Source organism: Janthinobacterium aestuarii, from assembly GCF_046113285.1.
Taxonomy (GTDB): domain Bacteria; phylum Pseudomonadota; class Gammaproteobacteria; order Burkholderiales; family Burkholderiaceae_D; genus Janthinobacterium.
The window spans coordinates 2,401,536-2,516,878 of sequence record NZ_CP142524.1; the positions used below are offsets into that span (position 1 = coordinate 2,401,536).

At 62.5% G+C, this 115,343-nt stretch carries 102 protein-coding genes and 1 tRNA gene (2 of these 103 cut by a window edge); 59 read left to right on the plus strand and 44 right to left on the minus strand.

All coding sequences use genetic code 11. The features are described 5' to 3' along the window. Positions 1–204, minus strand: partial view of a S24 family peptidase gene (locus tag OX462_RS10855; RefSeq protein ID WP_070220944.1) — the beginning only. The gene continues 510 nt to the left of window position 1, outside the view; 204 of the gene's 714 nt are visible here — the first part of the coding sequence; its start codon is at positions 202–204; the stop codon falls past the left edge of the window. Positions 205–353: 149 nt separating this feature from the next. On the opposite strand from OX462_RS10855, the gene OX462_RS10860 reads away from it, so the two are divergent. The 17 genes from OX462_RS10860 to OX462_RS10940 all read left to right on the plus strand — a co-directional run bounded on the left by OX462_RS10860 (position 354) and on the right by OX462_RS10940 (position 18,183). Further along, positions 354–767 carry a FeoC-like transcriptional regulator gene (locus tag OX462_RS10860; RefSeq protein ID WP_086142938.1) on the plus strand — a complete coding sequence of 138 codons (414 nt, stop codon included), beginning with the start codon at positions 354–356 and terminating at the stop codon, positions 765–767. Between the two features lie 25 nt (positions 768–792). Beyond that, positions 793–1,335, plus strand: coding sequence for a DnaJ-like cysteine-rich domain-containing protein (locus OX462_RS10865; protein ID WP_034783962.1), 543 nt, complete (start codon positions 793–795; stop codon positions 1,333–1,335). Positions 1,336–1,669: 334 nt separating this feature from the next. Beyond that, on the plus strand, positions 1,670–2,875 hold the full coding sequence (locus OX462_RS10870) for a phage tail tube protein (RefSeq protein ID WP_070220940.1): 1,206 nt from the start codon (positions 1,670–1,672) through the stop codon (positions 2,873–2,875). Positions 2,876–2,950: 75 nt separating this feature from the next. Next, entirely contained in the window at positions 2,951–3,403 is a 453-nt protein-coding gene (locus tag OX462_RS10875) for a hypothetical protein (RefSeq protein ID WP_230504771.1), read from the plus strand. 8 nt (positions 3,404–3,411) lie between these two features. Continuing rightward, on the plus strand, positions 3,412–3,747 hold the full coding sequence (locus OX462_RS10880) for a phage tail assembly chaperone (RefSeq protein ID WP_230504772.1): 336 nt from the start codon (positions 3,412–3,414) through the stop codon (positions 3,745–3,747). Positions 3,748–3,863: 116 nt separating this feature from the next. Beyond that, positions 3,864–8,405: a tape measure protein gene (locus OX462_RS10885; protein ID WP_409028398.1), complete on the plus strand. Its 4,542-nt coding sequence runs from the start codon at positions 3,864–3,866 to the stop codon at positions 8,403–8,405. Positions 8,406–8,425: 20 nt separating this feature from the next. Then, a complete protein-coding gene (locus OX462_RS10890) occupies positions 8,426–9,895 on the plus strand; it encodes a hypothetical protein (RefSeq protein WP_409028399.1) in 1,470 nt (489 codons plus the stop codon). Next, positions 9,892–10,746, plus strand: coding sequence for a hypothetical protein (locus tag OX462_RS10895; protein ID WP_409028400.1), 855 nt, complete (start codon positions 9,892–9,894; stop codon positions 10,744–10,746). Before OX462_RS10890 ends, OX462_RS10895 begins: the two co-directional genes overlap by 4 nt. Beyond that, on the plus strand, positions 10,743–11,033 hold the full coding sequence (locus OX462_RS10900; protein WP_409028401.1) for a hypothetical protein: 291 nt from the start codon (positions 10,743–10,745) through the stop codon (positions 11,031–11,033). The genes OX462_RS10895 and OX462_RS10900 overlap by 4 nt, the downstream gene beginning before the upstream one ends. After that, the gene (locus tag OX462_RS10905) at positions 11,030–11,740 is read left to right on the plus strand and encodes a hypothetical protein (protein ID WP_409028402.1); all 711 of its coding nucleotides are present in this window, start codon (positions 11,030–11,032) and stop codon (positions 11,738–11,740) included. Before OX462_RS10900 ends, OX462_RS10905 begins: the two co-directional genes overlap by 4 nt. Before the next feature lie 33 nt (positions 11,741–11,773). Then, positions 11,774–12,604, plus strand: coding sequence for a hypothetical protein (locus OX462_RS10910; RefSeq protein WP_409028403.1), 831 nt, complete (start codon positions 11,774–11,776; stop codon positions 12,602–12,604). Continuing rightward, a complete protein-coding gene (locus OX462_RS10915; RefSeq protein ID WP_409028404.1) occupies positions 12,604–14,589 on the plus strand; it encodes a tail fiber domain-containing protein in 1,986 nt (661 codons plus the stop codon). The genes OX462_RS10910 and OX462_RS10915 overlap by 1 nt, the downstream gene beginning before the upstream one ends. Before the next feature lie 68 nt (positions 14,590–14,657). Further along, positions 14,658–15,086, plus strand: coding sequence for a hypothetical protein (locus OX462_RS10920; RefSeq protein ID WP_070313495.1), 429 nt, complete (start codon positions 14,658–14,660; stop codon positions 15,084–15,086). Positions 15,087–15,100: 14 nt separating this feature from the next. Continuing rightward, complete coding sequence (locus tag OX462_RS10925; protein WP_409028405.1) at positions 15,101–15,598, plus strand: glycoside hydrolase family 19 protein; 498 nt, start codon at positions 15,101–15,103, stop codon at positions 15,596–15,598. Next, entirely contained in the window at positions 15,595–15,921 is a 327-nt protein-coding gene (locus tag OX462_RS10930; RefSeq protein WP_070313496.1) for a hypothetical protein, read from the plus strand. The genes OX462_RS10925 and OX462_RS10930 overlap by 4 nt, the downstream gene beginning before the upstream one ends. 128 nt (positions 15,922–16,049) lie before the next feature. After that, positions 16,050–16,214 carry a hypothetical protein gene (locus OX462_RS10935; protein ID WP_162995725.1) on the plus strand — a complete coding sequence of 55 codons (165 nt, stop codon included), beginning with the start codon at positions 16,050–16,052 and terminating at the stop codon, positions 16,212–16,214. A gap of 469 nt (positions 16,215–16,683) precedes the next feature. Next, on the plus strand, positions 16,684–18,183 hold the full coding sequence (locus OX462_RS10940; RefSeq protein ID WP_409028406.1) for a nucleobase:cation symporter-2 family protein: 1,500 nt from the start codon (positions 16,684–16,686) through the stop codon (positions 18,181–18,183). A gap of 41 nt (positions 18,184–18,224) precedes the next feature. Here OX462_RS10940 and OX462_RS10945 read toward each other — a convergent pair whose 3' ends face one another. The 11 genes from OX462_RS10945 to OX462_RS10995 form a co-directional block, all read right to left on the minus strand. Continuing rightward, the gene (locus OX462_RS10945; RefSeq protein WP_409028407.1) at positions 18,225–23,267 is read right to left on the minus strand and encodes a diguanylate cyclase domain-containing protein; all 5,043 of its coding nucleotides are present in this window, start codon (positions 23,265–23,267) and stop codon (positions 18,225–18,227) included. Positions 23,268–23,604: 337 nt separating this feature from the next. Beyond that, positions 23,605–24,468 carry an SGNH/GDSL hydrolase family protein gene (locus tag OX462_RS10950; RefSeq protein WP_205602260.1) on the minus strand — a complete coding sequence of 288 codons (864 nt, stop codon included), beginning with the start codon at positions 24,466–24,468 and terminating at the stop codon, positions 23,605–23,607. Between the two features lie 342 nt (positions 24,469–24,810). Then, entirely contained in the window at positions 24,811–25,059 is a 249-nt protein-coding gene (locus OX462_RS10955) for a phage tail protein (protein ID WP_409028741.1), read from the minus strand. A 218-nt stretch (positions 25,060–25,277) separates the two neighbouring features. Continuing rightward, positions 25,278–25,364 (minus strand) — tRNA-Leu (locus OX462_RS10960). Positions 25,365–25,459: 95 nt separating this feature from the next. Further along, positions 25,460–27,745 (minus strand): TonB-dependent receptor, encoded by a 2,286-nt coding sequence (locus OX462_RS10965; RefSeq protein WP_409028742.1) that lies wholly within the window; start codon positions 27,743–27,745, stop codon positions 25,460–25,462. A 435-nt stretch (positions 27,746–28,180) separates the two neighbouring features. After that, entirely contained in the window at positions 28,181–29,911 is a 1,731-nt protein-coding gene (locus OX462_RS10970; RefSeq protein ID WP_070313499.1) for a methyl-accepting chemotaxis protein, read from the minus strand. A 312-nt stretch (positions 29,912–30,223) separates the two neighbouring features. Continuing rightward, positions 30,224–30,613 carry a nuclear transport factor 2 family protein gene (locus OX462_RS10975; protein WP_070313500.1) on the minus strand — a complete coding sequence of 130 codons (390 nt, stop codon included), beginning with the start codon at positions 30,611–30,613 and terminating at the stop codon, positions 30,224–30,226. Positions 30,614–30,624: 11 nt separating this feature from the next. Next, on the minus strand, positions 30,625–30,837 hold the full coding sequence (locus OX462_RS10980) for a hypothetical protein (RefSeq protein WP_070222955.1): 213 nt from the start codon (positions 30,835–30,837) through the stop codon (positions 30,625–30,627). Between the two features lie 86 nt (positions 30,838–30,923). Continuing rightward, complete coding sequence (locus tag OX462_RS10985; RefSeq protein WP_070222954.1) at positions 30,924–31,427, minus strand: DUF2939 domain-containing protein; 504 nt, start codon at positions 31,425–31,427, stop codon at positions 30,924–30,926. A gap of 125 nt (positions 31,428–31,552) precedes the next feature. Further along, on the minus strand, positions 31,553–31,999 hold the full coding sequence (locus tag OX462_RS10990) for a DUF2939 domain-containing protein (protein ID WP_070313501.1): 447 nt from the start codon (positions 31,997–31,999) through the stop codon (positions 31,553–31,555). A gap of 36 nt (positions 32,000–32,035) precedes the next feature. Further along, positions 32,036–32,728: a hypothetical protein gene (locus OX462_RS10995; RefSeq protein WP_070291241.1), complete on the minus strand. Its 693-nt coding sequence runs from the start codon at positions 32,726–32,728 to the stop codon at positions 32,036–32,038. Positions 32,729–32,954: 226 nt separating this feature from the next. On the opposite strand from OX462_RS10995, the gene OX462_RS11000 reads away from it, so the two are divergent. Continuing rightward, a complete protein-coding gene (locus tag OX462_RS11000) occupies positions 32,955–33,794 on the plus strand; it encodes a hypothetical protein (protein ID WP_070291240.1) in 840 nt (279 codons plus the stop codon). A gap of 14 nt (positions 33,795–33,808) precedes the next feature. Continuing rightward, complete coding sequence (locus OX462_RS11005; protein ID WP_070313502.1) at positions 33,809–36,028, plus strand: acylase; 2,220 nt, start codon at positions 33,809–33,811, stop codon at positions 36,026–36,028. 107 nt (positions 36,029–36,135) lie between these two features. Here OX462_RS11005 and OX462_RS11010 read toward each other — a convergent pair whose 3' ends face one another. Both OX462_RS11010 and OX462_RS11015 read right to left on the minus strand, forming a co-directional pair. Then, positions 36,136–37,317 (minus strand): trans-sulfuration enzyme family protein, encoded by a 1,182-nt coding sequence (locus OX462_RS11010; RefSeq protein ID WP_141750082.1) that lies wholly within the window; start codon positions 37,315–37,317, stop codon positions 36,136–36,138. After that, positions 37,314–38,693, minus strand: coding sequence for a pyridoxal-phosphate dependent enzyme (locus OX462_RS11015; protein ID WP_070313503.1), 1,380 nt, complete (start codon positions 38,691–38,693; stop codon positions 37,314–37,316). Before OX462_RS11015 ends, OX462_RS11010 begins: the two co-directional genes overlap by 4 nt. 303 nt (positions 38,694–38,996) lie before the next feature. On the opposite strand from OX462_RS11015, the gene OX462_RS11020 reads away from it, so the two are divergent. After that, entirely contained in the window at positions 38,997–39,545 is a 549-nt protein-coding gene (locus OX462_RS11020) for a thymidine kinase (protein ID WP_070313504.1), read from the plus strand. A 9-nt stretch (positions 39,546–39,554) separates the two neighbouring features. On the opposite strand, the gene OX462_RS11025 is transcribed toward OX462_RS11020, so the two are convergent. Next, the gene (locus tag OX462_RS11025) at positions 39,555–39,827 is read right to left on the minus strand and encodes a putative signal transducing protein (RefSeq protein ID WP_070313505.1); all 273 of its coding nucleotides are present in this window, start codon (positions 39,825–39,827) and stop codon (positions 39,555–39,557) included. 51 nt (positions 39,828–39,878) lie between these two features. Beyond that, positions 39,879–41,849: a methyl-accepting chemotaxis protein gene (locus OX462_RS11030; protein WP_070313506.1), complete on the minus strand. Its 1,971-nt coding sequence runs from the start codon at positions 41,847–41,849 to the stop codon at positions 39,879–39,881. Positions 41,850–42,368: 519 nt separating this feature from the next. Between OX462_RS11030 and OX462_RS11035 the strand changes: the two genes are divergently transcribed. Next, positions 42,369–44,636, plus strand: a complete 2,268-nt coding sequence (locus tag OX462_RS11035) for a carboxy terminal-processing peptidase (protein ID WP_409028408.1) — start codon at positions 42,369–42,371, stop codon at positions 44,634–44,636. Between the two features lie 198 nt (positions 44,637–44,834). Here OX462_RS11035 and OX462_RS11040 read toward each other — a convergent pair whose 3' ends face one another. Further along, the gene (locus OX462_RS11040; RefSeq protein ID WP_409028409.1) at positions 44,835–45,761 is read right to left on the minus strand and encodes a LysR family transcriptional regulator; all 927 of its coding nucleotides are present in this window, start codon (positions 45,759–45,761) and stop codon (positions 44,835–44,837) included. 120 nt (positions 45,762–45,881) lie between these two features. On the opposite strand from OX462_RS11040, the gene OX462_RS11045 reads away from it, so the two are divergent. Further along, on the plus strand, positions 45,882–47,096 hold the full coding sequence (locus OX462_RS11045; RefSeq protein WP_409028410.1) for an MFS transporter: 1,215 nt from the start codon (positions 45,882–45,884) through the stop codon (positions 47,094–47,096). Positions 47,097–47,254: 158 nt separating this feature from the next. Here the strand turns inward: OX462_RS11045 and OX462_RS11050 are convergent, their stop codons facing one another. Further along, the gene (locus tag OX462_RS11050) at positions 47,255–48,541 is read right to left on the minus strand and encodes a hypothetical protein (protein WP_409028411.1); all 1,287 of its coding nucleotides are present in this window, start codon (positions 48,539–48,541) and stop codon (positions 47,255–47,257) included. Between the two features lie 3 nt (positions 48,542–48,544). Beyond that, positions 48,545–49,198 (minus strand): pentapeptide repeat-containing protein, encoded by a 654-nt coding sequence (locus OX462_RS11055; RefSeq protein ID WP_083293729.1) that lies wholly within the window; start codon positions 49,196–49,198, stop codon positions 48,545–48,547. A gap of 339 nt (positions 49,199–49,537) precedes the next feature. Between OX462_RS11055 and alaC the strand changes: the two genes are divergently transcribed. Further along, on the plus strand, positions 49,538–50,755 hold the full coding sequence (gene alaC, locus OX462_RS11060) for an alanine transaminase (RefSeq protein ID WP_083293730.1): 1,218 nt from the start codon (positions 49,538–49,540) through the stop codon (positions 50,753–50,755). Between the two features lie 362 nt (positions 50,756–51,117). Beyond that, entirely contained in the window at positions 51,118–53,406 is a 2,289-nt protein-coding gene (metE, locus tag OX462_RS11065; RefSeq protein WP_070313512.1) for a 5-methyltetrahydropteroyltriglutamate--homocysteine S-methyltransferase, read from the plus strand. Between the two features lie 643 nt (positions 53,407–54,049). Here metE and OX462_RS11070 read toward each other — a convergent pair. Further along, on the minus strand, positions 54,050–54,706 hold the full coding sequence (locus OX462_RS11070) for a TetR/AcrR family transcriptional regulator C-terminal domain-containing protein (RefSeq protein ID WP_070313513.1): 657 nt from the start codon (positions 54,704–54,706) through the stop codon (positions 54,050–54,052). A gap of 76 nt (positions 54,707–54,782) precedes the next feature. On the opposite strand from OX462_RS11070, the gene OX462_RS11075 reads away from it, so the two are divergent. The 3 genes from OX462_RS11075 to OX462_RS11085 all read left to right on the plus strand — a co-directional run bounded on the left by OX462_RS11075 (position 54,783) and on the right by OX462_RS11085 (position 58,689). Further along, positions 54,783–56,270 (plus strand): FAD-dependent oxidoreductase, encoded by a 1,488-nt coding sequence (locus OX462_RS11075; RefSeq protein WP_070222923.1) that lies wholly within the window; start codon positions 54,783–54,785, stop codon positions 56,268–56,270. 88 nt (positions 56,271–56,358) lie between these two features. Further along, complete coding sequence (locus OX462_RS11080; RefSeq protein ID WP_409028412.1) at positions 56,359–56,856, plus strand: hypothetical protein; 498 nt, start codon at positions 56,359–56,361, stop codon at positions 56,854–56,856. A gap of 243 nt (positions 56,857–57,099) precedes the next feature. After that, positions 57,100–58,689 (plus strand): aspartate:alanine exchanger family transporter, encoded by a 1,590-nt coding sequence (locus OX462_RS11085; protein WP_070222919.1) that lies wholly within the window; start codon positions 57,100–57,102, stop codon positions 58,687–58,689. A 12-nt stretch (positions 58,690–58,701) separates the two neighbouring features. On the opposite strand, the gene OX462_RS11090 is transcribed toward OX462_RS11085, so the two are convergent. Then, positions 58,702–59,910: an MFS transporter gene (locus tag OX462_RS11090; RefSeq protein WP_409028413.1), complete on the minus strand. Its 1,209-nt coding sequence runs from the start codon at positions 59,908–59,910 to the stop codon at positions 58,702–58,704. A gap of 232 nt (positions 59,911–60,142) precedes the next feature. On the opposite strand from OX462_RS11090, the gene OX462_RS11095 reads away from it, so the two are divergent. The 6 genes from OX462_RS11095 (at position 60,143) to OX462_RS11120 (ending at position 64,980) form a co-directional block, all read left to right on the plus strand. Beyond that, on the plus strand, positions 60,143–60,730 hold the full coding sequence (locus OX462_RS11095; RefSeq protein WP_070222914.1) for a TetR/AcrR family transcriptional regulator: 588 nt from the start codon (positions 60,143–60,145) through the stop codon (positions 60,728–60,730). A 430-nt stretch (positions 60,731–61,160) separates the two neighbouring features. Beyond that, on the plus strand, positions 61,161–61,511 hold the full coding sequence (locus tag OX462_RS11100) for a VOC family protein (protein ID WP_070222911.1): 351 nt from the start codon (positions 61,161–61,163) through the stop codon (positions 61,509–61,511). A gap of 183 nt (positions 61,512–61,694) precedes the next feature. Continuing rightward, positions 61,695–62,885 carry an acyl-CoA dehydrogenase family protein gene (locus OX462_RS11105; protein WP_409028414.1) on the plus strand — a complete coding sequence of 397 codons (1,191 nt, stop codon included), beginning with the start codon at positions 61,695–61,697 and terminating at the stop codon, positions 62,883–62,885. Positions 62,886–62,901: 16 nt separating this feature from the next. Further along, positions 62,902–64,047 carry an acyl-CoA dehydrogenase family protein gene (locus OX462_RS11110; protein ID WP_409028415.1) on the plus strand — a complete coding sequence of 382 codons (1,146 nt, stop codon included), beginning with the start codon at positions 62,902–62,904 and terminating at the stop codon, positions 64,045–64,047. After that, positions 64,044–64,532, plus strand: a complete 489-nt coding sequence (locus tag OX462_RS11115; RefSeq protein ID WP_070222904.1) for a MaoC family dehydratase — start codon at positions 64,044–64,046, stop codon at positions 64,530–64,532. Before OX462_RS11110 ends, OX462_RS11115 begins: the two co-directional genes overlap by 4 nt. Next, the gene (locus OX462_RS11120) at positions 64,525–64,980 is read left to right on the plus strand and encodes a MaoC family dehydratase (protein ID WP_070222902.1); all 456 of its coding nucleotides are present in this window, start codon (positions 64,525–64,527) and stop codon (positions 64,978–64,980) included. The genes OX462_RS11115 and OX462_RS11120 overlap by 8 nt, the downstream gene beginning before the upstream one ends. 360 nt (positions 64,981–65,340) lie before the next feature. Here the strand turns inward: OX462_RS11120 and OX462_RS11125 are convergent, their stop codons facing one another. From OX462_RS11125 to OX462_RS11205, 17 genes are all read right to left on the minus strand, one after another. Further along, positions 65,341–66,264, minus strand: coding sequence for a diguanylate cyclase domain-containing protein (locus tag OX462_RS11125; RefSeq protein WP_230504841.1), 924 nt, complete (start codon positions 66,262–66,264; stop codon positions 65,341–65,343). Further along, positions 66,261–70,745, minus strand: coding sequence for a PAS domain-containing protein (locus OX462_RS11130; protein ID WP_409028416.1), 4,485 nt, complete (start codon positions 70,743–70,745; stop codon positions 66,261–66,263). The genes OX462_RS11125 and OX462_RS11130 overlap by 4 nt, the downstream gene beginning before the upstream one ends. Before the next feature lie 233 nt (positions 70,746–70,978). Beyond that, positions 70,979–71,344, minus strand: coding sequence for a YgiW/YdeI family stress tolerance OB fold protein (locus OX462_RS11135; protein WP_070222900.1), 366 nt, complete (start codon positions 71,342–71,344; stop codon positions 70,979–70,981). A 27-nt stretch (positions 71,345–71,371) separates the two neighbouring features. Then, positions 71,372–71,944, minus strand: coding sequence for a prepilin-type N-terminal cleavage/methylation domain-containing protein (locus tag OX462_RS11140; RefSeq protein ID WP_409028417.1), 573 nt, complete (start codon positions 71,942–71,944; stop codon positions 71,372–71,374). Positions 71,945–72,031: 87 nt separating this feature from the next. Beyond that, positions 72,032–72,751 carry a hypothetical protein gene (locus OX462_RS11145; protein WP_409028418.1) on the minus strand — a complete coding sequence of 240 codons (720 nt, stop codon included), beginning with the start codon at positions 72,749–72,751 and terminating at the stop codon, positions 72,032–72,034. Further along, positions 72,751–73,524: an ABC transporter permease gene (locus tag OX462_RS11150; protein WP_409028419.1), complete on the minus strand. Its 774-nt coding sequence runs from the start codon at positions 73,522–73,524 to the stop codon at positions 72,751–72,753. Before OX462_RS11150 ends, OX462_RS11145 begins: the two co-directional genes overlap by 1 nt. Beyond that, positions 73,524–74,234: a type II secretion system protein gene (locus OX462_RS11155; protein WP_070291216.1), complete on the minus strand. Its 711-nt coding sequence runs from the start codon at positions 74,232–74,234 to the stop codon at positions 73,524–73,526. The genes OX462_RS11150 and OX462_RS11155 overlap by 1 nt, the downstream gene beginning before the upstream one ends. Then, complete coding sequence (locus OX462_RS11160) at positions 74,231–74,965, minus strand: hypothetical protein (protein WP_409028420.1); 735 nt, start codon at positions 74,963–74,965, stop codon at positions 74,231–74,233. The genes OX462_RS11155 and OX462_RS11160 overlap by 4 nt, the downstream gene beginning before the upstream one ends. Continuing rightward, positions 74,962–75,423, minus strand: coding sequence for a hypothetical protein (locus OX462_RS11165; RefSeq protein WP_409028421.1), 462 nt, complete (start codon positions 75,421–75,423; stop codon positions 74,962–74,964). Before OX462_RS11165 ends, OX462_RS11160 begins: the two co-directional genes overlap by 4 nt. Next, positions 75,420–76,103, minus strand: coding sequence for a hypothetical protein (locus tag OX462_RS11170; RefSeq protein ID WP_409028422.1), 684 nt, complete (start codon positions 76,101–76,103; stop codon positions 75,420–75,422). Before OX462_RS11170 ends, OX462_RS11165 begins: the two co-directional genes overlap by 4 nt. Next, positions 76,100–77,668 (minus strand): hypothetical protein, encoded by a 1,569-nt coding sequence (locus tag OX462_RS11175; protein WP_409028423.1) that lies wholly within the window; start codon positions 77,666–77,668, stop codon positions 76,100–76,102. The genes OX462_RS11170 and OX462_RS11175 overlap by 4 nt, the downstream gene beginning before the upstream one ends. 21 nt (positions 77,669–77,689) lie before the next feature. Continuing rightward, on the minus strand, positions 77,690–78,895 hold the full coding sequence (locus OX462_RS11180) for a type II secretion system F family protein (protein ID WP_070224564.1): 1,206 nt from the start codon (positions 78,893–78,895) through the stop codon (positions 77,690–77,692). Continuing rightward, entirely contained in the window at positions 78,895–80,598 is a 1,704-nt protein-coding gene (locus tag OX462_RS11185) for a GspE/PulE family protein (protein ID WP_121669843.1), read from the minus strand. The genes OX462_RS11180 and OX462_RS11185 overlap by 1 nt, the downstream gene beginning before the upstream one ends. A gap of 7 nt (positions 80,599–80,605) precedes the next feature. Next, positions 80,606–82,024 carry a tetratricopeptide repeat protein gene (locus OX462_RS11190; protein WP_409028424.1) on the minus strand — a complete coding sequence of 473 codons (1,419 nt, stop codon included), beginning with the start codon at positions 82,022–82,024 and terminating at the stop codon, positions 80,606–80,608. Further along, positions 82,021–83,973, minus strand: a complete 1,953-nt coding sequence (locus tag OX462_RS11195) for a pilus (MSHA type) biogenesis protein MshL (RefSeq protein ID WP_070220286.1) — start codon at positions 83,971–83,973, stop codon at positions 82,021–82,023. The genes OX462_RS11190 and OX462_RS11195 overlap by 4 nt, the downstream gene beginning before the upstream one ends. Positions 83,974–84,080: 107 nt before the next feature. Continuing rightward, a complete protein-coding gene (locus OX462_RS11200; RefSeq protein ID WP_409028425.1) occupies positions 84,081–85,466 on the minus strand; it encodes an ExeA family protein in 1,386 nt (461 codons plus the stop codon). Then, a complete protein-coding gene (locus tag OX462_RS11205; protein WP_070312061.1) occupies positions 85,463–86,191 on the minus strand; it encodes an ABC transporter ATP-binding protein in 729 nt (242 codons plus the stop codon). The genes OX462_RS11200 and OX462_RS11205 overlap by 4 nt, the downstream gene beginning before the upstream one ends. A gap of 213 nt (positions 86,192–86,404) precedes the next feature. Between OX462_RS11205 and OX462_RS11210 the strand changes: the two genes are divergently transcribed. The 20 genes from OX462_RS11210 to OX462_RS11305 all read left to right on the plus strand — a co-directional run bounded on the left by OX462_RS11210 (position 86,405) and on the right by OX462_RS11305 (position 103,263). Continuing rightward, entirely contained in the window at positions 86,405–88,108 is a 1,704-nt protein-coding gene (locus tag OX462_RS11210) for a GspE/PulE family protein (RefSeq protein ID WP_070291524.1), read from the plus strand. Between the two features lies 1 nt (position 88,109). Further along, the gene (locus tag OX462_RS11215; protein ID WP_070291525.1) at positions 88,110–89,345 is read left to right on the plus strand and encodes a type II secretion system F family protein; all 1,236 of its coding nucleotides are present in this window, start codon (positions 88,110–88,112) and stop codon (positions 89,343–89,345) included. Then, entirely contained in the window at positions 89,345–89,830 is a 486-nt protein-coding gene (locus OX462_RS11220; RefSeq protein WP_409028426.1) for a type II secretion system protein, read from the plus strand. Before OX462_RS11215 ends, OX462_RS11220 begins: the two co-directional genes overlap by 1 nt. A gap of 85 nt (positions 89,831–89,915) precedes the next feature. Next, positions 89,916–90,419, plus strand: coding sequence for a type II secretion system protein (locus OX462_RS11225; protein WP_409028427.1), 504 nt, complete (start codon positions 89,916–89,918; stop codon positions 90,417–90,419). Between the two features lie 138 nt (positions 90,420–90,557). Next, entirely contained in the window at positions 90,558–91,094 is a 537-nt protein-coding gene (locus OX462_RS11230; protein ID WP_070220266.1) for a pilus assembly FimT family protein, read from the plus strand. Further along, complete coding sequence (locus tag OX462_RS11235) at positions 91,081–91,647, plus strand: type IV pilus modification PilV family protein (protein WP_121669838.1); 567 nt, start codon at positions 91,081–91,083, stop codon at positions 91,645–91,647. The genes OX462_RS11230 and OX462_RS11235 overlap by 14 nt, the downstream gene beginning before the upstream one ends. Beyond that, a complete protein-coding gene (locus tag OX462_RS11240; RefSeq protein WP_121669837.1) occupies positions 91,644–92,564 on the plus strand; it encodes a prepilin-type N-terminal cleavage/methylation domain-containing protein in 921 nt (306 codons plus the stop codon). Before OX462_RS11235 ends, OX462_RS11240 begins: the two co-directional genes overlap by 4 nt. 5 nt (positions 92,565–92,569) lie before the next feature. Then, positions 92,570–93,004 (plus strand): agglutinin biogenesis protein MshP, encoded by a 435-nt coding sequence (locus OX462_RS11245; RefSeq protein WP_227741989.1) that lies wholly within the window; start codon positions 92,570–92,572, stop codon positions 93,002–93,004. Between the two features lie 130 nt (positions 93,005–93,134). Then, the gene (locus OX462_RS11250) at positions 93,135–94,094 is read left to right on the plus strand and encodes a type IV pilus biogenesis protein PilM (RefSeq protein ID WP_070312058.1); all 960 of its coding nucleotides are present in this window, start codon (positions 93,135–93,137) and stop codon (positions 94,092–94,094) included. Next, positions 94,091–94,750 carry a PilN domain-containing protein gene (locus OX462_RS11255; protein WP_070220256.1) on the plus strand — a complete coding sequence of 220 codons (660 nt, stop codon included), beginning with the start codon at positions 94,091–94,093 and terminating at the stop codon, positions 94,748–94,750. The genes OX462_RS11250 and OX462_RS11255 overlap by 4 nt, the downstream gene beginning before the upstream one ends. After that, entirely contained in the window at positions 94,750–95,433 is a 684-nt protein-coding gene (gene gspM / locus OX462_RS11260; protein WP_070220254.1) for a type II secretion system protein GspM, read from the plus strand. Before OX462_RS11255 ends, gspM begins: the two co-directional genes overlap by 1 nt. Beyond that, positions 95,418–95,813 (plus strand): MSHA biogenesis protein MshK, encoded by a 396-nt coding sequence (locus OX462_RS11265; RefSeq protein ID WP_121669835.1) that lies wholly within the window; start codon positions 95,418–95,420, stop codon positions 95,811–95,813. Before gspM ends, OX462_RS11265 begins: the two co-directional genes overlap by 16 nt. Positions 95,814–95,851: 38 nt before the next feature. Next, entirely contained in the window at positions 95,852–97,630 is a 1,779-nt protein-coding gene (mshL, locus tag OX462_RS11270) for a pilus (MSHA type) biogenesis protein MshL (protein ID WP_070220282.1), read from the plus strand. Beyond that, on the plus strand, positions 97,631–98,533 hold the full coding sequence (locus tag OX462_RS11275) for an ExeA family protein (RefSeq protein ID WP_070291534.1): 903 nt from the start codon (positions 97,631–97,633) through the stop codon (positions 98,531–98,533). Between the two features lie 17 nt (positions 98,534–98,550). Beyond that, positions 98,551–99,621, plus strand: coding sequence for a tetratricopeptide repeat protein (locus OX462_RS11280; protein WP_409028428.1), 1,071 nt, complete (start codon positions 98,551–98,553; stop codon positions 99,619–99,621). 141 nt (positions 99,622–99,762) lie between these two features. Next, positions 99,763–100,401: a hypothetical protein gene (locus tag OX462_RS11285; RefSeq protein ID WP_409028429.1), complete on the plus strand. Its 639-nt coding sequence runs from the start codon at positions 99,763–99,765 to the stop codon at positions 100,399–100,401. After that, complete coding sequence (locus OX462_RS11290; protein WP_409028430.1) at positions 100,391–100,807, plus strand: hypothetical protein; 417 nt, start codon at positions 100,391–100,393, stop codon at positions 100,805–100,807. Before OX462_RS11285 ends, OX462_RS11290 begins: the two co-directional genes overlap by 11 nt. A 103-nt stretch (positions 100,808–100,910) precedes the next feature. Next, entirely contained in the window at positions 100,911–101,813 is a 903-nt protein-coding gene (locus tag OX462_RS11295; protein ID WP_070312051.1) for an alpha/beta hydrolase, read from the plus strand. 88 nt (positions 101,814–101,901) lie between these two features. Continuing rightward, entirely contained in the window at positions 101,902–102,573 is a 672-nt protein-coding gene (locus OX462_RS11300) for a DUF2625 family protein (RefSeq protein WP_409028431.1), read from the plus strand. 225 nt (positions 102,574–102,798) lie between these two features. After that, positions 102,799–103,263, plus strand: a complete 465-nt coding sequence (locus OX462_RS11305; RefSeq protein ID WP_176741204.1) for a nuclear transport factor 2 family protein — start codon at positions 102,799–102,801, stop codon at positions 103,261–103,263. Positions 103,264–103,301: 38 nt separating this feature from the next. Here the strand turns inward: OX462_RS11305 and OX462_RS11310 are convergent, their stop codons facing one another. From OX462_RS11310 to OX462_RS11320, 3 genes are all read right to left on the minus strand, one after another. Continuing rightward, positions 103,302–104,405, minus strand: coding sequence for an HD-GYP domain-containing protein (locus tag OX462_RS11310; protein ID WP_070220233.1), 1,104 nt, complete (start codon positions 104,403–104,405; stop codon positions 103,302–103,304). Between the two features lie 41 nt (positions 104,406–104,446). After that, on the minus strand, positions 104,447–105,625 hold the full coding sequence (locus OX462_RS11315; RefSeq protein WP_409028432.1) for a pyridoxal phosphate-dependent aminotransferase: 1,179 nt from the start codon (positions 105,623–105,625) through the stop codon (positions 104,447–104,449). Positions 105,626–105,708: 83 nt separating this feature from the next. Continuing rightward, positions 105,709–106,143, minus strand: coding sequence for a putative toxin-antitoxin system toxin component, PIN family (locus OX462_RS11320; protein ID WP_034755336.1), 435 nt, complete (start codon positions 106,141–106,143; stop codon positions 105,709–105,711). Between the two features lie 30 nt (positions 106,144–106,173). Between OX462_RS11320 and yaaA the strand changes: the two genes are divergently transcribed. Beyond that, positions 106,174–106,944: a peroxide stress protein YaaA gene (gene yaaA, locus OX462_RS11325; protein WP_070220229.1), complete on the plus strand. Its 771-nt coding sequence runs from the start codon at positions 106,174–106,176 to the stop codon at positions 106,942–106,944. A 141-nt stretch (positions 106,945–107,085) separates the two neighbouring features. Here yaaA and OX462_RS11330 read toward each other — a convergent pair whose 3' ends face one another. Next, a complete protein-coding gene (locus OX462_RS11330; protein ID WP_070220227.1) occupies positions 107,086–107,889 on the minus strand; it encodes an outer membrane protein assembly factor BamD in 804 nt (267 codons plus the stop codon). Positions 107,890–107,978: 89 nt separating this feature from the next. Between OX462_RS11330 and OX462_RS11335 the strand changes: the two genes are divergently transcribed. After that, positions 107,979–109,004, plus strand: coding sequence for an RluA family pseudouridine synthase (locus OX462_RS11335; protein WP_034781141.1), 1,026 nt, complete (start codon positions 107,979–107,981; stop codon positions 109,002–109,004). Then, positions 109,004–109,786 carry a peptidoglycan editing factor PgeF gene (gene pgeF, locus OX462_RS11340; protein WP_409028433.1) on the plus strand — a complete coding sequence of 261 codons (783 nt, stop codon included), beginning with the start codon at positions 109,004–109,006 and terminating at the stop codon, positions 109,784–109,786. Before OX462_RS11335 ends, pgeF begins: the two co-directional genes overlap by 1 nt. 16 nt (positions 109,787–109,802) lie before the next feature. On the opposite strand, the gene OX462_RS11345 is transcribed toward pgeF, so the two are convergent. Continuing rightward, on the minus strand, positions 109,803–110,036 hold the full coding sequence (locus OX462_RS11345) for a hypothetical protein (protein WP_409028434.1): 234 nt from the start codon (positions 110,034–110,036) through the stop codon (positions 109,803–109,805). A gap of 217 nt (positions 110,037–110,253) precedes the next feature. Here OX462_RS11345 and phaC point away from each other — a divergent pair, with 217 nt between their 5' ends. Beyond that, positions 110,254–111,999, plus strand: coding sequence for a class I poly(R)-hydroxyalkanoic acid synthase (phaC, locus tag OX462_RS11350; RefSeq protein WP_070291543.1), 1,746 nt, complete (start codon positions 110,254–110,256; stop codon positions 111,997–111,999). Positions 112,000–112,223: 224 nt separating this feature from the next. Beyond that, a complete protein-coding gene (gene phaR, locus OX462_RS11355; protein ID WP_010399000.1) occupies positions 112,224–112,787 on the plus strand; it encodes a polyhydroxyalkanoate synthesis repressor PhaR in 564 nt (187 codons plus the stop codon). Between the two features lie 91 nt (positions 112,788–112,878). Here phaR and OX462_RS11360 read toward each other — a convergent pair whose 3' ends face one another. Continuing rightward, entirely contained in the window at positions 112,879–114,474 is a 1,596-nt protein-coding gene (locus OX462_RS11360; RefSeq protein ID WP_409028435.1) for a hypothetical protein, read from the minus strand. 307 nt (positions 114,475–114,781) lie between these two features. On the opposite strand from OX462_RS11360, the gene rimO reads away from it, so the two are divergent. Beyond that, positions 114,782–115,343, plus strand: the start of a protein-coding gene (gene rimO / locus OX462_RS11365; RefSeq protein WP_409028743.1) for a 30S ribosomal protein S12 methylthiotransferase RimO. Its footprint extends 794 nt past the window's final position; 562 of the gene's 1,356 nt are visible here — the first part of the coding sequence; its start codon is at positions 114,782–114,784; the stop codon falls past the right edge of the window.

Here is a 115,343-nt window from a genome sequence, read left to right on the forward strand (position 1 = left end):
GAAGTACATGCTGTCCAGCTGCAGATCCGCTTCCAGCTTGCGCGCGATCTTTTCGCTGAACGCGCGTCCCTCGCGGTAGGTGGGCGAGAGGATTTGCGAGATGCGCGCCTCGCTCCAGCCGCTGACGTCGGAAATTTTCTTGCGCGTGTTGTCGTAGTGCTCGCGGATCAGGGCCAGCAGGCGGTCGCGTCTGTATTGATACATATTCATCTCCACATTAAACCTGAAATTTACCGTTTGATAAATTACCAAATGCTTGACTTTAACATTAGCGATTGATAAAGTCCAATCGTTGCCTGTCGCAAACGCACTACAGCGTTTGCCGGTTGGCGACACCACGGGAGGTCAGGCAGATGTTGAACAGCAGTCAGTCGGTTGAAAGCAGGGCGGTGCCGCGGCAGGGGCGCCAGTTACAGGGACGCAGCAAGAAGTCGCAGCTGCATATCGCCCGCATCGCGCAGTACATCCGCGAGCAGGGCCAGGCCAGCGCGGCGCAGTTGTCCGCCTTGCTGGGACTCGACGCGGGCACCATGAGCCGCTATTTGCGCCACATGTGCGGCATGGGGCAGATTCATCTGGCGCAGCGCCATTGCACGGAGCCGGGACGCCAGCGGCCCGCCCTGTACGCGCTGGGCGAGCAGGACGACGAGGTCGACGGCTGGGCCGAACTGCCGCCGCAGGTGCGCCGTACGGCCAGCTGGCCACGCGGTGCGGCGCGCCGCGATCCGCTGGTGGCGGCCCTGTTCGGGCCGGCGCGGGAAAACTAAGACAAGAATCAACGAGGAGAAAATCATGGGGTTTGCAGAAAAATTCATCGCATCGCTGTCGTCGCAGAACCTGCGCGACGATGCCGTCCACCACGACCTGGACGTGATCGCGGCCGCGGCGCTGGCCGGCGACATGGGCGCCTTGCTGTGCCGCGTCAAATACGCGGACGGCACCGTCAGCCGCCTGTTCGAGGGCAATGCCGGCAACCTGGCGCAGCTGCTGCGCGCCTGGACGGCGGCCGTGACGCAGAAGGGCCGCGCACGGCGCTGGGTCAAGGCGCAGACGGCCTGGGATGCGCAGGCCGCCAATACCTTGTACCGCCGCGTGGCCGAAGCGTCGCTCGCGCATTGGCTCGACAGCAAGTGCAAGGTTTGCCACGGCACGGGCGTCGTCGCCGCCATGCAGGCCGGCGCGCCGGTCGTCTGCAAGGCGTGCCACGGCGCCGGCGAAGCGGCCATCAGCTGCTCCGGCGGTTTCGAGCTCGAACGCATCAAGGACATGGTCAGCGAGCTGGAAGGCATCTTCCAGTCGCACGGCGCCCGCGCCATGCGCCGCCTGGGGCACTGAAAAGTTTTTTTGCAATATGCCTGGCGCTGAAAAAAACGCCCCTACAATAGAGTCTCGATCACGCAGCAACAGAAACACCGGCAACACCGCAGGACCACATGCTTCTCCACTCGTAATAGACGCGCCTCTGGCGCGACACCGATAGGGGAAATCAGCGCAGCGAACGGCCTTCATGGCCCCTTCGCCCAACATCCATCCGGCATGGCCCCATGCCATCCGGACGCCAGCCCGCCGCCTCACCGCGTGCGGGCTTTTTATTTTCCCGATACTTGGCAGTTCCCCCCTCAAGACCACAGCTGTGGTCTTTTTTTTCATCCCACGAAAGGTATTACTTATGGCATCGACAGCAAACGGCATCGACAGCTTGATCGTTATCAGCAAACAAAGTGCCGAAGGCAGCAAGGCCGCCGCCGGCGGCGGCCAGATTTATCCCCGCGTCACGGCCACCTTCGACACGGAAGCGGACAAATATGCGAGCGCCGAAATCGACGCCAGCCAGCAGCAGGGCGATACCCGCCTGGGCAATTTCCGCACCACGGGCGCCATCAAGGCCGAAGCGGCGTGCGGCACCTACGCACCGCTGATGGCAGCGCTGCTGCGCCGCGACTTCACGGCCGGCGGCGTCGCTGCCGCGCAAACCACTATCGCCGCTGCCGCCTCCGGCCTGACGCGCAGCGCCGGTTCCTGGCTGGCGGAAGGTTTCCGCGCCGGCAGCGTGGTGCGCATCACCGGCATGACGGCGCCGGCCGCCGCCAACAACGCGAAGAATTTCTTCGTCACGTCGGTGACGGCGACCAACCTGAATGGCCAGTTCATGGACGGTTCGGCCATGATCGTCAAGGCGGCCGGCGACTCGGTCGGCGTGGCGGCGGTGGGCAAGCGCAGCTTCACCCCCTTGAGCGGCCACACCACCGACTGGTTCACGGCCGAAGTGCAGGACCCGAAGATCGGCGTACACCGCAGCTTCGTCGACCAGCTGGTCAGCAAGATGGATATCGCCGTGCAGCCGAACGGCATCACCAGCCTGGACTTCACCCTGATGGGCAAGGCGGAAGGCCCGACCACGGCCGTGCCGTACTTCCCCACGCCGCTGGCCGCGCCGGGCACCGGCAAGTTCTCGGGCGCCACGGCGATGCTGTCCGTGAACGGCATCCCGTCGCAGATCTGCACCGGCATGTCCGTCTCGCTCGACGGCCAGGTCAAGGTCGACCCGGTGATCGGCTCGAAGTACGCCACGGCCGCCTCGCGCGGCAAGGTCATGGGCTCGGGCCAGTTCACGGTGCTGCTGCAGGACGCCACCTATCTCGACTACTTCAAGTCCGAGACGGAAATCCCGCTGGCCTACGCCATGGCGTCGGGCACGGCGCCAACCGCCGACGTGCTGGCATTGGCCATGGGCCGCATCAAGATCACGTCGGCCAAGATCGACGACGGCGAGAAAAACAAAATCGTCACCTGCGCCTTCGACGTCCTGCGCTACAAGGGCGCCGATGCGCAGCATGAAGCGACCACCTTGAGCATCCAGGACAGCGCGCTGTAAGCGGCTGACGCTTGACCCGGGGCCGCCGTGATGGCGGCCTTTTTATTTTTACCTTAATCAAGAAAGAAAATACACATGAACAACGCACAAATGATCGCCTCGGCTGGTTTTGATATCTCCCTGCTGAATGACGGTAACAAGCCTGTGGACCAGGTGCACCTGGTGTCGGTCTTGTTCGACGAAGACGGTGCGCACAAGGCGGGCTTTGAAATCGTCAGCAAAAATTCCGACCAATACCGTGCCGTGATCCGCGAAACGTCGGTGGTGGCGATCAAGCGCTCGGTGCAAAAAAGCAAGCAGATCGACGCGAAGACGGACGAAGGCGCTGCGGAACTGTATGACCTGGCGGAAAACCGCAGCATGAAGATCGCCATCGCGGTGGTGGTGGGCATGCCTGGTTTCGTCGACAAGGGCGTGCCGGTACAACCGTCCCCGGCTTTGCTGAAGGCGATTTTTGAAAAAATGCCGTCCTGGCAGGAAAAAGTGCTGGCTGCGCTTGAGGCGGAAGGCAATTTTTTGACGGTCTAGCCGCCGCCTTGCTGCTCTTTGCCGACGAACAGTTTGAGCGTTCGGCGAAGGCGGCTGATGGCAATGCGAAAGGCGAGCACCTGGATGCCGCGAAGCGTCATCCACTCTACCGGGAGCCGCAGGCTCCCGTTTGCGCGCAACTGCCGTTTGAACTGGCGCACGTGTGGCAGTTTTTCGTGCAGATGAGCCGCAAGCGGCAAAACGGCATGGCGGTCAATCCCTTGAGCAGCCTCGATATCCTGGCTTGGCAGTTGCGACACCGCATACGCCTGGCGGTATGGGAAGAAGAGCTGGTCGATCAGCTTGACGCGGCCTACATGGTTCATCAAAACAGTTCTCATTAGGCTGGCCTTTACCCGGCCTATCTATAGCAGAGGTGACGCCAAAAACACAACTGTCATCGCCAGGGTGACCTCGATTTGCATTGCCACCCTTCGGTGGCTTTTTTTATGGGTAAATTATGACCGTTGATATTGCAACACTACAGATACGCATTGATACGCTCAATGTGCGCATCGCGGCAGATGACCTGGAACGCATGCGCGAGGCCAGCGAGAAGGCCGCCAAGTCGACTCTGAAACTCGAAGATGTCACGAAAAAATACACGGAGATACTCTCCAGCCTGGGTATTTCCAACAATATCGGCCAGATCGTTAAATTAACTGATGAATATACGAAATTGACAGCGCAACTGCGCATGTCGACCAGCTCTACACAGGAATATGGCGAGGCGTACGACAATGTCAAGCGTATTGCAGCCTCGGGACAAACGGATCTCGCCGCTACGGCGGGTCTGTATACCCAAATGAACGATGCGACCAAGAAATTGGGCATCAGCCAGGCCGAAGTGGCCGGCATCACCGAGGCCCTCAATCTGGGCGTCAAGATCAGCGGCGCATCGGCAGCCGATTCCGCTACCGCCGTCAAGGGGCTGTCCGATGCCTTCGCCGATGGTGCCCTGAGCAGCCAGCAATTTAACGCCATCAGCCAGGCCGCCCCTGAGGTCATGGCGGCAATGGCCGCCGGCCTGGGCGTGTCGAAAGAAGCGCTTGCCGGGTTTGCCGGCGCAGGATTGATCACCGCCGAGGTGATGGCCATCGCGCTGCCGAATGCGCTGGGCGAGTTGCGCAAGGAAGCCGTGCAGTTCGAAACTATCGGCGGCAGCTTTACCGTTCTGAGCAATAACGTGATGGAATTCACGGCGAGGCAGGCGGAGTCGAGCGGCGCCGTGCGCCTGATGACGAGCGGTCTTGAATTTTTGTCGAATAACCTGATCCTTGTCGTTGGCGTGCTGGAAACGCTGACCACCGCGAAGTTTGCCACCTGGGCTGCCGGCGTCGTAGTGGCTACTTACAGCAAGGTCACAGCCAACCGGGCCTTGCTTGCATCCACCCTGGCGGCGGCGAATGCCGACGTGACGGCGACCGCTGCCACCTCGGCACTGGCGGCTGCACGGGTAGCTGAATTGCAAGCGACGATACGCGCCAGCCAGGCCGACGTGGCGCTGGCGCTGACCACCAATGGTCTGATACCGGCCCAAGCCCGTGCCACTGTTGCCTCCGAGGCTCACTCCGCCGCATTGGTGGCGCAAACGGCAGCAACGCGAGCCGCATCGGTCGCTGCAGGGGTACTGAAAGGGGCCTTGGCATTCATGGGTGGGTATATTGGCTTGCTGGTGACTGTCGTAGGGTTAGGTGTTACTGCCTGGAATATGTGGGGGAGTTCATCGAAGGACAATGCGGAGAAGGCCGTAGAGCCCATGCGCAAAAGTACCAAGGATATCATTGCTGAACTCGACAAGCAGATGGTCCAGCTGGCAAAGCGCAATGAGCTGGCAAAGCTGGGCGTGTCGGAAAAAGGATTGGATACCCCGGCTGGCGAGCGCATGGCAGAGATATCGACGGAAATGGATGCGGTGCGCAATCGCACGGGAAAATATCAGTCCCTGGACAAGGCGGCGCGGGACAGCAACATGGCAAGGCTGCAAGCCGAATTCGATGCGCTGCAGGGCAAGCTCAAGCAGCTTGAGCAGCAAGGCGCGTCGGGTAAACCGACGAGCGGAACTGGTACAGGCGCGCCATCACTTCCCGCTCCGCCAACGCCTTTCGAAGCCATGATGGATGACATGCGCGGCAAGGCCCGCGACCTGAAGCGCGAAGTTGCCGGCTATGCCGAGATGAACGAGGCGCAACAGTTCGATTATCGGTTGAAGGAACTCCTGGCGGATCGGACGAAAAAGGTGACCGCAGCACAACAGGCGGGATTCGAGGTTGCACGCAAAGTGATACAAACTCGCCTCGATGAGATCGAGGTGGACAAGCAAGCCAAGGCAGTGGCGGAGCAGGCGCAGGCGGAGGCGAAAGCGCTGTCCGATACGCGGACGCAGGCCGTTGCCGATGCCGTCAAGGAAGCGGAGGCTGGCGAAAAGCTGGTAGCGGTGTATGGCATGAGCAAGACCGCTATCGCGCAAAATGAAATGGCGTTGTTGAAGGAACAGCGCGCCGCGCTGGCGGTGGGCAAGGAAAATGCGGCGCAGATCGAGTATTTGAATGCCTTGATCGATGCCAAGCAGCGCAGCATGACGGCGACGGAAGAACTGGCCGCCAAGGAAGCGTCTGCCGCTGCGGCCAAGAAGGCCTCGGATGAATGGGCCGCCAGCGCCAAGGACATCGAAAAATCGCTGACTGACGCCTTCATGAACGGCTTCGAAGGCGGCAAGAACCTGGCGACGATGTTCAAGGACAAGTTGAAGAGCATGTTCAACAACCTCGTGCTGCAACCGATCATGTCTCCCATTGCGGCCGGCTTTGCCTCGTTCCTGAATCCGGGTGCGGCGCAGGCGCAGGGCAGTTTCGCCAATGGCGGGGGTATCCAGTCGCTTTTGAGTTCGGCGAAAGGCATCTATGAATCGCTGTCCAACGGACTTTCCGGTATTGGTACTTCGGTAGCCAATGGCGTGCAGCGTGGCATGAGCATGCTGCAAGGCACTCCGTACACGGCCGGGGCCAATGGCGCATTTGCCACCGGTGCGGGCGCGGCGGCAAGCGTTGCCGCCGGCGTCATGGGCGGCGTGTACGGCGGCAAGATGATTTCGGGTGAATATGGTCGCAATGGCGTTGTCAATGCTGGCACGGCGATCGGGGCTGTCGTTGGCAGCATTTTCCCGGTGGTAGGTACTGCCATGGGCGCGCTGGTGGGCGGCTTGCTGGGCGGCGCGGCGAACCGCCTGTTCGGCATGGGCGAGAAAAAGGTCAGCAGCGCAGGTATTTCCGGCAGTCTCGGTGTCGATGGCTTTACGGGCGAGAGTTATTCGAACTGGACCCAGAAAGGCGGTCTTTTCCGCAAGAATAAAAAGGGTACCGACCATTCTGAAGTCGATGCCGAGCTGGCCGCATCGTTAGGCGATACGTACGCGCAGATGAAGGCGGTGACGGGCACGTTCGCCAACACACTGGGCGTGAATACGGATGGCCTGGCCACGCGCACGCAGTCGCTCAATATTGTCATGACCAAGGACGATGCGGCCAATCAGAAAGCCATTGCCGACTTCTTTACCGGCGTCGGCGATGCCATGGCCATGGAATTGGTTCCTTCCTTGTCGCAGCTCAAATTGAAAGGCGAGTCGGCGAGCGCTGCGCTGCAGCGCCTGGCGGGTAGTTACGCCACTGTTGACGCCGTGCTGGCTACCTTGGGCAGCACTTCGCAGCAGGCATTTGGCGCCGTCGGCGTGGCATCCCTGGCGGCGCGCGAGCAATTGGTCAAGGCCGCCGGCGGCGTTGAAGCACTGGGCAATCGGACTGCGTTCTTTGCCGAAAACTACCTGACCGAAGGCGAGCGCCTGGCGCCCGTGCAAAAACACGTGACGGAACAGATGGCAGCTCTGGGCTATGCCAGCGTGACCACGCGCGCGCAATTCAAGGACACGGTATTGCAACTGGCCAATTCCGGCGCCTTGGCCACCAAGACGGGCGCCGAGCAGTATGCGGGCCTGATGGCGCTGGCCGATGCGTTTGCGAAGACGCATGCGGCGACGGAAGACCTGACCAAATCGGAGCAGGGTATCGCCGACGAGCGTAAGAGCATCCAGGAAAAACTTGACCAGATGACGATGACGTCGGCGCAATTGCGTGCCCGCGAGCGTACTTCGGTCGATGCTTCCAACCGGGCGCTATATGACCAGCTGCAGGCGCGGCAAGACATCGCCAGCGCCTACGAGACGGAATCCTCCGCCCTCAAATCCACCATCGACCGCCTGAAAACCTTCGGCGATGGCATCCGCTCTTTCAAGGATTCCCTGCTCCTGGGCAGCTTGTCGACCCTGACGCCGATGCAGAAAATGGCTGAGGCGCAGCGCCAATATGAGGAAACGCTGGCCAAGGCGAAGACGGGCGATGCGGCGGCGCAATCGGCGCTGACGGCGGCGGCCACGGCGTACCTGACGGCGAATCAGGTAGTCAAATCGTCGAGCGACGCCTATGCGGCCGATGCGGCGCGGGTGCAGGCCGACCTGGCGGCGCTGGCGGCGATTGCCGGCACGCAGATGAGCGATGCGCAGAAGCAGTTGACGGCCCTCGACACGCAGGTGGGGCAGTTGATCAATCTAAACAAGACGGCGGTGGGCATCCAGGAAGCGGTCGATGCGCTGGGCGCTGCATTGCGGGCAGGTGGCAACGTCGATATTACAGGCGGGATGCAGTTCGCATCCGCTTTCGGCATGCCGCTTGCCGCCGTTGACGAGGTGGTGGTCGACGCGCCGGCGGCGCAAGCGATGCAGCGCTATTTCAGTGCCGGCGATGGCGTCAACGAAGCGCTGGTGGCAGAGATCAAGGGCTTGCGCGAGGAAGTGCGTCAGCTGCGCGCCGATCAGGACCAGCAGACGGGCGCCATCATCAGCAGCAATTACGACGCCAATGAACGCGCCGCCGACAAGGTGTCGGCCGGCGCGTCGGAAGCGGCCCGCGCCTCGGTTTGGGCCAGTCAATCGAAAGCGAGCATAGTATGAACGAAACCTTGAATGGGTCCATGAGCGACGCGCAGTTCACCGCGTGGCTGCGCAACGCCTCGGCGCGGCGTCTGGTGCTGATAGAGGTGGCCGTGCGTAGCGCTGGCCAGGAAAGCACGCGCTTCCTCAGCACGGGCGCATATGTCACGGCCCCCGATGACACGCCGCCTAACCTGGCCTACCAGTCCATCGTCTCGACGGGCATGCAGTTCACCGAGCAGCTGTCGCTGGGCGGTGAGGCCAGCCTGTCGGCGGGCGATATCGAGATCCACAATCCGTCCGGCATCCGTGATGCCTGGCTCGATGACGTGTGGATGAACCGTCCGATTCGTGCCTGGATCGGCGATCCGCGCTGGCGCCGCAGCGACTTTCGCATGATCTTCAATGGCGTGGTGGCCGACATCGCGCCGAAAGGCCGCGACAAGCTGGCGCTGAAACTGCGCGACAAGCTGCAACGCCTGAATACGCCTGTCAGCGAGGCCAAGCTGGGGGGCGCGACGCCGAACAAGGATGCCGTGCTGCCACTGGTTTTTGGCGAGGTGCACAACATCACGCCGCTGCTGGCCGATCCGGCCTTGCTTCAGTACCAGGTGCATGACGGCGCCATCGAAGGGATCATCGAAGTGCGCGACAACGGGTTGCCGGTGCGAATCACGGCTGACAAGGCCAGGGGCACCGTCGTCCTGGCGGCGCCACCCGCCGGGACAGTTACCGTGACTGTGCAGGGCGACCGTCCTGGCGCCTATGCCAATACGGTGGCCGCGCTGGTGCGGCGCCTGGCGACAGCCTACGGCAAGGTGGGCGACCGCTTTGTCGATGGCGACCTCGATACGGCCAACCTGGCGGCGTTTGATGCCGCGCATCCGCAAGCGGTGGGCCTGTTCCTGGCCGGCCGCACGAATGTGCTCAATGCCTGCCAGATGCTGGCGTCCAGCTTGGGTGCGCAGCTGGTGATGTCCCGCCTGGGGCAGCTGCGGCTGCTGCAACTTAGCCTGCCTCCCGCCGGCTCGCCGACGCAGGTAGGGCCGAAGCACATGGTGGCGGGCAGCCTGACGCCAGTCAGCCGCAGCGCGCCGATGGCATCCGTCAAGCTGGGCTTCTGCAAGAACTGGACCGTGCAAACGGGTTTGCTGACAGGTATCCCAGTCCAGCACAAGGATTTGTTTGAAACGGAGTGGCTGACGGCCACCCTTGTGGACAGTTCGATACAGGCGGCCTACCGGCTCGACGCGGAACCGCTGCAGCAGGACACCATGCTGCTGCGCCGCGTCGATGCCGAGGCAGAGGCGCAGCGTCGCCTGGCGATTGGCCGCGTGCCGCGCATGGTTTACGAATTCGACGGCACGGCGGAGATGCTGGCGCTGGAATTGGGACAGGCCGTGACAGTCACGCATCCACGCTTTGGCATGGAAAACGGCGTGGCGGGGCAGGTTGTATCACTGGCCCCGGATTGGTTGACTGGACATGTGAAAGTGGGGTTTGTCGTATGAGTACCATCATGAATGACCGCGACGTGCTGTTGCAGGCAACGTCGCCACGGCTGACGGCGCCGGAAGCGGGGGCCGCGCTGCTGCTGACGGTGGACACGCCCGTGTTCCACGTCAGCACCAGCGGCGCCGGCTCGCCGGCCGCCATCAATTTCAAGGCCACGCAAATCAATTTGCCCGGCACCGTGCAATGGAGCTGCAGTGCTGGCGGCGTCCTGAGCGGTAGCGGTAACACGCGTAGCCTGGCCTATAGCGCCATGTTGGTGCAGCAGGTCACCGTGACCGCCACTTTGCTGCACGACAGCGGCGTGACGTTCACGGCGCAGCAGATCGTCAACAAGGTGCAGGACGGCGTGAATGGCGTGCCTGGATCGAATGGCAGCAGCGGCAAGTCAGCGCGCCAGTGCTTCACGCTGATCGACGGCTATGCGCTGGCCTTCAATCCGGCCAGCGTGACGGTGCAGGGCGACGCTTATCCCCCCGTGGGTACCTGGGGCGAGACGCGCCCCTGGGGCGCGGCCATCAATGGCGCCCCGGCGGAACGGCAGGTGTGGTTCCAGTCCAGCGGCAACTACGATCCGGTAACCAACCAGACTGTGTGGACGACTCCTTTCCAGAGCTATGCCAAGTTTGGCTCGCTGGAGGCGATTTCGACCAAGACGGGGGCGTTGACCTTCAGTGACACTTGCAAGTCCGCCAATGGCAATGTCGTCATTAATGCGGATGGCACGTTTTATTTGCGTTCGACGCCCAGCGAGGTGACTGGATATCAACGAATTGAACTCAATGCGAACGGATTTTACGTGTTCAATAAAGACGGCCGGGCGGTGATAGAACTGGGGATGGCTTTATGAGGGCCGCCGCGTTGATACTCCGTACCGATACAGGCCGGGTGATATTCGATTCACGGCAGGCGGCAGGCGGAGTCTGTCTTGGGATCTTCGCCATTCCGGCGACAGGAAAAACCATCATCTTTCCTGGCTTGCCGCGTGGCCGCATGCCAATGGTGGTGTATGGCGATGGGCAAAATCATGTGGAGTGGTCCTATGACGAAACACCTGGCTATCCGCGTTTTATTTTCCCCGTTAGCAGCGATTTGCCACCAACCAGTATGACGACTGCGGGAGTGTATTTGAAATGACAAATACATTGCGCATTTTGAATGCCGCTGGCGATCTCGTGGTCGATAGCGATACCCCTGGCACCTCCTGCATAGGTAAAGCGAATTTCTTGAAAACTGTACAGCCTTACTACAAGGATAGCGCATGGCAGACGGGCTACTCACAATATACGTTTGCGACGGATCGCCCGGTGCTGTGGGCGTTCGATTTGCCGCTTGGCCGGCGTGTCGGCATTTTTGGCACATCGTATCAGGATGGTGTCCATACGGTGGGGGTGTATTGCGGTACCGGAGGAGATTGGGAAAAATTTGACAGGCAGGAAGCTGTGGATGTTTGGGCCTTTTCCACCATATCCCAGGCACGCTCAAAGTTTGGTTTGATCTTACGGCATAGTAAGGAGCACTACGTGACCCATGATTTTGGCACACCGAATATCACTTTCCCGATTGCGTCCGGATCGCTGGGTGAAAGTGTCCGGATTCCTCCCGTTGATCGTCCAATCGCCATTGGAAATGCACCTTTCTACAATGTTTCGTATTTTGATCTTGAGCCTGGCTACATCCTGACGAATAGCCGCTATTTTCTTTTGCGCACCGCGAACAATACAGTGGGGTATACGGCAGGGCTCACATTCAAGAGGATTGAATCGCAAGGTCAGCGGGGTAAAGACTCAACGGTAAGTCATCCTTCGCCATTCCTGGTAATAGATGGAAGCTTCCTGCCGTAGAGATATTTTGCAAATTTCAGGAAAGAATATGTCATGACGAATTTACGCATCATCCACCACAATGCGGCTGACCTGGCCGTCATCACGGCATCGAGCCAGTCGGGGGGCCTCACCGCAGAAAACCTGTTGACGGACATTAAATCCGAAGTATGGCGGTCGACAGGCACGAGCGCCACCCTGCACGCTGTTTTTCCCTCGACCGCTTTGATCGGCGCCTTAGTGCTGCCATTTTGCAACTTGAGTTCGGCCGCCACCTTGCGTGCGCGCGGCTACGTATTGGCGAGCGATTCGACGCCCGCATTCGACACGGGCACGGTGCAGGCCTGTGCACACCAGCCGCTGGGCGCCTGTGACTGGGGCCTGGAACCTTTGGGCGTGAATGCCTTCTCGTATGGCGGCGGCGCCTACGGGCGCATCTGGTTTGCACCGGATTGGGTGGAAAAGTTGGAAATTGACATCGATGACGCGCTCAATCCTGCCGGCTACATCGAGGCGTCGCGCCTTGTCGCCGGCATGTACTGGTCGCCTGAAAGCAATGCCGACTATGGTGCTTCGGTGACGGTCGACGATGCCAGCCAGCATTACCGCAATGAAGGCGGTGATTTGCTGACGAATGTGGGACCGCGCAGCCGCAAGCTGGCTCTGAGCCTGACTGCCATGTCGCCACCCGACCGCAGCAAGTTGATGGCCATCTTGCGCGGCAATGGCAAGTCGCGTCCGGTCTTCATCAGCCTCTTTCCGGAATCCGACGACCCCTTGCTGGAGCAGGATCACCAGGTATACGGCAAGCTGCCCGATGCGGCTGCCGTCACCACGCCGCAATTCGAACGTTATTCGACATCCATTACTGTAGAGGAAATCTGATGCCAGCCAATTTTTATCCCGGGCAAACGGACTATGTGCGCAAGCTCAACGACTTGGCGCTTGCTAAGGATGTCGCGGATATTCCGCGCAATGCGGCTGCTGCTGCGGCCAGTGCGGCAGCGGCGGGACAGGCCGCTACCAGCGCCAGCGCAGATGCAGTTAAAGCATCCGCGCAGGCCGCATCCGCAAGCGCCGCGTTTGTTTCGCTCGACGCGCGCTATCTCGGTGCTAAAGCGCTGGCGCCGACATCGGACAACGCTGGCGCAGCGCTGCTGGCCGGCGCGACCTACTGGGACACGGTGCTGAACGGCGGCTGCCTGCGCGTATTCCAGGCTGGCGCCTGGGTGACGATTCCGACGAACGTGGCGTCGCAGATAAGCAGCACGCCGGTGGGGGGGATTATTGCGACGAATGTGCAGGCGGCGCTGAATGAGCTTGAGCTGAAAAAGGCGGCAACGACCAGCCTGGCCAAGGTGGCCATTTCCGGCAACAAAGTTGATGTTGGCCTGGGGAATGTAGACAATACCGCAGACGCGTCAAAACCAGTTAGCGCCGCGGTGGACAGCGCGTTGTCATTGAAAGCCAATGCATATAACGCGGTGTTTGGCGGTGTCATCGGCGGGGATTTCTCCAATGCGATTCACGATGCCCGTGTGCTGTTGCGCACGACAAGCGCCAATAGTTCCACGATTGTTGGTGCGATTCCTAACGGTACCGGGACGGTCGCCCAATTCAATGCCTATGCCGATGATAATCCGCAGAATACTTCCTTGGCCTCGCTCGGCATAATCAGAGCCGATAGTGTCAGGCTTTCTTCCTCACAAATTGGTACGGGAAGTTACCTTCCCCTGAAGTTTTATACCGGTAGTGCCAACACCATGACTCTTGGTGTCAACGGCAACGTGAGCGTGGGAGAGCAGCGTCCGGTTGTCGGCTACAGGTATCTGGATGTGGTGAATGAGGCCAATGGAACTGGCAATTGTTCGATCATACGGCTGATTACAAAGGCGGCATCGGGGGGCGCGTCCACCTCGGCGGATATCCTGAAGAACTCCAACGGTCAGTTTTCGATTATTAACTATGAGTCGAGCAGCGCCGGAACCATTTACTTCAAAACCAGTACGTCAGACGCGACGTTGTTTCCGGGAGGCTTTCAGGTCAATGCGCCTGGCCAGAATACAGTGGCCGTCAAATCTTTAGGGGGCTACACAGCGCTGGCGCTGGACGCAGCGCAGGGCCAGGCATCGTATATTTTCAGTTATAACAACGCGATCGAACATGGACGTGTCTGGTTTGATAATAATGCAACACTGGGAAGTTTCACTATCGCAGTAAAGCGAGCCGGAGTGTTAACTGCCGTATTATGCGTGCAAGGAGACTACGTCTACCCTTGGGAAGACAATGTAATTGGACTCGGCAGCTTTAACCGGCGCTGGACCAATATATACGCCTCTACTGGCGTGGTCCAGACATCCGATGCCCGGCATAAAACGGCAGTCGTTGCCTTGTCTGGCAATGAAATCGCCGCTGCCACCCAATTGGCCAGAGAAATAGGAAAATATCGCTTCCTGGAAGCGGTGAGGGAGAAGGGAACGGCAGCGCGTCAGCATATTGGCATGACGGTGCAGCGGGCAATCGAAGTGATGGAAAGCCACCGGCTGGATCCGCTCGCCTACGGCTTTATTTGCTATGACGAGTGGGATGAAAAGACCACCGAGCATCCGCAGATCCAGGTGCCGGACAAAGTGCACCCACCCGTCGTGGTCCGCCATGCAGCCACAGAGACAGCCGAAGCATACGACGAGGTACTCACAGAGGGGTATACCGAACCCGGTGAAGTTCAGCCTGCTCGAACGGAAGTCCAACTCGCTGGCAGCATGTACAGTTTTCGTCCTGATGAGTTAAATCTGTTCATTGCACGCGGCCAGGCCGCCCGCCAGGATCAGCTGGAACTGCGGCTGGCGGCACTCGAGCTTGCTGCCTAGCCATCTACTTTTCACCACTGTAACCCGCTTCGGCGGGTTTTTTCATTTCCACCACCTGAAAGGCAACCATGGCCCTCGAAACCACCGCCGCCGGCGGCGCATTGATCAAACTGTTTGGCGTGCCCGTGCTGGCCGGCGCCGCCGCCACGTCGCTGGGCTTCATGTTCATGTGGCCCCAAACCACCAAGGAGGCATTTATTCGTTTTTGTTCCAGCATCATCATTTCCACCTTTCTTGGCCCCGTGCTGGTGGCCGCCGTGCTGTCGTGGTGGCCCAGCCTGTTCGACAGTGCGAAAACCGTGGCGGGCCTGTATGGCGGCGACCCGGCCACGGGATTTTTATTTATCGCCGCGCCGCTGATGGTGGCGGCCGGCTTGCCTGCCTGGTGGGTACTGGGCGCCTGCGTGCGCTGGTTCGACAAGCGGCGCGGCAAGGATATCGGCGAACTGGCGGCCGATGCGGCCGCTGCCGTCAAGGATGTGCGGGGCATGCTGTGACAGGCGCGCAATTGATGCAGATCATGCCGTTGGCCGGCCGCCGCGCTACGCTGTTCCTGGCTCCGCTGAATGCGGCGATGAGCGAGTTCAGCATTGATACGCCGCTGCGCCAGGCGGCGTTTCTGGCGCAGGTGGGGCACGAATCGGGACAGTTGCGTTATGTGCGCGAGCTGGCCAGTGGCACTGCCTATGAAGGACGCGCGGACTTGGGTAATGTGGTCGCTGGCGATGGCGTGCGCTTCAAGGGGCGCGGCTTGCTGCAGGTGACGGGGCGCGCCAACTACGCGGCGTGCGGCGTGGCGCTGGATATCGACTTGCTGGCGGCGCCGCAGTTGCTGGAGCAGACGACTTTCGCGTGCCGCTCGGCGGGCTGGTTCTGGCAATCGCGCGGCTTGAACCGCCTGGCCGACGCGGGTGACCAGGAACGGGTGACGCGCCGCATCAACGGCGGTGTGAACGGCTTGGCCGAACGCCTGGCCTTGTACCAGGCTGCGCGCAAGGTGCTGGCATGAAGCCGTCCTGGAGCATTGTGGCCATGCTGCTGTTGCTGGGGGCAGCCGTGTTTTGCGCCCAGCGCTGGGGCCGCGAAACGGGCCGTGCCGCGTGCGCGGCGCAAGTACTCGAAGTGCAAGCCCTGTTGCGGCGCCAGAGCCAGGCGCTCGATACGATGCGGGAAGAGGGCGCACGCCGGTCTGCGCGGGTACGCCAGGCGCTGGCCACGGCGCAGACCGGGCAGGCAGAGGCGCAAGCGGCGGCAGCGCGCATCCTGGCGCTGCCGCCCGAAGGCGACGCCTGTCGTGCCGCCGAGGCCTTGATCGCCAGAGAAATGCCATGAGGTCGCCAGGCGAACGTGCCGGAAGGCATGCCGGCAGCCTCGCCAACCGTTTAGCCAGTTTGTTGCTGGTAAGCTTGTTGAGCGGCTGTGCGGCATGGGGGCCAGCATCGCAGGTGCAAGCGTGGCCGGTGAGCGCGCCATGCATCGCCACGCGCCCCGCCTCGCCCGCCTTGCCTGCGGTGCCAGCCCACGGCATCTTCGAGCAAGTGCAAGCCTTGCTGGCGCGCGAGCAATTGCGTGCTGCCCATGTGCGTCAGCTGGAAGCGCTGCTCGATGCCTGTGCGGGCGGCTAACAACGCCTGACTGCGCCTGATAGCGCCCACCAAAACCGTGACGGGCGCAAGGAAGGCCCGGCGTCCCGCTGGCCCGAGAAACGCCACTGCACGAAGCAGCGTGCCGCCGAGGCAGTGAGCATCGCCGGCCGCAAATGACGATGCGCATTGGTTTTTGACAGGCGTTCCAGGCAGCAGTCCCCATTCACCAGTGGCCTGCCAGCGCCGCCGCCTTCTGGTGCAGATGCGGGGCGGCATGCGAGAAAACGGTGCATTCACCGCCTGATTAGCTGATTTCTGGTGACTTTCGGCACAATCTCTGTATACAATCACCTGGCACGAAGCGTGCATGGCTACCTCGGTCATTCCATCCAAGGAGCTTCGCATGCATCATCGGCCGCTAGTGTGTTTCTGTCGTCCCGTTTCTGTCTTGCTTTTCCTTTTCACCTGCACCCATCCGTGCCGCGGTAACCCAGGAAATGGAGCGTAAATGGCCTCTCCCCGTCTGAAATCCATCCACCGCGGCGTGTCCGCTACCACGCCTGCCGCTCCGTCCCCCGTCGATGAAGTGCTGCCGGCCGGGAAACTGTTCACCCTGGGCTTGCAGCACGTACTCGTCATGTATGCGGGCGCCATCGCCGTGCCGCTGATCGTCGGCCGCGCGCTCAAGCTGCCGCCCGAGCAGGTGGCGGCGCTGATCAGTGCCGACCTGTTCTGCTGCGGCCTCGTGACCCTGATTCAGTCCTTGGGAATCGGCAAGCATTTCGGCATCCGTCTGCCCGTCATGATGGGCGTGACCTTTGCCGCCGTCAGTCCCATGCTGGCCATGGCGAACAATCCGGCCCTGGGCATCACCGGCATCTTTGGTGCCGTGATCGGCGCCGGCGTCGTTTCCATGCTGATCGCGCCCTTCATCAGCCGCCTGCTGGCCCTGTTCCCGCCCGTGGTCACGGGCAGCATCATCGCCGTGATCGGCGTGTCGCTGATGCGCGTGGGCGTAAACTGGGCCATGGGCGGGCCGCCCGCCATGGCGCAGATCGCCGATCCCGCCTTCCTTAAGATGGCCGCTGTCGCGACGGCGGCCGGCTTGCCCGGGCCAGCCGGCCCCGTGCCCCTGATCGCCAATCCCGGCTACGGCGCGCTGGACAACATGGGCATCGCCTTCTTCGTGCTGGCCGTCATCTTGCTGGTGGCCAAGTATGGCCGTGGTTTCCTGTCGAATATCGCCGTGTTGATCGGCATCATCGCCGGCACGGCCCTGTCGTTTGCGCTGGGCAAGGCCGACTTCGCCAAGGTGGCCAGCGCCAAGGCTTTCGCCATCGTCACGCCATTCCAGTTCGGCATGCCGACTTTCGACCTGGTTGCCATCGTGACCATGAGTCTGGTGATGATCGTCGTCATGATCGAGTCGCTCGGTATGTTCCTGGCCTTGGGCGAGATGACGGGCAAGCGTATCGAACAGGCCGACATCAGCCGCGGCTTGCGCGTCGATGGTCTGGGAACCTTGATCGGCGGTATCTTCAATACCTTCCCGTACACGTCGTTTTCGCAAAACGTGGGCCTGGTGGGCGTGACGGGCGTGCGCAGCCGCTGGGTCTGCGTGGCGGCCGGCCTGATCCTGCTGGTGATGGGCGTGATTCCGAAGATTGCGCAGACGGCCGAAGCCGTGCCGGCGTTCGTGCTGGGCGGGGCAGGGCTGGTGATGTTCGGCATGGTCGCCGCGACGGGCATCCGCATTCTGGCCGGCGTCGACTACAAGAGCAACCGCAACAACCTGTTCATCGTGGCCCTGGCTATCGGCTTCGGCATGCTGCCGCTGGTGGCCGAGCAATATGCGCAGCACATGCCGAAAGTCCTGTCGCCGTTGCTGCACAGCGGCATCCTGCTGGCCGCCATCGTTGCCGTGCTGCTCAATCTGTTCTTCAACGGGCTGGCGTCAAGCGAAAAAGCGCGGGAGCAGGCGCGCGAGAACAGCCATGGCAGCGATTGAGGCACCGCCGGCGCCGTGAATGCGGTGCGCGGCGCTGCCGGTCAGCCAGGCGGCAACGCCCTGAGCACCACGCAATTGCGTCCCTCATCCTTGGCGTGGTACAGCGCGGCATCGGCCAGGCGCAGCAGGGCGTCCGGATCGGCGGCTCCCGGTGCCGGCTGGACCGCGATGCCGACGCTGATCGTCACCTGCCGCGCCTCCGCGTTCGCGTGGGAGATACCCAGATCTTCGATCGCCCGCCGCAGTGCTTCGCCGATCTGGCGCGCTTCGTCCGCGCCGGTGTTGGGCAGCACGATCGAAAACTCTTCGCCGCCATAGCGCGCCGTCAGGTCGCCCGCGCGCCGCATGCCGGCCGCCAGCGCATGCGCGACCCGCACCAGGCATGCGTCGCCGGCCTGGTGGCCGTGACTGTCGTTGAAGCGCTTGAAGTAGTCGACATCGAGCATGATGACGGCAAGCGGCCGGCCGACGCGCGTGGCACGCGCACATTCGGCACGCAATACGTCGTCGAAATGACGCCGGTTCGCCAGGCCAGTCAGACCGTCGGTGATGGACAAGGTCGCCAGTTTGCGGTTGGCGTCTTCCAGCTGTTCCGTGCGTTCGGCAACGCGCCGTTCGAGGCTGTCATGCAGCCTGGCGCTGGAGATCGAGATCATCGCCTGGGCGCCGAGCATGCGCAGGAACGCCACGCGTTCCTCCGTGAACGAGGCTTCTGCAAGCCGGTTCTCGAAATACAGGATGCCGCCGATCTGGCCGCCGTGCCGTATCGGCAGGCACATGACGGCGCGCGGCAGGTGCAACTGCACGTACGGATCGGCGGCAAAGCGCGAGGCGCCCGTGATGCAGTCTTCGATCACCTCGGCGCCGGTGCGAATGACGTAGCGCAGCAGCGACAGCGGGAACTGCGGGTCGCTGGCGGCGTTCAGGTCGAACTGGCGCGATTGCAGGACAGTGACGACATCGCCATCGATATTGGCCTCCAGCTGGTAGCTGCCTTCGGACAGCAGCAGCAGGCGCGCCACCTGCGCGCCGGCGTTTTCGCACACGATGGTAATGAGGCGCGTCAGCACGCTGCGCAGGCCCACTTCGTTCGACAGGATCTGCGACGCTTTCAGCAGCGACGCCAGGTCGAGCGCTGAACTGCCGTGCGTGTGGGAGACGGAATGACGTTGTGCGCCGCGGCCATCCATCCTTGACAGCAGTGCGCCATGGCGCGCCTGCAGCTGCGCCACCTTGCCCTGCGCACCCCACTGGCCGTAGTGCGCGATGGCGTCCTGGATGAAGATGCCGGCCACGCGCGCATGTCCTTGGTCGAACCAGCATTCGCCGCACAGTTCATTGCCCAGCGCTTGCATGTTGACGTAGCCCGCCAGGCCGGCCGCGTCGATCGCCTGCTGGTAGCAGCGCGTGGCCAGCTGCAGGTCTTTCCGGTAGCGTGCCATCTCGGCCATCACCAGCAGATGCTTGGCGTCGCTATTGTCCGAGCCTTGCCTGGACCACTCGGCGAGGCTCGTTTGCAGCGTGTCGACCACGGCCAGCACATCGTTCGCATCGGCACGCGCAGGATCGCGCCGCAAGGCGCGGATCAGGATCAGCGCGGCGTAGAAGCTGCACTCGGCAACCTTGGCCTGGCCGCGCATGATCTGGGTGACGATGCCAAGCTGGCCGGCCAGCGGCTCGGCGTCGGCGCTGTCGAACAGGTAGGCGTTGCGTATTTTCCCCTGCAAGAAGTAGGCGCGGTACAGCTGCGAGCCGCCATACTGATCGAGGAAGCGCGCCTCGCTGAAGGCCCCATCGTCGTAGCTGTCGTGACGGGGCAGGAGACCCATCAGGCATTTGATCGGCTGGACCGCGGCGGCGACGCAGCAATCGGCCATCGCCTGCTGGCCGTTGGCGCGCATCAGCGCCAGGTCGTGCTCGATGTCGTGCATCAGGTGCGGCAGGTAGTCGCCGAGGATGATACGGTCGGTGGCGCGCACGGCCGCCACCACGCCGACCTGCACGAAGTCGGCGATTTCCAGCGCCCAGCCAAACGCTTCTTCGTACAGGGCGTCGGAGCTGCGCAGCGGCTGCGTCCAGTGGTTGCTGAGCGCGCCGAACATCAGGCCCGTGAGCGTGCGCGTCTGCAGGTTGGCACGGCGCCTGGCCAGCGCCATCGCCATCGCGCCGAAGGCGTAGCCGCGCGCGATGTCGCCGCTGTACAGCGCAAGCATCATCGCGTAGCCGACATAGGCGACAGCGCTGAAATCGCTGTTCCCCCGCTGCGTCGACAGCCGCGTCATCGACACCACCATCAGCGCGCTCAGATCCTGCTGGCCGGCGTAGTAGCTGGCCATCCACAGGCCCTGCATCATCTGCATCGCGGCCACGGCGTCCGGCTCGCACATGTCATCGGCCGCCAGCAGGGTGTCGGGCGCGTGCGCGCCAGGCTGCTGTCCGATGTCGGCGAGAATGTCGCTGAAGCGCGCCTTCATCTGCGCCACATCGTGCGGGATGTCGATGTGCAGCAGCGCCAGGCCGTCGCGCTGCACGGCAATGGCGTCGAGCAGGCGGCCCTGCAATTGATACTGGTGCGCCTGGATGGCAATGCAGCGCACCTGCTGCAAGGGGCTCAGGGAGCGGGCGCGCACCAGTGGATAGATCGCCTCGGCCGTATCGAACTGGCCGCACAGGTAAGCCGCTTCGGCCGCGCCCAGCTGCAGGTCGAGCCAAAGGCTGGCGTGGACGCTCCATGCGTGCTCCGGCAGCAGCTCGAGACCTATGCGCATGTGTTCCAGGGTGGACTGGAACGCGGCGGAACGCCGTGCCTTGACGCCGGCCTGGAGATTGAGCGTCGCCAGCTGCACGCGCTCGTCCGCATCCTTGATCAGCGCGCGACCGGCGTTGAGCTGCTCGACGATTTCAAACAGTGTTGCGTCCTGGTGCTGCGGCGCCGTATGCCGCAGGAGCAAGCGGCCGATGAGCAGATGGTTGGCCACGCGCGTAGCGTCGTCGGCGACCAGGTAGGCGGCCTGCTGCACCCGGTCGTGCAGGAAGCGGTAAGCGACGCCGCTGTTGGCCGCATCGCTGTCGCCACTGACGTACTTATAGCGTTCGTCGAGCGGCTGGATCAAGCCTGCCCTGAGCGCCGGCCACAGGTCTTGCTGCGTTTTGCGGTGAGCGCGGTCCATTGCCAGCGCGAGCGTATCGAGCGTGAAGCGGTTGCCGCAGGAGGCGGCCAGTTGCAGCAGATGCTGCGTCACCGTGGGCAGGCGGCGGATTTTTTCCAGCAGCACCTCGACCACGTTGTCGGTATATTTGGCCTGTTCTATCGCGGGCAGGTCCCAGTCCCAGCAATCGTCGGCGGCCCGGTAGCGCAGATGGCCCGTCTCATTGAGCGAAGCGAGGAACTGGTTGAGGAAAAAGGGATTGCCGGCCGTCTTGCGGTAGCAAATGCTGGTCAACGGCGCACAATCGTGGGTTGCCACGCGCACGGTGGCCGAGACCATTTGCGCCACCTGCGGCTCGGTCAATGCGCTCAGTAACAGCGTCGACAGGCGTACCTCGCGGGCGAGCAGCTTGTCGCGCAGCGCGATCAGCGGATGATCGGCGCTCACCTCGTTGTCGCGATACGCGCCGATGAACAGCATGCAGCTCTTGTCGCAGGAGACCATCAGCAGTTCGATCATTCGCAACGTGGCGGCATCGGCCCATTGCAGGTCGTCGAGGAACAGCACCAGCGGATGCCCGGCGCAGGCGAACACTTCGACGAAGCGGGGGAAGAGGCGGTCCAGGCGCAGCTGGGCCTGTGCCGGGTCCGACGCGGGCACTGCGTCCGTGGGGCCGACGATCAGCGCCAGTTGGGGAATCAGTTCGATCAGCATGCCGATGCCGCTGCCCAGCACCTCGTGCAGTTTGGCGGACCACTGCCGCAGCGTTTCCTCGGGTTGGCCGAGCAGCTGGCGCACCAGCTCCTGGAAGGCCTGGATCAGCGGGGCATACGGCACGTCGCGCTGGAGCTGGTCAAATTTACCGGACAGGAAGCAGCCGCGCCGCGCGATGATGGGCTTTTGCACTTCGTTGACGACCGCCGACTTGCCGATGCCCGAATGGCCGGCCACCAGCAGCATCTCGCACCTGCCCGCGGCGCTGCGTTCAAATGCCGCCAGCAGCACGGCGATGGCATCCTCGCGCCCGTGCAGCGTTTGCGGCACGAGGAAATGGCCGTTGTGGTCGGACAGCTTGAGCGTCTGCGCCGGCTTTTGCGCGCGGCATGCTTCGAGATCGCTGCGCAAGCCCTGCAGGCTCTGGTAGCGCTGATCGGCATTTTTTTCCAGCAGCCGCTGGATGATCGGCAGCAGCTGGCCAGGCAAGCTTGCCAGCGCCGGGTGCGACCAGTCGGGACTGCGCGCAATGTGGCAATGCACGAGTTCTATCTCGTCGCCCGTCTCGAACGGCGCCTGGCCGGCCAGCAGCTCGTAGAAGGTGGCGCCCAGCGCATAGAAATCGGCGCGCCAATCGACGCGCCGGTTCATGCGTCCGGTCTGTTCCGGCGCCATGTAGCGCAGCGTGCCTTCCAGCGTCTGGAGATTGGCGATGCCATGGCTTTCGTACGGCAGTTCGCAGGCGATGCCGAAGTCGATCAGCTGCAGCAGGCGCCGGCCGCCATTCCACACCAGATTGGCGGGATTGATGTCTTTGTGGATCACGCCCTGACGATGAACCTCGTCCAGCGCCGCGCACAGTTGCAGCGCGATGTCGAAAAAGTCGTCCAGCGCCAAGGCGGGTTGCGACGGCATCCTGCGCGCCGCCACCTGCGCACGCAACACCTGGTCGAGCGCCAGGCCGCCGCAATCTTCCACGATCATCGTCCAGCACCCGCCGTGCAGCTGCAGCGCCAGCGGATGCGCCACGCCCGGATGGCGGCAACGGCGCGCGATCGCATACTCGCGCTTGAATTGCGCCAGTTGCTGAAAGGAGGGGAACTGCTGATTGGGTTGCTTGACGATCAACGCGGTGCCATCGGCGGCCCTGGCACGGTAAACCCGTGAGCGGACACCGCTGTGCAGCTGTTTGATGATCTCGTGGTCGAAAAGAGAGCGCATGGGCTAGCAGTACACAGACGGTTGCGGGAGCCTGGAGGCGCACATTTCGGAATATTACTTGATTGTAAGTATTATATCAGTAGGGGCCTTTGGAGGAGGGAGAGGGGGGCGGGGTGTTGTAAAAACGTCAGTGGGAGCAGGTTAGCCCGGGTGTGGGAATTGATCGTGATGACAGTCGCGGCAAGGTGAAGAAGTAGAGGTGATGGAGGTGTCGGAATTTACAGACAAGGAAGAGTTCCGCGTAGATGCCGCACCTCGGCCAGCACATGCTATTGGGCAAGATACAAGAGGATTTTCTGGAATTGATGAAGCCTCCATACCTTTCTTGAAGTAGTTATCACTTAGGTGCAAGTCCATCGCCTTGCAATATGGGTAGCCACACATTGTGCGCAATTTTTTCGAAACCCGTCGACGTTGGATGAAGTTCGTTAGCCCAGTCGTCGTCACCTAAGGTGCCGCGACTATCGACAAGACGAACGCGGCCGGGATAACGAGCGACCAACCCCTTCAACCGCAAAGTGAACTCGTCGATCAAAAAACGGATGCAGGAATCCTGCAGGTGGGTAGGCACGTTTGCGACTACTAGCGATGCTCGCAGCCATTTGCTTTCGGCACCAAAGATGCCGATACCTGTTGGCCGAGCATAGTCGTAGTTATGTAAATAGATCTTCGTTGGACCGGTTGCATTTTGCGTCGTATTCCAAGTTGCACCAATTATCTTGTCGATAAGAGCGATGAAGCTTCCCGTAACTTTATTTAAAAATCGGTTCAGGCTTTGCTCGTCATCACCGGATCGGTAGCAAGCTTCAGCCGAAGTGCAGGCGGAGCAGTCTTTTAGCAGTAGCGGGCGCATATCGGATAGGCCGGCGAAGTCGTTCCCTCCACCGCTTATGAAAACAGCCGACAAAGAATCCCCATGTAGTTGTAATGCGGTCTGGATTCTTCTTTTATAGGTTCCGTAAACATAATCGTAGGCTTCGGCACCGTTATTTCCGTGAGCTAGAATGTAATGCTCCTTTTTTTCAACCAAATTTCCTAATTTGCTTAATAATGAGCCACCAGGAAGAGGATACCAGAACCAGCTGTCGCCGATTGCCAATATTGACGGTTGATGAAAATCGTTCTGCATCATGGTCTCGTCCCAATAAACATTTTTGTTGTGCATAATAATTTCTCCAGTATGAACCATCTTTGAATTCATGCTTAGGATTCTTGGTGGAAAGCGGACAGATTCCTAAGCATTACGAATATTTTTTCCTCTGGCGATGAGGTCAAGCAGGTGAGAATGTGCGAAACGCGCTTATGGAATTTTTTGATAATTTGTATTTTTGTATTTCATCGGTATAAGAAATGGTGCCTGATTCTATTGGTTGCTTCGGTGCGTCTTCCTTAATTGGCTGAGTAAATTTCTCAATCTGACAATTTGATGCTAAATTAAATTTCATTCCGTCATCAGTTTTTTGAAACTGTGACTGTATATAATTTTCTTTTTGATGGATTGTTAAGATTGGCTCTCTATTAGTCAGCAGAGAGCTAATTAGGTTCATTTTTTTTGGATTCGAATGGCACCGCCGGCCTTGACGCCGCCGTGAGGCTGCTTGAACAAGCTGATGGTGCTCGCCAGCTCGTCCTCGCTGGCTTTTATCGCCGCCGCACGGCCAACCGGCCTCGCCGGTTTGACCGCGATGTGCTCGGTCAGGTTCAGCTTGATCGAGATATCGACTGTTTCACGGTTGTTGAATTCGAACTTGAAGGCGATGCCGTGCTTGCGCGTTTTCTCATTGGTCATCAGGTCGAGCTGGTGAACTTACAGCCAGGCGAGCAGGGGCACCATGATGGCGCCGGCGCCGGCGTCGCTCGCGTAATCACGGCGTAAATCTGGCGTAACCGCTAGAGGTTTTTGTCGGTTTTAATCTGGATTAAGTCGAATGTCTGGACGTAAAAAAAGCCACTAACCCGTTGATTTTATTGGGTTTAATGGCTTTTTTGATGTTTCTGAATTCTGTGCGCTGGTGCCCGGAGCCGGAATCGAACCGGCACGCCCTTACAGGCGGGAGATTTTAAGTCTCCAGTGTCTACCAGTTTCACCATCCGGGCAGCGCGGCGAGATTCTAGCACAGGTGATGTGTATTACGCCATCTTGTGCCTGAGCGATGGGCCAGCATCAATGGCCTGTTATCAGCTTCCCGCCATCAAAACACTGCCTTGAACTGCACCCCATACGTGCGCGGTTCGTTGACGATGCCTGTCAGGTTGTCGAAATCGATCGCGCCCAGCAACTGGATCTGGTTGGTGATGTTGCGGCCGTACGCGGAGAGTTCGTATTTGTCCCATTTGTAGCCGACGCGCAAACCGCCTTCGAGCAGTTCCTTGGCCTTGTATTCCTTCGCTTCATACAGGAAGAAGTTGTAGCTGGTGCGGTAGGCCCAGTCCGTGTAGGCGTAGAACTCGCCATTGGCGAGGGGGATGCTGTACTTTAATGTGAAGTTGGTTTGCCATTCCGGCGCGCGCGGCAGCGGGTTGCCGTCGATGTAGGCCGTGCCCTTGAACGGGCCCAGCGGGTCGGTCACGGTGCAGCCGCTGGCCGGGTTGTTTTGCGCGTTGCCGCAGCTTTGCACGAACAGCTTCTTGTCCTGGATTTCCGTGTGGTTGTAGCTGCCGCCCAGGGTCATGCTGAGCGAATCGCTGAGGTTCGCCTGGAAATCGAGTTCCACGCCGCGGCCCGTGGCCTTGTCTGCGTTGATCAGCTGGTTCATGTTGACGGCGCCGCTGCCGGCCGTCAGTTGCTTGTCCTTCACGCGGTACTGGAATATGGCCAGGCTCAGGCGCGCGCGCTTGTCGAACAGGTCCTGCTTGATGCCCGCCTCGACGGACAGCGCTTTCTCGGCGCCCGCAAACGAAGGGCGGTCGGCCAGGCCGTTCAGGCGTCCCTGCATCGACGGCGCGCGGTAGCCGGTGGCGATGCGCGCGTAGGCATTCGTTTCCGGCGTCAATACATAGGTGCCGCTCAGGTCCCAGCTGACGTTGTGCGAGGTGTCGTGCAAGTCGAAGGGGCCGGCCGTGGTCGCTTCCACCCGCTTGGCGGAGAAATCCTTCTTGTCGGTCGTGTAGCGCAGGCCGGCGCGCAGTTTCAGGGCGTCCGAGACCGTGTAGTTGAGCGAGCCGAAGGCCGCGTACGACTTCGAGCTCTGGTTTTGCGTGGCGTAGTTCGGGCTTTGCGGGTTGCCGGGCGCCAGGCTGTTGAAGCCGATGCTGTCGATCTGGATATCTTCCTTGAAGTAGAACAGGCCGGCTATCCATTGCAGCGGGCCGCGGGCAGACGACTCGGCGCGGAATTCCTGCGAAATCTGCTTGTGCTTGGGGATCACGTCGGCCGTTTCCACGACGAACGGGATGAAGCCGGGACCCATCGGCGGCGCGGACACGGCGCCATAGCCGCCGTCGACGTCGGCGCGGCTGTAGAAATCGAGCTTTTCGTAGCCGGTGATCGAATGCAAGGTGACGCCGGGCAAGTCCCATTTCAGGCGCATGCTGGCGCCCTTGGTTTTCAGGTGCTGGCGGTTGATGCCGTCGGTCGGGTAGTTGTCGTAATCAAATCCGTCGACGAGGTCGTTCGTGCCCTGTTTCAGGATATTCGCGCGGAACAGGGTGGCCGTGCCGTCGAGATTGCGCGCGTGCACGTTGAACAGGGCCGTGAAGTCGCGCGTGGGCTTGACCAATACCTGCAGGCGGGCGGCGCTGTCTTCATAGCCTTCGAAGTCGCGCGTGCCGGTGGGGCGCGGGTTGTGCACGCGGTCGTCGCGGCGCTGCGTCTGGCCGGAAAAGCGCAGGGCGACCGTGTCGCTGACGGGCACGTTGAACGCGCCTTCCAGGTTCTTCATGCCATCCTTGCCGAAGCCGCCGCTCAGGTAGCCTTCCGTCTTGAAGACGGGCTTGGCGGAATCGAACTTGATCACGCCGGCTGGCGAGTTACGGCCGAACAAGGTGCCTTGCGGGCCGCGCAGCACTTCGACCTGATCCACGTCAAACACGGGAAAGCCCTTGAGCATGGCGTTTTCCTGCACTACGTCATCCATCACCAGGCCCACGGGCTGCGAGGCGTTCAGGTCGAAGTCGGTATTGCCCAGGCCGCGAATGTAGAAGCGGGGGAAGGTGCGGCCGTAATCCGATTCGACGGAGACGCTGGGCGAGCGGCTGTTGAGGAAGCGGATGTCGGCGCCGCCGGCCGTCAGCGTGTCGAGCTTGTCGCCTTTCAAGGTGGCGATGGACATGGGCACGTCCTTGATGTTTTCCGCGCGCCGCTGCGCCGTCACGATCACCGTTTCCAGCTGGCCAGGACCGGTCTGTGCCGCCGGCGCGGCAGGCGCGTCGGCGGCTGGCGCCGGGACGCTATCCTGTGCCATCGCCTGCAGCGGAAAGGCGGCGCTGATTGCCAGGGCAATCAGGGTGTGGCGTACTGTGCTGGCATGCGGTGTCATCATGAAACGGCTCCTGTCGGTCAAGGTTGTTGGGGGCATGCAAGCTGGCGCTGGCCAGCTGAACGAAAAATCATGCTAGCACGGGAAATTTTGGTATTCATGCCATTTTCCTACGATGGTTATTCATATCCGTTTCGACTCAATACGCGAATAAAATCGTATTTGTCGTCACTATCTGGCGGGTGCATAGTGGAGTGCCGGCAGGCTTGTGCGGGAACAAAATAGGCTGGACAAGACGACGCGGTTTCCTGCGGCGGCGCAAAAAAGCATGCGCCATTTCGGCGTAGTAGCGGGATCCGGGGCGGCACAAATACAACAGTTGCCGCGGATTTTTTATGTGAGGGGCGTGTTGTTGCAACGCGACAGGGGAGGCCGGCTGCGGCTCTCCCCTGTGCGTGTGAAGCGGGGCATGCGTGGCTGCATGCCTCTATGTGCTTAAAACTCTTCCCAGTCGCCGGCCGTCACGGCTTCCGCTTGCGCCGCACGGGGTTTTGCCGGCGCGGCCTGGCGCTTGGCGGGGCTGCTGGCCGTTGCCGGTACCAGGTGCAGCGGCTTGTGACTGGCGCGTGCCGGTGCTGGCGCCGGTGCGGGTGCCGCCAGATGGCTGTCATGCGTCTTGAAGATGCTCACGGTTTCCACCAGGTGGCTGGCCTGCTCGCGCAGCGATTCGGCCGCCGCCGCCGCTTCTTCCACCAGCGAGGCATTTTGCTGCGTGACGCTATCCATCTGGGTCACCGCCTGATTGATCTGCTCGATTCCTGCGGACTGTTCCTGGCTGGCCACCGTGATTTCAGCGATGATGTTGCTGACGCGGGCGACGCTGGCGACCACCTCGGACATCGTCGTGCCCGCTTGCGCCGCCAGCCTGGAGCCCGCATCGACGCGGCTGACGGAATCGTCGATCAGCGCCTTGATTTCCTTGGCTGCGCTGGCGCTGCGCTGGGCCAGGCCGCGCACTTCGGTCGCCACGACGGCGAAGCCGCGGCCCTGTTCGCCGGCACGTGCCGCTTCCACGGCGGCATTCAGGGCCAGGATATTGGTCTGGAAGGCGATGCCGTCGATGACGCTGATGATGTCGACAATCTTGCGCGACGATTCGCTGATCAGGTCCATGGTGCCCATCACTTGCCCCACCACGGCGCCGCCCTTGCTGGCGACGTCCGATGCCGTCGTGGCCAGCACATTGGCTTCGCGGGCATTTTCCGCATTCTTGCGCACGGTGCTGGTGAGCTCTTCCATTGACGAAGCGGTTTCTTCCAGCGAACTGGCTTGCTGTTCCGTGCGCAGCGACAGATCGCTATTGCCGCTGGAAATTTCCGCGGCGGCAAGGGAAACGGTGTCGGAATCCTGGCGCACGGACGACACTACCGTGGTCAGCGACTCCTGCATGCGCTGCAGCGCCGACAGCACGCTGGCGGTATCGTGCGGTGCAACGTTGAGTTTGCCTGTCAGGTCGCCGCCGGCCAGCAGGCTGACGGCGTCGCACAGCTGCTTCGGCTCTGCGCCCAGCGCCTTGAGCAGGCTGCGTGTGATGAGCCAGCCCGCCAGGGCTGCCAGCACGATGGACAGCAGGCTGGCGCCGATGAGAATATTCCTGTTGAGCGTGTAACGCTCGTTGTCTTCCTGCAAGATGGCGGTAGAGCGCTGGTCCGTCAGGGCGAAATATTCATCGCTGGCGGCGACGAGGGCGGCCAGCAGCGGGCGGCATTCCTCATTCATCTTGACGATGGCCTGGTCGGTTTTCTTTTGCAGCGCCAGGTCCACGATAGCCATCGCGACGGGAGAATAGCGTTTTTCGATGCCGTCTATCTTGTTGACTATGGCGCGCACTTCATCCGATACCTCAGGCTGCTGTGTCAGCTGCAGCAGATGCTGCATGTTCTTGACGACCTCGGCCTGCGCCTGCAAGACCTGTTTGCGTTCGATCTCCAGGTCTTCCGGCTTGGTGACGAGCACCAGATTCCTGGCCGCCACGGCACGCATGTCGATTGCGTCACGTACGCGGTGCGCCGTATTGGCGCGGGCGGTGATGCCGTTGACATACTGGTCAAAACTGGCGTTGAAGTTGGAAAAGCTCCGCACGGACAGGATCGATATGCCGATGAGGAAAAAGACCAGCAGGCCGAAAGCCAGAGTGAGCTGGGTGCGTACGGTGAATTTGTCCATGATGTCTCTCCAAAATACGTGGTGATGATTAGAAAGGGGGCTTGCGTGAGACCGGTGGCAGGCGCTTGCCTGGCGACGGGTCGAGTCCTACGCAGTGCTTTTCTATCCAGAACACGGATTCGTGGTGCAAGGATGGAATTAATTTAAAAAACCGATTTCAATAATTTATTTGTTTTATTTATTAAATTCATTGTTGCACAAAAAATTCATTAAATCAATGATATTTTGCGTGTCAAAAAACAACTTTTCGGCATGGATGCTGGTTCCTGCGCCGTTTGATCGGGCGCAGGACAGTATCTTCGGGGAGGTGGATCAGCCGGGAATGGGCGTGCCCTGGTGAAAAATCATTTGCCAGCGGCCATCGCGCCATTTCCACAAGGAACTGCGCAAGCTGGCGCTGGCGGGCAGGGCGCCGTTGGCGTGGCGTTGCGAGCGGTAGGTAACCAAGGCAACATCGTCGGCCAGCAATCGGGCCTGAAAATCGCGGATGCTGCGCTGGCAAAAGTCTTCCACCGGCAAGTCCGCCAGGGTTGCCGCGCGCGTCCAGAGATTGCCCGAGCTGCCGAACTCGACGAAGTCGTCAGCCAGCAGGGCCGCCAGCCTGGCCCTGTCGGCGCGCACCGCCTGGCTTTGCAGCGCCGCTTCCAGCGCCTGCAGCTGCGCCGCCAAGCTGTCCTGCTGAGTATCCCGCGCGTCGTCCATTGGCAAGATCTTCAGATAGGAAATGCGCCCGCGCCCGATACATTCAGGCAGGCGACCTTGTCGCTGGAAAAGTACTTGATTTGTCCCAGGCCGATGGCGTAGCAGCCGTCGCTGAGCGGGGAAATGGGGCCGGTAAGTTTTTCACCGCCGACCAGGGTCACCACCCAGGGCGTGGTGGCCGGTTTGCCCGCGTGGGCCAGGGCGTGTTGTACCAGGTCTGACATGCTGCCTCCGTTGGAAATCAAAATCCGATGATAGCAGTGTCCGGTGTCGGATAGCCGCTGGATTGACGACACGAAGGGCGGGCGCTTTACGCGTCGGCCAGCAAGTTCTTTGGCAGGGCCACCGATACCAGCTTCCAGTGCCACAGGCCGTCGCGCGTCAGGGTCAGTTCGCCGATATGGCTTTTGCTGTGGGCGCGCTGCACCACCACGCTGTTCCACGAGGTGTAGCGCAGCCTGTAGTCGGGCTTGGTGTTGCGCTTGCGGCCGCTGATGTCGCTGACCTTGGCGATCGGGTTTTCGTAGCGGTCATTGAGCTTCATCAATGCGACGATGCCTTCGGGCATCAGCATGGTGTCGAGCAAGGGATCGATGACCTCGGGATTGATATCGTCGGCCACTTCCGGCGCCGAGAACAGGGTGTGCAGTTGCTGCCCCAGGCTGCCGCGCAACTGGGCCAGGTCGATCTGCGCGGCCAGCGCCTGCGTATCCTCGTCCATGGTGGCCGCGCGGATCTTGTTCATGGTGAAGTACGGGCTGCCATAGAAGACGCCGGCCAGCGCGACCAGTACCGCTACAGCGAGAAGCATCATTCTTTTCATCGTGCAATCTCTCGGATGCCTGGCGACCCGGTGCGCCTGAGGTGTTGGCATTCTACATAATATTTCCCAAAATCAATATGACGGTTTAGGTAAGTGTTGTTTTAGATCAAGTTTCTTTAGAGTAATTCCGGCGGCAGGGTAATGTCCATCAGTTTCCAGTCCCAGATGCCATGGCGGCGCAGCAGAAACTGGCTGGCGGCGGGTCCGGCGCCGCTGCGCCGCAGCACCACTTCATTCCACGAGCGGTACGCCATGCCGAAGTCGTGGCGCTTGCCGTCAGCCCCCTGCTTGCCGTGCAAGATCAATACCGTGATGCCGGGCGGCGAGACGATGGTGTCGAGCATTTCCTTGAAATCATCGTCATTGGCCGTTTCGCCGCCCGCGCGCAGCTGGCGCGCCACGCTGGCGCGGATCGCAGGCAGGTCGGCCTGCTGCGCCAAGTTTTCCAGGCGCACGGATTTCGCCGCGATGCTGATGCGGTACATGGCGATGTAGGGGCTGACCCAGGTGAAGCCGATGGCGGCGACGGCAAAAATGATCGCGGTGGCGTACTTTCTTTTCATGCTATATCTGCCTGGATCGCAGCTTGCCCGCGAGTGTCAGTAGCCGCCAATGATTTGGTATTCCAGGCCCTGATTTCCTGCGCTACGTACTTGTATCTTGATTTTCCTGAAGGTGATTTCCGCAGGAAAATTTGTGATCTCGAATGATAAATCTTGCGAAAACGACGGCCTTGCCAGGCTGCCCGCATACTCCCGGTAGGCAATGCGCAAAGTCTTATTGCTGTAGCCCTGATATAGCAATTGTGAATTGATGGACCTGTCGATAGGTGCAGTTTCCACTCCCGGGCCGAATTTGATGCCGGGGCTGACGTCTTCGTGCCACCACGCCAGATCGCCTGCGATCATCACCTGGTCCAGCAGGCCATCATTGTTTCGGTCGGCAAAACAGGCATTCTTGGTCATTCCGGGCAGCAGCATATTGAATACCTGCCGTTCAGTGCAGTAAGCAGGTTTTCCCTCGACATCGGCGCGGTACAGGAAGTCGCCCTCGATGACAGCTACACGTCCGCCGCCAATCGACACGGCGCGTCCATCGTAAATCTGATAGCCCGTTTTGCTTGTGTATTGAAATGTGGACAACAGTGCTTCACCGGCAGTGACCTTTGAAACGACATTCAGTTGCGGATCATGGCCGATGCGTTCCATCGTGCGGGTGGTCTCGCGCACTTCCATGGTGGCGCACCCGCTGAGTACCAGGGCAGCGATGGCGACGCGGCATAACTTTTTCATTGATTTCCTTGTTTGTCTTCGAAGCGCTCATACGCAAGCAGGCGCGAGTAAGGGGAAGGTCGTTAAATATTGCCAAATGATAAGTTCAGTTGCTTCTGAAGGAAAGGAAAAATGCGCTTTTTTCTGCCGTGACGAGCGATGGGGGACCTCGGTCAGCCTTATGGAGGGCGGATGGTGTAGCATTCGTGCCGGCGCGGACCATCGCGCCGCAATATTGAGGACAACCATGAATATCACTATCAATCAGGTGCTGCAGTCGTATATCGACCCGCTCACCGCCAGCGAGTACGCGGCGCTCGAGCGCAGCCTGCTGGCCGAAGGCTGCCGCGATGCGCTGGTGCTGTGGAACGACGTGCTGATCGACGGGCATAACCGCTACGCCATCTGCCGCCAGCACGGCATCGAATTCAAGACCATCCAGAACACCAGCTTTACCTCGCTTGACGACGTCATGCTGTGGATGATCGACAATCACCTGGCGCGCCGCAGCGTGTCGGACTTCCAGCGCGGCGTGCTGGCCTTGCGCAAGAAGGAAATCGTCGCCGCGCGCAGCCCGGCGCCCGTCAGCGCCCAGGACGCGCCCGATGGCGAAAACGCGCCCAAGCCTCCCATGAGCACGCGCGAAGAGGTGGCCAAGGCGGCCAGATTGAGCAGCAACCAGATCAGCCAGATCGAGAAGATCCAGAAGGCGGCCTCGCCGGAACTGGTGGAAGCCGTCCGTTCGGGCACGATCTCCATCAATGCGGCGGCCACCGTGGCATCGCTGCCGCCGGAAGAGCAGGTGGCGGCTGTCGCCGGCGGCAAAAAATTATTACGCCAAGCGGCCAAGGAAATCCGCGAACAGCGCGCCGCCACGCGCACGCCGCGCGAGCCGAAGGCGCCGCACGTGTCGCAGGATACGCCGGAGACGGGCAACGAACCGTGGGCGGAAAACGCGGCCCAGGCGCCGTCCGAAACGGAACGCCTGCGCGGCGAGATCGCCAGCTTGAAGCAGAAAGTGGCGCAGCTGCAGGCGGAAAATGTGGAGTTGAACCAGCGTATCGCCACCCTGATCGACGCATCCTGATATTGGAGTAGTGCATGCCAGTTCGCCGTGCCCTGTTCGCCGCCATCGCCTGCGGCATCGTTGCCGCTCCTCCCGCGCTGGCGGCGCCCGCCGCTTCCGTCACGGACATGGCCCGCTGGCAGACGCAGGCTGCCAACGTCAGCATCGCGCGCGACACCTGGGGCATTCCCCACGTGACGGGCAAGACGGATGCCGATGCCGTCTTCGGCCTGATGTATGCGCAGGCCGAAGACGATTTCCCCCGCGTGGAATTGAACTATATCAATGCCATGGGGCGGCTGGCGGAAGTGGAGGGCGAGCGGGAGCTGTACCGCGACCTGCGCATGAAGCTCTTCATCGATCCGCAGGAGCTGCAGGCGCAGTACCGCGCCAGCCCGGCGTGGCTGCAGAAACTCATGGATGCGTTTGCCGACGGCCTGAATTTTTACCTGGCCACGCATCCGCACGTCAAACCTCGCTTGATTACGCATTTCGAGCCGTGGATGGCCCTCAGTTTCAGCGAGGGCAGCATCGGCGGCGATATCGAATCGGTCAACCTGACGCAGCTCGAAGCGTTCTACGGCCAGCAGGCAAGGCCCGCCGCCGTAGCGCTGGCCAGCGTGGAGACCAGGTTGGCGTCAGGTCTGGACCCCGAACCGAGCGGTTCGAACGGCTTCGCCATCGCGCCCGCGATTACCAAAAACGGCCATGCGCTCTTGATAATCAACCCGCACACCTCGTTCTACTTCCGTCCCGAAGTGCAGGTGACCAGCGGCGAAGGCCTGAACGCGTATGGCGCCGTCACCTGGGGCCAGTTCTTTGTCTACCAGGGTTTCAATGAGCGCCTGGGCTGGATGCATACCTCGGGCGGCGGCGACGTCATCGACGAATACCTGGAAAGCATCGTCGACAAGGACGGCGCATGGTTCTACCGCTATGACGGCGGGCTGCGGCCCCTGAAAGCCGTGCCGATGACCGTGCCCTATAAACTGGCCGATGGCGCGATGGGCTCGAAAACCATCACCGTCTACTACAGCCACCACGGCCCCATCGTGCGCGCGCAGGACGGTAAATGGGTGGCCGTGCGCCTGATGAATGAACCATTGAAGGCGTTGACGCAATCGTACACGCGCACCAAGGCGCGCGATTACGCGGCGTTTTATCAAACGATGGAACTGCGCACGAATTCGTCGAACAACACGGTGTACGCGGACGGGGATGGCAATATCGCCTACTTTCACGGCAATTTTATCCCCGTGCGCGACCCGCGCTTCAACTGGAAGCAGCCCGTCGACGGCAGCGACCCTGCCACGGAATGGAAAGGGCTGCACACGGTGGCGCAAACCATCACCTTGTTCAATCCGAAGAATGGCTGGATTCAGAACACGAACAACTGGCCGTATTCGGCGGCCGGCGCCAACAGCCCGCGCCAGCAGGACTATCCCGCCTACATGTCGGTCTACGGCGAAAACGCGCGCGGCCTGCATGCCGTCAAGGTTTTTCAGAACAAGACGGGTTTTACGCTCGACAGCCTGATCGCCGCGTCCTACGACAGCGAACTGACGGCCTTTGAAGCGCTGCTGCCGCCGCTGTTCGCGGCCTACGATGCGCTGCCGGCCGGCGGCGCGCAACAGCTGGCGCTGGCCGGCAAGATCGCCTTGCTGCGGGCCTGGGACTGGCGCTATTCGCTCACTTCCACCGCTACCTCGCTGGCCGTGTTCTGGGGCCAGGAGCTGGCCGAGCTGACGGGCAAGCAGGCGAGGGAACAAGGCGTGCCCGTGGTCGATTTTCTGGCGACGGACAAGGTTACGGCGGCGCAGCGGCTGGCTGCCCTGGCGACGGCGGCGGACAAACTGCAGCGCGATTTCGGCCACTGGCAAACGCCGTGGGGCGAGATCAACCGCTTCCAGCGCCTGACGGGCGACATCGTGCAGCCGTTTGACGATGCGCAAGCCAGCTTGCCCGTGCCGTATGCATCGGGTAACTGGGGCGCGCTGGCCGCGTATGGCCAGAGCAGCAGGAGTACCACGAAGCGTATTTACGGCGAACGCGGCAACAGCTTTGTCGCGGCCGTGGAATTCGGCCCCCGCATCAAGGCGAAAAGCATCCTCGCGGGCGGCCAGAGCGGCGACCCGAAGTCGCCGCACTTCCAGGACCAGGCGGCCATGTATGCGCGCGGCGAATTCAAGGAGGTGTTGTTTTATCCGGAGGACGTGGCGAAGCACCTGGAGCGCAGGTATCGGCCGGGGGAGTGAGGTTGGTGGTGTGTCGGATTACGCCCGGCGTTGCCGAGCTAATCCGACCTACCGGCCTCGGCATAGCGTAGGTCGGATTAGCGCAGAGTAATCCGACACCTCTCCCCTCAAATCGCGTCCAGCGCCGTGCGCAGATCATGGCGCAAATCCTCGATATCCTCGATCCCCACCGACAGGCGGATCAAGCCGTCGCCGATGCCCAGCTTGGCCCGCTGTTCGGCGGGAATGCTGGCATGCGTCATCAGGGCAGGGTGCTCGATCAGGCTTTCCACGCCGCCCAGGCTTTCGGCCAGGGCAAATACTTCGCAGCGCTCGAGGAAGCGCCGCGCGCCGGCCAGGTCCGTGTCGAGGTCGATCGAGATGATGCCGCCGAAACCATCCATCTGGCGCTGCGCCAGCGCGTGCTGCGGGTGCGACGCCAGCCCCGGATAAAACACGGTTTTCACTTCCTTTTGCTGTTCCAGCCACTGCGCCAGCACCAGGGCACTTTCGCAATGGCGCTGCATGCGGATAGCCAGGGTTTTCACGCCGCGCAAGGCCAGAAAGCTGTCGAACGGCCCGGCGATTGCCCCCACCGAGTTTTGCAGGAAGCCCAGCTGCTCGCGCCATTCCGCCTGGCGTTCCTCCGTGCCGACGATGGCGATTCCGCCGATGATGTCCGAGTGGCCATTCAGATACTTGGTGGTCGAGTGCACGACGATGTCGAAGCCGTGTTCCAGGGGGCGCTGCACCAGCGGACTGGCAAACGTGTTATCGGCCACGGCGATGATGCCCCGTTCGCGGCAGATGTCGGCGATCGCCCGCAAGTCGGCCAGTTTGAGCATGGGGTTCGTGGGCGTTTCCACCCACACCATCTTCGTTTCCGGGCGCAGCGCGGCCAGGAGGTTTTCCGGATTCGTCAGGTCGACGTACGTGAATTCGTGGCCGGCCGAGCGGCGGAGCACGCGTTCAAACAGTCGATACGTGCCGCCGTACATGTCGTCGCCAGCGACGATGTGGCTGCCCGCGTCCAGCAATTCCAGCACGGACGAGATGGCGGCCAGGCCCGAGGCGAACGCAAACGCGGCGCTGCCGCCTTCCAGGTCGGCCACGCAGCGCTCGAGCGCCCAGCGTGTGGGATTGTGCGAGCGGCCGTAATCGAGGCCCTTGTGCACGCCGGGGCTGTCCTGCACGAAGGTGGAGGTGGCGTAAATGGGCGGCATGATGGCGCCCGTCGACGGGTCGGGCGACTGGCCGGCGTGGATGACGCGGGTGGCCAGATGGCTCTTGCGGGGGATGTCTTGGCTCAAGATAAAGTCCTGCGTAAGTGATTGAGAAGGTCGAAGCGGGTGATCAGGCCGTAGAAGCCGGTATCGTCGGCGACGACGGCCGTCAAGCCCCGGTCCAGCGTGGCGCGCAGGGCGGGCAAGCCGCTCGATGGCGCCAGCGTTTCGATCTGCGTCGTCATGGTGGCGCCCACCAGCGATGCAAAATGCGCGGCGTCGCTCGAGACGTGCAGCAGCAAGTCCGATTCGTCAAGGATGCCGACCAGTTGACCTGCATCAATGACGGGCAACTGAGCCAGGTCGCTGGCGCGCATGCGGTTGAAGGCCGTGAGCAGGGTGTCGCCCGGCGCCACGCTGACGACGTCGCCCTCGTCGTAGCGGCGCCCGATCAGGTCGCGCAAGTCGCCCGAGCGCGCGCGCTGCAACAGACCCTGGTCGCGCATCCAGCCGTCGTTGTAGACTTTGGATAAGTAGCGCGTCCCCGTGTCGCAGACAAACGTGACGACGCGCTTCGGGCTAGTCTGTTCGCGGCAGTATTTGAGGGCCGCTGCCAGCAGGGTGCCGGTGGATGAGCCGCCTAAAATACCTTCGGCGCGCAAGAGGGCGCGCGCGGAATCAAAACTTTCCTGGTCCGTGATGGTATAGGCCTTCGTGACGCTGTCCATGTCGGCGATGGCCGGGATAAAGTCTTCGCCGATGCCTTCGACGGCCCACGACCCGCTTGTGTCGCTGATTTTTCCTGTGTCGATGTATTCGGTGAGGATGGAGCCTTGCGGGTCGGCCAGAACGAATTCGAGCTTGGGCTGCGTCTTGCGGAAGTAGCGCGTCAAGCCCGTCAGGGTGCCGGACGAACCGACGCCGACGACGATGGCGTCCACGTCATGGCCAGTTTGCTCCCAGATTTCGGGAGCCGTCGTCGTTTCGTGGGCCAGCGGATTGGCGGGATTGTTGAACTGGTCGGCGAAGAAGGCGCCCGGCAGTTCGCGCGCCAGCCGCGCCGCATAATCCTGGTAGTACTCGGGATGGCCCTTGCCCACGTCCGAGCGCGTGGTGTGCACTTCCGCGCCCAGCGCCTTCAGGTGCAGCACTTTTTCCGTCGACATCTTGTCGGGCACGACGAGAATCACGCGGTAGCCCTTGATGCGCCCGACCAGGGCCAGGCCGATGCCCGTGTTGCCGGCCGTGGCTTCGACGATGGTGCCGCCCGGCTGCAGGCGGCCGTCCGCTTCGGCCGCTTCGATGATGGACAGGCCGATGCGGTCCTTGATGGAACCGCCGGGATTTTGCGATTCCAGTTTCAGGAACAGCTGGCACAGGCCCGTATCGAGCCTGGTGACTTCGACCAGCGGGGTGTTGCCGATCAGCTTGTATAGCGCTGGCGGCTGGGAGGGGGATGGCATTCGATCATTCATGGTGGCTCCTGTCAGAGAAACAGCCGCTCAGGATCGTGTCCCGAGCCGCCTTCCGTGCCGCGCAGTGTAGGCGGGTGGACGAGTGCGGCGAACGAATGTTTCCATGCTTGCATATGCGCGCTGCGCATATCGGCTGCAACGCGCGCGATTCGAGTATGCGCCGTTTTTGGCCCGCTTGCCGCACCAACGACGCGACTATTAAGCTGCCGCAAGCCCGCCATTGCGATTTATAATCACGCCTCGAAAAGATACTAAATAGTATTGAAAATCAACCAGACAGGGCAGGCGGCGGTGGCAAAACTTTATTTCCGGTATTCCGCGATGAACGCGGGCAAGTCGACGGCCTTGTTGCAGGTCGCGCACAACTATGAAGAGCAGGGCCAGCAGGTGCGCCTGTACACGGCCGCCATCGACAGCCGCTACGGCGTGGGCCGGGTCACCTCGCGTCTGGGGCCGCAGCGCCAGGTCGATATCTTCCATGCCGACACGAATTTCCTCGACGCTATTCCCCAGGTCGCCTGTTTGCTGGTGGACGAGGCGCAATTTCTCAGCACGGCCCAGGTGCAGCAATTGCACCAGCTGGCGCAAGTGAAGGGCGTGCCCGTCATCTGTTACGGCTTGCGCACGGATTTCAAGGGCGAACCGTTCCCCGGCTCGGCCTACCTGCTGGCGCTGGCCGACGATATCGAAGAGTTGAAGAATATTTGTACTTGCGGCAAGAAGGCCACGATGAACATCCGCGTGGACGAGCAGGGCCGCCGCATCAAGGAAGGTGAGCAGATCAGCATAGGCGGCAACGAGAGTTACCGCCAGGCTTGCGGGCGCTGTTTCTACTCCTAAGTTAATTCCTTATTCGGCGACGGGCACGCCCACGTCCGTATCGTCCGACAGCGCCAGATCGCCCCGTTCGAACGCGGCCAGGATGTCATTGGCGCGCGCCACGTCGTGTTCGCGCACCATGACGCGGGCGCCGCCGATGGCGGCCGCCAGCAGCATGTCGGCCTGCATGTGCTGGTCATCCGTCAGCAGCACGTCGATGCCGGCCGCTGCCAGGCAGCCGCGGATGACGTGCGCATCTGTGGGGATCATCAGCCGGGCAATCAAAACATAGTCGTCGTGCATCGTGTCTCCTGGCAAGGTGGATTCGACCCCATCTTAGCACCAGGCATGACCTTACAGCTTGAACACGCCCACCACCTGGTTCAGCTCATGCGCCTGCTCCTGCAAGGCGTCGGCGGCCGCGGCCGCTTCTTCCACCAGGGCCGCATTCTGCTGGGTCACCTGGTCCATCTGGGCGATGGCCTGGTTGACCTGCTCGATGCCGCTGCGCTGCTCTTCGCTCGCCTGCGCGATCTCGGCCATGATGGTGCTCACTTGCTGGACGCTGGCCACGACGGTGTCCATGGTGGCGCTGGCCTGGCTCACCTGGGCGTGGCCCAGGTCTACCGTGCCGGCCGATGCCTGGATCAGATCCTTGATGTCTTTCGCGGCGGCCGTCGAACGCTGCGCCAGGGTGCGCACCTCGGTGGCGACGACGGCAAAGCCCCGTCCCTGTTCGCCGGCGCGGGCCGCTTCCACGGCCGCGTTCAAGGCCAGGATATTCGTCTGGAAGGCGATGCCGTCGATGACGCCGATGATGTCGGCAATCTTGCCAGATGAGCTTCGGATGGCGTCCATGGTGCTGGCCACCTGTGCCACGGCGGCGCCGCCTTCGGCTGCCAGGCTGGACGAGTCGTGCGCCAGCCGGCTTGCCTGCTGCGCGTGATCGACGTTCTGCCGCACGGTGGAACTCAGTTCTTCCATCGAGGCGGCCGTTTCTTCCAGCGAACTGGCTTGCTGTTCCGTGCGGCTCGACAAATCCAGGTTGCCGCTGGCGATTTCACCGGACGCCGTGGCGATTTGCCCGGCGCTGCCGCGCACGTTGCCGACCACTTGCGACAGATTGTCGCTGATGCGGTTCATGGCGCGCAGCAGGCGGCCGATCTCGTCCAGGCTGGTCGTATCGAGGTGCACCGTCAGGTCGCCGGCGGCGATTTGCGCAGCGGCCGTTTCGGCGGCGGCCAGCGGGCGCGAGACGAGGGTGCGCACCAGCCAGTACAGCAGCAGGGCGAAGACGAGCAGGGCGACGAAGCCGGAAATGGCCAGCTGGTTGCGCAGCTGGCGCGCTTCCAAGGTGATTTCGTCCGTGAACGTGCCGCCCGCGATGATCCATTGCCAATCCTTGAATTGACGGTAATACAGCTGCTTTTCGCGCGCGCTGGCAGCCGTTTCGCCAGGCGCCGTCCACGTATAGCGCATGGCACCGTCTTTCTGCGCCAGCATTTCCTGGATGAACATCCGGCCGTCGCTGGCCTTGAACTCGAGCGCGCTCTTGCCTTCGCTGTTCGGGTGCAGCACCAGGTGGCCGTAATTGGCGCCGGGAGCCGTGTCGACGATATAGATGTAGCCCGTCTGGCCGATCTTGACCTGGCGAATCTTCTCTTTCAACATGGCCAGATTCTTGCTGATATCGAGGCCGATGAACAGCACGCCCACCACTTTGCCTGCCGCGTCGCGCACGGGATCATATTGCGTAATGTATTGCTTGCCAAACAAGGTTGCCATGCCGACGAAACGCTGGCCCGCACGCAGCGGCGCGTAGCTCGGGTGGTTGTGGTCGAGCTGGGTGCCGATGGCGCGTTCGCCATCCTGCTTTTTCAGCGACGTGCTGATGCGCACGAATTCATCGCCGTTGGCGGCAAAGATGGTGGCGATCACGCCCGTCTGCGCCGTGTAACGGTCGACCAGGGCCGTATCGAGGTTGAGCACCTTGCCGCCGTTGGCCAGGGCCGGCGTGGCCTTGCCGGCCACGGCCACCATGGCGCCCGCGTCGACCGTGAACGGGCCGGGAAATTCGGCCGCGAACAGGCGCGCAAAGCTGGCCGCTTCGTTGACCATGGCAGTATGGAAGACTTGCGTGGTCGTCATGACGCTATTGAGTTCGCTGGTGACGGCCGCTTCGGCACGCTGTTCCAGCACGCGCGAGGTATTGATACTCATCAAGGCAGTCAGGCTGGCCAGGATCAGGCTGACGAGGGCAAACGTGAAGACGGTAATCTTGCCGCCGACACTCCAGTGGCGGGGGGAGAAGGAAATTGTAGGCATAGTGTGAGTCTGGCAAAGGGTAATCAGCTCGGCCATTCCAGGTCATGACATGACACGCGGGGAGGGGATCTGGTGGGAACACTGTTGAAACGAAAGCGCGCCGGCTGTGGGAGCGGCGCGCAGGCAAGCTGTATTTCAGGGCGCGATGATAGCATGTTGCTTGCCATTTGTTACTAAGTGTTTCCCGCAGGAATCACTTTTTCACATAAAAACATCATTGAGATCAAGGATTGCCGCTTCAATCTATTGACTTTTTTCATTCCAGTGGCGCATGTTGATATTCATCGCTGCTGAATGATGCGATTTTTCTCACGAATGTTTCACTTTGTAATGAATGAGACGCCGCCTTTAATCCGCGTTTAAGCTTCCAGGAAGAAACTGATCTTCCTTGGGAGACTGCCAGGCCGTATCCTGTAGAATAATATGCAGACCAGTCGTGTATCCCCTTACTGTCTTGCTGGCTGGCGCATGCATCTCTGCGCCGCCTGGAATTGATTTAACTAATTTTCGGAGAAGCCGATGAAGAAGCAAATGATGCTGGTCACCCTGGTGCTCGCCCTGTCAGCCCACGCTGGCGCAGCCCAGACGGACAAGAGCGCCGCTCCTCCGCTCACCATGAAGCCGCTGGCCCAGCAAACGCAGGCCGCCTTGTGGGCATCGCGCGTATTGACGCGCGTCCATTACAAGGCCATGCCGCTCGACGACGCCATGTCGGAGAAAATCTTCGACCGCTATTTCAAATCCCTGGACGCAGAAAAACTGTTCTTCGTGCAGGCCGACATCGACCGCTTCGCTCCCTTGCGCACCAAGCTCGACGACGCCATCATCAATGAAGACCTGACGGCGCCGTTTGCCATCTACAACCTGTACCAGCAGCGTTTCGACGAGCGCATGGCGTATGCGCGTGAATTGCTGAAAACCAAGTTCGACTTTACCGCCGACGAGAGCTACCAGCTCGACCGCGAAAAGGCCGCCTGGCCGAAGAACGACGAGGAAGTGCGCGACCTGTGGCGCAAGCGCGTCAAGAACGACTGGCTGCGCCTGAAACTGGCGGGCAAGGAAGACAAGGCCATCCGCGAGACGCTGGACAAGCGCTATGAAAGCTACACGACCCGTTCGCGCAAGCTCAACAGCGAAGACGTGTTCCAGATCTTCATGAACTCGTATGCCATGTCGATCGAACCGCACACCAATTACCTGGGCCCGCGCGCCTCGGACAACTTCGACATCGCCATGCGCCTGTCGCTCGAAGGCATCGGCGCCGTGCTGCAGACGCGCGACGAATACACGGTGGTGCGCGAAGTGGTGCCGGGCAGCCCGGCCGGCCTGTCGGGCAAGCTGAAAGTGGGCGACCGCATCGTCGGCGTGGGGCAGGGCGAAAGCGGCCCCATCACCGAAGTGCTGGGCATGCGCATCGACGATGTGGTGCAGCTGATCCGCGGCGCCAAGGATTCCGTCGTGCGCCTCGACATCCTGCCGGCCGATGCCGGCCCCGATGCCAAGCACGTCGTCTTGCCGCTGGTGCGCAAGAAAATCAGCATGGAAGAGCAGGCGGCGAAGAAATCGATCATCGAAGTGCGCGAGAACGGCGTCAAGCGCCGCATCGGCGTCATTGCCCTGCCGACGTTCTACCAGGACTTCGAAGCGCGCCGCCGTGGCGACAAGGACTTTAAAAGCGCTACGCGCGACGTCAGCCGTTTGCTGGCCGAGTTGAAGAAGGACAAGGTCGACAACGTCCTGATCGACTTGCGCAACAACGGCGGCGGTTCGCTGAACGAAGCCGTCGAACTGACGGGTCTGTTCATCGACAAGGGACCGGTCGTGATGCAGCGCAATGCCGAAGGCAAGGTCGACGTGGAAAGCGACACCAACGCGGGCCTGGCCTGGGATGGCCCGATGGGCGTGCTGATCAACCGCGGTTCCGCTTCCGCTTCCGAAATTTTCGCCGCCGCCGTGCAGGATTACGGCCGAGGCGTCATCATCGGCGAAGGCAGCTTCGGCAAGGGCACCGTACAAACCCTGTTCAACCTCGACCGTTTCGGCGGCAGCGAGAAAGCCCGTTTCGGCGAGCTGAAGATGACCATCGCCCAGTTCTTCCGCATCAACGGCGGCACCACGCAGTTGCGCGGCGTCACGCCCGACATCAAGCTGCCGGCCATGTCGGACACGGAGAACTTCGGCGAATCGAGCTATGACAATGCCTTGCCATGGGTGGCCATCAAGCCGGCGCCGTACATGCCGACGGGCGACCTGAAGGATATCGTGCCGCTGCTGGACAAGAAGCATGAAGCGCGCGTGGCCAAGGACAAGGATTTCCAGTACTTGCTCGATGACATCGCTCTCGTCGTCAAGCAGCGCAAGGAAAACCAGATTTCGCTCAATGAAACCGTGCGCCGCAAGGAGCGCGATGCCCAGGAAGCGCGCGCGAAGGCCCGTGAAAAACGCCTGATCGCGCAGATTTCGAATCCGGCCGACGACCTGGTGGTGATTCCCGATCCGAAAGACGTGCTGAAGGGCGCGAAAGCGGCCAGCAAGACGGCCAAGCAGATCGCCGCCGTGAAGGGCGCCTTGCGCACCGACGACGGCTTGCAGGGCGACGAACGCGCGCTGAGCGCCGAACTCGATGCCGAAACGGCCGCCAAGAGCGCCAAGGACGTGCTGCTGAACGAAGCGGCGCGCATCCTGGCCGACGAAGTGGCGCTGATCAAGGCCGATACCCGCATGGCGGCGAAGGTCTTGCCGTATGGCGCCGATGGCAAGGCGACGCCGGTGGCGGCAGCGAAGTAAGGCTTTCATGCACTAGAAAACCGGTTCCTTGTGGAGCCGGTTTTTTTTCGCCCCGATCAGTTATCCGTTTGGCGTATTTCTATCATTCCAACAATCAATTGGATCGATATGCCGCGATGCAGCATAATGCACTTGTCTCCTCTATTCTCCTCCAAGAAAATAGATTCAGCCCGCTCTCGCAGCGGGCTTTTTTTTGCCTCAGATTCTGTGCGTGGGCGCTTGCACGTCGGGCTGTGCCGCCAGCAAGGCCGTGATCCAGCCAGCAAATGCCTGCAGCTTGGGCGTGGCCAGGCGGCCTTGCGGCGTCAGCAGCGACATCGGCATGGGCGTGGGCGGATGATCGGCCAGCACGGCCACCAGGGCGCCGCTGTCGAGGTGCGCGCGCACCTGGTACACGGCCGCCTGCGCCAGTCCCAGCCCCTGCAGCGCGCAATCGACGCTGGCGTCCGCGTCGTTGACGGCGATGGGGCCGGCCATCTGTACGCGCAGCACTTCCTTGCCTTGCTGGAAATCCCAGTCGAAGGCGCGGCCCGTGCGGCCCGAGTAATGCATGATGCCCTGGTGCGTGGCCAGGTCGGCCAGGGTCTGCGGCGTGCCGTGCCGCGCCAGATACGCGGGCGAGGCGCACGTGACGAAGCGCATCAGGCCGACCTGTTTGCCGATGAAGGCGGAATCTTGCAAGGTGCCCACGCGCAAGGCGCAATCGATGCCTTCCTGCGTCAGGTCGACCAGGCGATCCGTCAGGCTCAGCTGCAATTGCACGTCCGGCCAGGCGGCGTGGAAGTGCGCGATATGCGGCACGACCAACCTGCGGCCCACCGTATTGGGCAGGTTGATGCGCAGCAAGCCGCGCGGCTTTTTCGCGTCGGGACCGCGAAATGCCAGTTCCGCCGTGTCGACGGCTCTCAAAATATCAATGCAATGGCGAAAGTATTCGGCCCCTTCCGGCGTCAGCGACAAGCGGCGCGTGGTTCGCTGCAGCAATTGCGTGCCCAGGTAGGCTTCCAGCTTTTGCAGGGTGGCCGTCAGCGCGGCACGGGGCAAATTCAGGGTTTCGGCCGCCTTGGAAAAGCTGTTGGCTTCGACGATGCGCACGAAGGTCTGCATGGCCTTGATTTTGTCCATAGGATAGCTTCCATTCTCATTGTTCATTTTATGTGAAAAGTATAAGTGGATTATGCCCTGATTATCTTTGCCATAGTTTTCCCTAGAATGGCGACATCCCTATCGAACCGAGGAAACAACATGAACAAGGCCTCATCTTCCGCTCCCCACGACATTGCACCGGCCATGGTGCTGTTGCTGGCCATCGCTTCCGGCCTCATCGTCGCCAATCTGTATTACGCGCAAACCCTCGTCGGCCCCATCAGCGCCTCGACGGGCCTGTCGGCCAAGGCAGCCGGGCTGATCGTCACACTGACGCAAGTGGGCTATACCCTGGGCCTGCTGTTTGTCGTGCCGCTGGGCGACTTGCTGGAAAACCGCCGCCTGATCGTCACGGCCTTGCTGGTGACGGCCACGGCCCTCGTGGTGGCGGCCCTCTCCACGGGCGCCATCGTCTTCCTGGCCGCCGCCCTGGCCATCGGCCTCGGTTCCGTGGCGGCGCAAGTGATCGTGCCGTTTGCCGCCCACCTGTCGCAGGAAGCGACGCGGGGGCAAACCGTGGGCAAGGTGGTCAGCGGCTTGTTGCTGGGCATCATGCTGGCCCGTCCCGTGGCGTCGCTGGTGGCCGCGCACGCCAGCTGGCACGTGGTGTTTGGCGGCGCCGCCGTGCTGATGGTAGTGCTGGCGCTGGTGCTGCGCCGTGCCTTGCCCGTGCGTCAGCCCGTGTCGAGCATGAAATATCCAGCCCTGATGGCCTCGCTGTGGCACTTGCTGCTGGGCACGTCCGTGCTGCGCCGCCGCGCCGCCTATCACGCGGGCCTGTTTGGCGCCTTCAGCCTGTTCTGGACCGTCACGCCGCTGGTGCTGGCCAGCCCCGCGTTCGGTCTGTCGCAAACGGGCATCGCCATCTTCGCCCTGGTGGGCATGGCGGGCGCCGTCGCCTCGCCCATCGCGGGCCGCCTGGCCGATGCGGGCCACACCTTGCCCGCCACGGCTGCCGCGCTGGCGCTGGGTATCGTCGCGTTTGCCTTGCCCATGTTCGCCCCGGAATCGAAGCACGTGGCGCTGGGCTTGCTGGTGGTGGCATCCATCGTGCTCGACATGGGCGTGGCGGCCAACCTGGTACTGGGCCAGCGCGCCATCTTCAGCCTGGGCGCGGAAGTGCGGGGCCGTTTGAACGGCCTGTATTTCGCCCTGTTCTTCGCCGGCGGCGCGGCCGGCTCGGCCGTCGGCGCCTGGGTGTATGCCAGCTACGGCTGGCAGGCAACCTTGCTGACCGGCATGGCGTTTCCGGGCCTGGCCCTGCTGGTGTGGCTGGCAGAATTTTTACCCTTGGGCACGCGCCGCACGGCTTGAAACCCTGATGGCATCTCATTATCACTGATGGATATTTCTATCATCATGAATATAAAGTGGCATGATATGCCGCGATGCCGCAAGATGCACTTGTCTCCTCTATCTCCTCCAAGGAAATAGATTCAGCCCGCTTCCATAGCGGGCTTTTTTTTGCCTCTTTATTTGCGCTGTTTGCCATCGGCATCACAATAGCCATAACGTTGGGGACTGCCGCACCAGCCAGCTTCCTTTTGTGCTTCGGCTAGCTGGTTGCAATGCACGGTGCGGAAATGTGTCGGCAGATAGCTTTTTAATGTGGCATCAGAGATATTTCGAGGGGAAATTTTTTCGCCTTGCGGGGGCGGCGGGAAAGTCGCTGCAATCGCGCGATCCGCTACATTGTCAATGAAGAGGACAGTTTCGCCCTCCTGCACCTGGCACATATGATTGGTAGTGAAGTCATAACGTTCAGCGGCCTTGATCATGAACAGTGGCCCCTTGTTTGATATGCCCTGGATCATGGCCTGGGCCGCCGAATAACTTCCGATAAAGCCAGCAATGGAGATTGCAAAGAGGAAGTAAGTGGTTTTTTTATTGGTCTTGAAATCGAAAATAAACAAGAACAACAGGAAAATGACCTCAAAAATAATTGCCAGCACAGCATAGGCAAAGGCGCTGAACGAGAAGGCAAATATCAGGGTGGCGAGGCCAAACGAAAAGGGCAGGTAGGACGGCGGAAAAGGAAAATTGGCCGCAAAAAAATCGACAGCGCTCAGGCGCGAAAAAATCACGCAGGCAGACACCGCCAGGGAAACCCCCACTTTTGCCAGCAGGCTTGCAAAAACGGAATTCAGCGAAAAAAGTACCCATGCAATGCCTGACACCCCAACGACGAGAATGCCTGTCAGCGCCACCTGTTCGAGGATGTAATTTACATAATCATCTGTTTCCTGGATATGCAGGTGCGAAACCAGGAGGATCAGGCCGCCTATCGTGGCAATGGAAAAAATAACAAGTGAAATAATGGTCTTGGGATCGTTATATCTTTCGATCAGCGCAGGGATGATTTTTTCGGTGTCGGGAGATATCTTGACGATAAATCTTCTGATGCTCTCCTTGTTTTCACGCAGCGCCATATAACTGAAGATTACTCCCGCTGGCGGAATGGTGATGGATGTCAGGATGCACAGCAGTATGAATAAGATTATTTTTATTATCTTCATCATTGTTATTGGGCAGTATCGTCGGCGGATGTTTAAATGGAAACCTGCGTGCGGAATATAGCACGCATTATTTGGCATGGACTGCGGTGAATCGCGTGGCGTGAGAAATTGTGTGGGCCTGAAAAACCACTGGCGAGCGACGCAGCGTGGGCGATGGACATGGAAAATGCCACCAGCCCTGAACCCTTGGTTGCGGCAACCTGCTTTTACCGCAAGCTTGCTGTCAATAACGGTTGTGGGCAAGGCTTACATCACCACCAGATCGAGCGCCCGCATGAAGTTGGCCGCCTGCGCATGCGTGATGACAGCGCCTTTCAGCAGCGCAGCTTCGCTCAGTTTGAAACCGTCGATATCGGCGCCGCGCAAGTCCGCGCCCTGGAACTTCGCCAGTTTGATGGTGGCGTTGCGCAAGCTGCCCCCTTCGAAGACGGCGTCGCGGAAGTCGCAGCCGGCCAGGTAGGCGTCGGAAAAATCGAGCTGTTTGAGTATTGCCTTGCGGAACGAAAAGCCGCGCAGGTCGGCGCCCACCAGCAGGCTGTCTTCGAAGGTCAAGCCCAGGTGGGCCGCTTCCTCGAACGAGGCGCCCGTCAGCTTGCAGCCCCGGTAGGTGACCGATGCCAGCTTGGCGCGCCGCCATTTCGTGTTGTTCAGGTCGCAGCCTTCGAAATTCGCGTCAACGGCGTCGACGGATTCGAAATCGGCGCTGCCGGCGCGGCAGCGGCGCCAGGTGCTGCGCGCGAGTTTGCTGGCGAACAAGCTGGTGTCGGCAAAGGTGCAGCGTTCAAACGTACAGCCCTGCAAGTCGAGGCGTGACAGGTCTTCGCCATCGAAGGCGCAATCGATGAAGTGGCGCACCGGCAGGGCCAGTTGCTGCTCGATGCCGGCGCGGTCCAGGGTCATGCCAGTTACTGCGGTGTCGTGTGTTGCCATCCGTTTTATATTCCTAATCAAAGCAGGGGAGGGATGGCGCGGCGGGAAAATGCACGAACCAGAACACCTCCCCGGCTGGTGTAACAGCCAAGGGTCAGCGCCGTGGGTCCGCGTGGGCGGGAGCATGCCGGACTGTGCCGGGCACTTACCGGGTTACCAACCGGTGCGCTCATTTTCGATCAGCGCGTATTGTAGCTTGTCCGAATCGGCCTTGCCAGTTCTTGCGAAGCCGGGTTAGTATCGTTGCAGGCGCAGCCACTGCGCCAACGTCGCTCGGACGGATCCGGGCGCTTACGTATAGAGATAACCATGACCGACAGCCAAGCTCCGCGCAGCTTTTCGCGCATCAATCGTCTTCCCCCCTACGTTTTCAACATCACCGCCGAACTCAAGATGGCCGCGCGCCGCCGTGGCGAGGACATCATCGACATGTCGATGGGCAATCCCGATGGCGCCACGCCGGCCCACATCGTGGACAAGCTGGTCGAAACGGTGAAACGCCCCGACACGCATGGCTATTCCGCGTCCAAGGGCATTCCGCGGCTGCGCCGCGCGATTGCACACTGGTACAAGAAGCGCTACGAGGTCGACATCGACCCGGACAGCGAAGCCATCGTCACCATCGGCTCGAAAGAGGGCCTGGCCCATTTGATGCTGGCGACGCTGGACCGGGGCGACACGGTGCTGGTGCCGAACCCCAGCTACCCGATCCACATATGGGGCGCCGTCATCGCGGGCGCCGATATCCGCTCCGTGCGCATGGGGCCGGGCGTGGATTTCTTTGCCGAACTGGAACGCGCGATCCGCGAAAGCTACCCGAAGCCTAAGATGATGGTGCTGGGTTTCCCGTCGAACCCCACGGCGCAATGCGTGGAACTGGAATTCTTCGAGCGCGTCGTCGCGCTGGCGAAGCAGCACAATATCCTGGTGGTGCACGACCTGGCGTACGCCGACATCACCTTCGATGGCTGGAAGGCGCCGTCCATCATGCAGGTGCCCGGTGCGCGCGACGTGGCCGTCGAGTTCTTCACCATGTCGAAAAGCTACAACATGGCGGGCTGGCGCATCGGCTTCATGGTGGGCAATGCGGAACTGGTGGCGGCCCTGGCGCGCATCAAGAGCTACCACGATTACGGCAGTTTTACGCCCGTGCAAGTGGCGGCCATTGCCGCGCTGGAAGGCGATCAAAGCTGCGTGACGGAAATCTGCGCGCAGTACCAGCGCCGCCGCGACGTGCTGGTGAAAGGCTTGCATGAAGCAGGCTGGATGGTGGAAAAGCCGAAGGCGTCGATGTATATCTGGGCGCATATCCCGGAAGCCTACCGTCACCTGGGCTCGCTGGAATTTGCCAAGCTGCTGTTGCAAAAGGCCAAGGTGAGCGTGTCGCCCGGCATCGGTTTCGGCGAGTACGGCGATGAATACGTGCGCTTTGCCCTGATCGAAAACGAGGCCCGCGTGCGGCAAGCCTTGCGCGGCATCAAGAATATGTTGCGTTCCAGCGACGGAAAGACGGAAGCGGCAGCATAAAAGTTGCCGTATGGAATTGTCTGTTGCCCCTAATATCACTGCTGCGTATTTCTGACATCACGAATATAAAGTGGTTTTATATGCTGCAACGCGGCATCATTCATCTGTCTCCTCTATCTTCCTCCAAGGAAATAGATTCAGCCCGCTCCCGCAGCGGGCTTTTTTTTGCCTGTCGTTTTGGTCCTGGGCACCGGCCGGCACGCGCGGCGAACGAGGCGCCCGCCCCCGCGCGGCGCGGCCTCGTGAATACGTTCAGCATGCTAATGCATGAATATTAATAATGGATGTATGAAGTTTTACCATTATTTTTCATGGATGAAAGCCTCTATGATGACCCCACACTTCACTGGGAGGCAACCGCCATGACCGTCACGACACACAATTTGGGCTACCCGCGCATCGGCGCCAAACGCGAACTGAAATTCGCCCTGGAAGACTACTGGAAGGGCCACAGCAGCCTGGACGCGCTGGAAGGTCAGGGCGCTGAGTTGCGCCAGCGTCACTGGCAAGACCAGCGCGCGCTGGACTTCGTGCCCGTGGGCGACTTTTCCTTCTATGACCAGGTGCTGGACCTGAGTTTTACGCTGGGCAACCTGCCGCAGCGCGTGCGCGGCCTGGAAGGCGCCGCGCTCGACAACTATTTCCGCGTGGCCCGAGGCCGCTCGGCCAGCGACAGCGATTGCAGCTGCGTCCACGCCGGTGAAATGACGAAATGGTTCGACACCAACTATCACTACATCGTGCCGGAATTTTCGGCCGAGACGCAATTCAAGCTAGACAGCAGCCGCCTGTTGCGGCAACTGGCGCAAGCGCGCCAGCTCGGCGTGAAAGCCAAACCCGTGCTGATCGGCCCCGTTACCTATTTGTGGCTGGGCAAGGCCAAGGATGATTCCGACAAGCTGGCGCTGCTGCAAGGCTTGCTGCCCGTCTACGTGCAATTGCTGCAGGAACTGGCGGCCCAGGGCGTGGAGTGGGTGCAGATCGATGAGCCGATACTCGTCACGGAACTCGACGGCGCGTGGCAGCAGGCCCTCGTCACGGCCTATGATGCCTTGAGCAAGGTCAAGCACGTCAAACTGTTGCTGGCCACGTATTTCGGCAAGCTGCAAGACAATTTGCCGCTGGCGTGCAAGCTGCCCGTGCAAGGCTTGCACCTCGATGCCGTCAACGCCCGCGATGAAGTGGAGCAAGTGATCGCCCAATTGCCCGCCACCAGCGTGCTGTCGCTGGGCGTGGTGAATGGCCGCAATATCTGGAAGACGGATTTGACGCAAGTGCTGGCGTGGCTGGAACCCGTGCACGCCAGCCTGCAATCGCGCCTGTGGATCGCCCCGTCGTGCTCGCTGCTGCACGTGCCTGTCGACCTGGACAGCGAGCAAAAGCTCGATGACGATATCCGGTCCTGGCTGGCCTTTGCCCGCCAGAAGCTTGATGAAGTGCACACCATCGCCGGCGCCCTGAACCAGGGCCGCGCCTCCGTGCAGGCGGCACTCGATGCTAATCTTGCGGCCGTGCAAGCGCGCCGCCAGTCGACCCGCGTGCACAATCCGCACGTGAAAGCGGCCCTGGCGCGCATCGATGCGACGTTGGGCCAGCGCCTGAGCGGCTATGCCGAGCGTGCCGTCAAGCAAGCTGCGCTGCTGCAACTGCCGCTGTATCCGACGACGACCATCGGCTCCTTCCCGCAGACGGCGGAAATCCGCCAGGCGCGCAGCCAGTTCCGCAACGGCCAGCTGGACGAAGCCAGCTACAAAAAGCTGATGCAGGGGGAAATCGCCCGTTGCGTCAGGGAACAGGAAACCCTGGGCCTGGACGTGTTCGTGCACGGCGAAGCGGAACGCAATGACATGGTGGAATACTTTGGCGAACAGCTCGACGGCTATGCCTTCAGCCAGTTCGGCTGGGTGCAATCGTACGGTTCGCGCTGCGTCAAGCCGCCCATTTTGTTTGGCGACATCAGCCGCCCCCGCGCCATGACGGTCGAGTGGAGCACTTACGCCCAGTCGCTGACGGACAAGCCGATGAAAGGCATGCTGACGGGTCCCGTCACCATCCTGAACTGGTCCTTCGTGCGCGACGACCAGCCCCGTTCCGTCTCGTGCCACCAGCTGGCGCTGGCCATGCGCGCCGAAGTGCTGGACCTGGAGCGGGCCGGCATCCGCGTGATCCAGATCGACGAGGCGGCACTGCGCGAAGGTTTGCCACTGCGCAAGTCGCACTGGGCCGACTACCTGCGCTGGGCCGTGGAATCGTTCCGCATCGCGGCCAACGGCGTGGCCGATGAAACGCAGATCCACACGCATATGTGCTATTCGGAATTCAACGACATCATCGCGCAGATCGCCGGCATGGATGCAGACGTCATCACGATCGAAACTTCGCGCTCCGACATGGAATTGCTCGACGCCTTCGACGAGTTCAATTATCCGAATGATATCGGCCCCGGCGTCTACGACATCCACTCGCCCAATATTCCGAGTCAGGAACAGATGGTGAATCTGATGCGCAAGGCGGCCGAGCGCATTCCCGCGCAGCGCCTGTGGGTCAACCCCGATTGCGGCCTCAAAACGCGCGGCTGGAAAGAGGTGATTCCCGCGCTGGCCAACATGGTGGCGGCCGCGAAAACCTTGCGTGCCGACAACGTGGCATAGGAATCGCAGGGGCAGGGGAGGCCGCTATGGCTGAGATATAGAACAATCGTATTTCTGTCATCACAACATGCAATTGGATAATGATGCTGCGATGCGGCATCATTGCACCTGTCTCCTCTACTTCCTCACAGGAATTAGATTCAGCCCGCTCCCGCAGCGGGCTTTTTTTTGCCCTTGCGCCTTATCGCGCGGGCTGCCACGGCCGCATCTCTTAAGTGCAAGCACCCGAAGGCCATGGACATCGTCTCGTTTGGGTCTAGACAATCGGGCGCCAATGTCTCGAAGGTTCCGTACCAACCCATGTGAGGCATGAAAATCGTCTCGATGCGGCGCCTCGCATGGGTTTACCTGTACGGACAATACCTCAGAGGCAATTTCCGCTTCGGCCGAAAACAGACTTTAAAACGCGTGATGTGGCTAATACGTCACCTCGTATTGAAAACGCCACGGCGAGGAATTCCAGGGCTCCAGATACTGCATCGCTCGACCTGGCGACATGCCGTGCAATACGTGAGAATCAATGCAGCTCGCTCGCTTAGTATAAATCCTTGAAGAAAAATCGTGTTCCTCGACCTATAACCCTCCAAAGGGTATGACATAGGTTCGCGGAGCAAGTGTGAAGTAAAAAAAGTTAATAATTAGTTCAAGCATGGGAACTTTCTGCGATCCTCATGCGAAGACCGGTGATAAGCAGATCGAGGCCAGCGTCAAATCGCGCATCAAAATCCGGGTTGAATAAATCCGCTGCCGCAGCCAAAACATGTGGATAGCCCTTAGCCGCCAGAGCTTCAAACTGGTCACGGTGAGTTGCGATGGCCAGCGATATTTCACTAGGGGCAGCCAGCGGTTGCTCTTCCATCACGAAGCCCATTACGTAATAGATGATGCTGAAGGCACCCCAAGACGCCAACCGAGTGGAGGCCCCAGCCTCACACAAAGGGCCGATCAACGCCTCGGCAACGCGAAGTGTGTTGTCGGTGATGACGTAGGTGCCAGCATATACGCGTGCACCGTCCCGCCGCTTGCGCAGCGCATTTCGAATCTCATGTGCGGTCACGCTGACCGCATTGAACCAAGCAGTCGAGGGGGACAGTTCGTCCGGATGCCCATGCGCGACCCCTTCAATCAAAGCGTCGGCTATGCCATTCATCAAAGCCTGCTTATTGGCGAAGTGCCAATACAGTGATGCTGCTTTGATGTCCAGTTCCTGGGCAAGACGGCGCATTGTAAGACCCTCTATACCTACCTCGTCCAGCAGGTTCAAAGCGGTGGCAATTACGGCTTCACGTTGGATCTTCATAAACTTCTTGTTTGACAGGCTAACGACGTTAGATTAACATAAATTTTTTAACTAACAATGTTAGATTGAGGTACAAATGAAAAATGAAAATGCGGATGTGATCGTAGTAGGTGCAGGCCCTGTAGGTTTAACTCTGGCATGCGAATTGCGGTTGGCAGGAATACGCGTCACAGTACTAGAGCGCCGTGACGCGCCAATAGCGCAGTCGCGCGCGCTAACCATGCACGGCAGGACGGTGGAGATGCTGGCCCAACGTGGCGTGGCTGAGCGCTTTCTGGCGAACGGCATAAAGATTCCCAGCGGGCATTTTGCGGGATTGAAGACGCGACTTGACTTTTCGGTGATCGACACCACCTATCCTTACACACTGTTCATCCCACAGAGCGTGACCGAGCAACTGCTGGAGACATGGGCGCTTGAGCTAGGGGTTGAATTGCGCAGGAATGCTACGGTGGAGCGCATTGTCGAAACGGCCGATGGCATTTCCGTGATGGGGCAACAGCACAGCACCCCTTTCGATATTTCTGGCAGCTACGTGGTCGGTGCAGACGGCGCGCGCAGTCTGGTTCGCCAGCACGCAGGCATCGCCTTCCATGGTCTGCCGGCTACGAAGACTGTCATGCTTGGCGACGTTCGTCTGAGCGCACCGCCGTCTACGCCGGGATTCAGTGTAGGCAACGCGGCAGGTGGATTAATGATCGTTCCCTTAGGTCGTGGTATGTTCCGCGTCATCGTGATCGATACCGGCCGAGTTGATGTGCCTGCGACCACGCCCGTCACGCTCGAAGAGTTGTCTGATTCGACCACACGGGTGGCGGGACAGGACTTTGGTCTGCATGCACCGACGTGGCTATCACGCTTCTCGAATGAAACCCGCCTGGCGAGTGTCTACCGCAAAGATCGAATCTTGCTGGTCGGTGATGCCGCACATATCCACCTTCCTGCGGGCGGCCAGGGTATGAACGTGGGCATGCAGGACGCGATGAACTTGGGCTGGAAGCTGGCGGGCGTAGTGAACGGACATGCGCCAGAGTCGCTGCTAGACAGCTACCACAAAGAGCGTCATGCCGTTGGTGCCGCGCTGTACCAAAATACCTTGGCGCAAAGTGCACTAATGATGAATTCGTTTGATGCTCCGGGACAGGCGCTGCGAGAGACGTTTAGTGAGCTGATGAAAATTCCCGCTCTTAATGCAGTGCTTGCGCATGACTTGTCCGGCTACGGGATTCGATACCCGACCTCAGTTGTCGATGTTCCGCAGGGATGGGCGTTGCTGCCCGATTGGACAGGGCGGCGGCTGCCTGACTGGCAGCTAAAACTGGATAACGGTGGTCAAGCCTCGCTGTTCAGTTTTTTGCGGAGTGGTCATTGGCTACTGCTGCACCTGACGACCAGTGAGGATCGCGAGGGTGGCAACTACACGCCTGAGCTCGATATGCGATGGGTCGATACGATCAAAGCTGTGCCTGCGGACTCCCAAGTAACACCGGCAGGTGCGCATGCCTTGCTCATACGTCCCGACGGCTACGTGGATCACGCTGTGGGCATCAAAAGGAACGCGTGATAACCATCGTCAGGCCGAATCTGCATGCACTGTAAGTACCACATTAGTATAAGCTTGCTTAACCATAAACATACAAGGTGACAAGTTGATGCAGCCTTTGTTTCGCGCTGCGGGCATGCTCGCGCTGATGGCGCTGGGCGCCTGCTCGGACGAGCGGCATCCGCTTGAGCGCCATCTCGCCCTATTGCGGCCGGATACGGTCGCAGCGTTGCCTGATATGGGGTGGCCGGCCGGCACGCTGCTGTGTCCGCTGGCGCTGTATCAGAACGAGTTGCCCGGTTCGGCGCCGCCTGCGGACAGGGTCAACACCTTCCTGAAGCAAAAGCAGTTTCTCGGTGACGAGAACTGGTCGCTCATCGTCGTCAAGCCGCAGCCAGCGGAAAACGCCGGTGCCGGTATCGAGCAACTGTTTTTCAAGCGTGCAGATTATGACGTGATCAATGAGCCGCCACGCATCGCGCGCGATGCGCAGACCTTGCCAGCGGGGTTTGCGCCGCAGGTTTGCGTAAGCGTGGAGCAAGCCCGCGTGCTGGTGACGCGTGAACAACGATCGCATCGAAAACTCGTCATTTTTGGCACGGCCTGAACGAGATATTGATAAAGCATATTTCTATCATCACAACATGCAATTGGATTTATATGTTGCGACGCGGCATCATTGCACCTGTCTCCTCTACTTCCTCACAGGAATTAGATTCAGCCCGCTCCCGCAGCGGGCTTTTTTTTGCCCGTTTTTAAGGCGCAAACCTGCGCACGCTTGCTTGTCATCATCGCCATCGTGTTGCTTTTGTGCATGCTAAACTGGGCCTTCCCCAGACCAAGGTTTCTGATGCTTCAATTATTTCGCCACACGCTGGAGTCCACCCCCATCCTCGCCCTGTTTCTCGTCATCGGCGCCGGTTATGCGCTGGGGCGCATCAGCGTGTTCGGGTTTTCGCTGGGCGTGGGCGGCGTGCTGTTCGCGGGGCTGGCGCTGGGCGCATTTGCACCCGGTTCCGTGCCGCCGCCCATGGTCGGCTCCATCGGCCTGCTGCTGTTTCTGTATGGCATAGGCGTGCAGTACGGCGTGCAGTTTTTCGCCGGCTTGCGCGGGGCGGGCCAGAAACACAATCTGATCGCTTTTGCCGCCGTCATGGGCGGCCTGGCCGTGTCCGTCTGGGGCGGGCAGTGGATCGATATCTCGCTGCGCATGGCCAGCGGCGTGTTTGCCGGCGCCATGACCAGCACGGCCGCCCTGCAGGCGGCGCTCGAAGCGTCGCACGGCAATGGCGACGCGGCCGTCGGCTATGCGGTCGCGTATCCGTTCGGCGTCGTCGGCCCCATGCTGGGCCTGTACCTGGCCGGGCGCATATTAAAACCCGTGCTGACGCCGCCGCCGGCCCCCATCGTCGTGTCCGAAATTACCATCGACGAAGCGAAACTGGCGGGCGCAGCCCTGTCCGAACTGGCCGATGGTCCGCTGGCGGGCGTGCAAGTGATCGGCGTGCGCCAGGGTCACCAGAACCGCTTGCCTGATCCCTCGCTGGTGCTCGGCGTGGGCGACGCGCTGATGGTGTCGGGCACGGTGGCGGGCGTGGAAGCGGCGCGCACGGCGCTGGGCCATCTGGACCCGGGACGGCTGATGAAGGACCGCAGCGCGTTCGACGGCACGGAAGTGTTCGTCTCGGATGCGGAAATCGTCGGCGTACCGCTGGGCGAACTGAACCTGGCAAAAGATTTCCCCCTGCAGATCGCCTTCATCCGCCGTGGCGACGCCATGATCTTGCCCCATCCTTTCCTGACACTGGAATTTGGCGACAGGGTGATGGCCATTGCGCCGGCCAAACATGCGGCCGACGTGCGCAAGCTGTTCGGCAATTCCATCACGGCCACGGCCGAGTTCAGCTATGTCTCGTTGGGCATGGGCATGGTGCTGGGTGTGCTGCTGGGCCTGGTGCCCATCCCATTGCCGTGGATAGGCTCGTTCAGCCTGGGCCTGGCGGGCGGTCCGCTGGTGATGGCGCTGATCCTGGGACGTCTGGGCAGGGTGGGCAAGATCAGCTGGCGCCTGCCCCTGTCGGCCAACCTGGTCATGCGCAACTATGGCTTGACGATTTTCCTCGCCTCCGTCGGCATGGCCTCCGGCTTGCCGTTCGTGCAGCAGGTGGGCGCCGACGGCTTGCCCATGCTGGCGCTGGGGGCCGTCACGGTGCTGGTGGTGGTGGCCCTCGTCGTAATTTTGGGCAAGGTCTTCCTGCGCCTGCCGTTTCCTGAATTGCTCGGTATCGCGGCCGGCGCCACGGGCAACCCGGCCGTGCTGGTGTTCGCCAACCGCCTGGCCAAGTCGGACCGCCCGAACCTGGGCTACGCGATGATTTTCCCCAGCATGACCATTGTCAAGATCGTTGCCGTGCAGGTGCTGCTGCATTTGTATGGCTGATGGCGGCAAGAGTCAATCTCGTGCAGGGCCAAGTTGTTTGTTGGCATTAACAAAGTTGATGCCAAAAGCCAGCAGCAAAGCAGCAGCGGCGAAACCTGCGGCAAGCCAGAGGTTGGCCGAGAGGCCCAGCCTGTCCACGGCTTGACCGCCGGCCCACGCCCCGAGCGCAATGCCGATATTGAAGACTCCCACATACAGCGCGGCGACGATCTCCACGGCCCCGGGCGCCGCCTTCAGCATCAAGGTCATCAGGCCGACCGATACGCCGCCGTAGGCCAGTCCCCAAGCCAGCAACACTACGCCGCCAGCGATGCTGGAGTCGCCGACAGCCAGAAACAGCAGTGGCGTGAGCAGCAGGCCGCCCGCGATGGCTAGGATGGTTGGCGCTGCGCGCCGCGCCGCAACGCCGCCGGCCAGGAAGTTGCCAATGATGCCCGCGAAGCCATAGGAAAACAGCAGTGTGCCCAGCCATTGCGCATCAAACCCCGACATCGACAGCAGCAGCGGGCGCACGAAGGTAAAGGCCGTGAAATGGCTGGTTACAAGCAACATGGTCAGGAGCAGCCCCGCCTGCAACTGCCGGTTGTGCAGCTGTTTGCCGAATTGGCGCAAGGTCGTCGAACCGGCAGCGGGCAGGGCGGGAATGACAGCCAGATGCAGCACCAGTACAAGGCCGCTGAACAGCGCCATGGCGCCGAAGGCCCAGCGCCATCCTGCAACGTCGCCGATTTGTGCGCCTAGCGGCACACCCAGCACGGAAGCGGCCGCCACGCCACCGAAGATAATCGACGTTGCCAAGCCGATCGAGCGGGCAGGAACAAGCCGGGACGCCAGACCGCCGGCGATGGCCCAGATTCCGCCCATGCAAAAACCGACGAGAACACGTGCCGCCAGCATCCACGCCATGTTCTGCGCCAGAGCCGAGGCTATGTTTGCGAGCAACAATAGAGTGAGCAAGCCACAGAGAATTGTGCGCCGGTCCAGGTTTCCCGAGACGATCACGACCAGCGGCGCGAACAAGGCCGCCAGCAATGCTGGCAGCGAGATCATCAGCCCGGCGGTTCCGGTGGAGGTGCCCAGGGTGTCAGCGATCGGCGTCAACAGGCCGACCGGCAGCATTTCCGTCGTCACGACCGAAAAGGTGGCCATGCCGACAGCGCTGACCGCCAGCCACGGGTGGCGGACAGCCGTTTCTGCGGCAGCGTAGGGGGACGTACTCATGGTGCATATCCTTCATTTGATCATTCGATAAACGGCTTGTGCCGGTAAAGGCGGCGTCGGACCGCTGCTATGCAGTGGCAGCGGATGCCAAAGGGGATCGATATCGGTCCCTGCATGCGATGCTTGCAGCGGAGACGCGTCCCAGTGATAATACATACATCGCGTATGAATAGTATATATTCATACGCACTGTATGTAAACAATCATACGTTATGTATGTAAGGGGAAAGCAATGGTTCGCCGCACGCGTGTGGAGATGGAAGAAACCCGAGCATCGTTGCTGGCTACCGCCCGCACAGTGTTCAGCGAGCGCGGTTATGCCGATACGTCAATGGACGACCTCACCGCGCAGGCAGGACTGACGCGTGGTGCGCTGTATCATCACTTCGGCGATAAGAAGGGCTTGCTGCTGGCGGTGGTAGAGCAGATCGACGCGGAAATGGATGGTCGCCTGCAAAGCATCTCCGACAGCGCTGGCGATCTGTGGGAAGGCTTTCGCCATCGCTGCCGTGCCTATCTGGAGATGGCCCTGGAGCCGGAAATTCAGCGCATCGTTTTACGCGATGCCAGGGCGGTGCTGGGAGGCGCTTCACCGGACTCGCAGCGTCATTGCCTCGAGTCGATGCAAGGGCTTATCCGCGAGCTGATTCATCAAGGCATCGTGGCCGACACTTGCCCAGAGGCACTGGCTTCGATGATCTACGGCAGTCTCGCAGAAGCGGCGTTCTGGATCGCCGACGGTGACGAAGGCAATGCGCGCTTGATAAAAGGAGTTGCGGCATTGGATTTGCTTCTACGTGGGCTGTTACTAAAGAGGTAATCGTGAAAAGTGGCAATCTCATCAGAAGCGGACCTTTCCGTAGAACCCTTGAGATTAATTTTATTGCAACCATATGAAGCCTTGGATGACTGAAGCCAAACCAGTTTCGTTGCTGAATGTAGAGCTTTGCTTTCTCTTGAAGAAAGAGTTCTATTTCGGTCCGGACAGACATGCAGGCGTGGACACGTCAACATGTACACAGTGACTTCAGCTGCCTTCATTTCCACGGTCTGAACCATCCATGGTACTTACGTCCGAACTTGGCGGACGAGAGGGCGAGTTGGCTGCCTGCTACCGGCAGGTGGTGGAATTGGCCATCCGCCATGGAATGAATGTCAATTCGATTCGCCACCAATTCTGGGTGCGGTTGTGGATGTGGAATGGCAGGGGTGAGCTTTGAATGGTTCAATCATTAACACGGAGGAAAAATATGCAAGTCAAGCGTATCGTTGCCAATGTCCCTGTGTCGGATCCGGGCCTGGCGCGGAGGTTTTACGAGGAGGTGCTGGGCCTGAGCCTGCTGATGGACCACGGCTGGATCATGACGTATGGTGCGCAAACCGAGATGAGTGTTCAAGTGAGCTTCGCCACGCAAGGCGGCTCGAATACGGCCGTGCCAGACCTGTCGATTGAAGTCGATGACGTCGATACCGCATTTGCACGCATGGTTGCCGCAGGGTTTGCCATCGAGTATGGGCTGAGCGATGAGCCCTGGGGCGTCAGGCGCTTTTTCGTGCGCGACCCTTTTGGCAAGCTCATCAATATTCTGTCGCACACATAGACGCGATGCCAACGGCGGCTGCGGGCCGCCAGCCGGCCAATGCCACCCGGCGCCGGCCTGTGTAAAAGCCCTGGCGCCGCTCCCAATCTGTTGTACAATCCTTGAGAACGGTCGTGCTTTTTTGTGCGCTGAGTTTCCTTGCGTGCAGGCATCACGGCAACTCATAAGAACAAGGAGACAGACATGGACCTGCATTACACGGCCGGGGAGACGGCGTTCCGCGACACGGTGCGCGCCTTCCTCGACACCCATCTGCCGGCGGACTTGCAGCGCAAGGTGCGCCAGCATCTGCGTCTGGCCAAGGACGACTATGTGCGCTGGCACAAGATTGTCGCGCAACAAGGCTGGGCCGCGCCGGCCTGGCCCGTCGAATACGGCGGCACGGGCTGGACGTCCGTGCAGCGCCATATCTGGGAAGACGAGTGCGCGCGCGCCGCCACGCCGCCGATTTTGCCCTTCGGCGTCAATATGGTGGCGCCCGTCATCATGGCCTTCGCCAACGCCGAACAAAAGGCATATTACTTACCGCGTATCCTCAACTGCGACGACTGGTGGTGCCAGGGCTATTCGGAGCCGGGCGCAGGTTCCGACCTCGCCTCGCTGAAAACCACGGCCGAGCGCGACGGCGACCATTACATCGTCAATGGCCAGAAAACCTGGACCACCCTTGGCCAGCACGCGGACATGATCTTTTGCCTGGTGCGCACGGACAGCACGGTGCGCAAGCAGGAAGGCATCAGTTTCTTGCTGATCGACATGAAAACGCCGGGCATCACCGTGCGCCCCATCATCATGCTCGACGAAGAACACGAAGTGAACGAAGTCTTTTTTGACAATGTGCGCGTGCCCGTCAGCAATCTGGTCGGCCAGGAAAACAAGGGCTGGACCTACGCCAAGTACCTGCTGGGCCACGAGCGCACGGGCATCGCCGCCGTGGGCCGCTCGAAGCGCGAATTGACTTTCCTCAAGCAGCTGGCCATGCAGCAGACCAAGCGCGGCGCGCCGCTGCTGCACGACCCCGCGTTTGCCGCCAAGGTGGCCCACCTGGAAATCGAATTGATGGCGCTGGAAATGACGGTCTTGCGCGTCATCAGCGACGAGGGCAAGGGGCCGGGGCCGCAGGCGTCCATGCTGAAGGTGCGCGGCTCGGAACTGCAGCAGCAACTGACGGAACTGATGGTCGAAGCCATCGGCCCGCAAGCCTTGCCTTTCGACCCAGCATTTCTTGACGGCAGCGCGCCGAACAGCAGCGCTGGCGACGACCTGGCCGCGCCGCTGGCCGCGTACTACTTCAATTACCGCAAGACATCGATCTATGGCGGCTCGAATGAAATCCAGAAAAACATCATCACGCAGATGATCCTGGGCCTGTAAGCCAGAAGGAGACGACATGGACTTCCATTTTAATCAGGAACAGCAGCAATTCGCCGACGCGCTCCGGCGCTGGGTCGACAAGGATTACCCGTTTGAGACGCGGCAAACCATCATCCATTCCGCCACGGGTACGTCCGATGCCGCCTGGGCCACCCTGGCCGAGCTGGGCATGACGGCCTTGCCGCTGCCGGCCGCCGCGGGCGGTTTCGACGGCACGACCGTCGACATGCTGCTGGTGATGCAGGAACTGGGGCGTGGCCTCGTGGTCGAACCGTATTTCGCCACCGTGCTCGGCGCGCGCTTCTTGACCCTGGCGGGCGGCCGTGATGCGGTGCTGGAACAGGTGGCCAGCGGCAGCCTGAAACTGGCTTGCGCGCTCGGCGAGCGGCAGTCGCGCCACGACCTGCACGATATCGCCACGACGGCCACGGCCAGCGGCGACGGTTTCGTGCTCGACGGCGAGAAAACCGTCGTCATTCATGGCGCCCAGGCGGATTCTCTGATCGTCTCGGCGCGCAGCGGCGGAGGGCAGATGGACACGGAGGGCATTTCGCTATTCCTCGTGCCCGTCGACGCGCCCGGCGTTTCCGTGCGCGACTACCGCACCATCGACGGCCAGCGCGCCGCCACCGTGACCCTCGTGCAAGTGGTGCTGGGGCATGAGGCCCTGGTCGGACAAAAGGGGCAGGGCTGGCCTGTGCTCGATGCCGCACTCGACTATGGCGCCGCCCTGCTGTGCGCGGAAGCCGTGGGCGCCATGGACGCCATCTTTGCCGCCACGCTCGACTACTTGAAGACGCGCCAGCAGTTCGGCGCGCCGATCGGCAAGTTCCAGGCCCTGCAGCACCGCATGGCCGACATGTTCATCCACCTGGAGCAAGCCCGTTCGATGGCCATGCTGGCCGCCGCCAAGGCCGATAGCGACGACGCGTTTGATCGTCGCCGTACCGTGTCCGCCGCCAAGGCGCGGGTGGGCCTGGCCGCCACCTTTGTCGGCCAGCAAGCCGTGCAATTGCATGGCGGCATGGGCGTGACGGACGAATTGCCCGCCGCCCATCATTTCAAGCGCCTCTCCATGATCGCCCTGACCCTGGGCGACGTGGACCATCACATCGAGCGCTTTATCGCCCAGCCGGGCTTCTTGCCGACGGAGACCGCATGACCGCATCGACCGCTATTGCCCCGAAACACTGGTATTTCGAAGACTTTACGCAAGGCCTGGAAATCGACCTGGGCCAGCGCCACGTGACAGAAAAGGAAATCATCGCCTTCGCCACGGATTTCGACCCGCAGCCGTTTCACGTTGACCATGCTGCGGCGGAAAAAACCATCTTCAAGGGCGTCATCGCCAGCGGCTGGCATACCTGCGGCATGATGATGCGCCTGGTGGTCGATAACCTGCTCAAGCATTCGTCCAGCATGGGTTCGCCCGGCCTGGACAGCATCCGTTGGCTCAAACCCGTGCGCGCAGGCGACACCCTGCAGCTGACCTACCAGGTCAAGGAAGTGCGCCCGTCGACGTCGAAGCCGGACCGTGGCATCGTCATTTCCGTGTGGAGCGTGCGCAACCAGCATGGCGAGGTGGTGACCACCGTCGAAGGCATGGGCATGTTCGGCCGCCGCCCGGCCGGAGAGCAGCATGCGTGATATCGCCGGCATCGCCGGTTTCCAGGCCTTGTCGGGACAGCACGTGGCCGTCTCCGACTGGCTCACCATCACGCAGCAGCGCATCGACACCTTTGCCGACGCCACGGACGACCATCAGTGGATCCATGTGGACGCCGAGCGCTGCGCACGCGAGTCGCCGTACGGCTGCACGGTGGCGCACGGCTTTCTCACACTGTCCTTGCTGCCCGCCATGCTGCAGGGTGCGCTGCACATGGCCGGCATCCGCATGGCCATCAACTATGGCCTCAATAAAGTGCGCTTCCCCGCGCCCGTGCCCGTCGGCAGCCGCCTGCGCGCGCGGCTCGACATCCTCTCCGTCGAGGATGTGCCGGAAGGGGCGCAAGTGAACTGGGCCGTGACCATGGAGAGGGAAGGCGACACGAAACCCGTGTGCGTGGCGGAATTTCTGATGCGCTGCTATCCCTGAGCGGCAAACTGAGCCCGCATCGCAGGTCGGCGTAGGTCGGCGTAGGTCGGCTTAGCCCGCAGGGCGTAAGCCGACATGTGGCGGCATCGTGCGGCAGTCCGACAGGCAGCCGTGCGCTCCTGCGCGTGCGCCGGATGTACGCTGGTGGCGCGCCGGCGCTTTCCGGCGAAGGAGTGGATGATGTCTAACAATGCAAGCAGCGGAAACAGCGGCGCTGGCAAGGGCGCCGCCAAGGGTAGCAGCGCTACGGGCAGAGGTCGCGGTCCCGGCAATGCGGGTGGCTGGCCCAGCACGACGGGACGGCCATCCGGCGGCAAGCGGTCCAACGGCCCGCCCGCAAAGGGCCGATAGTCTGCCTGATTACTCCCCCTCCGACGCGCAATACCTGTCCCGCCCCGTCTGCTTGGCGCGGTACAGCAGGGCGTCGGCGGCGCGGATCAGGGCGCTGGGGTCCATGCCTTCCGTGGGCATGACGCTGGCCATGCCCAGGCTGACGGTGACGTGCGGGCCGGCGCTCGATCTGGCGTGGGCAATTTGCAGCGCGCGCACTTCGTCGAGGATGCGCTGGGCCACCACTTCGGCGCCGTCGCGCGTTTCCTGCGGCAGCAGGATGATGAATTCCTCGCCGCCGTAGCGCGCCAGCAGGTCGGGCGGGCGCACGGCGCAGCGACGCAGGGCGTCACTCACCTGCTGCAGGCACAGGTCGCCCGCCTGGTGGCCATACGTGTCGTTGTAATCCTTGAAGTGGTCGATATCGGCCATGATGAGGGCCATCGGCACGCCGTCGCGCGCGCAGCGCCGCCATTCGCTGTCCATCGTGTCATTGAAGCTGCGCCGGTTGGCCACGCCCGTCAGCGTATCCGTCAGCGACAGCTCGCGCATGGCGTCGGCCTGCCGCTTGATGGTCAGCTGGCTGCGCACGCGGGCCCGCACGACGGCTGCGTTGAACGGTTTCGTGATGAAATCGACGGCGCCCGCTTCCAGCGCCCGCGTCTCGTCCTCGGGCTGGTTCAGGGCCGTGACGAAAATGACGGGAATGGCGCTCAGGATGGCCGATTCGCGCAGCGCATTGCAGACGGCGTAGCCATCCATGCCGGGCATGACGGCGTCGAGCAGGATCAGGTCCGGCAGTTGATTATGCGCAATTTCCAGAGCCTTTTCTCCGCTCAGGGCGAACAGCACCTCGTGTTCCTCGCGCAGCAACTGGTGCAGGATCTGGATGTTTTCCATGGCGTCATCGACGATGAGGATGCGCCCGTTCATGGCAAGGTTGGTCCAGCTCACTTGTTTTCCTCTCGTTTCAGCTGATCGAGCACGAGTTTTTCCGCTTCGGAAAAATTCAGGGTTTCGATCGCGTTGGCCAGCGCCAGGGCCGCTTCCCGGTCTGATTGTTGCAGGGCGGGGTGCAGCGCGTGGAATTGGGCCAGCGCCTTCAGGTTATTGTTGCGGATCAGGACAAGCAAGTCGGCCAGGCCGGCGCGCAGGTCGGGCGGCGCGCTGCCGGGTGCGGCGGGTGCACCCTGCCCGCGCCGCAGGGGCGAGGGCAGGGTGCGCGCCGCCTCGATGACTTCGGCCATCGCCAGTTCCAGCTGCCCCAGCAAGGCGGGTGTCGCGTGCGATTGCGCCGTTTTGAGCGTTTTTTCCGCCTCGCCTGCCAGGCTGGCGACGTGGGCCGCGCCCAGGTTGGCCGCCACGCCGCACACGCGGTGCAGCAGCTGCGCCGCCTGCCGCGTCTGGCCGGCGGCCAGCAGGCGCCGCGTGTCCTCGACGGCGTCGCCTTGCGAATTTTCAAAGCGCTTGAGCAGGGCCAGGAAGGCGCCGTAGTCGCCGCCGAAGCGGTGCAGGGCCGCCGCCAGGTCGATGCCGGGCACCGTGGCCGGCACATCGGCCATCCACGCGACGGCGTTCGCGGCCGGCATGGCGCTGCCGCCAGTGCCCGCACCCGGCGGCGCCGGCACCAGCCGGGTCAGGGTCTCGATCATGTCGTCGACATCGATCGGTTTGGCCACATGCGCATTCATGCCGCTGGCGATGGCGCGCAGACGGTCCTCGTCCATGGCATTGGCCGTCATGGCGACGATGGGCAGGTCCGGCAAGCCCAGCGCGCGGATGGCCAGGGTGGCGTCGTAGCCGTTCATGACGGGCATCTGCAAATCCATCAGCACCACGTCCCAGGCGTCCGGCGTGCTGGCAAGCAAGTCGACGGCCAGCCGGCCGTTGGCGGCCACGGCCACGCGCGCGCCCGAGTGCAGCAGGATGTACTGCGCCACTTCCTGGTTGATTTCATTGTCTTCCACCAGCAGGACGCGCATGCCTTCCAGCAAGCCCGACAAGGGCGTGGACACGGGCAGCGCGGACGGCGCGCTGCGGCCTTCGCGCACGGCCGTCACGGCCGCCAGCAGGCGTGCCGGGGTGGCCGGTTTCGAGACGATGCCGGCCAGCATCAGGCTGTCGGCCAGGCGTTCGAGGTTTTCGCTGTCCTGGTCGGCCACCAGCATGATCACGGGCGGCAGCGCCAAGAGCGCATCGGCGCGCGCCTCGGTGAGCATGGAAATGCCATCCATGCCTGGCATGGCCGCGTCGAGCAGCACCAGGTCTGCCGGCGGCAAGCCGTCCGGGCCACCGGCCTGGCGCAGCAAGGCCAGGCCGGCCGCGCCGCTGTCGGCGCTGCGGCTGTGCCAGCCCTGCGCCGCGCACCAGTCTTCCAGCATGGCGCGCACGCTGGCGTTGTCGTCGATGATCAGCAGCGACAGGGCCCTGGGCGCGCCCTTGCCGCGCGGCTCGTGCGGCGCCGCCGCCTTGCCGAAGCGGCAGCGGAAGCGGAAGTCGGAACCCTGGCCCAGCGCGCTTTTCACGCTGAGCTGGCCGCCCATCAATTCCACCATGCGCCGGCAAATGGCCAGCCCCAATCCCGTGCCGCCGTATTTGCGGCTGGTGCCGCTGTCGCCCTGGGAAAACGCGTCGAAGATGCGTTCCTGCTCGGCCGCGCCGATGCCGATGCCCGTGTCGCGCACGGAAAACTCCAGGGTCACGCTGGCCGCATCCTCGGCCGCCATGCCGATGGACAGCACCACTTCGCCATGCGAAGTGAATTTGACGGCGTTGCCCACCAGGTTGATCAGGATCTGTTCCACGCGCAGGGCGTCGCCGATCAGCTCGTCCGGCACGCCGGGGGCCAGCACGAACACGGGCTCCACGCCGCGCGCCCAGGCACTGCTGGCCAGCAGCACGCCGACGCTGCCGAGCATGCGTTCGAGCTGGAAGCGGCGCTGTTCCAGCACCATCTGTCCCGCCTCGATCTTGGAAAAATCGAGCACGTCGTTGACGATGTGGAGCAGCGACTGCGTGGCCATCTGGATCTTGCCGACGTAGCTGCGCTCGCGCCGTTCCAGCGGCGACTCTTCCAGCAGGCGCGCCAGGCCGATGATGGCGTTCATCGGCGTGCGGATTTCATGGCTCATGTTCGCGACGAATTCGCTCTTCGCCGTGCTGGCCGCCTCGGCCTTGTCGCGCGCGCGCACCATTTGCTCGTTGAGTTCGTGCAGGCGCAATTCCGTGCGCTTGAGCTCGGAGACGTCCGAGGCCAGCACGAAGAAGCCGCGCACGCCGCCGCTGTCGTCGACGTCGGGGATGTAATTGGTCCACGTATGGCATACCTGGCCCGTGGGGTCGAGCAGGTCGCGCTCGAAGCTTTGCGGCCGGCCCGCCAGCACGCCCTCGACGTGGGGCGCATACACGTCAAACAGTTCCTGCCCCAGCAATTCGCTCATGTGGATGCCGGCCAGCTCGGCGCTGCTGCGGCCAAACCATTCGTTATAGAAATTATTTGCGAAGCGGCAACGCAGATCGGCGCCCCAGTACGACACCATGCCGGGCAGGTTGTCGGTGACGGTGCGGATGAAGCGCTCGCTCTGTTCCAGGCGCAAGGTGGTGGCGTGCAGCACCTCGGTGGCGCGCTTGCGTTCCGTGATGTCGATCGACACCCCCAGCACGTGGCTGGCGCGCCCCGCGTCGTCGCGCAGCACCACCTTGCGCGTGGTGAAGTGGCGCGTGGTGCCGTCGGCCGTGTTGATCGGCTCCTGCTCGATTTCCACCATCTGCCCCGTGGCCAGCAGCTTGCGGTCGGCGCTGACGAAGGCGGCCGCCTGCTGCGGCGGGAAGAAGTCGTGGTCCGTCTTGCCCAGCAATTGCTCGCGCGAGCGTCCCAGGGTCAGTTCCGCATGGCGGTTGACCATTTCAAAGCTCAGCTTGTCGGCACGCTTGACGAAGACCATGGCCGGGATGTTTTCAATGATGGTGCCGAACAGGTGTTTCGAGCGGCGAAATTCCGCTTCGCTGCGCTTGCGCTCGCTAATATCGAGCCACAGGCCCGACACGCCCAGCAACTGCTGCTCGGGGCCGAAAATCGGGTGATACGAGACGATCCAGTGACTGAGCTGCTCGCGCTGCCGCCCGCCATGACCCTGCAATTCGAGGTCGACGATGGGCGATCCCGTTTCGAGCACCTGGCGCACGCAGCGTTCCACCTCCATGCGCACGGCGGCGTCGAACAGCATGGCGCCCACGGGACGGCCCAGATGCTGCGCCACGCTGGCCCCGTGGATGGCGGCCAGGTACTGGTTGATCATGACGACGCGCAAGTCCAGTCCCACGAACAGCATGCCGATGGGCGCCGTCGCGTAGACGGTTTCCAGCAGGCGCGTGGATTTTTCCAGGGCCAGGGTGCGCTCGCTCACCAGGCTTTCGAGCTGTGTGCGGTGGCGCCGCAAGTCGCGTTCCAGCGCGCCCAGCGCGGCTGCCATGTCGGCCGATTCGCGGTCCGTGTGCTTGTTCGAAAGCAGGGGTTTGCCTTGCGCCAGCGCATGGATCTGCACGGTCAGTTCCTGCAGGGTGCGGGCCAGGCGGCCGCCCACGCGCCAGGCCAGGGCAAAGCCGGCGCCCAGCAGCAGGGCCAGGATGAGGGAGCCGGTGACGACGGAGCGCAGCAGGGCTTCGGCCACCGTGCTGGTGCGGATGGTGACGGCCACCGTCCAGGCGTCGTCCGGCGCGCGGCGAAATCCCGTATACACGTCGATGCCTTCCAGGGTGGCGTGGCGCAGCACGCCTTCGCGCTGCTGGCGTATCTGCTCCAGCAGGGGGGCCGGGCTGCGCTGGCCCACATAGCGCTGGGGCGCCAGGGTGCGCGCCACGTTGATGCCGTCGGCGTTGACGATGGCCGCGCCCAGGTAGGCCGGCAGGTGCAGCTCGCGCAGCAGCAAGGGCAGGTAGTCGGGCGGGTACAGCGCCGTCAGCACATAGGCGGGTCCCTTGTTACGCGGCAAGCGTTGGTTCAGGGCCAGCCGCGGCACCTCGTCCGGCGACGTCAGCAAACTGGTCAGCCGTGGCTTGCCGTAGTCGCGCGCGCGGTCCATGCTGGCGGCCCATTTTTGCGGCAAAGGGGGCGGTGTCTGGCCGGCGGGCAGCGATGTATTGATGAGCTGGCGTCCCTTGGCGTCGGAGACGATGAAGGCGCTGACGGCCAGGCCCGGCTGCAGCAGGCTGCCGGCCAGCGTGCGCAGGGCGTCGATATCGTCGTCTTGCAGGGCGGGCGAGGCGGCCAGGAGGCGCGCGGCCATCTGCGCGCCGCTCAAGTCGCGTTCGATGGCGGCGGAGACGGCGCGCGCCGCCTGCGCCGTTTCGCTGACGACATGGTCGCGTTCGCGCGTGTAGCTTTGCGCCACGAGCAGGAGAAACACGAGGGCCGTCGGAATGACCCAGGCGAACACCAGCCATGAAATTCTTGAGCGTATCGAAGGCAAATCTTGCACCCGGAAAGCTCCCAGAATGGATGAGTCGACAGGCAGGCTCACGCTGGCGCTGGCTGACCTTGAATGAAAAGATGCTAGACGAAATTGATTGTTCTGACAAGCCTAGTTTCTTGGGTGGAAAAAAGGTTGCGCAAGGCATACAGAAGGGAGGTGACGCCCCTCCCGCCGTGGCGGCGGGAGGGCAGGGAAACTTAGGGGACCACGGTCAGCACGTCGACATCGATTTCCGGGCTTTCCATGAAATCCTTTTCCACTTCGCCGCGAATTTCCACGCGGGTCCTGGCGTCGATCTGGCGGTTCATGAAGACCTTGTCGTCGATGTCCACGCGGATTTCCGCCGTGCCGTCGGAAAACGTGTATTTCTCGTTGCCCACTTTGCGCAGCAGGTGGCCGCGCAGCACGACGGCCTGGTCGTCGACGGGATTTTTCAGGATGGCGGCCACATTGCCGGGCGCGGCAGGGCCGGCCGTCGGCCCCACGTATTGGGCGTGCGCGCCGCCGGCCAGCAAGGCGCAGGCGGCGGCCAGGGAGACGATGAGTTTGCGGTGCAGTGGCATGGTATTCCTTCGATAGTGAGTGGCGGCTCAGAAAAAGACGGCGGTGCGGGGGATGATAGCACCGGTATTGCCATAGGGCATGTTCGCCCGGACGCTGCCCGTGCTGGCCACGCCATCGTCGAGTTTGCTGTCGATCTGCTCGGCGTAGGCTTCGGGCAGGTTGTCGAAACGGATGCCGTTGCCGGCCCGTCCGCCCACTTCATCGTTGTACAGGTAGACGGCGCCGCCCTGGGCGCTGGTCATGAATTGCGAGGTGCCGTTGAACGAGCCGGTAATGAAGCCGCCCAGCGCAAGGTGCTGCGGCGCCAGCGTGAATTCGCGCGGCTGGCCGTCGCCGATCTGGCCGTCGCCATTGCCGTTGCCGGCCGAATTTGGTACGTGCACGGTGCCCTGGATATCGTCGCCGGGCAGGGCGCGGAATTTGTCTTGGTAGGCGTTGACGGCGGCCGTCAGCGCATTCGACTGCTGGATGATGTTTTTCACCTTGGCGCTGTCGATCAAGCCTTGTCCCTTGAGCACGCCGCCGAGCAGCAAGCCGATGATGACCAGGACGATGGCGATTTCTACGAGCGTAAAGCCGTGCTGGCGGCGTGGGAGCATGGGATTTCCTTGGAAAAAAGTGCTGGGGACTGGTATGGCAGTTTACTGCAATTGGCGCCGCGCGCGCACGGCATGTCGGACGGCCGCTCATGGCGCCGCCTTTTTCTTGTCGGCCAGTGCATCGAGCTTGTGCGCGAGGAAAGCGAGTTCGTGCGGGTCGCTGATCTGGCCGCTGGCGATCAGGCCGCCGATCACCAGGCGTGCGCTGTCGAGCTGGTCCATGTCTTCCAGGATGAACGCTTCCATCTCGCGCACCCAGGCTGGCACTTGCGGCCCCGTTGCCAGCCGGCGCAGGTCGCGTGCATAGGCGAGCGCCAGCGGCAGGTCATGCAACTGGTGTTTGGCCACCAGCGCCGCCTGCGCCATGGCGGGCCAGCGGTGCTGCGGGTCGGCGGCGAAGCTGGCGGCGACAAAATCGAGCATGCGCCGCGCGCGCTGCGGATCGGCCACGCCCGCGTACACTTCGCTGGCGGCCACCAGCGCGTAGCGGCTGCGCGGGTCGAGCGTTTGCGCCGTCTCCAGCCAGCCGGCCAGGCGGTCATAGTCGAGCTCGCGCCACGGCAGGCTGACGCCGGGCTGGTCCTCGAACGATTGCAGGTACAGCAGCATGGCCTTGGCCATGGCCAGCGGCTCGCCCAGGCTGGACAGGCGTGCCACGGCTGCCGGCGGCGCGGCGGGCAGGGGCCGCGCCTGTGGCGGTGCCTGCTGCTGCGCCAGGCGCCAGCCCAGCTGCAGCAGCAGGCAGGCCGCCAGCAGCCAGCGCAGGGGGCGCGGCACGCTCGACCAGGGACGCTGGGCGGCGGCCATCAGATGTTCCTGCGGTAAAAGTCGCACAGCGCGCAGCTGGCCAGCAAGGCCACATAGATGGCCGTTTGCGCCGCCACACTGGCCAGGGCTTGCCAGTCGCCGGTGGCGTACAGCAGCCACTCCGTGCGCGCAAAGGCGTCGAGGCGGGGCAAGAGCAGGGCCAGCACGTCGATGGCGCCAGCCGTGGCCTGTTGCACCAGGGAGTCGCCCGCCTGCGGGCCGTGCGCGAGTAGCTGCAGGCTGCCCAGCATGCGCGCCAGCACATAGAAACCGCTAGTCGCGGCCAGCGCGGGCAAGGCCTGCTGCAGGCTGGCCGCGCACAGCAGGCTGAAGGCGGCGACGATCCACAATTCTCCCAGCAAGGACAGCGCCCACAGCGCGCTTTGCGCGGGCGCGGCGAACAGCGCCATCAGCAGGCCGAACAGCACGGCGGGCACGGCCGCCAACGCCCCGTAGCCCAGCAATTTGCCCAGCAGGTAGGCTGCGCGCGGCATGGGCAAGGCCAGCAGCAATTCCAGGCCTCGGTCGGCCGCTTCGCGCGCCATGCTGGTGATGATGAACGTGGCCAGCAGGAAGACGCTGGCCAGGCGCAAGGCGGCCGCGAGCAGCGCCGCCTGCACGGCGCCGCTTTCCGTCAGCGCCAGTTGCTGCAGGAAGCCGGCCAGGCCGGCGGCGGCGCAGGCGGCCAGCACGAACAGCCACGGCAGGCGGCTGCGCAGCGCTTCGAGCAGCGTGTAGCGGGCGATGGTGAGGGCGGGCAGGAGCATCGGCATCAGCGGGGCAGCCTTTGCGCCGCCACCATGCGGTTGAACAGGATGTTCGGCGACAGCCAGACGACGATATCGTCGAACTCGCCGCCCGGCTGCTGCGGGCCGCTGGCGGCGCGGCTGATGACAGTGGTGGCGTTCGATGCATTGTTGCGCTCGTCGACATTGTTGCTGAAAGGAATAGCCTGGCGCTGGCCCTGCACGCCCGTGGCGCCAAAGCCGTTCTTGCCGTGGGACATGATCATGGCGGGGATGTCCCTTAACGCCGTCGCCTGCAGCAGCGCGCCGCCATTGCGCGTGACGATGCTGATGTCGCGCGGCGTGCCCAGGTTGAATTGCTGCTCGCTGTCGCTGAAGGCGGGCGTCACGCTGTAGCGGAACAGATTGTTCCAGCTGTCGCCCTGGCGCAGCCCCAGGGTGGCCCAGGGCAGGAAACCCGCACGTTTTTCGCCCGTGCAGCGGGCGCCGCGCCGGTCTTCCAGGCCATTGCCGGCGGAGATGGCGGGACACGGCAGGTAGCCGTAGCGCAGCGCGTAGCCCGTCAGCGCTTCCTTCGCTTCATTGAGCGCCTGTTGCGTCTCGGCCACCTTGCGCTGTTCCAGCTGCACCGTCAACGGCGTGACCAGGCCGCCGATCATCAGGCCGACGATGACGAGCACGATGGCGATCTCGATCAGGGAAAAGCCGCCCTGGCGGCACGCATGGCGGGCGCTCATGGCAGGTTGCGCGCGGCGCGCATGCGTTGATACAGGGTGGGCAAGGTAATCCAGGTCAGCATGTCGTCAAAGGCGCCACCGGGCAGCGTGGCAAGCTCGGTGGCGGGGCGGTTAATGAAGCGGCGGCTGGCGCCGTCGTTGGCGGCTTCGTCGATATTGCCGCGTGCCGTGTTGATCTGCGCCACGCCGCTGGCGGCCGTGCCGTAGTGATCCTTGCCTTGCGAGAACAGCACGACGGGCAGGCATTGGGCGCTGACGTCGCACTGGTCCTGGCCCGCCACGAAAGCGAATGCGCCGCGCCCGTCGCGCGTGAGCACGACTCTGTTGGCGACAGCGGAAAACGAGACGATGGGCGCGCGCGCCATTTCCGGCGTGACGCTGTAGCGCAGCAGCTTGCCCCAGGCGTCGACGCCGTCCACGCCCAGCGCCACCCACGGCAAAAAGCCGCTGCACTCGGCGTCGTTGGCGCAGTCGGCGGCCCGTTCGCGCCCGTCGAGGGCGGAGGCGGCCGGACGGGGCAGGCGGCCATTGGCCGCCGCAAAGCCCAGCAAGGCGTCGCGCGCCTGCGCCAGGGTGGCCAGGGTGCGCTGCTGGCGTTCGGCCTCGCCCGTGTTGCGCCCGAAGGCGCCGATCAGCAGGCTGGCCGTGCCCAGGCCCAGCACGGCCACCAGCAGCAACAGGGCGGCGCCGCGCTGGCGACGAAGTTGGCGATGCGGTTGGTGAGGCGTCATGGCGGCGCCTCGGTGACCGTGCCGCTGGCCGGGTCGTAGCGCTGGCCGGGCTTCAGCAGCACCACCTGGCCGTTCGACAGGCGCAAGGTCAGGGCGCCGGGCGTGCCGGACTTGTCGCGCGCAAGGCGGTTGTGCGGTTCGTTTTGCGTTTCCTGGTTCAGCCAGACGGTAGAGCGGCCGCTGCTGCGCTGTACCACGCCATTCAATTCCACGGGCGGGGCAGGCGGCGGTGGCGGCGGCGGGGCCGGGGGTGCCGCCAGGGCAGGATCGGGCGCCGGCGGGCCGTAGCGCTGCGCGTCGAGCTGGGCGCGCTGGTCGGGCGACAGGAACAAACGGCCCAGTTGCGGCGACTGTGCCTGGGCCGTGAGCGCGGCGCCGGCCAGCAGCACGCCCAGGACGAGGGGGCGCAGGAGGGGGAGGCGCAGGAGGGGGGCGCGCAGGACGGGGGGGCCGCTCATGGCCGCCCCGGCACGGGCGCGCTGCCCAGGGTCAGCCACAGCAGCTCGCATTCGGCGCCCACGGTGGGCGCAGCTCCGCTGCCTGGACCGGCCCCGGCCGCAGCGTGGCGCTTGAGCGTGCAATCCTGCACGGCGAAATAGCCGGCCTGGCGCAAATCGTCCAGCAGGTTCAGCAAATCCATCTCGTGCAGCAAATCCATCTGCAGGCGCATGCGGCTGCCGCGCAGCTGATATTGTCCCATCACCATGGGCAACGGTACTTGCAGCGCTTGCTGCGGGCTGATGTCATAGCTGATCGGCAGCAGTTTGCGCTGTTCCTGGCTGCGGCGGATGGCGTCGATCCAGGCCAGGCGGTTTTCCTCACCGATCAGGCCGCGCTGGCGCAGGGCCAGGAATTGCGGTTCGTAGGCGCGGATTTCCTGCTTTTCCGCCTCCGCATGGTTGAACAGGAGGGCGGCCGCCGAACGCGTGCGCTGGGCCAGGTCCAGCTGCTGTGCTTGACGCGCCCGGTAGGCGGCACTCAGGCTCAGCAGCACCACGCTGGCCAGCAAGGTCAGCGCAAAGCACAGCAGGGCGCGGCGTATCAGATGCAGTTCGCCCAGCCAGGCCGGCAGCGCGCGCGCGGGCGTGCCGCTCCGTTGCATGCCGGGCAGGGGCGGCTGTTTGACGGGGCCGCTCATGGCTGCCACGCGAGCAAGAGGGTGAAGCGGGCCTGGCTGGCCGGCGCCGGCACGGCGCTCTTGCCGGACAGGGCCGCGCTGGGGCGCAGGTCGAGCGGCGTTTCCTCGATCGTCACCTGCATGCCCGGCTGGCGCGCCAGGGTTTGCGCGAAGGCCGTGATGGCCGCCAGGGCCGCGCGGTAATCGTTGTTCGGCATGGCCACGTCCGCTTCCAGGCGCAAGGCCTGCGGCGGCGCGACGGGAATGCCGGCCAGGGCGCTGCCGGCCGGTGCGCCCGTACTTTGCTGCTGCTGTGGCGGCGTCTGATTGCTCGCCACGCGCGCGGGCGCCTGGCCCGCATGCCAGTGCAGCTGGCCCAGCGCGACTTGCGGCGCCTGGTCCAGTGCGGCGCTCAGTATGCCCAGCAGCCGGCCCGGCTCCGGCGCCTGGCTGGCGATCATGTGGCCCAGGGTCACGGCCACTTTCATGTTTTGCGTCTTGGCCGGCGCCGGCGGCTGGGTCGACATGACGCTGCGGTAGCGCTCCTGATAGGACGCCGTTTCCTGCGCCAGGCGTTCGATGGCGGCCCCGTCGGCTATGCCGCCGAGCAAGTTAATCGCGCACCACAGGGCCGCCGATGCGCCGATCAGCGTGCTGGCGCCATACAGCGTCTTGCGCGCGCGCTGGAAGTGGTAATAGCGCGCCAGCGCGCCGGGCGGATAGTGGCTGGACGGCGGATGCTTGCCCAACAAAGTCAGCAGCAATTCGTCGGCCAGCGCCGGCGTGCGGCGCAAGCCCACCCGTTCGCCCGCCAGCTGCAGGTCGATGAAGTGGTAAGCCACTTCGACGCCGTTGTCGCACAGCAGTTCGAGCTTGGCGATTTGCGCGGCCGGCGCCAGGATGACGGTATTCAAGACGTCGCCGCGCGCCAGCATGCGCGTGCTGGTGAGAAATTGCCGCGTTTTTTCCGTTTCCAGCGCAATATTCACGGCCACGCCATCGAGCGCGATGGTGGCCGTCTGGCGCGAAAAGCGCAGCTGGCCCTTTTCATAGTAGCTTTGCCGCAAGCCGCCCGACTGCTGCGTCACCAGCAGCAAGTGTTCGTGCGCGACCGACAGCTTTTTGACCAGCGCGATACTGAGCAGGCTGGTCGAATAAATGCCGGCCACGGGCACGCGCAAGTGCTCGAGCGCCTCCGTCCATGGCTGCAGCAAGGATGGGTTGGTCAGCGCAAAGAACAGTACCTGGTCGTCGTGGCGGCCCGTGCTTTCGCGGCCCAGCAGGGTGCTGCCCCGGTAGGGCGTGTCGCGGTGTAATTGCTGCTTGCGCCGCTCCAGCAGGGCCCGGCCCGCCTTGCCGCGCACGTGGGGCAGCAGCTGGCGCTGGAAATCTTCCTCGATCAAGTCCGTCAGCAGGTAGGCGGGCACGCCCGACCGTTGCCCCTGCGGATCTTCCAGCCACGCGGCGAAACCGTCCAGCCCGGCCGCGCTGGCGGGGAAGGCCTGGCCCTGGCCCAGCACGCCGTGGTCCCAGTCGTAGGCGCACAGCGCGTCGCTGGTGATGTAGAGTAATTGTTTGCGGAACACGGCGGTCTCAGGTCTCCGGTCTCAAGTTTTCATCGTGCTGATGGTGTCGTAGATCGGCCCCAGCACTGACAGCATGATCCAGCCCAGCAGCAGGCCCAGGATGACCGTCATGGCCGGCTCGATCATGGCTTGCACTTTTTCAATCAATTCCTTCACTTCGCGGTTGTAAAAGTAACTGACATTGCGCAAGGCCGTGTCCAGCGAGCCCGTGGCCTCGCCCACCTTGAGCATGCGGATCACCAGTGGCGGGAAGATGCCCGTGTGCTGGAAGGCGGCGGTCACGCCATGGCCTTCGCTGATCAGCTGGGCGGCGCGGCGCAGGCCGGCCGCCACCACCTGGTTGCCGGCGATGCCTTCGGACAGGCGGATGCATTCGAGTATCGTGATGCCGGAAGCATACATCAGGGCAAAAAACGTGGCGAAGCGGGCCAGGATGATCTTGTGCAGCACGGGGCCGACCAGCCACAGCCGCAGCTTCAAGCCATCCCACGCGTAGCGGGCCGCCTCGCTGCGGCGGATCAGCGCGCGCAGGCCGAAAAACAGCAGCACGGGCAAGGCCAGCAGCACATACCAGTAATCGATGAACACATTCGATACAAAGATCAGCACGCGCGTGTGCAGCGGCAGCTCGCCGCCCATGTTGCGGATGAAGGCCGTCAGCTGGGGTACCAGATAAATCATCAGGAAAAACGTCACGCCCGCCACCACCAGCGCGACGATGACCGGGTACATGACGATCTTGCGCGTCTGCGAGGCCAGCTCGTCCTGCCACTTCAGGCTTTCCGACAGGTTCTTGAACACTTCGGCGATCTTGCCGCTCTGTTCGCCCGCCAGGATCAGGCTGGTAAACGTGGCGTCGAAGATGTCGCCATGCTGGGCCAGCGCGCCCGACAGCGGCAAGCCGCCTTCGATGCTTTCGATCAGATCCGTGACGACTTCGCGCAGGCGCGGGTGGTCCGTGCTTTCGCGCAAGTCGTTCAAGCCTTCCAGGATGGGCACGCCCGCACCCGTCAATTGTTCCATGTGGAAGCAGAAGTTGATCAGGTCGCGGCGGTGGATGACCCGCTTGCCCAGCAGCACCAGATACTGGCCCGTGATCTTGCAGTCGATCAAGTCCAGCTGCATGCGGTGCAGGCGCGCTTCCAGGTCCGGCACGTTGGCCGCCTCCATGCTGCCGGGAATCAATGCGCCGGCGGCATCCATGGCGCGGTAGACATATTGCGCCATCAGGCCAGCCTTTCCGTCAAGTCGACCACGCGGCCCACTTCTTCCAGCGTGGTCACGCCTTCGAGCACGCGGCGCACGCCGTCGTCGACGATGCCCTTGAAGCCGGCCGCGCGCGCCGCGTTCTTCAATTCGCGCGAACTGGCGCGGCGCGCCGTCAATTCATCGAGTTCAGCCGTCATCTTGAGGATTTCCATGATCGCCAGGCGGCCCTTGTAGCCCTGGTGCGCGCAGCGCTCGCAGCCGACGGCGCGGCAGATGGACGCGGGCGCATCGCTTGCTGCCAGGCCCAGCAGGCGGCGCTCGACGTCGTCGGCGATCACGGTTTCCTTGCAATGCGGACACAAGCGGCGCACCAGGCGCTGCGCCACGATGCCGATGATGTTGCCGGCCATGATGTCGGGCAGGATGCCGATGTCGAGCAGGCGCGCCACGGAACCGATGGCCGAGCTCGTATGCAAAGTGGAATACACCTGGTGGCCCGTCATGGCGGCGGCAAAGGCCATTTCCGCCGTTTCGCGGTCGCGGATCTCGCCCACGAGGATGATGTCCGGGTCTTGCCGCATCATCGAGCGGATGCCGTCGGCAAAGCCCAGCTTGACCGATTCGTTGACGGAGGTCTGGCGTATCATGTTCATCGGATACTCGACCGGGTCCTCCAGGGTCATGATGTTGACGCTTTCCGTATTGATATGGTTGAGTATCGAATACAGGGTGGTGGTCTTGCCGCTGCCCGTCGGGCCCGTCACGAGGATCACGCCGTCGGGGCGGGCGATCATCAGTTTGAGCAAGTTCAGTTCCGCTTCGGCCAGGCCCAGCCCGTCCAGCGGGACGATGCCCTTCTGCCGGTCCAGCACGCGCAGCACGACGTTTTCGCCATGCGTGGTGGGTTGCGCGGACGCGCGGAAGTCGATTTGCCGACCAGAAAACTTGATGCTGATGCGTCCATCCTGCGGCGCGCGCGCTTCGGCGATATTCATGTTCGACATCACCTTCAGGCGCACGGCCATGGCCGGCCAGTACGATTTGTGCAGGCTGCGGATTTGCCGCAGGATGCCGTCGATGCGGTAGCGGATGCGCAGGAACGACTGTTCCGGCTCGAAATGGATGTCCGAGGCGCCGTTCTGCACGGCGTCGGCCAGCAGCGCGTCGATCAGGCGCACCATGGGCTGGCTGTACTCGTCCGAGGGCGAGGCCATGCTCTGGTAGCTGACTTCGCCCGTCTCGATTTCGTGCAGGATGCCGTCGATCGACAATTCAAAACCATAGTACTGGTCGATGGCGCGCGAAATGTCCGATTCGTTGACGAGCACGGTGGAAATCGTGATGCCCTTGACCAGCATGGCGCTGATCTGGTCGAGCGCGACGATGTTGCTGGTGTCGGCCATGGCCAGGATCAGGTTGTCCGCCTGCCGCTCGTAGACGATGGGAAAGACACGGTAGCGCTTGGCCACGTCCTTCGGAATCAGCTTCAGGGCGATGGCGTCGACCACCAGGCTCGACAGGTCCGCGCTGACCTGTTTCAGGTTTTCGCTGAGGGCCTCGCGCACGGTGGCTTCCGTGACGAAGCCCAGGGTGATCAGCAGCTTGCCCAGCGGTTCGCTGCTGCGCCGCTGCTCGATCAGGGCGATGCGCAACTGGTCTTCGCTGATCACCCCTTTCTGGATCAGCAATTTGCCCAGCGGAAGTTTTGCCTGTTCTGCCATGTAGTGCTTATTCCTGACGGGGTGGGATGGTGACGGGCTCGGCCGGGGGCGGTGCTGCCGGCGCGGGGGCCGCCAGTTCGCGCAAACGCGTTTGCACGACGGCCTGGTCGAAGGCGGCCGGCGTGGTTTGCGCCAGGGTCAAGGCGCGCTGGTAATACGTGGCGGCCAGCTTGGGCTGGTTCAGCCGGTCCAGGCCGACGGCCAGGTTGAAGGCATAGTCGGGATTGCCGGGCGCGGCGCCGTAGGCGCGGAAAAATTGCTGCTGCGCTTCGTTCCAGCGGCGCTGCTTGGCATACACATTACCCAGGGCAAACAGCACGGGGCCGCTGTCGGGGGTGCGGGCCAGGATGGCTTTCAGCCTGGCTTCGCTCTGCACGACGTCGCCCTGGCGCAGGCCGATCAGGCCGGCCAGCGCGACGCCATCGTCCGGGTTTATCTCGAGCAAGCGCACGTACAGCGATGCCGCCTGCGCGCCCTGGTTCTCGCGCAGGGCCACGGCCGCCAGGCCCAGCAGCGCGTCGCGGTTGTTGGCATCCTGCCGCAGCACGCTTTCATATTGCTGGCGAGCAAGGCCCAGCTGGCCCGCATTGAAGGCCTGGTAGGCTTGCTGCACGCCTGGGTTGATTTGCGGCGCCGTATCGTTGCGCAGCACCTGGATCTGGCTATTGTCGGGCGCGGCCACCGGTGGCAGGCTGGGCTGCGCAGGCGGCGGCAGTTGCGCCAGCTGGGCGGCCACGGCCGCTTGCGCGGCGGCCTGGATCATCGCCTGCTGTTCCGCCGCGCCGGCTGGCGGGCGCTGTTCGCGCGGCGCGTCCTGCGGCAGCGGGGCGGGCGCCGGGGCGTCCGGCAGGACGCCGCCGGCCCCAGGCAGCACCACGATGGGGCCGGCAACGCCGGCCGTGCCCGGGGCGTCCGTCAGCGGCATGGGTACGCCGGGCAGGTTGGCGCCCGCGCCGGGGCTGCTGCTGGCGCGCCAGTACCAGTACGCCATCGATCCCGCCACCAGCAGCAGGATCGCCAGCAGCACGGCCAGGCGCACGGTGGCCGGGTCGACGCTGATGGGGCCGGTGGGGCCTTTCGGCGGCGGATTGCTGCGGCTGGCGCGTGGCTTGGCGGGCGGCGGTTCCGGACGGGCGCGCGGCGGCTCGGGGGGCGGGCCAGGTTGCGTGCCTTGCTGTGAACCGGGCTGCGCGCCGCTGGACTCGGGCTGCGGCGCGGGAGCGTCCTGCAGCGGTTCCAGGCGCAAGCTGCTTGCCGGCTGCGCGGGCGGTGGCGCGGCAGGCGCTGGGCGGGGCGGCAGGGCGTCGGCCGGCGCCAGTTCCAGCACCTGGTCGTAGGCTTCGGACGGCTTTTCCAGTTCTTCGTCGGAAAGGCTGTTCTGCTTGGCGCGCTCGGCTTTCTTGAGCGCCTGCATCAACAAGCTCATGGGACGTCTCCCTGCAGGCGTGCCTGCGGCTGGACGGCTGGCGCCGGCGGGCCATCCGTGTACGGCTGGCTGTTGAGCGGCGCCTGGCCGGGCAGCAGGTAACGGTAGTCGCGGTAATCGCCTTCGATGCTGGCATCCTTGACCACGACGGGGCGCATGAAGATCACCAGCTCCGTCTTGCTGCTTGCCTCATTACGATAGGTGAACAAATTGCCCACGACGGGCAGGCTGGACAGGCCGGGCACGCCATCCTTGGCATTGTCGATGGAATCCTGCATCAGGCCGCCCATCACGGCGATCTGGCCATTGCCCACTTTCATGATCGATTCCAGCTCGCGCGCCTGGATCACGGGCACGCGGCTGATCACGCTGGCCGTGGCCAGGGCCGGATTCGGGTCTTGCACATAACCCACGATGCGCGTAATGGTGGGGCGCACATTGAGCGTGACTTCGTCGCTGTCGGAAATCTGCGGCGTGACGCTCATGACGAAGCCGACGGGCACCGTTTCCAGTTTCGACTCATAGGTGGCGGGCGTGGTGATGGTGCCAGTCGAACTGATCACGGCCGGCGTCACCTTGATGGTAAAGAAGACATTGTTGTCGACCACCTTCAACATGGCCGTTTGATTGTTGAGCACGCTGATCTTCGGGCTGGACAGCACTTTCACCTTGCCGAACGATTCGAGCAGCTGGATGGTGGTCCTGAAACTATCCTTCATGTAGTTGAGCACGAAGATGCCGGGCGACGTACCCGGCAGCACGCCGCTGGGCAGGGGCAGGGTGCCGACACGGCCCTGGTTCAGGCTCAGGCTGCCCGTCAGGCGCGACCAGTTGATGCCTTGCTGATATTCATTGCTCAGGCGCACCTCGATGATGGTCGCCTCGATCAGCACTTGCCGCTTGGCGCTGTGCAACACGGCGTCGAGGAATTCGGCGATCTTTTCGTGCTGGCGACCCGTGGCGCGCACGGCGATCAAGCCGCCTTCCACGTTGACGACGACGGACGAGGGGCTGCCCTTGTTGGCCAGTTTTAATAGCGGCAGGCCGTTCGCGTCGAGCTGCTGGCCAGGATTCGCATTCTGGTTGGGTGCCTGCTGGCCTGGCGCATACTGGCCGCCAGTCTGCATCGGCGCCTGGCTGCCGTATTGGTTGCCGCCCTGATTCTGCTGCTGGCCCGGCTGGCCTGGCTGACCCGCTTGTCCCTGCTGGCCTGGCGTATTGCCCTGTGCGGCCGTCAATTGCTGGTTCAGCTGCGCCAGCGGGTCGACCTGCACGTCGTTGAGCGTGGTGTCGCGCAGCAGGTCGCGGATATTTTTTTCCAGGCTGTACCAGAAGTTATTTTCCGAACGATTCACGACCAGGGTGGTCGAATTGTTATTGCCGTTGCCGCCGCTGCCTTGCGTGCTGCCAACGGGATTGCTGGCGTTGTTCGACCCGCCGCCCGCCGTGGAAATTTGCGTAGCGATATTCACGCTGCTGTTGGTGCTGCGCGCGATGTTGACGTAATCGATCTTGTAATTGCGCCATACGGGTGCGTCGGGCAGCACCGTCAGGTTCTTGCCATCGATTTCGTAGCGCATATCGACTTGCTTGCCGATACGTGCCAGCAATTGCGGCAGGGTCTGGTTCAGCGCATTCAGGGTGACGCTGCCTTCGATCTGCGGGTGGATGTCGATATTCATGCCCGCGTCGCGCGCCAGCGCAAACAGCAGCGATTGCACGGGCACCTTGTGCACGGTGACGCTGTAGGTTTCCACCTTGGGCGCGGGCAAGGGCGCGGCCAGCGCGCTGCTTTGCTGCACCGGTTCGGGAATGGCGCCGCCGGCGACGGGCGCGGTATTGAGGTGGGCAGGCGACAGCGGCATTTGATGCGTGGCGCAGCCGGACAGCACGGTGCCGCAGGCGAGGGCGACCCAGGAGGCCAGCACAGGAATAGGGTGTTGATTCATGAAAAGTTCGCCCTTGGAGTCGTGTTGTGCCTTTGCAATTTTACCCAGCATGATCGCCTAAAATCAATCGGCTGTGCGGGCTCCGAAGGCAATATACCGAAATAAAGTCAGGGGCTACCACGCGCCGCTGGTGCCGGTGTCGCGGCTTTCATTTCCGTACGGATACTACCTATGTCGTTCAGCAATATTTTCTGTGGCGACGAGGGGGCCAGCCTCGCCCAAACGGCTTCGGCGCTGGCCCGGTCGGCGAAGCTGCCGTAGACGATGTCCAGGCGCGCGATGGCGTTTGCGGGCGCTGCGCCAGGCAGGCGAAACACGTGAAGATCGCGCAGGCCGATCGCTTGCTGCGCCTGCTGCAGGAAAGTTTCCGCCGCGGCCGTTTCGGTGGCGGGCAGGCTGGCGATTTGCAGCACCAGTTGCTGCGGCCTTTGCCGTGTCAGCCAGTCGCGCGATTCGGCCAGCTTGCCCTCGAGCAGCGTCGACGGCGCCGGCAGCGGTGCGCGTGGGACGGCAGCCGGGGCCGAGATAGCCGCCGTTTGGCCCGGTACCAGCCATTGCCACAGCAGTGCCGCAGCCAGCAGCAGCATCAGCGCGCTCAAGACGCCCGCCAGCAGCTTGCCCGCATGCCAGGGCGGGCGGTGGAAGGGGCTGTCGGCAATGGCCAGGCGCACGTGGCGCGCGCTGATTTCCTGCGCATCGTCCGCAAACGCGGCCAACAAGGCCTTGTCGGCCAGGATATTGACCCTGCGTACGATGCCCTGCGCCGCGCGCGCCAGCCGGCGCAGCGCGGCAGGCGTAAAAACGAGCGGCGCCAGGCGGCCGGCGGCGGCCAGGCGGCACGCCAGATAATCGTTCAGCAAGGCTTGCGGCAGGCGCGGCACGGTGAAACTGTGGGTGATGCGTTCCTTCAATTGGCGGAACTGGGGCAAGTCCAGGGTGTGCTGCAATTCCGGCTGGCCAAACAGCACGATTTGCAGCAGCTTGTGACTGGCCGTTTCCAGGTTCGTCAGCAGGCGCAGCGCTTCCAGGGTGGCGCCCGGCATGGCTTGCGCCTCTTCGGCCAGCAGCACCACCTGGCGCCCGGCCGCATGCCTGGCGATCAGCTCGCCGTGCAGGGCGCGCAGCGCGGCATCGGCGCGGCATCCGTCCAGTTCCAGGCCCAGTTCGGCAGCGATGGCGTGCAGCACTTCGTCCGGCTCCAGGCAGGGATTGAGCAGGTACAGCACGTCGACCTGGGGCGGCAGGCGTTCGGCCAGCATGCGGCACAGCATGGTCTTGCCGCTGCCCACTTCTCCCGTCAGCTTGATGATGCCTTCGCCTTGCGTGACGGCATACAGCAGCGCATCGAGCAGTTCGCCCCGCGTATTGCCGGGATAGAAAAAGGCCGGGTCCGGCGTGATGCCGAACGGCGCCGTGCGCAAGCCGAAATGGCGCAGATACATGCCGTACGGCGAGGGCGCGTAGTGGCTGGAAACCTGCGTGTCGGTGTTCATGCCGCGATGCAATTGAGAAAAGCCTGCTCCAGGCTGGCGTCTTCCGTGCCGCCATGGCGGGCGCGGCATTCGGCGGGCGTGCCCGTAAATACGATGCGGCCCGCATGCAGGATGGCCATGCGGTCGCACAATTCTTCCACATCGGCCAGCGCATGCGAGGTGAGCAGGGCGCCGCGGCCCTGCGCATGCGCTTGCCGCAGCACCTGCTTGAATTGCGCGCGCGCCTTCGGGTCGAGTCCGCTCATCGGTTCGTCCAGCACCAGTTGCCGCTTGCCCGACAGCAGGCAGGCGACCAGCCCCAGTTTCTGCATCATTCCTTTCGAATAGGCGCGCGCGGGACGCAGCAAGGCGTCCGGCGCCAGGTCCAGCGCGTCCAGGGCTTGCTGCACGGCGTGCGCATCGGGCCGCACATCGTGCAGGCGCGACAGGTAGCGCAGGAAGTCGCCGCCCGTCAGGTAATAAGGCGCCTGGAAACGTTCCGGCAGAAACGATAGCGGCTGGCGCGCCGCGCCATGCCGGTGCGGCCGGCCGAAAATGGCGATCTCGCCCCGCTCCGGCGTGCAAAAGTCGAGCAGGCATTTGAGCAGGCTCGTCTTGCCCGCGCCATTCACGCCGACCAGGCCGAACAGTTCACCCGCGCGCACCTGCAGGTCGACGCCGCGCAGCACGGCGCTGCCCGCCAGCTGCAGATGTACGTTGTGGAACTCGATGGCGCAGGCGTTCATAGGGGCAATGGTCGGCAGGGAAGACGGTGAACGACCGCCATTATTGCCATGGGCGCAGGCGGGCGGCAAGTGTTTCCTTGCATCATGTTGAAATGCGCAAAAATCAAATGATGGAATGTATTTTCTTTAAGAAACAACAGGTTCTGGAATAAAATGCCTGTGCGCGCCGCAGGCGTGTATCTTCTGTGAAATTTGTTTGTCGAGGAGTAAGCAATGGCAAGGCCAGAGAAAGTCCGGCTCGGTGAAATTTTGGTGCAGCAGAAGTTGCTGACGGAAGAACAGTTGGGCCAGGCCTTGACGGAACAGAAGCGTTCGGGACGCAAGCTGGGCCGCGTTTTTGTCGAGCACGGCTTCGTCACGGAAGAGCAGATTTCAGGCGCGCTGGCACGCCAGCTCGACATTCCCTATATCAATCTGAAGTTTTTCAACATCAATCCCGAACTGGTGCGGCTGCTGCCGGAAACCCAGGCGCGCCGCTTCCGCGCGCTGGTGCTGGAAGACCGCCGCGAGGGCTTGCTGGTCGGCATGTCCGATCCCACCGACCTGTTCGCGTACGATGAAATTTCGCGCCTGGTCAAGCGCCAGATCGAACTGGCCGTGGTCAATGAAACGGAAGTGCTGGCCGCCATCGACCGCATCTACCGCCGCACGGAAGACATCTCGACCCTGACGCGCGAGCTGGAGCAGGATCTGGGCGACGTGTCCGTCGACTTCGGCGCGCTGGCCGCCAATCCGGGCCTGGAAGAGGCGCCCATCGTCAAGCTGCTGCAATCGGTGTTCGAGGATGCCACGCAGGTGCGCGCCTCCGACATCCACATCGAGCCGCAGGAAGGCCGGCTGCAGATCCGCTTCCGCATCGACGGCGTGCTGCACCTGCAGACGGAAGCGGACAGCAAGATCGCCAGTTCGCTGGCGCTGCGCCTGAAACTGATGTCGGACCTCGATATTTCCGAGAAGCGCCTGCCGCAGGACGGCCGTTTCGCCATCCGCGTAAAAAACCAGCGCATCGACGTGCGTATTTCCACCATGCCGACGCAGTACGGCGAATCGGTGGTGATGCGTCTGCTGAACCAGGGCGGCACGACCTTGCGCCTGGACGCGATCGGCATGCCGCCCAAGCTGGTGCAGCAGTTCCGCGCCATCGTCAGCCGCCCGAACGGCCTCGTGCTGGTGACGGGGCCGACCGGCAGCGGCAAGACGACGACCCTGTACTGCGCCTTGTCCGAACTCAATTCCGTGGAAAAAAAGCTCATCACGGTGGAAGACCCCGTCGAGTACCGTTTGCCCGGCATTAACCAGGTGCAAGTGAACGACAAGATCGAACTGAACTTTGCCAGAGTGCTGCGTTCGGCCTTGCGGCAAGATCCCGACATCGTGCTCGTCGGCGAGATGCGCGACCAGGAAACGGCGCAAATCGGCTTGCGCGCCGCCATGACGGGTCACCTGGTGCTGTCGACCCTGCATACGAACGACGCCATCAGCACGCCGCTGCGCCTGATGGACATGGGCGTGCCCCGCTACATGGTGGGCAGCTCGCTGCAAGCCGTGCTGGCGCAGCGTCTGGTGCGCGTGATCTGCGAAAGCTGCAGCACGCCGTACCAGCCCACGCCGAACGAATACGAATGGCTGCGCCTGGAATTGGGCGAGCTGGTCGAGCGCAACCAGTATTTCCACGGCAAAGGCTGTTCGCATTGCAATGGCATGGGTTACCGGGGCCGCACGGGCGTGTACGAATTGCTGGAAATTACGCGCGCCGTGGCCGATGCCGCCAACCATGCCGATCCATCGCACTTCATGAAGGTGGCGACGGCGCAGATGGCCGGCGACACCTTGCGCCGCCACGCCGTGCAGCTGGTGGTGCAAGGCCGCACGACGGTGATGGAAGCGATGCGCATCAGCAACCAGAGCGAGGATTGACGTGGCGTTTTTTGCTTACAAGGCGCGCAATGCCAACGGCGAACTGCTGACCGGCGTGATGGAAGGCGCCGACAGCGGCGCCGTGGCCGATCAGTTGATGGCGGGCGGCAGTACGCCCGTCGACATCAGCGCCACCAAACAGACGGTGGCGGGCGCCGGCGCCAGCAAATTGGGCTGGTGGGACAAGCTGACCGAGAAAAAAGTCACGCCCATGGACGTGCAGCTGTTCAGCCGCCAGCTGTACACCCTGCTCAAGGCGGGCGTGCCCATCATGCGGGGACTGGCCGGCCTGCAGGAATCCGCCATCAGCCCCGCGTTCGGGCGCATCATCAAGGACGTGCGCGAGTCGCTGGATGCGGGGCGCGAGTTGTCGGCCGCCATGGCGCGCCATCCCGCCATCTTCACGCCGTTTTATCTGTCGATGGTGCGCGTGGGCGAAATGACGGGGCGCCTCGACGAAGTGTTCCTGCGCCTGTTCGATCACCTGGAATTCGACCGCGACATGCGCGCGCGCGTCAAGTCGGCCACGCGCTACCCGAGCTTCGTCGTCTTCGCCATGGTCGCCGCGATGATCGTGGTGAATATCTTCGTCATTCCCCAGTTCGAAAAAGTGTTCGCCAGCTTCCACGCGGAACTGCCCCTGATGACGCGCTTCCTGATCGGCACCTCGCGCTTCACGGTGACCTACTGGCCCATCCTGCTGATGCTGGGCGTGGGCGGCTTTTTCGGCTGGCGCGCCTGGCTGCGCACGAAAGAGGGCCTGTATAAATGGGACCGCGCCAAGCTGCGCCTGCCGATTGCCGGCAAGATCATCCTGAAGGGCACGATGGCCCGCTTCGCCCGCAGCTTCGCCCTGTCGAGCACCAGCGGCGTGCCCATCGTGCAGGCGCTGACGGTGGTGGCGCAAACGGTGGACAACACCTACCTGAGCGCGCGCGTGGAGCAGATGCGCGACGGCGTGGAGCGGGGCGAAAGCATCCTGCGCACCTCGGTGGCGGCCGGCGTGTTTACGCCCGTGGTGCTGCAGATGATCGCCGTGGGCGAGGAGTCCGGTTCGCTCGACGACCTGATGGACGAGATCGCGGACATGTACGAGCGCGAAGTCGATTACGAGCTGAAAACCCTGTCGGCGCAGATCGAGCCGATCCTGATCGTCTTCCTCGGCGCCATGGTGCTGGTGCTGGCGCTGGGCATCTTCCTGCCGATCTGGGACCTGGGCCGCGCGGCCCTGCACTGATGGCGCTGCCTGCCCGCCAGCGCGGTTTCACGCTGTTCGAACTGGCCGTCGTGGCGAGCGTGTTCGCCATCCTGGTGGGCGTGTTCCTGAACCGGGCCGGCTACTACCAGCAGCAGGCGCAGCAGCTGGCTATGGCGCAGACGCTGGGGGCCTTGCGCACCGGCTTGCGGGTGCAGGTGCTGCAGCTGTACCTGGCGGACGGGCGCGCGCGCATACCGGCGCTGGCGCGGCAAAACCCGTTCGACTGGCTGGCCGACAAGCCAGCCAACTACTTGGGCGAATTCGATGCCCCCGTGCTCGATGAATTACCCGGCGGGAATTGGTTGTACGACAGAAAAGAACAAAAAATCATCTATTTGTTTAGTAATGGCAATATTTTTCCCGGTTCAGAGCTTGATGCAGTGAAATTTAAGGTAATCTTGCCAGGTGCAGACGCCGATATTGACAAGCTCGTCCAGGAACCCGATATTGTGTTGTGGAAATAGCCTGACGCGCTGCAACGGCGTGCCGTGCAGCGCACGTTTCATGGCGTTGGTTTTGATGTTTTTATTTGATTTTGGAGAAGCTGGTATGAAGAAATCCTTACGTAGTATGAAAAGCGGCGCCCAGGCGGGTTTTACCCTGATTGAACTGGTCGTCGTCATCGTGATCCTGGGTATCCTGGCAGCGACGGCCATTCCTAAATTCGTCGACATGTCGACCGATGCGCGCATCGCCAAGATGCAGGCGGCAGCGGGCGCCTTGAAATCCGGCTCGGCCCTGTTCCACGCACAATGGCTGGTCAAGGGTTCGCCTGCCGACGCCGTTGCCGTCAACATGGAAGGCACGGACATCAAGGGCATCAGCGGCTACCCCGGCATCGCATCGCCTGGCATCGCCTCGGCGGCAGGCGGTCTGGTTGACTACGATATCGCCACCGTTGCGGCGACGGGAACCGTGCTGACGGTGTTGCCTGATAACAAGCATACAAGTTGCAAGGTGACCTATACGACTGCCGTGGCTGCGTCAGGCACCACGCCAGTCCTGCCGGCGGTGGTTGACGCGACGGCCCTGACCTCGACCAACTGCAGCTAATCCGGGCGTGCAGCTGCCATGCCGGCAAGCCGGCGTGGCCACGCCATGTTTTCCGCCCGCCCAACGCCAGGCCATGCCGGTTGGGCTTTTTTACGGGTATTGCCATTGTCCCTGCCATCGACCACCTTGCCGCAACGTATGACGCTCTCGCGGCCCAGGCTGCGGCGCCGCGCGCGCGGCTTCACGCTGATCGAACTGGTCGCGGTGCTGGTGATCGCCGGCCTGCTGGCCACGTTTGCCGTTTCGCGGTTTTTCCAGCGCGATGCCTTTGATGCCCGCAGTACCAGCGATCAGGTGGCGAGTATCGTGCGCTATGGACAAAAGCTTGCGGTGGCGCAAAACCGTCCCGTGTTTGTGCGCATCGACGGCAAAAGCGTGGCGCTGTGCTTCGATGCCGCTTGCAGCGATGAGCAGAAGGTGGTGCCGCCCGCCGGGACGAACAGCGGCAGCAAGGAAACACTGCTCGCTTGCAGCGACAGGAGCAACTGGCTGTGCGAAGGATGGCCTGCGGCCGTTACGCTGACGGGCGGCGCGGGGTTTTACTTTGACCCGCTGGGGCGCCCGTATTACGCGGCGTACGGCGATTTTTCCACTATCCTGGTGCTGACCGTGGTTGCGGGCGGGCAGCAATACCAGGTCAACGTCGCACCGGAGACCGGCTATGTGTACCGCTAGGCGCCGTGCCGCCAGGCGCGGCCAGGCCGGCGTGACCCTGATCGAACTGGTGCTCTTCATCGTCATCGTGGGCGTGGCGGTGACGGCCATCCTTGGCGTGATGAGCTTGACGACGCGCAATAGCGTCGACCCGCAGCTGCGCAAGCAGGCGCTGGCCATTGCGCAAGGCATGCTCGACGAAATCGAGGGCGCGCGCTTCACTTATTGCGCAGTGGACGACCCGGCAGCCGAGACGGCGACCGGCGAGGCCGGTTGCGCCACGAAGGAAGCGTTTGGCATACAGGGCGCCACCACGCAGCGGCCTTACGACAACGTCAATGATTACGTGGCCAGCGACGGCGGAACCTCGACATACACCACGGATGTGGCCGGCAACCCGTTCTCAGCGCTTGCCGGCCAGTATGCGGCGACGGTGAGCATCAATACCGTTGCGCTGAACGGCATCGCGGCGCCCAAGGTGCTGCATATCCAGGTCAGCGTCGCCTATGGCGACAAGCAGCAGGTCGTACTCGACGGCTATCGCACGCGCTACGCGCCGAACAGCATCCCATGAATACCTCTTCTTTCCGGCGCCGCGCGCGCGGCTTTACCCTGGTGGAGATGATCATTGTGATCGTCATCACGGGCATCATCGGCGGCATGGTGGCCATGTTCATCCGCCTGCCCGTGCAAGGTTATATCGATGCCAATGCCCGCGCCGACCTGGCCGACCTGGCCGATACCGCCACGCGGCGCATCGCGCGCGACGTGCGCCTTGCCCTGCCGAACAGCGTGCGCGTCAGCGCGGACGGGAAATACCTGGAGTTGCTGTTGACGAAATCGGGCGGCCGCTACCTGTCCGAGGACGATGCACCGGGTCTCGGAGCCGTGCTGGCCTTCAATCCCGTCGCCGCCGGCGCGAACGCCAATCAATTTACCGTCGTCGGGAGCGCGCCGGAGATCGCGCCCGGCGACTTTATCGCCGTCTACAATATGGGCGACAACCTGCCGGATGCCTACGGCTGTGCCGTCAACGCCGGCATCTGCAATCTGGCGCAGGTCGATGCCGTCAGCGGCACGCTGGTGACCCTGAAGAGCAATCCCTTCCTCGCGCAGGCGCCGCTGAAGTTCCCCTCGCCATCGCACCGTTTTCAGGTGGTGACGACGCCTGTCAGCTATGTTTGCGATCCGCAGGCCGGTACCCTGATGCGTTATTCCGGCTATGTCATCCAGGCGACGCAGCCGCTCGATGCGGCGGCGGCGCCTTTGTTAACGGCCCCCGTGCGCGCACTGCTGGCGCAAAAAATCCTGAAAAACACGGTGACGCGGTCTGGTCAAACAGAGGCTCCCCCCGAAGGCTGTTTTACCTATGAGGTGTTGAAGAACGGGCCGCGCGGCCTGCTCAGCATCGTCCTGAGCCTCGGCGCGGAAAACAGCAATACCGGCACGCTGCGCCTGGTGCAGCAGGTACAGGTCAGTAACACACCATGAGCGCCATGAGAATATTTCCCTCGCGCCGCATGCGCGGCTTCAGCCTGGTGACGGCCATCTTCCTGCTGGTGGTGCTGGCGGGGCTGGGCGCCGTGATGGTGAACGTGTTTACCCTGCAGCAAGTTGAATCGGCGATGGACGTGCAGGGCGTGCGCGCCGAGCAGGCCGCGCGCGCCGGCATCGAGTGGGGCGTGTACAGCCAGCTGATCGATGGAAACTGCGCTCCTTCCGTGTCGTTTGCCTTGCCGGCAGGCACATCGCTGTCCTCCTTTTCTGTCAGCGTACAGTGCGTCAAGGCCACGGGTCCGGGCACACTGAGCAGCTGGACCATCACGGCCACGTCCTGCAACCAGCCGGCCGCGGCCGAGCCGTTATGTCCGCACGCAGGCAACAACCCCGATTACGTCCAGCGCCGCCTGCAGGCCGTGCTGTCGCAGTAAGGTCAACTGCTTGAAAAAAAGATCGCTAATTTATTGTTTTTACACAACAAAATTGGTTTCATGAATTAGAATTGGCTTGATGCATTATCTGCGCGACAAGTCGGGCAGGCACTTACACTGGATAGTTCGCATGGGTTTATTCGCAAGAGCAAGAAAATACGATGGCTGGCTGGCGACGGCGTTTGGCCGCGAAGGTGTCAGCGCCGTCGTTGTCGAGCGTCCCGCCGACGGCCTGCCGCGCGTGCTGTGCGCCAGTTACCAGGCGGCGGAACGGCCCGCGTCGGCCGAGGTGCTGGAAAAGCTGGGCAAGGAACTGCAGGCCGCGGCGCGCCACTGCAGTACCGTGCTGGCCGGCGGCGAGTACCAGCTGCTGTCGCTGGAAGCGCCGGCTGTGCCGCGCGAGGAATTGAAGACGGCCGTGGGCTGGCGCCTGAAGGACATGCTGGACTTTCCCCTGGCCGAGGCCACCATCGACGTGTTCGACATCCCCGGCGACCCGAACGGCACCCAGCGCGGCAGCAGCGTGTTTGCCGTCGCCGCGCGCAACAGCGCCGTGTCGCGGCGCCAGGGGCTGTATGGCGTATGCAAGATCGGCCTGTCCGTGATCGATATCCCGGAAATGGCGCAGCGCAATATCGCCACCCTGCTGGAAACGCCGGGGCGCGGCATCGCCGTGCTGTCCTTCGATGGCGACGGCGGCTTGCTGACCATGAGTTTCAATGGCGAGCTGTACCAGGCGCGCCGCATCGATGTGACCTTGCCGCAATTGCACTCGCCCGACGCCAGCCAGTATTACGATCGCGTCACCCTGGAGCTGCAGCGCTCGTTCGACCACTTCGACCGCCAGTTCCACTTCATTTCGCTCTCGCGCCTGATGCTGATGACGGGCGCCAGCGATGGCTTGCACGGCTATCTGGCCGATAATCTGTACATGCCGGTCGAACGGCTGGACCTGAATCAGGTGTTCGACTTTTCACGGGTTGCCGCCTTGCGCGAGCCGGACATGCAGGCGCGCTACTTCCTGGCGCTGGGCGCGGCCTTGCGCGAGGGGGGCATGCTCCCGGGCAAGAGCGAAGGGAAGGGCGCATGAGCCAGCAGATCAATCTGTTCAACCCCCAGTTCGAACAGACGACCCACCAGATGTCGGCGCGCACCGCCGGCGCCTGCCTCGGTGCGCTGGCGCTGGGCTTGCTGCTGCTGTGCGTGCTGGGCCAGCGCTCGCTGACGGAACTGCAGCGCCAGGACGCGGATGTCCAGGCGGCGCTGGCAAAAGAAGAGGCGAGGCGCGACCAGGCCTTGCGTGATTTTCCGCCACGCAAGAAAGATCCGGCGCTGGCGCAGGAAGTCGCGGCAGCCGAGGCGCAGCGCCAGTTGCTGCTGGATGCGTCGGCCGTGCTGGCCAGTGGCGAACTGGGCAATACCCAGGGCTTTGCCGGCTATTTCCGCGCGCTGGCGCAGGCCAGGGTGGAAGGCGTATGGTTGACGAACATCAATATCGCCGGTGCCGGCAGTGAACTCGGCTTGCAGGGCCGCGCCTTGCGCGCGTCGCTGCTGCCCGCGTATATCACGCGTCTGGGTCAGCAGGATATGCTGGCAGGCAAGAGCTTCGCCAGCCTCGACATCGGCCAGCCGCCGGTGCCGGCGGTCACCGAAGGCAAGGCACCGGCGGCGCCGTATGTGACTTTCAGCTTGCAATCATCAAGTCAGCTTGCGGCGTCCGCCGCGGCAGCGGGAGGAAAACACTGATGCAGCCCTTGCTGAAAAAATGGGCCGCTGCCTTCGACGCCCTCAGCCGGCGCGAGCGGCTGATGCTGTTCGGCGCGGGCGTGGCCGCGCTCCTGTTCGTCTTCTATTTTTTGTTCTTTAATCCGCTGTTCGCGAAACGGGCGGCGCTGCATGCGAGCATTGCGCAAAAGCAAAACCAGAAGGCAGCCATCGCCAAGGAAATCGAACTGACCATGCTGGCGCACGCAGTGGACCCGGACCAGAATGCGCGCGCGCGTCTGGCGGCCCTGCTGGCGGAAGGGGCGAGAATGAAAGAGCAGCTGCGCCAGAAGCAGCACGGCCTGGTGGCGCCCGAACGCATGGTCGCGCTGCTGGAACAGTTGCTGCGCCGGCATGCCGGCCTGCGTGTGGTCGCGCTGAAAACCTTGTCTGGAGGTGGCGTGGGCGCTTCCCCGGCAGCCGCAGCGTCCGGCGACGGCGCTGCCAAGGCAAGCGCCCCGGCGCCCCTGCTGCACCGGCATGGCGTGGAAGTGGTGCTGCAGGGCAGTTATGCCGACATGCTGCAGTACATGCAGGCGCTGCAGGCGATGCCGACGCGGGTCTTCTGGGGCCAGGCCCGCCTGGAGGCCGAAACCTACCCGCAAGCGACGCTGACCCTGACTTTATATACCCTCAGCATGGATGACACATGGATCGCACTGTGACCGCCGGCCGCGCGCCGCGCCGCTGGGCGCCGCTCCTGGCGCTGTGCCTGGCCTGCAGCGGCGTGCAGGCGCAGGCGCTGGACGACCCCACGCGCCCGCCCGCGGCCCTGTGGGCGCCCGCCAGCGCCGCTCCCGTCGCGCCCGCGCAGCCGCGCCTGCAATCGGTGCTCATCTCCACCCAGCCGGGCGGCCGCCGCCTCGCCGTCATCGATGGCCAGACAGTCAAGGTCGGCAGCAAGGTGGGCGACGCCGTGGTGACGGAGATCCGCGACACGGCCGTATTATTGCGGCGTGGCAAAACACTGGAAACCTTCAAGCTGTACCCGGGCAGCAAGATACCGCCTCAGACCGACAGCAAGACCGACCGCAAGCAGGAGTAGAAGAAGTGGCCAAGCAATTCAATCAACACAAGGCGAGCATGTTCAAGATCAGCACGATGGCGGCGCTTGTCAGCGTCAGCCTGGGCCTGGGCGGCTGCAATGTCGCGCCCGTCAAGCGCGACACCTATAACGCAATTACGGACGCCGTCAAGGGCGCGGCGGCCACCACCACGCCGGCAGCCCAGCCCGATGCCGTGGAAGCGGCGCTGCTGCCGCCCGTGGCGGCCCTGGCCCAGCAATTGCCGAAGGCCCGCGCCGCGCTCGACGAGCGCTTCAACGTGGCCTTCAACAATGTGCCGGCGCGCCAGTTCTTCACCTCCATCGTGGCCGGCACGCGCTACAACATGCTGGTCCATCCCGATATCGGCGGCACGATTTCGGCCAACCTGAAGGACGTGACCCTGTTCCAGGCGCTCGACGCCGTGCGCGAGCTGTACGGCTACGACTACAAGGTCGAAGGCACGCAGATCTACATCAAGCCGCTGACCATGCAGACGCGCTTGTTCCATGTCAATTACCTGACGGGCGCGCGCAGGGGCAGTTCCAACCTGCGCGTGTCGTCGACCTCGGTGGGCTCGGTCGGTTCGACCAATTCGGGCGGTTCGGGCGGCAATGGCAACCAGGGCAACAACCAGAATAGCGAGCAGAACCAGCAGACGAATGGCGGCCAGGGCGGCCGCACCCTGGACAGCAGCAACCTCACCACCTCGTCCACGGCAGACTTCTGGCCGGAATTGAAGGCGGCGCTGGAAGCCATCGTCGGCAGCACCGAGGGCGGCCGGCAAGTGGTGCTGAGCCCGCAGTCGGGCGTGATCGTCATCCGCGCCATGCCGGAAGAGCTGCGCAACGTCGACATGTACCTGAAGGCCACGCAGCTGTCCGTCGACCGCCAGGTGATCCTGGAAGCGAAAATCCTCGAAGTCGAGCTCAACGACAACACGCAGACGGGCATCAACTGGGCTTCGTTCGCCTCGATCAAGAGCGGCCACACGAACCGCATCTCGACGGGCTTCATCCAGCCGGGCGGCAGCCTGGCGCCGCTGCCGTTCAACGGCGGCCAGCCGCCCAACATGACGAATGGCAGCGGCCTGACGGCCAGCAGCGGCTTCGGCCTCAGTTCGGCGGCGACGGCGGCCGGCTCCATGTTCGGCCTGGCGTTCCAGACAGCCAACTTTGCCGCCATGATTTCCTTCCTGGAATCGCAAGGCTCCGTGCACGTGCTGTCGAGTCCGCGCATCGCCACCATGAACAACCAGAAGGCCGTGCTGAAGATAGGCACGGACGAGTTTTACGTGACGGGCGTGTCGACCACCACGAATACGACGGCCAGCGGCGCCACCACCAGCCCCAACGTGACCTTGCAGCCGTTCTTTTCCGGCGTGGTGCTGGACGTGACGCCGCAGATCGATGCGGATGGCAACATCATCCTGCACGTGCACCCGTCCGTCAGCCAGGTGTCGACCATCAGCAAGGAAATCGACCTGGGCAGCGCCGGCTCGCTGAAACTGCCGCTGGCCGCTTCCAGCACGTCCGAGATGGACAGCATGGTGCGCAGCCAGGATGGGCGCATCGTCGCCATCGGCGGCCTGATGCGCCAGGCCACGACCTCGGACCGCTCGCAGGTGCCGGGCGCGGGCGATATTCCCGTGCTGGGCGCGCTGTTCCGCAACACGGGACAGGTGATCCAGAAGCGCGAACTGGTGGTGCTGATCAAGCCCACCATCGTCGAAGGCGCCAACAGCTGGAACGAGGACTTGCTCGATTCGGGCAAGCGCATCGAGGCGCTCGACCCGCGCCGGCCATCGGAGCGGCGCTAAATGTACCAGGCCCATTTCGGCTTGCGCGAGGCGCCGTTCGGCCTCACGCCCGATACCAGTTTCTTCTTCAATGGCCCGCAGTCGCAAAAGGCGCTCAACACCTTGCTGGTGGCGGCGCGCAATGGCGAGGGCTTCATCAAGATCACTGGCGAAGTGGGCACTGGTAAAACCTTTTTGTGCCGCAAGTTCATGCAATCGCTGGGGCCGGATTTCGTCACGGCCTATATCCCGAATCCTAACCTGCCGCCCCGATCGCTGATCCTGGCGCTGGCGGACGACCTCGATGTATTGCTGGAGAAAGATGCGGATCAGCACCAGCTACTCAAATCCCTCAACTTGCGCCTGCTTAACTTGGCGGCGCAAGGCAAGCGCGTGCTGCTGTGCCTGGATGAAGCGCAGGCGATTCCCGTCGACAGCCTCGAAGCGCTGCGCCTGCTGACGAACCTGGAAACGGAAAAACGCAAGCTGCTGCAAATCGTGCTGTTCGGCCAGCCCGAACTCGACGTCAAGCTGGCCCTGCCGGAAATCCGTCAGCTGGCGCAGCGCATCACCTTTCACTACCACCTGGGACCGTTGTCGCGCGACGACGTGGATTTCTATGTGGCGCACCGTCTGCGCGTGGCCGGTTTCGATGGCGCGCGTCTGTTCAGCCGGGGCGGCGTGCGCAAGCTGTACCAGGCTTCCGGCGGCATCCCGCGCCTGATCAACATCATGGCGCACAAGGCGCTGATGGTGGCGTATGGCGAAGGGCGGCAGCAGGTCAGCGGGCGCCACGTGGCGCTGGCCGCCAGCGATACCCTGGCCAGCAAGCCGCGCTTGTGGCGGAAGCCTTGGCCATGGCTGGCTGGCGCCGGCGTGCTGGCCGCCGCCTGCGCCGTGAGCTGGACTTTATTGAACCGATGACGAAGATGAGCCTGTAGATGAGCCTGATTAACAAGATGTTGCAAGACCTCGATGCGCGCGGCACTCCCGATGGACGCGGCGACGCGGCCGGCATCCGCTCCGTGCCCGAACGCGAGCGGGGCTTGCCGCGCGCGCTGATCTTCGGCGGCGCTGCCGGCCTGACGGCGGCGGCCATCGCCCTGGGCTGGGTCTACCTGAAGCGCCCGCCCGTGCCGCCCGTGCTGGTGAATGTGGCCAGCAACCCGCTTCCGGCGCCTGTCCCGGTACCCGTTCCAGTGCCCGTTCCTGTGCCTGTCGCCGTAGCGCCTGCGCCGGTGGTGTCCGCCCCGGCGGTTGAGCCCGAACCCGTGTCCCAGGCCGAGGAAGCTTCCCCGGCGCCCGCCAGGGCGCGGCCCGCCGAAATGCGGCGCGTCACGGAAAAACCCGCCAAGCCTGCCGCTGCGCCCGTTGTAAGGACGGCAGCGCCCGCCGCCAGCGAACGCCTCATCGACGGCAAGCAAGTGACTGCGCAGCAGCGCGTGGAGAATGCATACCGGCGCGCGCTGGCCCAGTTACAGGATGGCCGCGTCTCCGAAGCGTTGCCCGGTTTGCAGCAGACCCTGCAGCTGGACCCGCGCCACCAGGGCGCGCGCGAAACCCTGGTGCGCCTGCTGCTCGAAGCGCAGCGTCCGGACGAGGCGGCCCGCCAGCTGCAGCTGAGCCTGGCGCTGGACCCGAAACAGCCGGCGCAAGCGATGATGCTGGCCCGTCTGCAGCTGGAGAAGACCAACGGCGGCGCGGCGGCCCTCGACACCCTGATGCGCAGCTTGCCGTACGCCGCCGACAGCGGCGAATACCACGCCTTCCTGGCCGGCGTGCTGCAGCGCGAGCAGCGCTACCGCGAAGCGTCCGAGCACTACCAGCTGGCCCTGCAGGCGGCGCCCGACAACGGCGTCTGGTGGATGGGTCTCGGCATCGCCTTGCAAGCGGACAACCACCCGGCCCAGGCGCGTCAGGCGTTCGAGCGCGCCAAGGGCTTGCAAACCCTGTCGCCGCAGCTGCAGGCGTTTGTCGAGCGCAAGCTGGTGCAGTTGACCACGGCCAAGTAAGTGCGGCCGATTGCGGCGCCGCCGTTGGCAAGCGGGGCGAGCACGATACCTATGCTTCTCCTGTCGGCAGCGTTGCTGGCGCTATCGACTGCCGCCGCCGCGGCAATTGCCTGAAACGGATGAATCCGTGGACAAGACAAGATGAGCGTTGCCTGGAAATTCCCCGATGCCCCGAATACCGCCTGCTTCACGACCACGGAGGTCTTGAACGGCGCTCCCATCGTGCTGGTGTCCCATGACTACGAAGGGGATTGGCAATTTCACGCGGCCTCAACTGAAACGATGTTGAGTTCAGTCAAGATTGTCTGTCTGGCAGACATGATACGAAGAGATGACTTGCTGGCAGAGTTGCATGGCTTGCCCCTTGGCTGGGGCGCGCGGTGGGATGACTGGGCGGGACACTGGGAGCGTTTCAAGGACAAGCCGTTTCTCGCGTTTGCCGAACAGGGCTATTACCTGGAAGACGCCGTCTGGCTTTCCCGCTATTTGACGGATATCGAGCCGCCGCCGGCCGCGGTACGCGATGCGCTGCCCATCGGCGCCTGCGTGAAACGCGTGTTCCGCTTCGCCGCCGAGGATGGCGCGCGCGGCGACGGCCAGTGCGAACGGATGTGGGTGCAGGTGACCGGCATCGATGAATACGAGGCTGCTACAGCGGCACCATCGCGAACCATCCGCAGCATGCGGTGGCCAGCTATGGCGACCTGCTCGCGTTCCACCCCCTGCATGTGGCGGATATTGCTAGTGAACAAGATTGAAAGGACGCGCCATGCGCAATGAACGCGAGGGGGCGAAAGAGGCGCGCCGGGAAATCAGGCGCTACCAGGAACATATCAATTCACCGCGCCTTTGCCCGGACCAGTGTTACCGCAGGGCCAGCCCGACGTATGCGCTGGTGTGCCACGTCAACCAGGTGACGGGCCTTTTCCTGAGCAAGAACTATTACGTGATCCCTATTTTCCTCCAGCGCGCCCATGCAACGCTGCTGGAGTTGAAGGCAGAACTTGTCAGCGAGCCGTATCGCAAGCTGGTCGAGCAGTATCTGAGCCATATCGCGCATTTCATCGTCGATTTTCAATGTCTGGCGGAAGACGAGCGGCAAGCCGTGCAATATATCCCGCCAGCGCTGCTGGCCCTCATGCCAGAGACCTTGCCGGAAGACTTGCTCATGGAGGGCGAGTTTTGATATTGTAGTGCGGATGTATTTTTGGCATGATTGGAACAGTGTCATTTCTTTTTCAGATTGTTGATATCATCGCGCCATCACTGACTACGTCAAGGAACCCCGTTTGAAATCCCTCAGCCTGCTGCTCGCGCTCTGCTGCCTGCTCAACAATGCCCATGCCGCCCCCGCCACCGCCCCTGCCAGTTACGTTTTGGAGAATACGGAAGTGCGCGACATCCATGCGCAAACCTTGAACCGCGATTATCAGGTGTATGTGGCCTTGCCCGATTCCTATCGGCAGGGGAATAAACGCTACCCGGTGCTGTTCGTCGTCGATGCCAATTATGCGTTTCCCGTCGTGCGCAATATCGCGCAGCGCCTGAACAAGCATGCCGGGATGGAAGAAGTGGTGGTGGTCGGCCTGTCGTACGCCAACGGCGACGGTGGGGTGTACAGCCGCCGCCGCGACTACACGCCCACCACGCCGCGCAAGCACGATTACCGCTCGGACATGCCGGGGCGGCAGCCGGCGTTCGGCGAAGCGAAGGCGTATGGCCAGTTCATCGCGGGCGAGGTGTTTCCCTTTATCGCCAGTAACTATCGCGTGAATATGCAGCGCAAGGTGTTTATCGGCCATTCCTACGGCAGTCTGCTGGGCCTGCAATTTTTGCTGACGGAACCGCGCACCTTCGAGCACTACATCCTTGGCAGTCCGTCGCTGTGGTACGACGCTGGCGTGATGTTCGACCGCGAGCAGGCGTATGCCGCCAGCCACAAGGACTTGCCAGCTTCCGTGTTCTTCGGCATCGGCGGCCTGGAAAAGCTGGCGGCAGGCAAGAAACGTTCGCGCTCCGAGGAAGACGCCGACATGGTGGCCGACGTGCGCGAATTCGACGGCAAGCTGAAATCGCGCAAGTTTCCGAATCTGAAAACGCGTTTGCGCGTGTTCGAGGACGAAGACCATGCGAGCGTGTTTCCTTTTGTGCTCACGCATGGATTGCGGGCGTATCTGACGTCCGCAAAATGAACGGTGCCGGGTGCCGCCCGCCAGACAGTGCCTGCGTCGCCGTGCACATTCCGACCGCCGCAAGCGGTCATCGATAAGGTCAGATTACATGCGTACATTGAATGAATTACTCGATAGTGAAGACCCGGCGTTTCCGCTGATCAAACAATGGGCCAGCGAGGCCGACTTGCCGGTGGAATTGCTGCCGCCCGCGGCCGGCAGGGAGGATGTGCTGCTGAGCCTGCAGGTCACCACGCGTTCTCCCCTGGGGGCGATAGCCTATGAAACGGGGGGCATCCTGGTGGATGACGGCTGGCTGCGCATACTGGGGTCGGGACATGCCAGGCTGGGTAGGGATATCGCTGCCTGGAACAAAGGAAAGGCCGACGGTTTTCTGCTGGTCGCCGACGACGTGCTGGGCGGATTTTTTGCCATCAATGGCGGCGCACTCGGGGAGGACCAGGGCAATATGTATTACCTGGCTCCCGAGACGCTGGAGTGGGAAGCGCTGGAGATCGGCTTCACGACGTTTGTCCAATGGGCTTTTACCAGCCAGTTGCGGCAGTTTTACGGCCGCCAGCCTGGCGACGCGGAGGACTTTGACGAATTGCCCGAATTGCCCTTGCCCGGCGAGCTATGCCTGAATTTTTATCCATTTCTGTGGACGCAAGAGGGCTCGCTCAAGACCAGTTCGCGGCGCGTCATTGCCGTGGAAGAGCAGTGGGCGCTCAACCTTGATCTGCAACAAAAGTTGCTGGATGCGCCTGTGAGTGGGCGCTGAGGCAGCGTGCCGCGAATCGCCAGCATGGCCAATGGGGCCGGTGAAATGGCGTTTCAATCCCCCGATCCAGCAGTTTGTCGCAATGGCATGGGCGAGAAAATGGCAAGGCGATAGCATGTGATGGGTTTCCTCATGATGGGCTGCCCGCAAGCGAGTGTTCGGTGCTGACGGTAGCGCCGTCATCAACGGATGCTTCCCAATGACCTCGATCAGGATGACATACGCATGAAATTACCCCTTTCATATCTTCTTTCCACCTGCCTGCTGGGCGCCTTGGGCGTGATGGGTGGTGCGCAGGCGGCTCCCGCCGATGCGGAACTGCTGGCCCTGGTGCAGCGCCATGCGCAGGCCCAGAGCAGCTTCGATCAAGCCGCGTTGAAAGCCGTCACGGCCGAGAATTATGTGGAAATATCGCCGGTCGGCGAGGTGGACGGGCGTGAAAAAATGCTGTCCTTCTATGCGCCCGAGCAGAAGCGGCCGAGTCCGGAAGTCCAGGTCGATGAACCGGCGGTGCGCCTCTTTGGCAATACGGCGCTCATCTCGGCCCGGTTGTCCTACCGCGTCAATCAGGAAGGGGTTGCCCGCAACTTCGCCATGCGCGCAGGGTACGTCGCCCGGCTAGTCGACAAGCAATGGCTGCTCGTCAGCGCACAGTACACGGGCATCCGTCCGCCGAAAACCGCGAAATAACATTTGGTGGCCCTGGCCGCCGGCGTTGCCCGGCCAGACTACAGCCGCGCTTCATCGCCCCACACATGGCGCATGCTGAAGTGCACGCCCGCATCGTCTTCATGCAGCGACGAGACGATGGCGAACTGGCTGTCGCCCGTGTCGCGCGGCGTCATCTGCGCCAGCTGGGCGGCGGCCAGCGGCGCGCCCAGCGGGTCGCTGAGCGGATGCACGAGGGCGGCGCCCCGCTGCGTGACGACGCCCAGTTCGCCGCTGCGCAGGCGCACCAGGGTACCGGGCGGATACTTGCCCAGCAGATTGACGAACCGTTCCCCCAGCAGCGGATCGATGGGTACGCCCTGGTCGAGGAAGATGTGCTGCAGCGCCTGGTCGGGCACGATGGAGCGGCGGTAGTTGCGCGCCGAGACGCGCGCGCAATAGCGGTCCGCCAGACCGATCAGCTTGGCGTTTTGCAGGATTTCGTCGGCCGTACGCCCCTGCGGGTAGCCGCTGCCGTCGTCGTTTTCATGGTGCAGCAGCACGCAACTGAGCCATTCCTCGTCGTCGACGCCGGCGCAGCGCAACAGTTCCGTGCTTTCCTGCGGATGCTGGCGCACGATACGCATTTCTTCGTCGTTCAGGGGGCCGCGCCGGTCCTGGAAACTGTCGTGGTGGCGCAGCATGCCCACGTTCATCGTCAGCGCGGCCGCGCCGATCAATAAGAGTTCATCGTGGGACTTGTGCATGCTGCGGCCCACCAGCATGGCCAGCAAGGCCGTTTCGATGCAGTGGCGCACGGCGTAGCTGCCGGCGATCTGGTTGAGCAGGATGCTGGCCAGGGCGATGTCGGCATCGTGTTCGAGTGCGCGCAGTAGTTCGCGGGCGATGTCGCGCACGTCGCGCTCGGCATTGCTTTCGCTGCGCAAGGCCAGCAGCAGGCGCTCCAGGCGCTGCGCCGCTTCATTGAGCAAGCGCAACACGGACGGCTGCTCCGGCGTGCCCACGTACAGGCCCAATTGCATGAGCCGTCCCAGCTGCGCACCGTCCGTGATGATCTGCCCCTTGCGCAGTTGCGGGCCGGCGCTGTGGTCAGCCAGAAACAGATCCCAGGGCAGGGGTTCGCCGGGAACCAGGTCGGCCGGGCCGATGCGACGCTGTACCATGCTGTCATCCTTTACTCCGCCGTGGCGGAGAAATACTGTCGTTAAATGCTGCGCAGGCGCTCCAGCGCCAGGCGCAAGGTCTCGTCCTGCTTGGCAAAGCAGAAGCGCACGATGCCCGACTCCTTGCCCTGCGCGTAAAACGCGGAGACGGGAATGGCGGCCACCTTGATTTCCGCCGTCAGCCATTCGGCGAACTGCGCTTCAGTCTCTTGCGAAATGGCATCGTAGCGCACGCACTGGAAATACGTGCCGTCGGCCGGCAGCAGGGTAAAGCGGCTGCCCGCCAGGCCGTCGCGGAACAAATCGCGCTTGCGCTGGTAAAACGCGGGCAAGTCCAGGTAGGGCTGCGGGTCGGCCATGTAGCCGGCAATGCCGTGCTGCATGGGCGTGTTGACGGTAAACACGTTGTACTGGTGCACCTTGCGAAATTCCACCGTCAGGGCCGCGGGCGCCGCCACGTAGCCGACTTTCCAGCCCGTCACGTGATACGTCTTGCCGAAGCTGGACACGATGAAGCTGCGCGCCGCCAGTTCAGGGTGGCGCGAGAGCGAGGCGTGCGGCACGCCGTCGTACACCATGTGCTCGTAGACTTCGTCCGATAAAATCAGGATTTGCGTGCCGCGCACGATGTCGGCCAGCGCCGCCACGTCGGCCGGGCGCAAAATCGTGCCCGTCGGGTTATGCGGCGTATTGATGATGATCAAGCGCGTCTTGGGGCTGACGGCGGCAGCGAGCTTGTCCCACGGCACGCTGTAACCTTGTTCACCCACTTGCATGGCCACCAGCACGGGCACGCCGCCGGCCAGCGCGATGGCGGGCAGGTAGCTGTCGTAGGCCGGTTCGATGACGATGACTTCGTCGCCCGGATGCACGCAGCATAAAATCGCCGTGGTCAGTGCCTGTGTGGCGCCGGCCGTGACGGTGATTTCCGTGCCCGCATCGTAGGCGTGGCCGTACAGGCTGGCGATCTTCGCGGCAATCGCCTCGCGCAGGGGCGCAGCGCCCGTCATCATCGGGTACTGATTGTGGCCGGCGCGCATGGCGTCGCTGACCCGTTCGACCAGTGCCGGGTCGCAATCGAAGTCCGGAAAGCCCTGGCCCAGGTTGACGGCGCCATGCTGTGCCGCCAGGCTGGACATGCGGGTAAACACGGTGGTGCCCACCAGAGGCAAGCGGGTGGTCAGGGTGGGAGTCAGGTGGGGCAGGGACGGGCTGTTCATGAACGGTAGGGTCGCGGTGCGGAAAGTGGAATCGTTTCCCATTCTAGCGCAGCGCGCCCCGTCGCGTGCGGGGCTTTGGCGGCTCAGCCGGGCAATGCCCAGCCTTCCGGCACCATGATCTTGAACATGCCGGCCTTGGCCGTCTTGCGGGCCAGTTTCAGCAGCGCCTTGTCCTTGGTGATGAGGATGTCGGCGTTGGCGTCGCGCGCCAGTTCGAGGAATTTCTGGTCATCCTTGTCCGTGCAGACGGGCAGGCGCACGCCGGAGACGGGCGGCGCCACCACCGTGATGTGGGCGTCGAAGCGGGCGGCGGCGACGGCGCGGCTGGCTTCATCGAGCGGCAAATGCTTGTAATGCAGCACGACCAGATATTCCGCGCGGCAATCTTCGCGCGTGATGGCGTGCACGGCGCCGCTTTCCATGGCCGCCAGCAGGCCCGCCCAGCGCGGGTCGTTGAAGACGAACAGGTCGAGGCAAACGTTGGTGTCGAGGACGAGTTTTTGTGGAGCAGGTATCATGTCGGCAATTCTATTCTGTAGTGATAATTTATGTTGATCGTGCTTTCGCCCGCCAAGAGTCTCGACCTGGAGACGCCGCCAACAACCTCGTTGCATAGCACCCCCGATTTTCTCGACCATTCTGCCCAGCTCATAGCCCGCATGCGCCAGTTTTCGCCCGCCGAAGTGGGCAGCCTGATGGGCATTTCCGACGCCTTGTCCGCCCTCAACGTGGCCCGCTACGCGTCCTGGACGCCGCAGCTGGAGGACGCGCGCCAGGCCATCATGGCTTTCAATGGCGACGTGTATGCCGGTTTCGAGGCGCGCAGCCTGCAGCCGGCCCAGCTCGACTATGCCCAGTCGCGCGTGCGCATTTTATCTGGCCTGTACGGCTTGCTGCGCCCGCTGGACCTGATCCACCCGCACCGGCTGGAAATGGGCACGCGCCTGTCCACCACGCGCGGCAAGGATTTGTATGCGTTCTGGGGCGATACCATCACCAACGGCCTGAACCGCACAGCGAAGGAGCAGGGCGCGCAAGTGCTGGTCAATCTTGCTTCCGAAGAATATTTCAAATCCGTCAAGCCGCGCCAGCTGGACGTGCCCGTCATCGCGCCCGTGTTCGAGGACTGGAAGAACGGCAAATATAAAATCATCTCGTTCTACGCCAAGCGCGCGCGCGGCATGCTGGCCCGCTATGCGGCCGTCCACAATATCCGCGATCCGCAGCAGCTCAAGCAGTTCGACGTGGACGGCTACGGTTTCGTGCCGGAAGCGTCGAACGACACCAGCTGGGTGTTCCGGCGCAAGGTCGGCGAATAACCCTGAAGCAAATGCTGGGGTCGTACCTGACGGGGAAATGCGTCCCAGTGGGACGCATTCCGATCGCGCAGCGAACGACCCCGGTCCTTGCTTTTGGGGTTGACGCAAGAAAAAACCGGAGCAAGCTCCGGTTTTTTCATTTTACTGCCAGAATTTCCACCACTTGCGTTCCTTGTTCACCCCTTCCGGGCTGAGGAATGCCGTGTTCGGGTAGTTCTTGGTCAGCACGCGCAAGGTGTCGTCGCGCAGGTCGGTCAAGCCCAGCTTGTCATACGAGCGGTACATGATGAACAGCGCTTCTTCGATGGCGGGCGAGGCGGCAAAGTCCTTGACCGTCGTTTGCGCGCGGTTGGCGGCGGCCAGGTAGGCGCCGCGGCGGTAGTAATAGCGCGCCACGTGCACTTCGTATTTCGCCATGGCATCGATCAAATAGTTCATGCGGGCCAGCGAATCGGGCGCGTATTTGCTATTTGGGAACTTGTCGACCAGTTGCTTGAAGGCCGCAAACGCTTCGCGCGTGGCTTTCGGATCGCGCTCGGTCGGATCTTGCTCGTACAGGAAGTTCAGGAAGCTGATCTGGTCGTTAAAGCTGATCAGGCCCCGCAAGTAGTACATATAGTCTACATTGGCGTGGTTCGGATGCAACTTGATGAAGCGTTCGACGGCAGCCAATGCCTGCGCCTGATCTCCCGACTTATAATACGCGTAAGCGATCTCCATCTGCGCTTGCAGAGCATAGTTGCCGAAAGGATAGTTAGCCTCCAGCTTCTGGAACAGGCCGATTGCAGCTTCATAGTGCTGCCCGGCCATTTCTTCACGCGCCTCCGAGTATAATTTCGTAACGGACCAGTTTTTGGTCTCATCCACTTTTTCAGGCAACAAGCTGCAAGCGGACATGCCGAGCAGAACGACTGAAGCGACTACCAACGATAATTTTTTTTGCATGACGTTTTGCAAGAAGGTTTTAACCAAGATTTTACAATAGGCTGATTATAGCCGATGGGAATGCTGTGATATTAACTCCGAAGCCTAATTTGGCTGACCCCGCGTTTGACTCCCTTTCTGACCATGCCGCCGAAGAGGCGTTTGACGGCGATTTTGCCGCCGACGACGTCTTCGAGGAAATGGCCCCGATTACATTGGAACTGACGCCGGACGCCTGCGGCCACCGCCTCGATAAAGTCATCGCCCAGCTGGTGCCGCAATACTCGCGCAGCCGCTTGCAATTGTGGCTGGAAGCCGGTTTCGTGACCGTCGATGGAAAAGTTGCCAAACGCAACATGACCGCCTATGGCGACGAGAAGATCGTCATTCTGCCGCAAAGCGCGCCGGAAGACGAGGCTTTTAAGCCGGAAGCGATGGAATTGAACATCGTGCACGAAGATGAGCATATCATCGTCATCAACAAACCGGCCGGACTGGTCGTGCATCCGGGCCCCGGCAACTGGTCGGGCACCCTGCTCAACGGCTTGCTGCACCACTGCCCGCAACTGGCCGGCGTGCCGCGCGCCGGCATCGTGCACCGCCTGGACAAGGATACGAGCGGCCTGATGGTGGTCGGCAAGACCCTGGCTTCGCAAACGGACCTCGTGCGCCAGCTGCAGGCACGCACCGTCAAGCGCGAGTATTTCGCGCTCGTATGGGGCACGCCGAAAATGGCGGGCACCATCGATGCGTCGATCGCGCGCCACCCGCGCGACCGGGTCAAGATGGCCGTGTCGGAGAATTTCACCGCCAAGCCCGCCATCACGCACTATGAATTGATCGGCAGCGGCGAACTCGACCGCCGTCCCGTGAGCCTGATGCAATGTCGCCTGGAAACAGGACGCACGCACCAGATCCGCGTGCACATGCAGCATCTGGGCTTTGCGCTGGTCGGCGACTACGTGTACGGCAAGCAGCACCTGGTGTCCGTGTTCTCGCGCCAGGCCTTGCAGGCGCGCCGCCTGGGCCTCGTGCATCCGGGCACCCTGGAAGCGTGCGAATGGATCGTGCCGCTGGCCGATGATTTCGCGCAATTGATCGCCACGGCCGGCATTCCCGAGCCGGAACAGGTCTGATGACGTCGCCGTTGCCTTGCATTGTTCCCCATTGGCCCGGCTTGCCTGCGAACGTGGGCGCGCTGGCGACCGTGCGCGCGGGCGGCGTCAGCCAGGGGCCATATGGTGACGGGCAGGGCGGCGGCTTGAACCTGGGCACGCACGTGGGCGATGACCCTGATCATGTGGCCGCCAACCGCGCGCGGCTGGCAGCCATCCTGCCTGGCGAGCCGGCCTGGCTGTCGCAGGTGCATGGCGTGGCCGTTGCCGATGCTGGCAAGCTGGACGGCCACGTGCCCGACGCCGACGCCAGCATCGCCACGCAGGCGGGCGCCGTGTGCGTGGTAATGACGGCCGATTGCCTGCCCGTGCTGTTCAGTTCGACCGATGGCCTGGTCGTCGGCGCGGCCCACGCGGGCTGGCGCGGCCTGGCCAACGGCGTCTTGCAGCGCACGGTGGACAGCATGCGCGCGCAGGGCGCGACGGAGATCCTCGCCTGGCTGGGGCCAGCCATTGGTCCGCAGCAATTCGAAGTGGGGCAGGACGTGCTGCAGGCGTTCCGCGACGGCGCGCGCGATGACGTCGAGCGGCAAGTGTTGTCGGATGCGTTCGCCGCCATCGCAGGCAAGCCTGGCAAGTATCTGGCGAATATTTATGCGCTGGCGCGCACCATGCTGCTGCGCGATGGCGTGGCGCAAGTGGCGGGCGGGGAATATTGCACCGTCAGCGATGCGGCGCAGTTTTACTCGTACCGGCGCGACGGCGTCACGGGAAGACAGGCCAGTTTGATCTGGCGCAAATAATCTGCACGGCAGACACTTATGTGTCTGCCGTTTTTGTTTTATCGTCTGCTGAGGCGAGCGCGCGGGCGTTCCGTTCAGCGATACGCGCCGCCTTGCGTTTGCGTCGCCGCGAGCCCGTCAGATAGAATAGGATGGACAGCGGGATGACGCAGTACAGCACGAAGGTCATCACCCCGGCGACGATGGACGGTTCCGTCAGCGCCATGAGGCCGACGACATAGATCCAGGCAACAGCGGTCATGAGCATCATTGGTATTGGCAATTAGTAAGAGTTTGCATGCAGTTGATATTAAAGTTTTCTATTTTTCGACTACGTTTCGACGCCGCGCAAAACCGTAGCGAGCGGAAGGGAGAGGTGGCTAAGAAGCGCAACCGTACGAAGGTACGGTGAGCATCGCAGGCCGCCTATACCGACGCGCAGTAGGTTTTGTTCGGCGTCCCCAATTCTTGAATGGACTTATATAGCTATGAACATGCCCGATCCTCAAATGATGACCAAGGAATGGATGGCGCAGATCAGCAATCCTGAGCAGTGGAAGACGTGGTTCAACATGGTACCGCAGCCCCAGGGCAATCCGATTGCCGGCATTTTGCAGGATGCGGGCGCCAGCATCAAGCCGGAAGCGATCGAGCAACTGAAAAATGCCTACGTGGCCAAGCTGACGGGCTTGTGGGCTGACTTTATGGCTGGCAAGGCGCCGGAGTTGAAAGACCGCCGCTTTGCCGCGCCCGCCTGGCACGCCAGCCCCCTGTCGGCCTTCAATGCGGCCGCCTATCTGCTCAATGCGGAATTTCTCAGCGCCATGGCCGATGCCGTGGAAGCGACGCCGCACCAGAAGCAAAAGATTGCCTTTGCCGTGCAGCAAATCGTCGACGCCATGTCGCCCGCCAACTTTCTGGCCACCAATCCCGATGCCCAGCAAACCCTGATCGAGACCAAGGGCGAAAGCCTGGCCAAGGGCTTGAGCAATATGCTGGCCGACATGCAGAAGGGCCGCATCTCGCAATCGGACGAATCGGCCTTCGAAGTGGGCCGCAACGTGGCCACCACGCCGGGCACGGTGGTGTTTGAAAACGCCTTGTTCCAGCTGATCCAGTACACGCCAAGCACCCCCACGGTACACCAGCGGCCCCTGCTGATGGTGCCGCCGTGCATCAATAAATTCTATATCCTTGACTTGCAGCCGGAAAACTCGCTCGTGCGCTATGCGGTGGAGCAGGGCAATACCGTGTTCCTGATGTCCTGGCGCAATCCGGACATGAGCATGCAGCATCTGACGTGGGACGATTACGTGGAGCAGGGCGTGATCGAAGCCATCCGGGTGACGCAGGACATTTCCGGCCAGGACAAGCTCAATATGTTCGGCTTTTGCGTGGGCGGCACCATCGTTTCGACGGCGCTGGCCGTGCTCAAGGCGCGCGGCGAGAATCCGGCCGCCAGCCTGACCCTGCTGACCACCTTCCTCGACTTTTGCGACGCGGGCGCGCTCGACGTCTTCATCGACGAGCCGCAAGTGGCGCTGCGCGAGCAAACCCTGGCCAAGGGAGGCCTGATGTCGGGCCGCGACCTGGGCAGCACTTTCTCGAGCCTGCGGCCGAACGACCTCGTGTGGAACTACGTGCAGTCGAATTACCTGAAGGGCAAGGAGCCGCCCGCGTTCGACTTGCTGTACTGGAATGGCGACGGCACGGGCTTGCCGGGCCCCATGTTCTGCTGGTATCTGCGCAACACCTACCTGGAAAACAGCCTGAAAGTGCCGGGCAAGCTGACGGTGGCCGGGGAAAAAGTCGACCTGAGCAGCATCGATGCGCCCGCTTTCATCTACGGTTCGCGCGAAGACCATATCGTGCCCTGGGGCGCGGCCTACGCCAGCACGGCCTTGCTGAACCCGAAAAAGCCGAAAGCCAACCGTTTCATCCTCGGCGCCTCGGGCCACATCGCCGGCGTGATCAATCCGGCGTCGAAGAAAAAACGCAGCTACTGGAGCAACGACGCAGGCAAAGGCGCCCGCACGGCGAAAGCCAAACCCTTGAGCGCCGAGCAATGGATGGAAGGCGCGACCGAGCACGTGGGCAGCTGGTGGCCCGAATGGGCGGCCTTCCTGGCCGAACACGGCGGCGCCCAGGTGAAGGCGCCAGCCAAGCCGGGCAACAAGCGCCACGCGGCAATCGAGCCGGCGCCGGGGCGGTATGTTAAAGTCAGGGCAGATTAATTCACAAAGCGATTTGCCAGGCAAGGCCGGCGTAATCTCCGGTCTTGTCAATAATCTACTTTTAGTTGCGTTGCAATAAATGCGGGAATCTACTACCCTGATGTGCAATGGAGCCGTTTTCCACTCTATAATGGAAAACGTAGGCAGGTGCGAAAGCGGACCCACGTTCGCTTTTTTTTCGGATTAACTCAGTATGCGCTGCGGCGCAATAAGTGGAACTTGTGATGAGTAGTGCAAAAAAAAGTATAGACCGCCTGATTAAAAAATATCCCAACCGCCGTCTGTACGACACGCAAACCAGTTCCTACATCACCTTGACGGACGTCAAGCAGCTGGTGTTGGACAATGAAGTGTTTACCGTCGTCGATGCCAAATCCAATGAAGATTTGACGCGCAGCATCTTGCTGCAAATCATTTTGGAAGAGGAAGCGAACGGCGCGCCCATGTTCTCGAGCAGCGTGTTGTCGCAGATCATCCGCTACTATGGCCACGCCATGCAGGGCATGATGGGATCCTACCTGGAAAAGAACGTGCAAGCGTTCACCGATATCCAGCACAAATTCACGGGCACGTCGGCCGGCAGTTTCGAAGGCAAGCCTTTCAGCCCGGAAATGTGGACCCAGTTCATGAATGTCCAGGGTCCGATGATGCAAGGCATGATGAACAACTACATCGACCAGAGCAAGAGCCTGTTCGTGCAGATGCAGGAACAGATGCAGAGCCAGAGCAAGAATCTGTTCGGCACGTTCCCGTTTGTTCCGCCGGTGCCTCCAACGGACAAAAAGTAGGCCGCAACCGATGCGGATCACGCAACGGCACAGGAATTCCTGTGCCGTTGTGCTTTGCGGGTGTCTTGCCGCCGGCTGCCGATGCTGAATGCTATTGCTTCAGTTGTTGCAAGGTGGAAAGTAGATCCTGGTTTGAATGCTCGAGTTTCCATTTCCTGGCATTGTCCATGGAGCTGTAAATGCTGACGTTACCCTTGAAATCTTCCTGGATGCTGAGAGCGAGGCCGGAGGGGAAAATCAATGGTGCGTGGCGCAGTGTGTATGGCGCATACGGCCCCCAGGTTTTGCCTTCGTCGCTGCTGACCAGCAGTGCGCCCTCGTTATACATGCCGGCCTCCATCAGCAATCTGCCGTCATTGAGGGGCGCCACGGGCGACATCAGGACTTTGAATGGCGACACGATAGTCGTCCAGTTCTGGCCCCGATCCCGTGAAACATAGGCGTCGGGAAATCTTCCTGCCAGGCCGGCCGCTACCAGGACGCTTTCTGTGCCATTGGCTTGATGGGTAAATTCCGTCAGGTTTTTCTTGTGCGGACTAAAGCGTTCGGTCAACTTGCCCGTGCGGTAATCGAACTCGCCGATCAAGCCGCTTTCCAGCGCATAGCCGATCCGACCCGCGTCTTGCCAGGTCCAGAACAAGCCTGGGCCGTGCAGCCACGATCCGGGCACGGTGGTATGGTACACAGATCGCCAGTCGCCAGCGTCCAGTTGATTCGCATGAAAAATGTTTAACTCATCTCCCTTGCGATGCATCACGTACCAGCCATCGTTGGAGTTGCCACCGATGCGCAGCAGGTTGCCGGGCGGCAGGTTGCCTGCATCGATAGGAAGCAGCTTGTCACTGTCACGCGCTTTGCGTAGCAGGGAGCCGGATTCGCCTACCGCGATCAACTCGGCATTGGGCAGGTCCACAGGAAAGACGCAAGACAGCGACTCCACCGATGGCGCATTGATGATCTTCCATTGACCTTGCGTCGAGCGCATCAGGACAGCGCCCATGCGGCTGGCGGCAGCCACCCGGCCATCGGGCATTTCGGTGACGCACTCGGCCCCGGCCGGGTGGGCGCGAGCAAATTGCTCGACATCGTCCCGCGCGTGGCGTGGGGTGCTCCAGCCAAGGCTGGCAGCGGCGCCAAACATGGCGCTGTAGTCGGGGGCAAAGCGCCGGATCAATTCCGCATTGGATGCTACCTGTGCACTGCGGCCGTACTGCACGCCGAAATTGCCGCGTGTCACAATCAGTCGGCCCAGATCCGCCGATTTGCCCGCTTCGATCTTGAAGCTTCCCACGATGGTCGAATACACACGCAAGAGCTTGTTGGCCCGGGTGTCGATCAACTCGATGAATTCATACTCGCCAGGCGGTAGTGCGCCAATGAACAGGGAAGTATCGCCTGCCATCGCGCTCTCGACTTTTTTCATCACCAGGTTTTCGGACACCAGCTTGAAATCACTGCGCTGCTCACCCGCCACCACGCGGCGCAGCTTGATCGTGTTGAAACCGTAAATGTCCTTGGTGTTCGACGTGATGCTGAGCACCACCGGGCTATCTCCCGATTGCGCGCTCATTTTCAGTGGATCGACCACCGAGGTGTTGACGGCGCAGCCGCTCAGCAGCAATACGCTCAGACCGCAAGCCGCGACAGCCGAGCGTCGCGCTTTCAGATTGGAAAAGGAAAAAGACATGGGATTGATTTAGTTTTTTAAAAAACAATTATATGTCAGTCATTAGTTTCTTTGTGGCATTATTTTTTAATTTCTTGATACCGGTGATGCGGGGCGGGATCTGATTCGCGCACTGCCATGACGGCAGTGGCCGGAACAAAGTTGCGGTTGTAGCGTTGCAGATGCGCCAGCAAAAGGAACCCGCGCTGACAGCAAGGGGCGGCTCGGGGTACAATAGCCGATTCGCCTCACCATTTTCTCGCTGCCAACTATGTCTGAAATTCACCGTATTCCCGTTCCTTCCGCCCAGCCCGAGGCCATGCTGGCCATGCCAGGTACGGCGCCGAAAGTGGGCTTTGTCTCGCTCGGCTGCCCGAAAGCGCTGGTCGACTCCGAACAAATCCTGACCCAGCTGCGCGCCGAAGGCTACGAAACGGCGAAATCCTACGCTGGCGCCGATCTGGTGATCGTCAATACCTGCGGTTTTATCGATGCCGCCGTGCAAGAGTCGCTCGACGCCATCGGCGAAGCGCTGGCTGAAAACGGCAAGGTCATCGTCACCGGTTGCCTGGGCGCCAAGAAAGACGCTGCCGGCGACGACATCATCATGAAGGTGCACCCGAAAGTGCTGTCCGTCACGGGGCCGCACGCGCTGGCCGAAGTGATGGATTCCGTCCATTTCCACTTGCCGAAACCGCATGCACCGTTCCTCGACCTGGTGCCGCCGCAAGGCGTCAAGCTGACGCCGAAGCACTATGCGTATTTGAAAATTTCCGAAGGCTGCAACCACCGTTGCAGCTTCTGCATCATCCCGTCCATGCGCGGCGACCTCGTCTCGCGCCCGATCGGCGAACTGATGATCGAAGCGGAAAACCTGTTCAAGGCCGGCG

Bases quoted from the DNA above. Each gene is read 5' to 3' on its own strand.
- OX462_RS11160 (WP_409028420.1), bottom strand. From the start codon at position 74,965: ATGACGCCTCACCAACCGCATCGCCAACTTCGTCGCCAGCGCGGCGCC.
- OX462_RS11135 (WP_070222900.1), bottom strand. From the start codon at position 71,344: ATGCCACTGCACCGCAAACTCATCGTCTCCCTGGCCGCCGCCTGCGCC.
- OX462_RS11285 (WP_409028429.1), top strand. From the start codon at position 99,763: ATGAGCGTTGCCTGGAAATTCCCCGATGCCCCGAATACCGCCTGCTTC.
- OX462_RS10940 (WP_409028406.1), top strand. From the start codon at position 16,684: ATGGCCTCTCCCCGTCTGAAATCCATCCACCGCGGCGTGTCCGCTACC.
- OX462_RS11200 (WP_409028425.1), bottom strand. From the start codon at position 85,466: ATGAACACCGACACGCAGGTTTCCAGCCACTACGCGCCCTCGCCGTAC.
- OX462_RS11240 (WP_121669837.1), top strand. From the start codon at position 91,644: ATGAATACCTCTTCTTTCCGGCGCCGCGCGCGCGGCTTTACCCTGGTG.
- OX462_RS11310 (WP_070220233.1), bottom strand. From the start codon at position 104,405: ATGGTACAGCGTCGCATCGGCCCGGCCGACCTGGTTCCCGGCGAACCC.
- OX462_RS11300 (WP_409028431.1), top strand. From the start codon at position 101,902: ATGCGTACATTGAATGAATTACTCGATAGTGAAGACCCGGCGTTTCCG.
- OX462_RS10930 (WP_070313496.1), top strand. From the start codon at position 15,595: ATGAAGCCGTCCTGGAGCATTGTGGCCATGCTGCTGTTGCTGGGGGCA.
- OX462_RS11275 (WP_070291534.1), top strand. From the start codon at position 97,631: ATGTACCAGGCCCATTTCGGCTTGCGCGAGGCGCCGTTCGGCCTCACG.
- OX462_RS10875 (WP_230504771.1), top strand. From the start codon at position 2,951: ATGAACAACGCACAAATGATCGCCTCGGCTGGTTTTGATATCTCCCTG.
- OX462_RS10975 (WP_070313500.1), bottom strand. From the start codon at position 30,613: ATGGACGACGCGCGGGATACTCAGCAGGACAGCTTGGCGGCGCAGCTG.
- OX462_RS11000 (WP_070291240.1), top strand. From the start codon at position 32,955: ATGAATATCACTATCAATCAGGTGCTGCAGTCGTATATCGACCCGCTC.
- OX462_RS11090 (WP_409028413.1), bottom strand. From the start codon at position 59,910: ATGAGTACGTCCCCCTACGCTGCCGCAGAAACGGCTGTCCGCCACCCG.
- OX462_RS11035 (WP_409028408.1), top strand. From the start codon at position 42,369: ATGAAGAAGCAAATGATGCTGGTCACCCTGGTGCTCGCCCTGTCAGCC.
- OX462_RS10990 (WP_070313501.1), bottom strand. From the start codon at position 31,999: ATGAAAAGAAAGTACGCCACCGCGATCATTTTTGCCGTCGCCGCCATC.
- OX462_RS11255 (WP_070220256.1), top strand. From the start codon at position 94,091: ATGAGCCAGCAGATCAATCTGTTCAACCCCCAGTTCGAACAGACGACC.
- OX462_RS11155 (WP_070291216.1), bottom strand. From the start codon at position 74,234: ATGAGCGCCCGCCATGCGTGCCGCCAGGGCGGCTTTTCCCTGATCGAG.
- metE (WP_070313512.1), top strand. From the start codon at position 51,118: ATGACCGTCACGACACACAATTTGGGCTACCCGCGCATCGGCGCCAAA.
- OX462_RS11115 (WP_070222904.1), top strand. From the start codon at position 64,044: ATGACCGCATCGACCGCTATTGCCCCGAAACACTGGTATTTCGAAGAC.
- OX462_RS10885 (WP_409028398.1), top strand. From the start codon at position 3,864: ATGACCGTTGATATTGCAACACTACAGATACGCATTGATACGCTCAAT.
- gspM (WP_070220254.1), top strand. From the start codon at position 94,750: ATGCAGCCCTTGCTGAAAAAATGGGCCGCTGCCTTCGACGCCCTCAGC.
- OX462_RS10915 (WP_409028404.1), top strand. From the start codon at position 12,604: ATGCCAGCCAATTTTTATCCCGGGCAAACGGACTATGTGCGCAAGCTC.
- OX462_RS11190 (WP_409028424.1), bottom strand. From the start codon at position 82,024: ATGAGCTTGTTGATGCAGGCGCTCAAGAAAGCCGAGCGCGCCAAGCAG.
- OX462_RS11305 (WP_176741204.1), top strand. From the start codon at position 102,799: ATGAAATTACCCCTTTCATATCTTCTTTCCACCTGCCTGCTGGGCGCC.
- OX462_RS11070 (WP_070313513.1), bottom strand. From the start codon at position 54,706: ATGAAGATCCAACGTGAAGCCGTAATTGCCACCGCTTTGAACCTGCTG.
- OX462_RS11080 (WP_409028412.1), top strand. From the start codon at position 56,359: ATGCAGCCTTTGTTTCGCGCTGCGGGCATGCTCGCGCTGATGGCGCTG.
- OX462_RS11045 (WP_409028410.1), top strand. From the start codon at position 45,882: ATGAACAAGGCCTCATCTTCCGCTCCCCACGACATTGCACCGGCCATG.
- OX462_RS10910 (WP_409028403.1), top strand. From the start codon at position 11,774: ATGACGAATTTACGCATCATCCACCACAATGCGGCTGACCTGGCCGTC.
- OX462_RS10890 (WP_409028399.1), top strand. From the start codon at position 8,426: ATGAGCGACGCGCAGTTCACCGCGTGGCTGCGCAACGCCTCGGCGCGG.
- pgeF (WP_409028433.1), top strand. From the start codon at position 109,004: ATGACGTCGCCGTTGCCTTGCATTGTTCCCCATTGGCCCGGCTTGCCT.
- OX462_RS11105 (WP_409028414.1), top strand. From the start codon at position 61,695: ATGGACCTGCATTACACGGCCGGGGAGACGGCGTTCCGCGACACGGTG.
- OX462_RS11210 (WP_070291524.1), top strand. From the start codon at position 86,405: ATGGCAAGGCCAGAGAAAGTCCGGCTCGGTGAAATTTTGGTGCAGCAG.
- OX462_RS10950 (WP_205602260.1), bottom strand. From the start codon at position 24,468: ATGAATTCAAAGATGGTTCATACTGGAGAAATTATTATGCACAACAAA.
- mshL (WP_070220282.1), top strand. From the start codon at position 95,852: ATGTTCAAGATCAGCACGATGGCGGCGCTTGTCAGCGTCAGCCTGGGC.
- OX462_RS11360 (WP_409028435.1), bottom strand. From the start codon at position 114,474: ATGTCTTTTTCCTTTTCCAATCTGAAAGCGCGACGCTCGGCTGTCGCG.
- OX462_RS11330 (WP_070220227.1), bottom strand. From the start codon at position 107,889: ATGCAAAAAAAATTATCGTTGGTAGTCGCTTCAGTCGTTCTGCTCGGC.
- OX462_RS11095 (WP_070222914.1), top strand. From the start codon at position 60,143: ATGGTTCGCCGCACGCGTGTGGAGATGGAAGAAACCCGAGCATCGTTG.
- OX462_RS11345 (WP_409028434.1), bottom strand. From the start codon at position 110,036: ATGATGCTCATGACCGCTGTTGCCTGGATCTATGTCGTCGGCCTCATG.
- OX462_RS11025 (WP_070313505.1), bottom strand. From the start codon at position 39,827: ATGCACGACGACTATGTTTTGATTGCCCGGCTGATGATCCCCACAGAT.
- phaC (WP_070291543.1), top strand. From the start codon at position 110,254: ATGAACATGCCCGATCCTCAAATGATGACCAAGGAATGGATGGCGCAG.
- OX462_RS10865 (WP_034783962.1), top strand. From the start codon at position 793: ATGGGGTTTGCAGAAAAATTCATCGCATCGCTGTCGTCGCAGAACCTG.
- OX462_RS11250 (WP_070312058.1), top strand. From the start codon at position 93,135: ATGGGTTTATTCGCAAGAGCAAGAAAATACGATGGCTGGCTGGCGACG.
- OX462_RS10860 (WP_086142938.1), top strand. From the start codon at position 354: ATGTTGAACAGCAGTCAGTCGGTTGAAAGCAGGGCGGTGCCGCGGCAG.
- OX462_RS10965 (WP_409028742.1), bottom strand. From the start codon at position 27,745: ATGACACCGCATGCCAGCACAGTACGCCACACCCTGATTGCCCTGGCA.
- OX462_RS11120 (WP_070222902.1), top strand. From the start codon at position 64,525: ATGCGTGATATCGCCGGCATCGCCGGTTTCCAGGCCTTGTCGGGACAG.
- OX462_RS11075 (WP_070222923.1), top strand. From the start codon at position 54,783: ATGAAAAATGAAAATGCGGATGTGATCGTAGTAGGTGCAGGCCCTGTA.
- OX462_RS11110 (WP_409028415.1), top strand. From the start codon at position 62,902: ATGGACTTCCATTTTAATCAGGAACAGCAGCAATTCGCCGACGCGCTC.
- OX462_RS10995 (WP_070291241.1), bottom strand. From the start codon at position 32,728: ATGAAAAAGTTATGCCGCGTCGCCATCGCTGCCCTGGTACTCAGCGGG.
- OX462_RS10970 (WP_070313499.1), bottom strand. From the start codon at position 29,911: ATGGACAAATTCACCGTACGCACCCAGCTCACTCTGGCTTTCGGCCTG.
- OX462_RS10980 (WP_070222955.1), bottom strand. From the start codon at position 30,837: ATGTCAGACCTGGTACAACACGCCCTGGCCCACGCGGGCAAACCGGCC.
- OX462_RS11085 (WP_070222919.1), top strand. From the start codon at position 57,100: ATGCTTCAATTATTTCGCCACACGCTGGAGTCCACCCCCATCCTCGCC.
- OX462_RS10900 (WP_409028401.1), top strand. From the start codon at position 10,743: ATGAGGGCCGCCGCGTTGATACTCCGTACCGATACAGGCCGGGTGATA.
- OX462_RS11280 (WP_409028428.1), top strand. From the start codon at position 98,551: ATGAGCCTGATTAACAAGATGTTGCAAGACCTCGATGCGCGCGGCACT.
- OX462_RS10895 (WP_409028400.1), top strand. From the start codon at position 9,892: ATGAGTACCATCATGAATGACCGCGACGTGCTGTTGCAGGCAACGTCG.
- OX462_RS11315 (WP_409028432.1), bottom strand. From the start codon at position 105,625: ATGAACAGCCCGTCCCTGCCCCACCTGACTCCCACCCTGACCACCCGC.
- alaC (WP_083293730.1), top strand. From the start codon at position 49,538: ATGACCGACAGCCAAGCTCCGCGCAGCTTTTCGCGCATCAATCGTCTT.
- OX462_RS11015 (WP_070313503.1), bottom strand. From the start codon at position 38,693: ATGCCATCCCCCTCCCAGCCGCCAGCGCTATACAAGCTGATCGGCAAC.
- OX462_RS11180 (WP_070224564.1), bottom strand. From the start codon at position 78,895: ATGGCGCAATATGTCTACCGCGCCATGGATGCCGCCGGCGCATTGATT.
- OX462_RS11225 (WP_409028427.1), top strand. From the start codon at position 89,916: ATGAAGAAATCCTTACGTAGTATGAAAAGCGGCGCCCAGGCGGGTTTT.
- OX462_RS11150 (WP_409028419.1), bottom strand. From the start codon at position 73,524: ATGCCGATGCTCCTGCCCGCCCTCACCATCGCCCGCTACACGCTGCTC.
- OX462_RS11040 (WP_409028409.1), bottom strand. From the start codon at position 45,761: ATGGACAAAATCAAGGCCATGCAGACCTTCGTGCGCATCGTCGAAGCC.
- OX462_RS10985 (WP_070222954.1), bottom strand. From the start codon at position 31,427: ATGATGCTTCTCGCTGTAGCGGTACTGGTCGCGCTGGCCGGCGTCTTC.
- OX462_RS11185 (WP_121669843.1), bottom strand. From the start codon at position 80,598: ATGGCAGAACAGGCAAAACTTCCGCTGGGCAAATTGCTGATCCAGAAA.
- OX462_RS11165 (WP_409028421.1), bottom strand. From the start codon at position 75,423: ATGAGCGGCCCCCCCGTCCTGCGCGCCCCCCTCCTGCGCCTCCCCCTC.
- phaR (WP_010399000.1), top strand. From the start codon at position 112,224: ATGAGTAGTGCAAAAAAAAGTATAGACCGCCTGATTAAAAAATATCCC.
- OX462_RS11320 (WP_034755336.1), bottom strand. From the start codon at position 106,143: ATGATACCTGCTCCACAAAAACTCGTCCTCGACACCAACGTTTGCCTC.
- OX462_RS11055 (WP_083293729.1), bottom strand. From the start codon at position 49,198: ATGACCCTGGACCGCGCCGGCATCGAGCAGCAACTGGCCCTGCCGGTG.
- OX462_RS10945 (WP_409028407.1), bottom strand. From the start codon at position 23,267: ATGCGCTCTCTTTTCGACCACGAGATCATCAAACAGCTGCACAGCGGT.
- OX462_RS10920 (WP_070313495.1), top strand. From the start codon at position 14,658: ATGGCCCTCGAAACCACCGCCGCCGGCGGCGCATTGATCAAACTGTTT.
- OX462_RS11005 (WP_070313502.1), top strand. From the start codon at position 33,809: ATGCCAGTTCGCCGTGCCCTGTTCGCCGCCATCGCCTGCGGCATCGTT.
- OX462_RS11265 (WP_121669835.1), top strand. From the start codon at position 95,418: ATGGATCGCACTGTGACCGCCGGCCGCGCGCCGCGCCGCTGGGCGCCG.
- OX462_RS11195 (WP_070220286.1), bottom strand. From the start codon at position 83,973: ATGAATCAACACCCTATTCCTGTGCTGGCCTCCTGGGTCGCCCTCGCC.
- OX462_RS11030 (WP_070313506.1), bottom strand. From the start codon at position 41,849: ATGCCTACAATTTCCTTCTCCCCCCGCCACTGGAGTGTCGGCGGCAAG.
- OX462_RS10925 (WP_409028405.1), top strand. From the start codon at position 15,101: ATGCAGATCATGCCGTTGGCCGGCCGCCGCGCTACGCTGTTCCTGGCT.
- yaaA (WP_070220229.1), top strand. From the start codon at position 106,174: ATGTTGATCGTGCTTTCGCCCGCCAAGAGTCTCGACCTGGAGACGCCG.
- OX462_RS11100 (WP_070222911.1), top strand. From the start codon at position 61,161: ATGCAAGTCAAGCGTATCGTTGCCAATGTCCCTGTGTCGGATCCGGGC.
- OX462_RS10905 (WP_409028402.1), top strand. From the start codon at position 11,030: ATGACAAATACATTGCGCATTTTGAATGCCGCTGGCGATCTCGTGGTC.
- OX462_RS10870 (WP_070220940.1), top strand. From the start codon at position 1,670: ATGGCATCGACAGCAAACGGCATCGACAGCTTGATCGTTATCAGCAAA.
- OX462_RS11145 (WP_409028418.1), bottom strand. From the start codon at position 72,751: ATGGCCGCCGCCCAGCGTCCCTGGTCGAGCGTGCCGCGCCCCCTGCGC.
- OX462_RS11220 (WP_409028426.1), top strand. From the start codon at position 89,345: ATGGCGCTGCCTGCCCGCCAGCGCGGTTTCACGCTGTTCGAACTGGCC.
- OX462_RS11245 (WP_227741989.1), top strand. From the start codon at position 92,570: ATGAGAATATTTCCCTCGCGCCGCATGCGCGGCTTCAGCCTGGTGACG.
- OX462_RS11230 (WP_070220266.1), top strand. From the start codon at position 90,558: ATGACGCTCTCGCGGCCCAGGCTGCGGCGCCGCGCGCGCGGCTTCACG.
- OX462_RS11205 (WP_070312061.1), bottom strand. From the start codon at position 86,191: ATGAACGCCTGCGCCATCGAGTTCCACAACGTACATCTGCAGCTGGCG.
- OX462_RS11290 (WP_409028430.1), top strand. From the start codon at position 100,391: ATGCGCAATGAACGCGAGGGGGCGAAAGAGGCGCGCCGGGAAATCAGG.
- OX462_RS11140 (WP_409028417.1), bottom strand. From the start codon at position 71,944: ATGCTCCCACGCCGCCAGCACGGCTTTACGCTCGTAGAAATCGCCATC.
- OX462_RS11170 (WP_409028422.1), bottom strand. From the start codon at position 76,103: ATGAGCGGCCCCGTCAAACAGCCGCCCCTGCCCGGCATGCAACGGAGC.
- OX462_RS11235 (WP_121669838.1), top strand. From the start codon at position 91,081: ATGTGTACCGCTAGGCGCCGTGCCGCCAGGCGCGGCCAGGCCGGCGTG.